This window comes from Carboxylicivirga sediminis (assembly GCF_018156225.1).
In the GTDB taxonomy this organism is placed as follows: domain Bacteria; phylum Bacteroidota; class Bacteroidia; order Bacteroidales; family Marinilabiliaceae; genus Carboxylicivirga; species Carboxylicivirga sediminis.
This window is the reverse complement of sequence record NZ_JAGTAR010000001.1, coordinates 1-115,343: the sequence shown is the minus strand read 5'-3', so window position 1 is coordinate 115,343 and position 115,343 is coordinate 1. Positions and strand designations below refer to the sequence as shown.

Genomic DNA, 115,343 nt, shown 5'->3' with positions numbered 1-115,343 from the left:
TAGCCGTTGCCATTATCTACCCCCAGAGCTGTTACATCACCTTCAATGCTGAACTGCACTTCTTCTTCGGTGTGTTTAACCGGAGTCCCATGCTCATCAATCAACTGGACTGTAATATGTGATACGTCATAACCATCTGCTATTAAAGATGACTTATTGCTCATTATTTGCAGTTGAACTGGTTTGATAGCCGTCTGTATGCTTGACGAAATTGCTTTGTTCCGGTATACGGCTTTTGCCTCTAATTTCCCAGCCTTAAAAGGAACATGCCATTTGTATAGTTGATCCTCGAAGTCGGAAAGCTTTTTAATGCCAAGGCTTGTGTTGTTAAGGAAAAGTTCAACTTCCGGGCAGTTAGAAATGATTTCAACTACAATATCCTCATTGTCCTGATAGTTCCAGTGTTCGTTGACAGCGTGCCATTCCCATAGTGCGTTCTTCCATTGACCCGCTTTCTTTTCTATGACATCACCGTTTTTATTTAGCTTATATTTAGATTTTTCCAAAATTTGAGTAGATAAATAAAGGGTTGCTTCATCTTCGTTCCACAGTGATTTCATCATGTAGAATGAAGGTTTTTCAAATCCGGCAAAATCCAATAATCCGCTAAGTGTACCTCTGCGTCTGATGTCTCCTTTGTTGCGCTGATGTGCCTCGCCCATGTAATCTGTCCCTGTCCAAAGGAATGTCCCTGATACAAAAGGTCGTTCCATAATTGCTTTCCATTCGTGCCATTGTGCCAAATTCTCAGTGCCCATTAATGGCTTGTCAGGAAAGTGCAGATGCCCGTAGTCGTACATTACACGGCGATAGCTAAAACCAATAATATCTAAAGCATCGGCATAACCCGTAACATAGCTGGCCGAAGGTAAAATGCAGTTGGCAATAACAGGTCTGGTGGTATCCAACTCCTTGGTCCACTTCGATAATTTTTGGGCTGTCTCGCCAATGGAGTGGTCAAGCGCTTCCAATTCTTCATAGCGTTTTTTGATTTGCTCTGGCTTTAAGGGTGTTGGGCTCCAGAAGTAGTTGCCAGACCAGTCAGCATCCCAAAATCCGCAAGCTTTTTTATTACGGGGATAAGTCCACTCAATTTCGTTTCCAATGCTCCATTGAATAATACTGGGGTGGTTGCGGTGTGCAATAACGGTGGTTTTTAAGTCGCGCTCTGCCCATTCCTGAAAATATTTATCTGAACCTTCGGTAATGTAATCGGTCGAAATCTGCTGATTCATATTCAGGCGCTTATCTTTTGGATAATCCCATTCATCAAAGAACTCATCCTGCACCAGAAAACCCATCTCATCGCATAAATCCAGGAACTCATCAGAGGCAGGATTATGAGAGATTCTAATGGCATTACAGCCTCCGTCCTTCAATGTTTGCAAACGTTGACGCCAAACTTCTTTAGGAACAGCTGCCCCTACTAAGCCGGCATCGTGGTGCAAACAAACACCTTTTATCTTCATGTTTGTGCCGTTAAGGAAAAAGCCTTTATCTGCATCAAATTCAATGGTTCTGATGCCAAATGTCGTTTCATAAGTATCAACTACACTGCCATTATTAAGGATGGTGGTGATGGCTGTGAATAATGTAGGCTTTTCAATGCTCCAAAGTGAAGGATTTGAAACCGATAGTGTTTGACTCGTTGGGTTTGTTGCCGAAGCTTCAATATTAATGTCTGTTGTTTTAGAAGCGACCAATGAACCATCAGGAGCTAATACTTTTGTTTCCAATTGACAGTTTTGTGTTTCAGTATATTGGTTTGAAATGGTAATATCAATATTTACCGTAGCCTCTTTAACATTTGCTTCTGGCGTAGTAACAAATGTTCCCCATATAGGTATATGTAGTTTATTGGTTTTAATAATCTCTACATTTCTGTAGATACCAGAACCAGTATACCAGCGACTGTCGGCAAAACGTGTGCGGTCAACTTTTACTGCTATCACATTGTTTTTTCCATTCTTGTTAAGATACGGAGTAAGGTCGTAGTGGAATGGTGTGTAACCATATGGGTGATATCCCAGGTGATGACCATTTATCCAAATATCAGAGTGGTTGTAAACGCCGTCGAACAAGATAGAAACCAATTCATTATCTGTAAAGTCGATGTTGAAATGCTTGCGGTACCAACCTGTACCTCCAGGTAGATAGCCGGTGCAGCCTTCTCCTTTAATAGTGTCAAATGGGAATTCAACACTCCAGTCGTGCGGTAGGTTAACAGTTCGCCACTGTGAATCGTTATAGTTTGTATTATGAGCTTCACTATCAACTTCAAGACTGAACTTCCAATCGAAGTTAAAATCAGTATTGCGTTGCTTCTTTTCAGTGGTTTGGCAACTCAGCAAAAACATAGTTGCCATTAAAGCCAAGAGTAATTTTTTCATCTGTTTAAATTTATTTTTTAATGGTCAGATGGAACTCCCAAATAAATTTAATCATCCTCATGTGTGTAAGTAAGAATAATCAAATTTGCATGGTCGTTTCATATGATTTAATTTTTATTGAACCTGACAGAATACACATTGATACTTTTCATCACTGTAAAACGGTATTGATGTGTGCATTATTTCGTCATTTCATATGTGCTATTTTAGCCCTAAAATTACCTTAGATGAAAGGAATTAATGGGGTGTAAAAGTTCATATAAAAAGGGGTTAAAAGTAAATGTGCTTAAACCATAATAGATAAAGGTGTGGATAACAAATGATGAGACTAAAGTAGGTGCTGAAAAACTCTTGATATAGATAAATATTAAAAGCATGAAAAAAACATGAAGCGGGTAGGTGGCTATAAAAAATAAGGCTGTTCTCTCAATCAAGAACAACCTTCATGTTTTAAAAATAATGACAATTTTAAGCGCTTCGTCTGATTTTGGAACCTTTTAAAGTGAAAAAGATAATATAAGCGTAGAACAAGAAGAAGAAAGCATAAGCGATACCGTAGTTCGCAGTTGCCGGGTCGATAATACCGTTGGTGACAGTGGCAGTAGAATCAACCACTTTTCCCATTATGAACATCCACATACCTGTAAAAATAACTCCCGTACAAATGATGCCTGAACCTAATTTTGCTGCTGATGCAGGTATGTCTTTCATAGAAAGATCGAATAAAACTGACCACATGATCGATAAGAATAAGCCTTGAGCAATTAATGGCCAAATGGAGAAAGTAGAACCTTTGGTAATAAAGAAAGTTGCCAATAGTACCACACAAATAACAGAGTTGACTAAAAGTACCTTAGAAACTTCATACTTCTTTAATAAACCGGCACCTATCAATCGGCCGATGAAGAACCCTAAAGGATAAAATCCAAGGATTTTTGAAGCATAATCCATTGTTTTACCTTGTACATTATACTCTACGTAGTTTAAGAAGTAGTTACCAACTCCTACCTCAAGTCCCATATACATTCCAATGGCAACAAATCCAAAGATTAAGTGCGGGTAGCTCCAGGCTCTTCGTCCTTCACCCGCTGTACTGTCATTGGTCTCATCTTCAATGGCTGGCAGATTCATAAATACTAATAACACAGCCGTACCAATTGAAATAGCAGCTAATACGATAAACATCGTTTTAGCCAGACTCTCATTTACAGATATATCACCGTTGCTAGATGATAAAATGTATCCACCAATAACCGGCGCCAGTACAGCTGCCAATGAGTTAATAGCCATGGCCAATGTTAGTCGTGAGGCTGATGTTTCTGGTATGCCAAGGGCAATAACATATGGGTTAGCGGCTACTTGCAAGATGACGACGCCTATAGCGGTAACAAATAAGGCAGCCAGCACCATTGTATAGCCGATACCTAATGCCGGAATGAATACGGCGCAACCAATACCGGTAATTATGGAGCCAATTATTACGCTTATTTTATACCCCAGTTTTTTAACAATTCCTCCCACCGGAATAGAAATAATGTAAGCACTAAAGAATGCTGCGCTTACCAGTTGAGCTTGGCTCTCAGAAATTGAAAACTGCACTTTCATAAATGGTACCAAAATGTTATTTATCCAGGTTACAAATCCAAGCAAGAAGAGTAAGAAGGACATGATAGCAAATGGTACGGTATAATTCGTTTTTGAATTTACCATGATGTATAAATAATTTAGTTAATATCATTCGGCAGTTTTAATCTGCCATATTTTTTTTATTAAAAGCGTAAATTATACTAATCACTCCGGCATTAGGGGGTGTATAAGAGAATTATAAAGGGGTGAAATAAGAGTTTGTCTTCCTGATTATTAATATTTCACTAATTGAATCCGTTTTAATAAAATGAAATTAATGCAGTTCAATACTTGCGTGTACTGGTTTTGGAGCCCCTAGTTCAAGGCTACGTTCAGAAGGTAATGCATTACCAATTACTAATTTGTAGTTACCCTTTTTCCATCTTTTATCGCCTTCTTCATCAAAAAGCATAAGGTCATCAGGAGAAAGTGTAAATTCAACTTTCTGTGATTTTCCTTTACCTAATTTCATGCGTATGAAGCGTTTTAGTATGTATTGAGGTGTTTCCACTTCGTCATCTTCAGGTACAAGGTACAATTGTGCAACAGCATCAGCTTGCATTTGGCCTGTATTGGTCAATTGGCAGCTAACTGTTACATTATCTTTTTTGCGTAAGATGGTTTTATTGACTTTGATATCGTTAAACTCAAACTGTGTATAGGACAAACCAAAGCCAAATGGAAATAAAGGTGTTTCGGTCATGTATTTATAGGTACGCTCGTGCATACTGTAGTCCTCAAAAGGAGGCAGTTGTTCAACTGATTGAGGAATTGTAATGGGTAAATGTCCCGATGGAGAAACATCACCAAAAATGATATCAGCCACGGCATTACCACCTTGTTCACCAGGATACCATACATACAGGATTGCATCGCATAAATCATATAATTCATGTAAAGCAACAGCGCTTCCGCTGCAAACCACCAGGATAAGTGGACCTGTTTTTTTATCAGCAATTTCTTTTACATAATTAATTTGGTTCTGAGGTAATTTAAGATTTACCCTATCACCTTGACTAGGAGAAGCAATGGCATCTACTTCCTCACCTTCCATATCAGCAGAGATGCCTACCACGGCTATTGTTGCATCTGCTGTTGCTGCTACATGCGGTGCCCAGTTTTTGGGATTAAGGTTCTTCTGAAATGGCAAAGCGCCCATTCGATAGTTTAATGAGGTGCCGAGGGAAACTTTATTGGCAATACCTTCAAGAATGGTAACCATATTAGAGCTGATTCCATAATAATTGGCAAATAATACATCTGTGGAGGCTGCAAAAGGGCCGGTGACATAGGGTGTCTTAATGTTTTTATCTAATGGGAGCACACTGTTATCGTTTTTTAATAAAACAATAGACTCTAATGCCATCTGCTTAGCTAGCTGAATGTGCTTCTGGCAATTAATTATATCAGGGCTTAATTGATTGTGCGGATTCATTTCAATAGGGTCGAACAAGCCTAGTTTAAAACGAGTTAAGAGCAATTCTTTTAAACGTTGGTCAAGCACGTCTTCTGTTGTTAATCCTTCTTCAATAGCTTGCTTGATATGACTATAGGCATATCCGCAATTAAGGTTAATGCCAGTGTTTAGGGCCAAAGCTGCTGACTCGGTTATATTATTTGTATACTGGTGTCCATTGTGAATATCTGCAATTGCACCGCAGTCAGAAACAATATATCCGTTAAAGCCCCATTCTTTCTTGAGTATGTCTTTGATTAGAAATTCATTTGAACAGGCAGGTTGGCCATAAATAGCATTATACGCCCCCATTACACCTTCAACATTGCCTCTTGTAACCAAAGCCTCAAATGCCGGTAAATAGGTTTCGTATAAATCTTTTTTTGACGGAGAAACGTCGAAATGATGACGCAGTGGTTCTGGCCCCGAGTGAACTGCATAGTGCTTAGCACACGCTGCCGTTTTTAAGTATTTTGGGTGGTTACCTTGTAAACCATTAACAAAAGCTACACCAATTTCAGACATCAGGTAAGGGTCTTCACCATAAGTTTCTTGTCCACGTCCCCAGCGGGGATCACGAAAAATATTAACATTGGGTGTCCAAAAGGTTAATCCTGCATATTTACCATAATTGCCAATTGATTGTGAGATAAGAAACTTAGCTCTCGCCTCATCCGAAATTGCTTCTGCAACTTTCTGTACAAGTTCAGTATTGAAAGAAGCGCCCATGGCGATGCCTTGCGGAAAGATGGTTGCCTTACCATTACGTGCAACTCCATGCAGTGCTTCGTTCCACCAGTTGTATTCCTGAACGCCTAAGCGCGGTATGGCAGGGGTTGCATCAACAATTTGTGATATTTTCTCATCAAGCGTCATCGCTTCAACAAGAAAATCAGCTCGTTCGTTGAAACTGTATGAGGTATCTAACCATTTTTGCTTTTGGGCATGGGAGGTAAAAGAGAAAAGGAGAAATAGAAGGAATATGCAAATATGCCTTAAAATAAGAGATGACGTTTTTAGACAAACATGAAAGCAATTTTTACTGATCATTGATAAAATATTCTAGTGAAACAAGTAATAGTGTTTAGGACTTTTTTCTGTGCACAAAATAGAAAATGCCAGTTTGTTTCTTTGCCAATGTTATTAGAAGATTAGGGGGGTGAAACTTCATTATTGAGGTGGTGGGTGATAACCTTTATTAACCTTTCTGAAAAAAGAGATGGCTATTAGCACTTGGAAGACCTGCTTTTGGCAAAGTAGGATCTTATGCCCCCTATTGATGTTTCATTTGACCACTTAGCTTGCACATTGCTTTATCTATCTTTAGCCTTCATAAAAAGGTTATGTTATGAAGATAGGTTTATTTAAATCCATAGTGATATTATTAATTGTAACCACGTTTGTTGGTTGTCAATCCTCAAGGAGTAAGCAGGTGCTTTCCAATCCGAATATTGTGTTCATTTACCTTGATGATTTAGGATATGGCGATATAGGCGCTTATGGTGCAACCGAAATAGAAACGCCGGCAATGGATGCATTGGCTAATGGAGGAGTACGTTTCACAAATGGTTATGCGAGTTCAGCAACCTGCACGCCAAGTCGCTATGCGTTACTAACAGGGGTGTATCCATGGCGAAATAAAGATGCTGCTATTTTACCAGGTACAGCACCTTTAATAATAGGTACTGATCAAATGACGGTACCAAAGATGTTAAAAGAACAAGGTTATAAAACTGCAATCGTTGGTAAATGGCATTTAGGATTGGGAAGTGGTGTTGTGGATTGGAATGAACGCGTGACACCTGGACCCAATGAAGTGGGCTTTGACTATTCATATATTATGGCGGCCACTCAAGATAGAGTGCCAACTGTTTATATCGATAATGGGTATGTAGATGGCTTAGATAAGAATGATCCAATAAAGATTAGTTATACAAGTAATTTCGAAGGAGAGCCAACCGGAAAAGATAATCCAGAGTTGTTAACAATGAAGTGGCATCATGGGCATAATAACAGTATCGTCAATGGAATCCCCCGAATTGGTTATATGAAAGGTGGAGAAAATGCCAAATGGAGCGATGTGGATATGGCAGATCATTTCTTGGCAAAAGCTCAAGCTTATGTAAAGGAGAATGCAAATAAAGAAAAGCCATTTTTCTTATATTATGCCATGCAGCAACCTCATGTGCCGCGAACTCCGCACCCACGATTCGCGGGTAAGTCGGGTATGGGGCCGCGTGGAGATGTTATTCTGGAAGCTGACTGGTGCATTGGTGAATTTATTAAAACCCTGGAAGAAGAAGGACTAATGGAAAACACCTTCATCGTATTGTCAAGTGATAATGGCCCGGTATTAAATGATGGATACTATGATGATGCGGTTGAGAAATTAGGTTCTCATAAACCAGCCGGAGCTTTAAGAGGAGGGAAATACAGCTTGTTTGAGGCCGGAACACGTGTGCCTTTTATTACTTATTGGAAAGGAACCATTCAACCTCAGGTGTCCGATGCATTGGTATGTCAGATTGATTTATTTGCATCTTTAGCCGCTTTAACCGGAAGTGAAAATACAATTTCAGACAGTGAAAATCTTCTGGCTGCATTGCTGGGCGTATCAGATAAAGGAAGGAATGAGTTAATATTAGAAGCGTCATCGCGAACTGCTTATAGAAGAGGGAGCTGGGTGATGATACCTCCATATGAAGGAGCATCTACGAATAAATTGGTTAATATTGAATTGGGTAATGATACTGTATACCAGCTTTATAATTTGGACGAAGATATTAGTCAATTAAGGAATGTTGCAGGAAAACATCCTAATAAACTTAAGGAAATGGTGGAAGGTTTTAATGCCATCCGAGGACATGAGCGTTTAAATAATTACACATTGGAATTAAAGTAGGTTAGATATAGGTATAACTATAATGTGTGGTAAAAATAGTTTCGCTAAGTATTAGTAATTGGAGAGTGAATGTGTTTTGCTATAGAATGTTAGTTATTTGCAGGTGATAAGGGCAGTATCGATTTTACAGGCAACAATGATTACAGATAAACCAAGATTAGACATTATCTTCTTTTATCTTGGCTGTGTTCTGGAAATATTATCACATTCATCATCTCTCTTAATCTACTTCTAACACGTTTTCCGTAGAGCTTTTCAATATCCTGGGCGTTAAGATTGGTAGTTAAGTGAGTAATCAATCTGTCAGAAATGAATAAATCATAGCGACTCAATATTACTTCGGCCAGGACATTTCATTCGGAACCGTAGTGCTTGATGTTGGATTCGGCTCCCAGGTCATCGAGGCAAATAGTTTTGGGAATGCGTTGCCCTGGTGAAATGGTAAAGCTTCGTTTACTGTAACGGTGGATGGTATCGAATCCATCTTTTTTGAATTCAAAACTGATGTCGCGGCAGGCTTTGAGTGGGAAATGTTGATGACTGGGTAATATGGAGGGCATTAGCTTCATTAATGCTGTTTTACCACAACCTACGGGGCCAAGAATTAAAATGCCTTTGCGTAGGTTTATTCCAAGTCGTTCACATTCTTTAGGGTCGTTAATGAAGTAAGCAAATAGTTTGTTGATGATGGGCATGTCTTCTTCATAAAGTTTGAAATGCGGACCATAAATGGCTTTGCCTTTTTGGGTGATGAGGTCAAGGGATTTTTGAAAATCGTAGTAGTTGATGTTGTTGATGGTTTGGTAGTGCATTTTTTAAGAGATGAGAAGTGAGTAATGAGATTTGAGATGATTTGCAGCTTTGATTAGCTTGCGATTTGAGGAAATGAAAAACTGATGATTTGTCGAACTGAAAAACTGTTTTACCCTTCTGCCTCTGGCATCTCCCCTTAAAAAGGGAGAAATGATTTAAAGCTTGGTTAAAGGATATTGACCGAACATTTTATTAAAGAGGTTCATTATAGTTGGAGGATGAGGGTTGTGGTGAAGTTGGGCGAAGAACGGATGGAGGATTTTCGGATTTTGTATCTCGACTCCGCTCGATGACCGATTTCTGGAATTGTTTCTTGCGGGTGTTGTGTGTGCTTCGGCTCCGCTCAGCATCAAGACCTTTCTTTTCGAATTTTTTGATGTTGAGCATCCAGTTGCGGGCGGCTGCTTTCCAGTCTTTCATGGGTGTTTTGCCGCCGATAAGCCAACCGTTGGATTCGTAGTAGTTGAAGAAGCGTTGGGCTTCGGATTCTGGATGGCCTTTTTCGTGGAAGTAGATTTTGATATGTTGGAGAGGTGGGATTACCCCCTCATGCCTCGACTCCGCTCGGCAACCGATAGTTGTTTGATTCTTTTTCATGTTAAGTTCTTTTTTAATATTAGACTTTGAAAAATTTTCCTCTGTATAGAGAGTGTTAGTTTGTTTACTGTTTGTATTGTTTATAGAAGGAGTCATTTTTGATACAGGTAGTGAACAGGTAGCTGTGTCAAAAGTGAACAGGTGAATGAGACTTCCTTTAGTAGGGTCAAAGGATGGGTCGTAGCGAATGAAGCCATGGGCGTGAAGTTCTTTAAGGGCTTTTAAATAAGTTCCTGAGGAACCAATCTTCGCAAGCTTCATGGTTTCTGTTCTTGAGATGCTGATTGGGTTTTCAAATCGGTTTGTATTCCACATTCTGAACAAGACAAGGTACAGGCTTATATGATATGGTTTAAAGCTTGATATCTGATCCATCAAGGCGAAAACATTAGTTTGGTGCTTGATGTAGTTCATGGTGAGAGCGCTGCGCTTTAGATATTGGAACGAGGCTTCGCTTCTTATAGAACCGCTTCGCCTTTTTTAGATACTAGTAAGATTGTTTGTTTTGAAGGAGCATTTGCTGGATGTCCTGATAGCTATAGTAATAGATGCCGCCAATTTTGGTGGCGGGGAAGTCGCCGCTGATACGCATGTTGGTGAGGGTATTGGGGGATATGCGCAGGATTTTAAGAACTTCCTTAGTTTTTAGCCATTGTTTGGTTTGGGCTGCATCTTGTGATAAGATGAGTTTTTTGATTTCTGATAGTAATTCAGTTTTGAATTCTTTCAGGTCTTCTGTTGTTAATACTTCTATTGACATGATTCTGATGATTGATTTTGATTGACAACAAAGGAAAACAATCGTCTGATATGAAAATAGTTACAGGGCTTATATAAGCCACCTGTAAGGGTGTATGATTATCAGTTATTTAAATCGATAAAATTGGTTTAATTTTTATTTTTCTGAATGTAATTGAGGATGTTCAGAACGTCATCTTTCACAGCTTCCCAAGTAGTAGGGAGCGGAGAATAGTAGTTATTGCTAATGTTTTGAATAGACACTTCATCACTTTCTTTGGACTTGAAGTTCTCATGAACTAAGCGAAACAAGGCTTGTTTGCTAGTTGGTTCGATATAGGAGGTGTCGACAAGTACTCTGAGGAAACAGCCCAGATTGGCAACTGATGTATTGAGGTTGTGTTTGTTCTTTTTATTTGTAGCGGTCAGAAGGCTTTGGTATGTATCTTCCAAAGGTTTTTTGGGCTCCAGAAAGTTTATCTCAGTTTCGAGCCATCCTAATAGAGTCTTTTTTATAGATGGTTTGTCAGGGCAGTAGCCTGCTTTATTGATTGTTCTGGTTTGCTTGATGCATTTATGAAAGTGTTTGAGCGTGTAGAGCTGGTCAGCCTGGTTTTCTTCGTGTCTGTAGGTTTCTGTGATGTGGCTGGTGATAAACAGGATAGTCTCTTCTGAGTTAAGGTTATAAGTGATTATCTCTTTGCAGTAAAAATCGTTTAGTTTATTATCGCTAAATAAAGGAAGGTTTATAGCGTATAAACGCTTAATCCACATGTAAATATAGTGTTTGTTGTGAAAGGTATAGCTTTCCTGTTTGCGTTCGATAAAATCATTAAGCGGATGTAAAAGCACTTTCAAAACCTTTGAGTTAATCTCCTGGTTTAGCAGTGAAGAGCTGATTTTTTGTCTATGGATAATGAATGCTTCTTTGTGTTTCAGATAGCAGACCTCAGGCAGGTTGGAATGAATGTCGAAGAAATTATCATATTGTTCATGGATAAAGGCGAGCGCTTCCGTCAATTCTATGATGAGCGGTTTGAGATTTGTGTTGTGGCAATTGGGAGCTGTCCAGCAAGTGCATGTTTTACTTTGTATCTGGTCAATCAGGCGTATAATACATGACTGGTAAAAACGAACTAAAGTGGACTGTTTTTTATCGGAGCATAGAATGGATGATTCAGCCAGTAATTGTTCTTTAATGATGGTGTGGACATTATCAATATCCGTCTTGAAGTATTCGTCATTGGATATGCCTTTTTTTATCAGGCAAATATCGGGTGTACCAATATTCGTGACAAGGCGCTCTATCTCTGTCAAGATATACTCCATGTGTAGAAGGTTTAGTTTTTAGTTAAACGAAATCAGTTTCGGATGGGGCCGAAACTGATTCTACTAATTTAATAATTTTGATAAAAAAGGAAAACTTATGTTGATAAAAATGATGCTTTTTGATTGATATGGTGTTGTTTACCTTATGAGCCATAGTGCTTCTTGCCATTGGTTTTCGGGTTGAGTTTATCTTTAAGTGCCAGCATGTCCTCACTGATTTTATTCTCCACCACTTTGGCATAAACCTGCGTAGTAGATAGTTTGGTATGACCTAGGATTTTGCTGACTGTTTCGATGGGGACACCGTTGGATAAGGCGATAGTGGTGGCAAAGGTATGCCTGGCAATGTGAAAGGAGAGGTTCTTCTTGATGTTGCACAAGTCTGCTATTTCTTTCAGGTAGCTGTTTAGGCGTTGGTTGGATATGCCTGGAAACAATTTGTTTTGGTTGATAGCCTTTGGGCTGTCTTTATATTTCTCCAGGATTGCTTGGGCTGCAGGTAAAAGAGGAATATGCACCGGCATTTCAGTTTTTTGACGCTTGGTATATATCCACTGGCCACCATCGATACCGATCACTAAATTATCACGGGTGAGGTTATGGACGTCGATGTAGGCCAAGCCTGTGTAGCAGGCTAACACAAAGAGGTCTTTCGTGAACTGTATTCGGTCAATGCTGAAGTGTTTCTCTTCCAGTCGTTGCAGTTCCTGAGGTGTCAAAAAGGCACGTTCGGTCTTTTTAAAGTTTAAACGATACTTGTCGAAGGGGTTTTTCTCCAGCCATTCCAGTTTGACGGCCATGTTAATCATCTTGCGGAAGCGCTCCATGTGTTTCATGATGCCATTGTTGGTTAATGGTCGTTGATGGTCGGTAGGTTGGTGAGCCCGTAAGAAGGCTTCAAACTCGGTTATGAAGCGATAGTTGAGTTCTTTCAACAGGATGTCATTTCGCTTTTTTCTTTTTTGAAGAAATGACTTGAGGTATTTAGCAGTCGTCAGATAATTCTTAAGCGTTCCCCAGGTTAAAATGTCTTTTTGTGACTCAGCATGGTAATCGATTAGATATTGCAAGGTGATGTCTTCCTCACTGTTGCCAAAGAAAAGTTGTTTGATAATGTGTGGGGTGGGCGTTTTCTTATTGAGCAGCAGGTTTCGATAGATGTTGGTCAATTCACTTCTAACACCTTCGAGGTAGAAATTTGTTTTTCGTGCGTCAATGGTTGTTGAAGTGACTCTTTCCTTGGCTTTGCTCCAGTGTTTGGTTTTTACATCTGTCTTAAGGGAAAACTCTGTTCTGTGGCCATTGACTGTCAGGCGGGCATAGATGGATGATTCTTCTTTGTTGTTTTTCTGTGGTCTGGCCACAAATAAAATTCTAAAGGTGTGCTCTTGTGTGTTCATTGTTGTGATTTTGTTGTTGATAAATGTGTGTTGTAAATCATTCTCAATTAGCTCTTTAGCTAATTTCAACAATCAAAATCAATCATCAGAAGGGGTGAAAAACTACACTTTAAATAGCTGTAACTTTCACTGTCATAGGTTTTTGTAAAATCAATCGGGAGTAAATATAAGGAAAAAGAAATTGACTCCCGAATATCTCCCGAGCAAAGCTCAAAATGATGATTTATTATGAATTTGCATAAAAACACAAAAACCTGTAAATCAGAAGATTTACAGGTTTTTGATGAACAATAAAAAGTATGTTCGTCGGGATGACAGGATTTGAACCTGCGACCCCTGGTCCCCCAGACCAGTGCGCTAACCGAGCTGCGCCACATCCCGAAAATGATAGCGCAAAGGTAATCAAAAACCTATTCTGAACAACTGGTATAAACCAAAAAAAGTTAAATCCGAATATTGATTAAGAGATTTAAGTGGCCAATAGCATCAGTATTAGCTGTTAATTTATATTTTTGTTTGCACACATTCAACATCACAATAATTCATAAAATTTTAGGTGACTGAAACTGATCTATTACAAGGCATTGAGAAGGGGAACGAAGCAGCTTTTAAAGAGTTGTTTCTGAAGTATTATACGCAGTTAGTTGTTTTTGCCAGAAAAGTGGTTGTTGATGACGATCTGGCAAGGGAGTTGGTTCAGGATGTGATGGTCAACTTCTACGAAAAGCGTGGAGAAATAAAAATTCATTCGTCGCTAAAAGCGCATTTATATCAGAGTGTGCGCAATCGTTGTTTAAACCAAATTAAGCATACCCAAATTCGTCGTGATCATCATGCCAATATTTACATCTCACACAAAAATGACGAAGCTTACGTGGATGATAAACTAGAGGAAACCGAGTTGGAGCAGCGTATCTTCTCTATTATTCAAACTTTACCAGCTCAGTGTAAGCGTATTTTTGAGATGAGTCGGTTTGATGGACACACCAATCAGGAAATTGCCGATCAGTTAGACCTTTCAAAAAGAACGGTAGAAACACAAATAAGTAAAGCATTAAAGACATTAAGAACACAACTAGCCGGGTATCTTGAGGCTTGGATCTGGTTGTTATTGTTCTTTTTTAAATAAAAATACCATTACAACTACGTGTGTCAAGAAACTTAGTTGTCATAGTATACGACACAAAGAGTTTGTAACCTTAAAAGGCATTTAGAAATGGAATTTGTATTTCAAATATTAGCAGACTTGCTTTCTCCGGTAGATGAGAAACAGGTGAAAGCCGAAGCGAAACAAATAGCTGAGCAGTCAGTGAAAGAACCTGTTGCTGAAAAGGTGGAGGAAACTCAAGCTGAGGTGCCAAATATTTTTGGTATGATGGATTTTCATTAATGATACTGTCATTGCAGAAAGCAACGATAGAATTGTTAATGATGAAACTGAGAACAAATGGATGAGCAAAATAAGCATATTGACGAACTGATTGTTAAGTATCTGGCTAAAGATATTTCAGCAGAGGAAGAGCAGGTGTTGGCAGATTGGCGACAACAGTCCAGCGATAATGCTGCCTACTTTACCCAAATGCAAAAGGTTTGGGATAATTCTTGTGCTTTGGTCGCTTTTCGCTCCGTAGATGTGGGCTGCGATTTTGAGAAATTTAAAACCAGGGTAGGCATGCAATCAAAACTTATTAAGCTGTCGTTTAAGCGCAAGCTGATGAGGTTTGCTGCCGTGATGATACCAGCCTTGGTTATCATTGCTGCATACACTTTGCATCAATCAGTACCGGGTTTTGGTAAGTGGGAAGCTTTTGCTACTGATGAAGAGGTAGATAGTATTGTTTTAATTGATCAGTCAGAAGTTTCATTAAATAAAAATAGTTTTCTGGCATATGAAAAGGATTTTGAAGGTGACGCCCGTAAACTTAAGCTGCGTGGAGAAGCTTATTTTAAAGTAGCCAAAAATCCAGAGAAACCTTTTGTAGTCAAAGTAGGTAATGCGGAAGTTAAAGTGCTGGGGACTGAGTTTAATATTGATGAGAACAGGCGTAACAATACTATTACTTTATCGGTCACCGAAGGCCGTGTAATGTTTACTTCCGGATCGGAAAAGGTTGAGGTGTCTGCTGGTGAAAGAGCAGTGTTATCCAATGATAAAATAGTTAAGAGCCCGTTGTATTCATCGAACTGTATTGCCTGGAAGACTGGTACTATAATTTTCGAAAAAGCCTCATTGGATGAAGTGCTGGAAACAGTTGTGGACCACTTTTCAGAGTTGCATGGTTTTGAAAATAAGGCATCTAAAAGTGATTTATTCATTACTACTCGCTTTACTAATCCTTCGCTAGAGGATGTATTAGTTGAGTTAAGAATTCATTTCAAGAAAAAAATTGAGATTAATGATAACAAATTGGTCATCTCTGATTAATTTCGGAGGTGATTAATTTTTTATGCCAATAATCTTAAACCATATTTATAAAAGCACACTTCTTGTTTTGCTCATTCTGCTGATTAACACCAGTTTGAATGGGCAAAATGTTTTATATAGGCAGGTTGAATTAAATACAACAACCGGCTCTACCCTATACTTCTTGTCAGAGATAGAGCGGCAAACCAACATTGTATTCAGCTATAGTAATCAGCTGTGCTTTCAGGAAGAACATCAGTTGACGATGCAATTGCCTACAGTTCGTCAGTTACTGGATGCCCTGTTTATTAATTGTCCATCTAATTATATTGTCAGGGGTTCTAAAATTATCATACAACCAATCGACGGTGAACCTCAAAAGTTTGTAATTAAGGGCTATGTGTTGGATAGTAGCTCGAAGGAAGCCTTAATTCAAGCCAATGTATATGAGCCTGAATTATTGTTAGGTACCATGAGTAATAATTTTGGGTTCTTCAGTATAAGTATGCCAAAGGGTTTTGTGCATTTAAGCAGTTCCTATGTAGGTTATAAAAATGGTCATCATTACATGAATCTCGAAAGTGATACAACTATTTACTTTATGATGGAGCCTAAGGCCGAGTTAGACGAAATTGCGGTAGTTGGCGAACGAGTGCCCGGAGCTGTTAAAAGTACACGTACCGGAACGATTGATGTGCCTATTGAACAGATCAAAAAGGTGCCTGTATATCTGGGCGAGGTGGATATCGTAAAAAGTATTCAGCTCTTACCCGGTATTCAGAGTGGAGGTGAAGGATTTAGTGAATTGTATGTACGTGGTGGTGGCCCTGACCAAAATTTGGTACTAATGGATGATGTGCCAATTTACAATGCCAGTCATTTACTTGGATTTTTCTCCATCTTTAATGCTGATGCGGTTAATAATGTAAGGGTTATCAAAGGTGGGTTTCCTGCGCGATATGGCGGACGTCTGTCATCAGTTATTGATATACGAATGTACGATGGCAATAATGAAGACTTTAAAGGTGTGGCAAGTATTGGGCTCTTATCGAGTAAGCTGGCGGTGGAGGGACCGTTGATTAAAGATAAGTCATCATTTTCGGTCTCATTAAGACGCACATACTTTGATGTACTGACCAGCGTATGGCAGCTGAAGGAGGTCGATAAAAGCCGTTACTATTTTTATGATTTCAATACCAAGCTAAATTATAAACTGTCTGATAACGATCGCTTGTATTTTAGTGCTTACCTTGGTAAGGATCAGTATGGTATATCCTATAATGAACAGTTTATTCCGGTTGAGTCGCCTGATGGAAAGCAAACTGAACAGACAGTAAAAACCTATGATGAAAGTGACATTGGGTGGAGGAATTATGTCGGCTCGGTTCGGTGGATTCATACCTTTGGCAATAAACTATTTGCTAATACCACTGTGGCTTATAGCGATTATCGATTCTTTATTGATCAAACCCTAAACTATATGTCGGATGGTGTTTGGAGTAAAGGTAGCCAAAACTATTACAGTGGTATTCGCGATTTAAGTGCCAAAATTGACCTGGACTATATGCCATCACCTAAGCACTATGTGCGTTTTGGCGGCAGTGCTATTAGTCATACATTCTATCCGGGTATAGATGTGGTGTTGAGAGAAATTGCTGGTTCAACACCTGTTGATACCACCTTTGGAGGTACAGCCATGCATCGTCCTGAGTTTCGCTTTTATGTGGAAGATGATTTTCATTTGCTGCCCAGGTTAAAGGTGAATATGGGAGGGCATTTTTCCTTATTTCAAACAGAAAGCGGTAAGTATTATTGGTCTGCCGAGCCACGTTTATCAGCTCGCTTTCTTATAAAAGATAATTTTTCGGTTAAGATGGCTTACAGCCAAATGACACAATATATGCATTTGCTTCGTACGGCAACAGTAGCAATGCCTACTGATTTATGGCTGCCTGTATCAGATCAAATTGCCCCAATGCGCGCTACCCAACATGCACTTGGTTTTGAGTATGAGATTAGTAAAGGATTTAATGTGTCGTTAGAATTATATTATAAAAAACTACAGGATATACTTGCTTATAAAGAAACAACTGGTTACTTCGATTTTGCTTCTGACTGGCAGAGTAAACTGACGGTTGGCAACGGCGAGTCATATGGTTTTGAGTTGTTGGTTCATCGTAAAATGGGAAATTTAACAGGTTGGTTCGGCTATACTTATTCTAAATCTACCAATCAGTTTGATGAACTAAATAATGGAAAGGAATTCCCTGCTAATTTTGACCGGACGCATGATATTTCCATCTATTCAACCTATCAATTTTCGAAAAAAGTAGATATGGGCGTTACCTGGACTTTTGGAACGGGTAATCCTATAACTCTTCCAGAGACCAAATACTATGCTCCACAGTTGCCTACTGCTGAGGTCAATGGTAATGCAAGCTATAACCAATTGATTAACGAACGTAATAGTTACCGAATGCCTAACTTTCATCGCCTGGATATTGGCTTTAATTTTAAGAAAGAGAAACGATGGGGGAGTCGGTTATGGAGTGTTGGTGTCATGAATAGCTATGGTCGTCAGAATCCATTCTTTTTGTATTTTGCGGACAGTGAGAATGAGCAAACAGGAGAGGTTACACGTTCATTAAAGCAGTTTAGTCTCTTTCCAATCCCAATTCCTTATGTCAGATATACCGTAAAATTTTAAAATGTTGCTGAAGCGCTTATATATAATATTACTAACTATCGGCGTATTAGCCTGTGAAAAGGACATTGAACTTGACCTTAATACACAGTCTGATAAGTTGGTTATGTATGCTTTTATTTATCCGGATAGTACGTTAAACTTTCATTTAAGTAAAAGCCGGAGTATTCTTTCAGTTGCGGATTTTGGGCATGTTGAAAAAGGTCGCTTTCAGCTTTTTGTTAATGATAATTTTCAGGGTGCTTATATTCTGCCCTCGGATACCACCTGGAGTGAATGGCCTGAGTTTACATTTAAGTCAGGGGATAATTTGCGTATCAATGCCTATGAGCTGAATGGTGATACTGTGAAGGCTGAGTCATACATACCGGAAGCAATAGATATTATGGATCTAGACACGTTATCAGTTGTGCAGGATGTGGCTGATAATGGCACAGTACAGATGCTTAAGTCAAAAGTTCGGTTTCAGGATCCTGGTGGTCAGAATAATTTCTATCAGTTATTGGTCATCAGAGAAGGGTGGGGAACAATTGGAAGCGATCCCTATTATACCCGTAAAACCATCGTTTACGACAAGGATGATGCAGTGTTTACCCAGGGCGATCAAAGTGGAAGTCTTTTGCCGGGCATTGATTTTCAGGGTTTATTTACAGATGCGATTATAAACGGTAAAACGTATGATCTAACTCTATATATACCTCGCGATAACCTGTTTTTTGACTATTACGAGGATAAGATACGCATAACCTATTATCTCTATCACCACACATTTGATTACTACAGCTATTTTCGTTCCATTATTCTGGCAGATGGCTATGGCGGATTTTACGAGGGACTGCCGGTATTTGAACCTGTTAAAATTCATACCAACATCCAAAATGGATTAGGTTTAGTATCCGGAATGAACTTTGATAGTGACTCGTTGGTTTTTGAAAAGTGACTTTGCTAATATATCGATTCTAAGTGTCAGTTGGCAGAAGCTTTAACTGTCATTATTGCGTGTGAAATGTCATATTTAAGATACGGCACATCTTTTGAAAGGGATGTGTAAAATTTGTAGTTTTACAACTTATTAAGAAATATTAATAATTAGATATTATGGCTCTTTTTGGAAAAATGGAAAACCTGGATGCCCCACAAGATGAGAATAAAGTAATGGGTGAAACAGAAAAGGTTAAAGTATTAATAATTGGTTCTGGCCCGGCTGGTTATACAGCTGCTATTTACGCTGCACGCGCTAATCTAAATCCGGTTATGTATGAAGGACTGCAACCGGGAGGACAGTTAACCACTACTACAGAAGTAGAAAACTATCCTGGTTATCCTGAGGGAGTAACAGGTCCGGAAATGATGGAAGACCTGAAGAAGCAAGCAGCGCGATTTGGTACTGATATACGCTTTGGTATGGCAACTGCTGCTGATTTAAGCGAGCGTCCGTTTAAAATTACTATTGATGGAAATAAAGTAGTAGAAGCTGAGGCTTTGATTATTGCTACCGGGGCAACAGCCAAATATTTAGGATTACCTGATGAAACTAAATACGCTGGATCTGGTGTATCTGCTTGTGCTACCTGTGATGGATTCTTCTATCGCGGCAAAGATGTAGCTGTAGTTGGTGGTGGAGATACTGCTCTTGAAGAGGCTATGTATCTGGCTGGTTTGTGCAAGAAAGTATACCTGATTGTACGCCGTGATGTCTTCAGAGCATCAAAAGTGATGCAGGATAGAGCTTTAAAAACGCCTAATATTGAGGTGCTTTGGAAACATCAAACAAAAGGCCTGTTCGGAGATGGAGTGGTAGAAGGTGCTACCTTAGTGAAAAACATGGGTACTCCTGAGGAGGAAGAAGTTAAAATTGCAATTGATGGCTTCTTCTTAGGTATTGGTCATAAGCCAAACTCTGACATATTTGCCGATTATATTGACACTAATGATGTAGGTTATATTCAAACTGTACCGGGAACATCAAAAACAAACGTTCCGGGAGTATTTGCCTGTGGTGATGTTCAGGATGATCAGTATCGCCAGGCTGTTACTGCAGCTGGCTCTGGCTGTATGGCAGCTATCGATGCAGAGCGATTCCTTGCTGAGCAAGAGTAATTGGAGCACTATATATTATGAAAGGGGATGGCGTTGTCATCCCCTTTTTTGCACAATAAACCATTTTGTCAGGTCGTAACTTTTTGTGAGGGATTCTTAAAACGCAGTTGGTATTTCGCAATAATTAAGCAGATTTTGTGAACAAATGGACAGTATTTATGAAGTATTTTGCTCATAAAAAGTGATGAATGCCACATTTTGTGTGGTGAATTTTATAGAATTTATTCTAGATTTGTATGATGTATTAAGAAGATTATACTGATGGACGATATTTTTGGAAAAATTGGCACCAGTCAAACTCTAAGTCAAAAGATAGAACGAAAAATAGAGGAAGCAATTCGCAACAAGCGTCTTATACCTGGTACGAAATTGCCTTCTGAGAAGGAATTGTGTGAAAGTTTTGCTGTGAGTCGCACAGCGCTTCGTGAAGCTTTGCGACGTCTAAGTGCGCGGGGCCTGATAGAGATTAAGAAGGGCAGTGGAATGTACGTTTCTGAGTTGAAGATTGAGGACGCAATTAAGTCGCTTAATCTTTATTACGATATGAAATTTGATTCAAACCTTATACGTCAGATTATAGAAGTTCGCCGGATTTTTGAGCCTGAAATAGGCCGTTTGGCGGCTACTAATCGAAGTGATGAGGATGTAAAGATTTTGCAGGCCAATGTGAGGGAGTTAGAATTGTGTAATCCGGATAATACTCAGCTGGAAGTGGATTTGATAAATCGCTTTCATATGAATATGGCCAAGGCAACAGGTAATCCCATTGTGATTATTTCAATGGAGCCTATTTATTCTTTATTGCCGCGTTTGCGTAATATGATATACGCTAATATTGAGGGGGAGAAAGAGTATACTTTACGTCTGCAGAAAGAAATACTGAATGCGCTTATTGATAAAGATGCTGACCGTTCATATCAGTATACTGTAGAGCTGTTGGAAAGGAACATGGAGGTATACGACAAGTACTTTAAAAATGTATAGTTCTAAAATTATAATAAGCACCATACAAAAAGCGGGTTATCATTGAGGTAACCCGCTTTTTGTATGGTGTTTATTTAGTGTTCATGAAGCTTTATAGGCTTCGATGGCTTTTTTAACCGAACCTTGTTTTAGTAGCAGTGCCCGGGCATCTTCATATGACAATTTAAGCTCTTCCATAATCATGCGCGCACCTCTGTCAACCAGTTTCTTATTGGTCAGTTGCATGTTCACCATTTTGTTTCCCTTAACGCGCCCGAGCTTAATCATAATGGTCGTTGTGATCATGTTAAGGATCATCTTCTGAGCAGTGCCGGCCTTTAGTCGGGTGCTGCCTGTAACAAACTCAGGACCAACAATGGCTTCTATTGGAAATTCAGTTACTTCAGCTACTTTGCTGTTGGGATTGCAGGTGATGCAACCTGTTAGTAGACCGTTTCGTCGCGCATGTTCTATGCCGCCAATAACATAGGGTGTCGTGCCGGATGCTGCAATACCTATGACAGTGTCTAATTCGTCAACTTTATACGCACTTAGTTCATTCCAGGCTTTATTGGCATCATCCTCGGCCGATTCAACAGCTTGACGAAGGGCTTTCTCGCCACCGGCTATGAGCCCAATCACCATGTTATCGGGTACGCCAAAGGTAGGAGGTAGTTCAGAAGCATCCAATACACCTAACCGACCACTGGTGCCTGCGCCCAGGTAAAAGACCCTGCCGCCTTGTTCCATTCTTTTTACAATGCGCTCAACCAGTTCTTTAATCTGCGGAAGTGCTTTTTGCACAGCCAGGTGCACATTGGCATCCTCTTTATTAATATTGGTAATCAGTTCTTCAACTGACATCTTTTCAAGGTTGTCAAAATGCGAGGGAGATTCGGTTATGCTTATTTTCTTGCTCTTCTTTGTCTTTGCTATCATTATTAATGCTTTAAATCATTGTGGTATTGAATAAGCCCCTCCATTGGGGCTTGATTGATGCTTCCAATCTTTAAGTTGTAGCAGGCTAAAGCCTTTTTTAACTGTTTTGTAAAGTGGAAGGCAATGCTGCCTGTAAAATGTATTTTAAGCTGTTCAATCTTATTGTATTGCAGCAGGTTTCGCTCAATAAACTCTTTAAATGAAACAATTACCAGGCTTTCGAGTTCTGGAATTGCTATGTTTTCTGAGATGAATTTAGTGTATTGGGCCAGGTATCGGTTAGGAAAGGGCTTTTTGTAAATGTTATCCAGTATCTCGGCCGGTGTTGCGTTGTATTTATTAAAGAATAACTCAGTGACAGACTGAGGTAGCTGTTTCTTTAATATATCGGCTATTAATTTTTTGCCTAATACCGCGCCACTGCCTTCGTCACCAATAATAAAGCCAAGAGGTGAAATATTGTTGATAATGTTCTGCCCGTCGTAGTGACATGAGTTTGAACCGGTGCCTAATATGCATGCTATGCCTTCATTATTCTGACAGAGCGAATGAGCTGCTGCCATTAAATCGCTGTTAATGTTTATAGGCATTTCGCCAAAGAACTCAAGCAAAGCTTTTCTTACAATGTTGTTCTTTTCTTCATTGGCACATCCTGCACCATAAAAATGAATAGCTTGAGGCTTCTTATTATTTAATGTATATTCCTCTCTTAAACTTTGCAGGATATCGGTTGAACTTTGGTAAAACGGATTAATGCCTTTTGTAATACATTTGTCTGAAATGATGCCATTTGATAGTAAGCACCATTCGGTTTTGGTTGATCCGCTGTCTGCAATTAGTACCATATTGTATATGTATGATATGTATTATAAGTTTGTGTTTAAGCTTATGAATCGCTTGTGGGGTTAGTGTTATTGATGTATTGAGCAGATGTTTTTGCCTGAATACGTTGCAAATGTATAAATAAAATAAAAGCAAATCAAGAATAATACGTAAGATGTATGACAAAAATTTGAAACTTTGTAAAATCTTCCTATTTTTGGTTCGTCAAATTGCTATGGAAATGAAGAATAGATATTTGAAAAATATAGTTGTTATTATAATGATGTGCCTTAATATGGTATCTGCCTGGGCACAGGATGCTGAAGTCAAGGACGTTTACGAGTACATTGTTGAGGCTAACAGGAATTGGCAAAATCCTTTAACAGAATGGACGCATTTAGGTGTTGTAACCTTGGATTCCTTGCAGGTTGATAAGGCGAAACAAAGTATCAACTACTATTTTAATAACCAGTTGTCATACCTCCCTTGGCGCGAAGCAATGGTGGATACTTTTTTTAAGAGTTTGCAGGCTAATCATAAAGAGTTTGCCGAGGGGTATAAAGCACAGGTTTATACTAATGGATATTTACTAACAGATTTGATTCCTAATGTCTATCGACATAATCTATCAATAGATACTCGACGACACATAGCTAATAAGAATGCAGGGAGTTATATTAAAAGAACAGATACAGATAATTATACGAGTGGCTTAAGTGGTAATCATATCGCTTTGTGGCACAGCCATGGGTGGTATTACGAGTCAAAACTGGACCGTTGGGAGTGGCAGCGCGCCCGGTTATATGGTTCGGTTGAGGATTTATCGCCAATGATGTATGTGTTGCCTTACCTGGCACCCATGCTCGAAAACGCTGGGGCTAATCTGTTTTTGCCACGTGAGCGATGTTTTAATCGTAATGAAGTAATTATTGACAATGATTGGTCAACAGAAGGTACAAAGCTTGAGCTGGCAAAGAAACTTGATTATAAACTGGAAAGTGGCTTTGCCTGGAAGGATACCTTATACAGTGGCGATAATCCATTTCTGTCAGGCAGTTCATACCTGGTTAGTAATGCAAACGGCAAGGTAGCTGGGTTTCATGCCAAGGTGCCTGAAGCTGGTGAGTATGCAGTGCATGTGGCCTATAAGCGTAATACAACCAATAGTGAAGTTGTGACCTACAAGGTGAAGCATGGTGGTGGAAAAACCGAATTTGTACTTAATCAATCAATGGGTGGCGATACCTGGGCCTATTTGGGAACTTTTTATTTTACACCTGAGCAAGAAGCTTTGGTGGAAATAAGCGGCAATGGCCAGGTATCGGTTGATGCAGTGCGACTGGGTGGCGGCATGGGCAATGTGGCCCGACGTCCGGCTGAGGAATTGATACCAAACGAATGGTCGCTGAATAATGGAAATCGCGAGGCATCAGAAGGGGAAGTGGTTGATCCGGAGCAGTATGAATGGAAAACATCAGAACGCCCGCGTTACATGGAGGCTGCCCGCTATTGGTTGCAGTATGCAGGCATGCCCGATACTTTGGTGTATAGTCTTAACGAAAGCAAAAACGATTATAACGACGACTACCAGAGCCGGGGCGAGTGGGTTGATTACCTGATGGGAGCACCTAACGGACCTACCAAAGACAGAGAGGCTGCCGGACTTGGTTTACCCATTGATTTGGCGTTTGCTTTCCATACAGATGCGGGTATCACACCTGACGATTCAATTATTGGAACGCTTGGTATCTACAGCTCTCAGCGCGACAGTGGTTATTTTCCTAATGGACAATCAAAGCTCTCAAGTCGCGATTTGACTGATATTATTCAATCCCAGATTGTAAATGATATTCAGGCTAAATACAACGCCGACTGGACGCGTCGTGGTATGTGGGATAAGCAGTACTCAGAGGCATGGCGCCCTAATGTGCCTACCATGTTGCTCGAGTTGCTGTCGCACCAAAACCTGGCCGATATGCGCTATGGACTTGATCCACATTTTCGATTTGACGTCAGCCGGGCGATATATAAAGGCATGCTCAGGTTTCTGGCTTTTCAGGAAGGACGTGATTACGTAGTGCAACCACTGCCGGTAAGCCACATGGCTATTACCGAAACGGACAAAGGCTATCGTCTGAGCTGGCAGCCGGTAATTGACTCATTGGAGGCAACAGCAGTGCCAACTCACTATAAAGTGTATTGTCGCATTGGTACTGGTGGATTTGATAATGGTACTTTGGTGGATGCACCTTTCTATGATTTACCTAAGGTTAAAAAAGGACAAATAGTGAGTTACAAAGTGACGGCTATCAACGAAGGAGGGGAGAGCTTTCCGGGTGAGATACTGGCTATGGGTATTGCTCGCAGGAAGGCAGAGAAGGTGTTGGTGGTGAATGCATTTGACCGCATTAGTGCGCCTGCTTTTATCGACGAAGGTAATTTTGCCGGTGTGGCCTGGTGGGACGATATGGGCGTACCCGATGGTATTGATTATAGTTTTACGGGTCATCAATATGATTTCAACCGCCAGTCGCCTTGGCTCGATGATGACAGCCCGGGTTGGGGAGCCAGCTATGCCACCTGCGAAGGAACCGGCGTTAAGGGTAACTCCTTCGATAATGTGATTATTCATGGGAAGGCCATAATGCAGGCGGGTTATTCGTTTGTGTCGGTGAGTGACGAGGTATTTGAAGATAGTAGCTACGATGCGTCAGCTTATAAGGCCATTGACATTATATTGGGTGAAGAAAAGACCACCTTATCATACAAGGGGACTGAGGTAAAATATAAGATATACACGCCTGCTTTCATGGAACAACTGAGGAAAGTAACTTCCAACAAGCAGCATGTGTTTATGAGTGGTGCTTATGTGGGCTCCGACTTCCACTTGACACGTGATACGCTGGCCAAGGATTTTGCGGCCGATGTGTTACGCTTTAAGTGGCGAACTAACCACGCAGTGCGAAATGGCCAGATATATGCCACTGATTATGTACATCCGGTGTTAAAAGGGCATTACACATTTAATACGCAGCCTGGACCCGATTATTATGCGGTTGAGGCACCAGATGCCATTGAGCCAATTGGTATTCATGCTGTAACGGCCATCCGCTATAAAGAGAATAACGCCAGTGCTGGTACCTTGTATGATGGAGAATATAAAACGGTCATATTGGGCTTTCCGTTTGAAACAGTAATGGGGGAGCAGGAGCGTACACAGTTAATGAAGCAGATACTTAGATTCTTTTATGTGGAATAGCTATTTTGACTATAGCCGAGAATTATATATTAAAAACTAACAAACTGATTAATAAGACTAAATCATAATAAAGATGGGTGAAAATATGACATGCATACTGCCTTATGCTGGTAAGGAAGAGATGATGCCAACACTAAAGACGTTTCAGGACGCAGGTGTAACAAACATTATTGTGGTGGCCAAAGAGGCTTGTGAAGTAGAAGGAGCTAACGTGATAGTGGCCACTGGCGGCCTGGATGCAACAGCTACCTGGAGGCAGCTGTTGAGCGAGGTGAGCGGCGACTATGTGGCTGTTTATACCAAAACAATGGCCTTGAATATTGGGCTGAATGCCTTGGAACGCATGGCCCGTTGTGGCGATGATGCCGGTGCCGGTATGGTGTATGCCGACTATTATGAGAAGAAAGAAGGTAAATTATCAGCACATCCGGTGATTGAATACCAGGCTGGGAGTTTGCGCGATGATTTTAATTTCGGCTCTTTGTTGTTGTATAAAGCACCAGCTCTTAAGGAGGCTGTGGAAGCCATGGATGCGGATTATAAGCATGCTGCTTTGTACGATTTACGCTTGCGCGTATCGCAAAAGCATGAGTTGATGCACCTACCCGAATTGCTCTATACTGAGGTGGAACTGGATACGCGCAAGTCGGGCGAGAAGATGTTCGACTATGTGGATCCGCGTAACCGCGACCGCCAGATTGAAATGGAGCTGGCCTGTACTGCGCACCTGAAAGCAGTAGGTGCTTATCTGAAGCCCGAATTTAAGCAGATTGAATTTGCTGAAGGGAACTATCCGGTGGAAGCATCGGTGATTATACCTGTGCGTAATCGTGAAAAAACCATTGGCGATGCCATCGAATCGGTATTGAAACAGCAAACTTCTTTTGCCTTCAACCTGATTATTGTGGATAACCATTCAACCGATAAAACCTCTGAAATTATCCGTTCGTTTAACGATGAGCGATTGATTCACATCATCCCTGAGCGCGATGATTTGGGTATTGGCGGGTGCTGGAATGCGGCAGTAGCCGATGAGCGATGTGGTAAGTTTGCCATCCAGCTCGATAGTGATGATCTCTACATCGACGAAACCGTGATTGAGCGTGTAGTGAAGGCTTTCTACGAGCAGAACTGCGCCATGGTGGTGGGTAGCTACCAAATGGTGAACTTCAAGCTCGAAGAGATTCCTCCGGGACTTATCGATCACAGGGAATGGACGCCAGATAACGGACGTAACAATGCCTTACGCATTAACGGGTTGGGAGCACCGCGTGCCTTTTATACACCAGTGTTGCGCGATGTGAAAGTGCCAAACACCAGCTATGGTGAGGACTATGCACTTGGTTTGAACATTAGCCGGCAGTACCAGATTGGTCGTATCTACGATCCCTTGTACTTGTGTCGTCGCTGGGACGATAACTCTGATGCATCGCTGGATATAGCCAAGATGAATGCGCACAACTTCTATAAGGACAAGATTAGAACCATGGAGTTTAAAGCGCGTCAGCAATTTGTGAAAAACAGTCAGTAGATGAAGAGTCCGCAGTCCGGAGAACACAGTCCGGTGCCGAACGAATCCTGGTCTGTGGAATCAATGTCTTCGGACTTCGGACGCCGAGCTTCGGACTTTGAAAATAACCCAAGCTGTAAATAGCTATCGGCTATCAGCTAAATGTAAGAAGTTAATAAAATGACCACTTCTCTCAAAACCAAAAAACTAATACAAGGCCAGCTCTGTGATTGGAGTCTGGCCACCAATAACTACGCCGGTCTTCAGAAGGTGAAAACCAAAAGTGTGCAACTGGATGGAGGCAGCGAAATAAAAGTGCAGTTTAATCCTGAGCGGATACGTTCATCGGCAGCCAAGGTCGATACTAAATCCATTCAGGAGCGTCCGTGCTTTTTATGTGAAGAGAATCGTCCGGCCGAACAGGAGGGCGTTGATTATGGCGATTATACCATTCTCATCAACCCGTTTCCTATTTTTACTGAACACCTGACGATTCCCAATAAAGAGCATACTTTGCAGTTGATTGCTCCTTATTTTCCATCAATGCTGGAATTGGCCAATGAGTTGGATGAATTCACCTTGTTTTATAACGGACCAAAGTGTGGAGCCTCGGCGCCTGACCATTTCCATTTTCAGGCAGGTATTAAAGGTTTTATGCCGCTTGAAGCCGATTTCAGGGGGAAGCGCTTTGCACAGCTGCATGCTACTCATAATGGGGTGGAGGTGTATAACTGGGCAGGCTATAATCGCGGTGTCATCACCTTTAAAGGAAGTGATAAAGAGGCTATTGAAAGCTTGTTTGGTAAGCTTCATAAGATGCTTGCCGACAGTCAGCCCGATGAAGTAGAACCTATGCTCAACGTGTTGGCCTATTTTGAAGAGGGGCAGTATGTGGTGCATGTATTTCCACGTATTTTGCACCGTCCGGCCTGCTATTTTGCCGAGGGAGATGAGCAGATACTCATCAGTCCGGCATCTGTGGATATGGGAGGTGTGTTTATCACGCCCCGTCCAGAAGATTTTGAGAAGATAGGCGGAAAGGATGTAGTGGATATCCTCAAGCAGGTGTGCCTGTCAGAAGAGGCTTGTGGAGAGTTGTTAAACCAGCTGATGGCTAAATAAAAAGTCCCCCATCCCTTGCTGCCGCACGAATCCTTTCGTGTGGCTTGAATAATACACCACGCGAAAGGATTCGCGCGGTAGCAGTGGGTGATACCCGCATGGAGAGGGGGCGAAAATAGAGTTTAAAAGCAAAGTAATACTGAGAGATAAACCTTAAAGTCTTGTATCTTTTGTCTTAAATCTTAAGTCTACAATGATAAAATACCCGATTTCCCTTTACAACCCGGCCGAAAGAGCTGAACTAACAGCCTTTCTTAATCAAAACTGGGAGTACGATGCCATCACTGAAGAACTATTGCAGGAAAAGCTGGAAGGCGATCCTGATTGGATGCCGCAAGCCACTTTTGTGTGTAAAGATGGACAGCGCATCATCGGATTTATGCAAGGGGTGATGCGGCATATCCGCGGAGTTAATTATGCCTATATAAAGCTCATGGCTGTGGATAGCCAGTATCGCCGACAAGGTGTTGCAACAGCATTGTATCAACGACTGGAGGAGGTATTTGTGGCACATCAGGCCAATGTGGTGCGCATCTATGATGTACCGCTCAACTATTTTATGCCGGGAATTGATCCGCGCTACACGCCGGCTTTGTGCTGGGCCATGCGTCGCGGCTTCGAGCGCTTTGGCGACACATCTAATTTAGTGGTTGATCTAAACCAGGATTGGGACATGAGCACCCGAGAAGATGCTTTAAGGACTGATGGCATTGAAGTGAGGCGCGCCAAGCCGGAAGATAAGCAGGCTGTGTTGGATTTTATTAAAGATGAATGGCTGTTGTGGACTAACGAGGTGGAAATGGCTTTTAGTGATGAGGTGCCATCCATCCACATTGCCTTGCTCAACGGTGAGGTGAAGGCTTTTTCGGCTCACAATGCCAATAATAAAGGTACCGGCTGGTTTGGTCCAATGGGCACACACCCCGACTTGCGAGGCAAGGGCATGGGTGCTATTTTGCTTAAGCGCTGCCTGCAGGACATGAAAGAGATGGGCTTGTCGCGCTCCATTATTCCCTGGGTGGGGCCCATTGATTTTTACGCCTGGCATGCCAACGCCCTTGTTGACAGGGTGTTTTGGCGTTTCGAAAAGAAATTGAACTAAATCAATACGGTCTGTTTCAACGGAAGCAGGCTTTGCATGAGTAATAGATAAGTATGTAAGTGCGTCAGAAGCGTATGTAAGGCCGTCAGCATTGTATGTAAGTGGTATCAGCATCCTATGTAAGCTTGTCTGAGGTATATGTAAGTGGGTTAGTATTGAATGTAAGCGTGACAGAGGCGAATGTAAGCCCGTCAGCATCATATGTAAGTTCGTCAGAAACGCATGTAAGCGTGCCAGAAGTGTATGCACGACCGTTTGTATTGTATGTAGGCTTACTTTTGTGAAATTCCCCCATCGCCTGGCGGCACTTCCCCAAGGGGAAGGTGTTTTAAGAAGTCGCTGTGCCATTCACTCCCCTTGGGGAGTGACCTAAAGAGAGAGGGGTAAGAGAAGTGGTTTAAGAACAAGACTACGCACTAATAACTGAGTTTCGGACTTCGAGCATCGGACTTCGGACGGACAAAAAGAGTACATCAAGCACAGTGCACTGCGCGCCATGCGCTATTAATATAATAACATCAGCATCGGACTCCGTGCAACGGACTTCGGACTAAAGAAAATATTATGAAACAAATTCCGGTTATACAGGTAGGTATTCAATTTAAGGAAACCATCGAGTTTACATTGTTTGGAGACTTTAAGGATAAATTAGGGGTAAAGTTATCGGGCAGATATAGTGCCACTATATTTGGAAAGGGTTTTCTATTGCTGAAACATGAAGAGGGTGAAGAAATAATTCTTAAAAGTGGGTTGCTTTTTGAACCACAGAGTGAGGATGCCTATTTCACGCTTCATGCTGTCACTATTGGTATTAACTTCCATTGGGAGCGTGACGAGGATCAGTCATTTAAAGGCGGATTAAAACTCCTGCTTGAGAATGACAAGATTACTGCTATCAATGTGTTGCCTGTTGAGGATTACCTGATGAGTGTTATTTCTTCGGAGATGAGTGCCACATCGTCACTGGAGCTATTAAAGGCTCATGCGGTGATATCGCGCAGCTGGTTGCTGGCGCAAATTGAAAAGAACCATAGCCTGCAAAGCAATACGGATGCATACAAGTCGGTGTTCGAAACCGACGATGAGTTTATTAAGTGGTACGACCGTGAGGATCACCTGAACTTCGATGTGTGTGCTGATGACCATTGCCAGCGCTACCAGGGCATTACCAGGGCTACCACCGAAGAGGTGGAAAATGCCGTGCGTGCTACCTGGGGCGAAGTGTTAATGAGTGGTGAGGCCATCTGCGATGCCCGCTTCTCGAAATGCTGCGGCGGCATGGTTGAGAAATTTGAGAATGTATGGGAACCGGTGAATCATCCCTACCTACAGGCTTTTGCCGATAACGATGTCGATCCAGAAGGCTTTAACCTCGATCTGAAAACAGAGGCCAATGCCGAAAAATGGATGCTGGGCATGCCCGATGCATTCTGTAATACCACTGATAAGGAAGTGCTGAGTCAGGTACTCAATGACTACGACCAGGAAACCAACGATTTCTACCGGTGGGAAGTAAGATATAGGCAAAGCGAAGTGAGTGAGCTGGTTAAAAAGCGCACCGGCATCGACTTTGGAACCATACAGGAGATGATACCTGTTGAACGAGGCGATTCTGGCCGCTTGATTAAGCTAAAGATAGTGGGCGATAAAAAGACCTTGACCATTGGTAAGGAACTGGAAATTCGTAAGGCATTGTCGGAGTCGCACCTTTATAGTTCTGCCTTTATCATCGAAAAGGAAGATGTTGATGGACAACTAATTTTCGTGCTAAAAGGTGCCGGATGGGGCCATGGTGTTGGCTTGTGCCAGATAGGAGCGGCGGTTATGGGCGCTAAAGGTTATGATTATAATGCTATCTTAATGCATTATTTCAGAGGGGCCGAATTGAAGAAAAAGTACTAACAATGATGGAAGACGGAAGGCTGAAGACGGAGGTTGATTGTATCCCTTCGGTCATGAGGCCTTGGTCATCAAGCATATTATTATGAAACAAAAATCGACATCTCCCTGGGCCTGGGTGCCCACCCTTTATTTTGCCGAAGGCATCCCTTACGTGGTGGTGATGACTTTGGCGGTTATCATGTATAAGAAACTTGATATATCGAATGCTGAAATAACATTTTATACGTCGTGGTTGTATTTGCCATGGGTCATTAAGCCGTTTTGGAGTCCCATTGTAGATACATTAAAAAGTAAGCGCTGGTGGATTGTAACCATGCAGTTGCTCATTGGTGCTGGTTTGGCGGGTATTGCTTTCACTATACCAACTACCTTTTTCTTTCAATCTACACTAGCTTTCTTTTGGCTGTTGGCTTTTAGCTCGGCTACACACGATATTGCAGCCGATGGCTTTTATATGTTTGGCATGGATGAAAGTAAGCAGGCCTATTTTATTGGTATTCGCAGTACTTTTTACCGCCTGTCGATGATCACCGGACAGGGATTGTTAGTTTACCTGGCTGGTCAGTTAGAAGAAACGGCACTATTTGGCAATGATACACCAAGTATACCATTGGCCTGGTCCCTTACCTTTTATGTAATAACAGGTATGTTTCTGTTGTTTGCACTTTATCATAAGTTTGCCCTGCCATATCCCGATGAAGATGAAAATAAGAATGTGAAGAGCCTTGGTGAAGTGGTGCGTGACTTTGGACAGACCTTTGTTACTTTCTTTAAGAAGAAAGATATCTGGGTGATCATGGGCATGCTCTTATTCTACCGTTTAGGCGAATCGCAACTTGTCAAGATGGCTTCTCCATTTTTATTGGATGCTCGCGAAGTGGGTGGTTTAGGTCTCAGTACAAGTGATGTTGGAATTGTTTATGGTACCATCGGAGTTATTTTCTTGACCATCGGTGGGATATTGGGCGGATTGGTAGCTTCAAAAAGGGGTTTGAAGTACTGGTTGTGGCCGATGGTAATAGCCATTAACCTGCCCAACCTCGTGTATGTTTATTTATCCTATGCCTTGCCTGAGTCTTTTGTGCTGGTAAGTATATCGGTAGCCATAGAGCAGTTTGGTTACGGCTTTGGTTTTACAGCCTATATGCTTTATCAGATTTATGTTTCGGAAGGAGAGCATAAAACAGCTCACTTTGCCTTTTGTACTGGGCTAATGGCCTTAGGTATGATGCTGCCGGGAATGATTTCGGGCTGGATTCAGGAGCTTATCGGTTATCAGTATTTCTTTATCTGGGTTATTGCTTGTACCATCCCAAGTTTTATAATGGTGAAGCTGATAAAGGTTGACCCAACATTTGGTATTAAAAAGAAATAAAGAAGTGGTTCGTGCCAAAATCCCTGGTGCGGACCACTCATTTAAACTCTCAACCCCAAACTCTGCAACTTTATACATTAAACTCCTCAACGCACAAAAACATGACGAAATCTACACGCTATTTGGCACTCGATGTACTTAGAGGCATTACCATCGCAGGTATGATACTGGTCAATACTCCGGGTAGTTGGTCGTATGTTTATTCGCCCTTGCGGCACGCAGCCTGGCACGGATGCACCCCTACCGATTTGGTGTTTCCTTTCTTTTTATTTGTTATGGGCGTTTCCATGTATTTTTCATTTTCGAAATATGGTAATTCATTAAATAAGCAGTCGCTTATCAAGATAGGCCGGCGTTCACTTTTGATTTTCGCAATAGGTTTATTTTTAAACTCTTTTCCTCAGTGGCAAGCCGATTTTTCCAAGCTAAGAATCATGGGGGTTATGCAGCGAATAGCCATCGTTTATGGCATTAGTTCGCTTTTGGTTCTGGCTTATAAATACAGAACGGTTCAATATATAGGTGGCGTTATTCTGCTGGTTTATTGGGCGATCCTTTATTTCTTTGGTGGGACCGATCCCTATAGTTTGGAAGGTAATGTAGTGACTGTAATCGATAAATGGATACTGGGTGAGCAGCACATGTACAAGGGCTTTGGCATGGCTTTCGACCCTGAAGGACTGTTGAGCTCGCTGCCCGCCGTGGTAACTACTCTAATCGGCTACTTGGTTGGACGCAGTATTAAAACCATTGAGAAGTCAAAGCTGCCTGTGCATTTATTCATTGTTGGAGTTGTTCTTACATTAACCGGATGGTTGTTGGATTTTGTGTGGCCAATTAATAAGCCTATCTGGACAGGTTCCTATGTGATTTATACAGCTGGTTTAGGAACCATGCTACTGGCTGTCTTAATCTGGGTCATCGATATCAAAGGTTTCAAAAAGTGGACATCCTTTTTTGTAGTTTTTGGTATGAATCCCTTGTTTATTTATGCCTTGTCAGGTCTTTGGGTTAAAACCTTATATAAGCTTATTCAGTTTAAAAGTGAAGATGGTGTTGTAATCGGATATCGAGCTTTGTATGAGTCTATTTTTGTACCGTTGGCCGGAAATATGAATGGTTCATTACTGTTTGCAATATCTCACATTGTTTTCTTTTGGTTGATTGGTTGGGTATTGTATCGATATAAGATATTTATTAAAGTATAGCAGCAATTGTTGTTATGCTGTTGTGTTTGTGTGTATCAATAATAAGAAAGCTGCTTCTGTAAAGAGGCAGCTTTCTTTTTGTTCGTTTGGTGTTGTTTGAGGTTTATTGGTAGAGAAAGTATTTAGCGGCTCTTTTTCTAAAGGTTTTTATGTCTTTATACCACAGGTGTTCAATATCTTCAACTAGCCATCGTTTTGTAAATTCTAGCCTGATTTTATCACTTCCGCTTACTTTATCAAACATGCCAAGGCGAGCCGGTTCGCAAAGTTCAAATACATTGTGTTCGGGCCACAGTTTATGAGCTTCCTGCAGTACATAAAACTGAATAAGGGATAAAGGCGCTTTGTTGTAATCGGTAAAGTGCACTTGTACACCATGTATTAACTTACCTTTTGACACACTGTAATAGGGCTTGTAGTGCACCGGTCTGAAGTGCAGACCTTCAATGTGTAAGGCGTTCAAGTTGTTGGCCAGGCTGTCGGCATCCATCCATTGGGCAGCAAATAGCTGGAAAGGCAGTGTGTAGCCCACACCAATGCTCATAACGTATAGTTCGCCTAATATACCACTGACCGGATAGAAGCTGGCTGAATAAGCATGTGGGATGTGTGGCGAAGATGGTACCCATGGTAAACCGGTTTCTTCAAAAGTCATGCTGCGTTGCCAGCCTTCCATTTTAATCACTTCCAAATCACATTGCACGCCATCTTTTAGCAGGTGTTCGCCATTTAAGAATAAGGCCAGTTCGCCCACTGTCATACCATGCACATAAGGTATGGGAAACTGACTGACGAAAGAGATAAATTCAGGTTCTGTAACCATGCCTTCCATTTTGATTCCTCCAAGTGGGTTAGGACGATCGAGCACAACCATTTTGATGTTATTCTCGGCCGCAGCTTCCATGGCCAGCCCTAGTGTACTGATATAAGTGTAGGAGCGCGAGCCAATGTCCTGAATGTCATACACCAACACATCAATGCCTTCCAGCATATTTGGCGTTGGTTTTTTGTGTTTGCCGTGAAGACTGTATACCGGCACATTGGTTTTCGGATCGGTAAAGAAATTTACTTTGTCGCCAGCTGAGTAGTCGCCGCGAACGCCGTGTTCAGGGCTGTACATAGCTTTAAGCATAACATTTGGTGCCTGGTGCAGAATGTCAATGCTTGATTCAAACTGGCTGTTTATGCCTGTTGGATTGGTAATGAGGCCAATGCGCTTATGTGCCAGTTGTTTGAAATTGTCATATTGTAATACTTCTATTCCTGATTTTGTTGTTTGCCCTATTGTAGAGCTGCTTATCAAAAGAAGTATGGCAAAAAAAAGATTTTTTCTCATCGCAATAATTATTAAAAAGAATTTGAGGAAATCTATTTGATTGATACATTTGTAATATGTAATACAAATATAAGCGCTATATTTTGTTTTCCTACTAAATGAGCTAAGTTATGCAAAAGACTCTGATGATATTCGTAATTCTTACTGCTTTTTGCGGAGGATGTGTTTATAATGCAAATCACAAGGTTGAAGCAGATTGGAGTAAGCCAGAGCAATTGCTGGAAAAAGGGCAGTTTGTAACGTTGAGCGCTTGGGTTGATTCTGCTCAGCATAATGTACCAATGTATTCTGATTTGTGGATGAAGCTTGATTCGTTTAAGCAAATAGCCAACAGGGTGCAATTGGAATTTAGCCTGGATGAAGAGGCTGTTGTTGAGCAGTTGAATGCATGTATTGGTGGTTATACGCAGGAAGAGTTAGGAAAGTGGGAGCGCAGTGGTATGCTTGAGTGTAGAGTGATTGACGGTGAGAAGCGCTATTTTAAAAGGGCGGTTGCCAACCTTGCTTTATTACTAAATAAAAGAGATGGCTTGATTGATGCTGCGCTTGATAGCTTTTGCCTGATGCACACCAGTGAAGTGATTCAGGCTATTGATTCTATTAATGCTTTTATAGCCGAACCTCAGGTGTTTAAGGTGCAATTTAATATGTGTTTGCAGGCCGATGCTGTGCCTGCTGGTGAGATGGTGCGTTGCTGGCTGCCATTTCCAAAAACTTCGCATCGTCGGCAATGTGGTGTAGAATTGGTTGCTGTTTCTGAGCCATCTTTTCTATTGGCAGATGACTCGTGTGTGCATCGTTCTATTTACATGGAGAAACCAGCTATTGCCGGACAGGAGACTGTTTTTAGTGTTACCTATAATTTCCAATCGTATGCTGAGTATTATGATATGGACAAGGTGCAGGCGTTGCCCTACGATATGGCGACTGCTCTATATAAACAATATACAGCACAGCAGGCTCCTCATATTGTATTTAGTAAGGAGTTGATGCAGCTGGTAGATAGTATCTGTGGTGAAGAGGTGCGACCTCATGAAGTGGTGAAAAAGTTGTACTACTGGATTGATGAAAATATCCCATGGGCGGGTGCTCTTGAGTATGCGGTAATGCCTGATATTCCCAGGTATGTATTAAGCAACAGGAGGGGAGATTGTGGTATGCAAACCTTGCTGTTCATGGCTATGGCGCGCTATAAAGGCATTCCGGTTAAATGGCAAAGTGGCTGGATGTTGCATCCAGGTGCTATTAATCTGCATGATTGGTGTGAAGTGTATTATCAGGGTGTTGGTTGGGTGCCGTTGGATATGTCTTTTAGCCTGCAGAAGTCAGATGATGAGCGTATTAAAGAGTTTTATATCAGTGGTATCGATGCTTATCGGCTCATTGTTAATGATGGTATTGGTGCTGATTTTTATCCGATAAAGCGGTTTATGAGAAGTGAGCCGTGGGATTTCCAGCGTGGTGAATTAGAATGGTCAGGTGGAAATATATACTTCAGTCAATGGGCTTATGAACTCACTCTGTTTTAGCTAATTATTAACCGTATTTCTTAGGTGTGTTTGCGTTTCTGGATTAATATGTCATATATGTTATAAAAATATCAAACTTTGTTTGAATTTGTTAAAACAATTTATAATTTTGACATGTGTAAGATGTAATACAACATACCTAACAAATGAAAAATAATCTTTTGCTTCTTTCATTAGCTGTTATTGCTCTTTTATATGCTTGTGAACAAGCTACTATCAAACAGGAGTTGGTAATTGAGCAGGTTGAAGCTAAATGGGTATCCGATTCGAGAGTGGATGTCTTTGATGTTGAGTTAGTGTATTCTCAAGATGCTCTGGTTGTAAAAGGTGAAACTACAATTCCACAGGCCAAAGACGAATTACTTCTAAAACTAGAGCAATCAAATAAACTGGTAGATAGTCTGGTAGTTTTGCCTTCCTCTAGTATCGAGAAAAAATGGGCCATTACTACTTTGAGTATTGCCAATCTGCGTGATGAACCAAGACATTCGGCGCAGTTGGTGTCACAAACTATTATGGGGACCCCAGTAAGGATTTTAAAGCAAGAAGGTGGATGGAGTCTTGTGCAATCACCTGATCGCTATATTGCCTGGACCAATAATTCTTCGCTTGCATTTATCGATGAGGCTGAGTTTAATGCGTGGCGTTCCGGGAGGCGTGTGTTTGTTTTATGCGATGGTTGGTTAGAAGATGGTTTTGGTCATCATGTTTCGGATTTGGTTAAAGGGAGCCTGCTGACAGTGGTGGAGAAGCAGAAGGATAAGGTGCTCCTCTCACTGCCCGATGGACGAAGTGGAACGGTGGGTGCGGATGTAGTTAGGGAGTTTGAAATGGCAGGCGCGTTGCCGACCTTGGAAAGTCAAGATCTTATTGAAGTGTCAAAGGAGTTTATGGGGTTGCCTTATCTGTGGGGCGGAACTTCTTCAAAAGCGGTTGATTGCTCCGGTTTTCTTAAGAATATTTACTTTTTGAATGGCTACATTTTAGCGCGTGATGCTTCTCAGCAAATCAAATATGGTCAACCTATAACACTACAGGTGGAAGCTTTGCAAGTGGGTGATTTGCTATTCTTTGGAGATGCTGAATCGAAAAAGGTAACGCACGTCGGAATGTATATTGGTGATACCGAGTTTATTCATTCGTCGGGTTGCGTGAAGGTTAATAGTCTGGATGAAACCAGAGACAACTATAGTGGTTACCGCAAAGCATCCTGGTTAGGGGCTCAGCGGTATATCGGACATGCGCCCGGGGATGGATTGATGCCTGTCAATCAGCATCCTTGGTATGTAAATCATAAATAAGGGGAATTAGTAATGAATACCAGAAGAATTTTTCTAAAAAATACTGGCTTACTGGCTGGTGCTGCTCTGCTTGGAGGAACACAGGGATCATGCGGTTCAGGCAAGGCGAAAGGTAACCCGCTTGGGGGAGCGAAAATGAAGTTGCGCTTTAAAGCATATGATTTACAGCTAAAACATACTTTCACCATTGCCTCTAATTCAAGGACTACTACACCGGTAATGTTAGTTGAGATTGAATATGATGGTGTGATTGGTTATGGAGAGGCGTCAATGCCACCGTATTTGGGTGAATCGCACGAAACGGCTGCTAAGTTTTTGTCAATGGTGAACCTGGAGCAGTTTGAGAGCCCGTTTTTATTGGAAGATATACTGGCGTACGTCGATAGTGTGATGCCTGGGAATTACGCAGCCAAAGCTTCGGTTGATATCGCTTTACACGATTTGTTAGGCAAGTTAGTTGGACAGCCGCTGTATAAAATGTGGGGATTGGACCCGGATAAAACACCTAACACCAGTTTCACCATTGGCATTGATACGTCTGATGTGGTGAGGGAGAAAGTGGAAGAAGCAGCTCCATACAAAATTCTGAAAGTAAAGTTGGGCAGGGGGAATGACAAGGAAATGATCAATACGATTCGTTCTGTTACCGACAAACCGCTGTGCGTAGATGTTAATCAGGGATGGAAGGATAAGCATGCCGCACTGGATATGATACATTGGCTGAAAGAGCAGGGAGTGGTTTTTGTGGAACAACCCATGTCAAAAGTTAAGGATGCCTGGGAAGATATGGCCTGGCTGACGGAAAACAGTCCGCTGCCAACTATTGCCGATGAGGCCTTGCAGACGGTAGCCGATGTTCTACCATTAAATGGCATCTATTCTGGTATAAATATTAAGCTGATGAAATGTGGCGGTTTACGGGCTGCCCGAAAGATGATGACAATTGCTCATGCCATGGATATGAAGGTAATGATTGGATGCATGACTGCTACTTCGTGCGCTATTTCTGCTGCTTCACAAATATCGCCACTGGTTGACTGGGCTGATTTAGACGGAAATCTACTGATATCAAATGATGTGTTTGATGGTGTCAAAGTGATTAACGGCAAAGTGACTTTAAAAGACCGTCCCGGAATTGGTGTTGTCAAATTGTGATGAATGAGAATGGGCGTGAAAAGTAATATCGGATTTTTTAAAAAGCAGATTACTGGTGTTTTGGGCAAAGAGCAGGTATGCAGCCAGTATATTGATCGCTATGCCAAAGGAACGGATGCAGGTTTTTACCGTTTAGTGCCACAGCTAGTGGTGCTGGTTAACTCTGAGTGGGAGTTGCAGGAAGTGATAAAAGCTGCAAGCAGTCATTTTGTCGCCATCACATTTAAGGCAGGTGGTACGAGCTTATCGGGTCAAACAATTACCGATTCGGTGCTAGTGGAGATTGGGCCTGAATTTAGTCAGCTGAATATATTAGATGAGGGCAAGCGTATAAAAGTCCAGCCCGGTGTAAGGGGTGGTTTTGCCAATGCACAATTGGCCAGGTATGGTTATAAAATTGGGCCTAGTCCGGCTTCAATTAATTCGGCCAAAATTGGCGGAATTGTGGCCAATAATGCCAGTGGTGCCAGTTATGGCATTATTACAAACAGCTACAATACCATTGAAGCTATGCGTATAGTGATGGCTGATGGTACTTTGTTGGTGACTGATGACAAAGCTAGTTGTAAGAACTTCCAGGAAACACATAAGGAATTATTGGATGAGTTACTTTGTATTAAGCAACAGCTTGAGAATGATCCGACGGTGTATGCCAAAATTCAGTCTAAATATCAGCTGAAAAACACCACCGGCTATGGGATGAATGCCTTTGTGGATTTTGATGATCCAATTGATATTTTAATGCATCTCATGGTGGGTTCAGAAGGGACTTTAGGGTTTATTTCGGAAGTGACCATGCGCACGATTCCTGATGAAGCGCATAAAAGTTGTGCATTGATCTTCTTGCCCAATATTCAGGAAGCGGCTAAGTGTATTATTCCTTTAAGGAGCTGTTGTGTCAGCGCAGCTGAGTTGATGGACCGCAATGCACTGCGGGCAGTGGAGAATGTTGATGGCTTACCTTCTGAGCTGAAAGAATTGCCAGATGGGGCGGCTGCTCTGTTGGTGGAGACGGCAGCAACAAGTGGAGAGGATTTGAAAGGCCGTCAGGAGGAAATTCTGGCTAAATTATCAGGGCTTCAAACGCTGTTTCCTATCAGCTTCACTGATAATGCTAAAGATTACAATACATTTTGGAAAGTGCGTAAGGGATTGTTTACCTCGGCAGCAGCCACACGCCCAAGTGGTGCAACCTGCATCATCGAAGATGTGGCTTTTCCGGGTGAGGTGCTTGCTGAGGCTTTGCCTGCTTTGCAAAAATTATTGGATAAGCACCATTACTCTGGCTCTGTTATGTGGGGCCACTTGCTGGACGGGAATATACACTTTTTAGTAATGCCTGATTTCGACCAGGATTGGCAGATGGATAACTACAAGCTGTTTATGCATGCGTTGGTTAAGTTGGTTGTGCATCAGTTTAACGGGAGCCTAAAAGCCGAGCATGGAACAGGTCGTAATATGGCGCCATTTGTTGAGTTTGAATGGGGACAAGAGGTATATGAATTGATGAAGCGTGTAAAGCGCGCGATTGATCCGCTGAATATTCTAAATCCTGGCGTTTTAATTAATGACGATCCAGAGGTCTACGCTAAAAATATTAAGCAACTACCGCAAAGTCATCCCTTGGTTGATGCTTGTATCGAATGTGGTTTTTGCGAGAGCAGTTGCCCATCACGAGATTTAACATTGACACCTCGGCAGCGCATCGCTGTTTACCGAGCTTTGAATGCTAATGTATCAGAAATATCAGGGAAAGATTTGAAGGCACTAGCTAAAGCATTCGAGTATAAGGGTGAAGAGAGTTGTGCAACAGATGGCTTATGTGCGCTAAATTGTCCGGTTGGGATAAATACGGGTAAACTGATAAAAGACTTGCGATTTGAATCAAAAAGTCGCTTGTCAAATGCTGTGGCCACTTATATAGCCAATCATTATGGGGGAACCAGTGCAGTTGTTAAGGGAGCTTTAAGTGCTGTTGGTGTACTGCAGAAAATATTGCAGTCAGCAGTAATGGAAAAAGGAGGCCATTTTGTGCATAACGTTTCTGGTCGAAATGTGCCTCTCTGGAACCGGTATATGCCACATGCGGCAGCAAGAGTTGATGTGGTATCGGATGTAAAGTCAGACCATAAGGTGGTGTACTTTCCGGCCTGTATCAATCGCATGATGGGCAATGATGCCAGTATGAAAGATAAAGATTCACTAACTAAGGTGACTAAAAGACTGCTTAATAAAGCAGGTTATGAAATAATTTATCCTGAGAACCTGTCCGGCCTTTGCTGTGGAATGTCATTCGACAGCAAAGGATTTCGTGGACAGGGAATGATGAAACTTAAAGAGTTGGAGGATGCTCTATTGGAAGCATCTGATTATGGTCGTTATCCGGTTTTGTGTGATATGAGCCCTTGTTTGTTGCGCATGAAAGAATTGATGGATGCGCGATTGGAGTTGTATGAGCCAATAGAATTCACCTTAAGCTTTCTGAAAGATAAGCTGCAGTTTACACCGCAGAATGAAACGGTGATGGTTCATGTGACTTGCAGTAGTACTAAAATGGGACTGGATGAGCAATTGGTGCAGCTGGCTCAGCTGTGCGCAAAAGAAGTAATTAAGCCTGAAAAAACGGGATGCTGCGGATGGGCAGGCGATAAAGGATTCAATCTGCCGGAATTAAACAAGTCAGCTTTGCGCTACCTGAAAGAAGAAGTGCCGGAACGAGCAGTGGCGGGCTATAGCACCAGCCGCACCTGTGAGGTAGGACTGTCGGTGCATACTGGCCTGACGTACCAGTCCATCTTGTATTTAGTGGATAAGGCAACTGAAAACTTAACTCAAAACAGATAATCAATGAAAATTTTTTATACGCTGATATTAGTCGTATTCACGAGTTTGGGCACTGCTGCACAATGTGATAAAGTGATTTCTTCGGTAGAAGATCCGGGGCCGGCACAAGTGACTGGCTCAACATTGCCTGTTGATACAAAGAAAATGGATTGGTTTTTTCCGGCAGACTACACACGTTTGGTGGCTTTTAGCGGGAGTGTCGGCAGTAAGGCTTCACACGAAGGGGTGGATTATGTGCATGACAACAAGGAACAGCCACACGTTTATGTGCACTCGATAGGTGCAGGAGAGGTGGTTTATGTGCGCGAAGGATGTCCCGAAAGCAGTTTGTTTGCCCACAACAATTACAGCCGCGAGTGTGGCGCCGGATGGGGGAATCATGTGGTAATTAAGCATGGCTCAATTTATTCGAGATATGCGCATTTGCGCAAAGGAACGGTGTCGGTTAAAGTGGGAGATGTAGTGTTTGGTGAGCAGCTGATTGGTGAGATGGGTAATTCAGGACGAAGTGAGTTGCGTCATTTACACTTTGAAGTAGGAACGCGCGCGCAGTTATTTGATCCATGCGGCATGTCTCAAAATTTCGACTATGTCTATAATCCATCACAGCTTAATTATAAAAAAAGAACAGGCATTGATGATGAACTGGCCGAAGATACGGCTAAGGTGGTAGTGTATCATGATAGAAATGCAGAACAAATAACCGTTGAGATGCCTGCAATGCATAAGCTGGGACAAGTAAAGTGCATCGAGCTGTATGATGCCTTGGGCAGAAGGCTTTATGAAGTTGCAGTGTCTGGAGGCAATGCCAATAGTGTCTATCGCCTGCCTTTTTTAGCACGCCAGCAGCTGTTAATCTGCCGGATTGTAACCACTAAGCTAAGTTTTACACGAAAGTTTATGAGTTAAATAATTTCCAATTTATCTAATGCAAAATCAAAATCTATGAAAAGAAATGTATTGTTATTCGGCCTGATAATGATGGTTATGGGGCTGTTTCAGTCGTGTGATAATGACGAAACAATCAATCGTTATTACCCAATTAGTTGGATGCCGGTTGTTGATTCGGATGGTGAAATGTTAAAGTCAACATATCTGGATGGAACGGAGCTGGAGTTTGTAGTGCCATTTAAGGTGCATAATGGCAATGAAGTTACGTCTATAGAATTAAGCACTGCAATCGTTGATCCAACAAGCGGTGAAGTGAGTCAAAAGACAAAGGTGAAAGAGTATGCTTCATCTGATTATGAATATGTAGCAGAAGAGTTGCATTACAAGGTAGATATGAGCTATACAATACCATCTGATTTGTTGGATAAGAAAGTGCAACTGCTCGCCGATTTTTATACGCAGAACGGCACATCTCAGGAGCGATTTGTTGCTGAATTTCAGGTGGTAGAGTTTAAAAACGTTATTGGTGGTTTGCCATATTTCTATATGTGGAATAATGGAAGCTGGGCGGCGCAAGGTTTTGAAGCTGAGCATTCAGCAGGTTATTCGGCTTTAAATATGGTCATGAATTTTTATGGATTTGATCCTGATAATGCCAATTTTCAAAATGATATGGGAGGCAATATTGCAGTTCATGATGTTGATTTTGTTACCTGGTACTATGTTACCCAATTGTCATCTCCAATTTTTGCGCAAACAGTAGATGAGGTGAATGAAGTTTATAATACTGAAGCCCCTTGGTATGGTGGTCCAAAAGTGTTAAAAGGTACAACAACAGGAACATATGAAGCTATTGAAGAGGCCATTAATAATGGTGAACCGGTAATTGTGCATGGTAACTTCCGTAATGTCGATTATTTGCACCAAATTGTTTTGGTAGGTTCTAACGAAACAGAATTTATGGTGCTCGATCCGGCCGGCAAATGGAATGGAGCCGTTAAGGGCGATTATGAAAAGACAGAAACGATAGGAATGTACACTAAGTACTTAAAAGCAGATGTGTACGCGGCTATTGGTGATGATGGTGAAGTGCATATGAATACGCCTTTTTAATCTGAATTAATCCTACTATTTAAATATTAAAATCAATGAAAAAGTATCTATTAAGTCTATTTTTCTTGTGCTCGCTTATTGTCTATGGGCAAGCGCAAATAGCCGTTACCGGAACGGTTACGGATGATCAAAATTTACCTTTGCCAGGAGTTAATGTGGTGATGAAAAGCAATCCATCGCAAGGTACAATTACTGATGTTGATGGTAAATACTCCTTGGAAGTAACTGAGGGCGAAACTTTGGTCTTTACATTTATTGGAATGAAGTCACAGGAAGTACCAGTCCTGAATCAAACCATCATCAACATCACAATGGAGTCTGCATTTATTGGACTGGATGAGGTAGTAGCTGTGGGTTATGGTGTCCAGAAAAAAAGTGATATTACAGGTGCTGTTGCATCTGTAAATGCTGAGGTGTTAGATGGACAGCCAGTGGCAAGTGCAGCTACGATGCTGCAGGGACGAGCTTCGGGTGTTATGGTAACAGAAACATCAGGTGCGCCAGGTTCTGGTTTGTCGGTGCGTATCCGAGGAACAGGTACGGTTAATAATTCATCACCTTTATATGTGGTGGATGGTATTTTATTAGATGATATAGGTTTCCTTAATCCATCGGATGTGGCTAATATGGAGGTGTTAAAAGATGCTTCTGCCACAGCTATTTATGGTTCTAGAGGTGCAAATGGTGTTATATTAATTACAACCAAAACGGGTAGCACAGCTGATTCTAAAGTGCAGTTAGAGGTGAGTGGAGGTGTTCAGGAAGTATGGAACAAGCCAAACTTAATGAATTCTGAAGATTGGTTGGATACCTATAATATCTCGCAAATGAATGCTGCCAAATTTACTGGTTCGAGCGCGTATAAGCCACTTAACCTGCAGGCTCCATCTGATAATTTAATGCGCACAACCAATTGGTTTGATGAAGTAGTGAGAACGGGTAAAGTATATAAAGCTAATGCTACTATATCGCGTGGTGATGAAAAATCAAACTCGTTGATTAGTGCAGGTTACTTCCAAAACGAAGGAATTGTTTTGAATTCGATGTATGAGCGTTTCAATGCTCGTATTAATAACAACTATTTTATCGGTGACAAGTGGGAAGCTGGCTTTAATATTGCTGTTTCGCATGAGGAGACAGATGCTATAACAGGAAATGCTATCAATGGTATTTTAACTCTAGCGCAACGCATGGATCCATTAACGCCTGTTTATCAGGATAACGGCGAGTATGCATCAACACCATATTCTGATTTGGGCAATCCTGTAGCGCAGTTAAATAGGGATGTGTATAAGGATAAGGAGTTGAGTGTTTTAGCACGGGCTTATGTGCAGTTTGAGCCGATTAATAATTTGTTCTTTAAAACAGCTGTCAGCCTTAACATGTATCGTGATAAAAGCAAAACGTATTACCCTGCCTATGACTATGGTAATGAGTTGAGAGCCGTAAATAATATTTCTAAGACGTATAGCGATACTGATGGTATATTAACTGAAAACACCATTAACTATATCTTCTCCAGAGAGAAGCATAACCTATCATTATTAGGTGGTTTTACGGCTGAACAAACAAAGTACGAATACCTGGGTGCATCGCGAAATAATGTGCCTAATGATATTGAAGAGTTGCAATATATTTCTGCTTCGGCTGATATTGAAAGTACTAATGCATGGAACTCAGGTACTGATGTGCGTATGTACTCATACCTGGCCCGTGTCAATTATGACTATGCTGATAAATATTTCTTAACGGCCTCATTCCGTCGTGATGGTTCGTCGGTTTTCGGTCCTGATAAACGATTGGGTAGCTTCCCGTCAATGTCTTTAGGATGGAAACTAAGAAACGAGTCATTTATGGACTGGTTATCATACGATGTGGTGAACCGTATTAAGGTAAGAGCCGGATGGGGACGTGTTGGTAATGCTAAGATTCCTCCCTATTCATTTACATCAACCGTTCAAACCAAAGATAGTCGTGTAGAGTATAGTTATGTGTTTGGTGGACAGGAGCAACCCGGTGCAGCACCAGTAAGAATGGCCAATACAGAGGTTCAATGGGAGACTGTTGAGTCAACCAACTTTGGTATTGATATGGCATTCTTGGGCGATAAGATAAGTTTATCGGCTGACTATTTTATTAAGGAGACCAAGGATATGTTAGTTCAGGTCCCAATTGCACAGTATGCCGGATATGACGGAAGTCCTTATGTGAATGCTGGAAACGTAGAAAATAAAGGTTTTGAGATTGACCTTGGCTATCGCGGTAAGATAGGTAGTGACTTGAAATTTGCGCTTAATGTAAACGCATCGCATGTGAAAAATGAAGTAACCGATTTGGGTGGTGGACAACCAATTTATGGCGGTTCAGTTAGTCTGGTTGGCTCTGTAACGCGCACGATGGAAGGCCTGCCAATTGGTTCATTCTATGGATATGAAGTAGAGGGTGTTTTCCAAACAGATGAGGAAGTCGCCAACAGTCCGCAGTCAGCTGATCCGATTGGAGCCGGTGATTTTCGCTTTAAAGATCAATGGACCGATAAAGACAACGATGGTGTATTGGAAGAACCAGATGGTGTAATTGATGCCAATGACCGTACTATGATTGGAAATCCGATTCCGGACTTATTTTATGGTATTAACCTTGACCTGGAATATAAAAATTGGGATATGTCTGTGTTCTTCCAGGGAATCCAGGGTAATGACATTTTTAACGGCTTCAAGTATTATAACTATGCTGATTACAAGCGCTTTGCTCTAACGGAGGACTATAAGAAGCATTGGACACCACAAAACGGGTCCAACTCAATGTTTGGGCTTAATGCAGCAACAACTGAGTATAACCTGAAGCAGTCTGATTTCTATATTGAAGATGGTTCGTATTTGCGTTTGAAAAACTTGCAGATTGGCTATACATTCAGAGATGTAGCTCCTTGGTTATCAAGTGTGAGATTGTATTTCTCAGGCCAGAATTTACTCACGTTTACCAGTTATTCAGGTTTAGATCCAGAAATAGGGGGAGGAACCCTGTCTCAAGGGGTTGATTATGGAACTTACCCTCAGGCAAGAACCTATTCATTTGGCGCAAGTGTAAACTTCTAATCGTAAACGACTATGAAAAATATTAAAAACATATTATTAGCCGGACTATTGGTCTTTGCCTTCGGTGCATGTAGCGAAGATTTTCTGGACACAAAAAAGATTGGAGAGCAAACTGAAGATAGTTTCTACTCTAATGATGCTGAGTTGATAAAGGCAGCTAATGCTTGCTATGCACCGCTGTGGGAATACCACTACAACTGGGGACGTACCTCAATGAATAACTCCAGTACTGATGATGCTGTTGACCGCGAGGATTTACAGTTGCGAGAGTTTACGTATAATGCCGGTCATTTCCTGTTTTTGTACAATTACCGCTATAACTACAGGGGGATTTTGATTGCCAATAAGCTTATATACAATGTGGAAGGTGCAGATATTCCTGGTGTGAAAGATAAGGAACTTCAAAAGCGTGTAGTTGCTGAGGCTAAGTATATGCGTGCTTATTACTACTACGATTTGGTGAAAATGTTTGGCGATGTACCTCTAATCACGGTACCGTTGTTAAAGGATGATCTAACACAAACTCGTGAAAGTGCTGATAAAGTATTTGAGCAAATTGAAAAAGATTTACTTGAAGCAGCAGCTGACTTGCCAACTAAGGCTGAGGTGGCAGATATTGATGAGTTAGGCCGTGCTACCAAAGGGGCTGCCTATGGTTTATTAGCTAAAGTGTGTATGACTCAGGCAAGTTCTGGTTACTCAAGTCAGTCGTTTTATGACGATTCAAAGTGGGCAGATGCTAAGAAATATGCCGAGGAGGTATTTAAGTTAGGATATGATTTGTACCGCGGTGATTATCATGATATTTTCACTGAAGAAGGAGAGAATGGCATTGGATCTATTTTTGAAGTACAGTTTTATGATTCACCATTAGATGATGGTGCATTTACCAATAACGGTAACTTTACCACATTCCTGAATATGCCTTGGTTGGGAGCAGCCGACCCTTATGGCCGTTATCAGGCTACATATGATTTGTACATGGAGTTTGAAGATGGTGATCCTCGTCGTGAGCAGTCATTAATGAATTCATTGACTTTTGGTGAAGAGTGGGCGTATGAAAATAGTGAAGGAGAAACGATTATTCCTGTTGTTAACGAAGATTTGACAGGGTTTAGTAACTACAAGCATTATCTGTCAAGGGAGCGTTACTTTAGTCTTGGTAACTTCCGTAACTCGCCAATCAACGAGCGTATTATCCGACTGTCTGATATCTACCTGGTGTATGCAGAGGCTTGTTACCATACAGGCGAAGAAGGTATAGCCAGAACGTATTTAAATTATGTGCGTGAGCGAGCTCGTCAGGGCAATGATGCTGTTTTGCCAGATGTTACTGTAGGAGGTGCTGATTTGTTAGAGGCAATTTACCACGAGCGCAGAGTGGAGCTGTGTGGTGAAGGTCATCGATTCCATGACTTGGTGCGAACAGGTCGCCTGGAGCAGGAGTTGAAGGTGAATGGTTATAAAGTAAAAGCTGCGTTGACCAAGGAAGATGATGGTTCGATTACCGTTTCTGATTCTGGTGAGCCAGTATTTAAGGCAACAAACCTACAGATGCCTAAAAATATGTTCTTCCCAATACCGCAAAGTGAAGTGGATAATACGGGTGGTGTTATAACGCAAAATCCCGGATATTAGGGTGTAATTAAATAAATGGAATAAAGAGGGTGTAATGCCCTCTTTATTTTTTTTACTTTCACTTATGAAATATTTTATAGGTATAATATTGTTGGCAATTGGATATACGGCAAGTGCTCAGGAACGATTGGTTTCAGCTGGTCATGAAGCTTTTTATTACTCTGGCCGTGTTGACTTATCTCAATCGGATGTAGCAAGATTCGACTGGCCAGGTGTTTCAATTTATTTTCAGTTTACTGGCGAAGTGCTGGGATTGTGTCTCGATGGTGGTGAGCGCAACTATTTCAATGTTTTTATCGATGGACTGTTGCATGAGGTGATGCATGCGCCCAATGATACGGTTTATTCGATCGGGGGCATTAAAGGCCGGGGTTGGCATTCGTGCCGTATTCAAAAACGTACCGAGGGTGAAATGGGAATGGTTGTATTCAAAGGTGTTCATTTGGAAAAGGAGGCACAAATAAGATCTGTGGAGCATCAGCAACGGTGTAAAATAGAATTCATTGGTAATTCCATTACCTGCGGCTATGGCACTGAGGGTAAATTGCCCGAAGAAGATTTCTTGCCGGAGACCGAAAATGTCAATAAATCCTATGCTTTTATCACGGCTCGTGCATTTGATGCTGAGTGTTACGTGACTGCTCATTCGGGGCTGGGGGTGGTTCGTAATTACGGTGATAAAGAGCCTGTCTCTACAAAGCTGGCGACTTTACCTAATCGCTATCATCAGGTTTTCGATATGATTACATCTTTAACCTGGGATTTTACTCAATGGCAGCCTGATGCCGTGGTTATTAACTTAGGAACTAATGATTACTCAACTAATGTAGCTCCTGATAAGTCAGTGTTTGTTGACCGATACGTGCAGTTTATAAAGCAATTGCGGACGTACTATGGTGATACCCCAATCTTTTGCATCAATGGTCCCATGCGTGATGAGCCTGCTTATTCAAATGTAAAAGAGGTGGTTGAGACAGCTCGAAGTGTATATGGCGATAAGCACATCTACTTTATAGGTATTCCAGCCAGCTTATTAAATATGGATTCTGATTTAGGCTCTGATTACCATCCGTCGTATCGCGGACAGTTAAAGATGGCACGCCATATTATTCCAACTATTGCGAATGTAATGAATTGGAAATTTGATGACAGTGAGTATGAGGCTTTGAGCTATTAGTTACTCTTTCCATGTCTTTTAACGTAGTGTTTCGAATCGCCCCATTCACTATAGCCAATTTCTCGGCCGGCCATCTCTACGCGGATGCTTAAACAGTTGGAGCAGTCCTCGGCACCCTCGTCAGTACAGGGTTTATTTTCGTATAGTGTGTAATCCTTACGATGCAGAGTAGGTGTTATGTTGGGCATAATCACATTGGCACCAAAGCGTAGAGCTTTTTCGCGGCCCATCGGATCGATTGCCTGGAGGGCTGTCGCAGCTGCAATATTGATATCGGGCATTAGTAATCTTAAAGCAGCGATCATGTTCAGGGAGACATCGAACCGTCGCTGAAGTGGCCAAAGGATGTCTTTATGTGCATATAACGGTGTTTCGGTATGCTCAATAAATGGCCCCATGCCTACCATATCAATATTCATATCTTTGAAAAATAATAGATCGTCCGCCAATTGCTCATAGCTCTGAAATGGCAGGCCAATCATCACGCCGGTCCCGGTTTGGTAACCAATCTTCTGCAGCGTTTTTAAGCAGTTGATGCGCGTTTCAAAGTTGTGTTTCTCATCCTCAGGATGAATCTTGTAGTATAATTCCTTATTCGAACTTTCAATTCGTAAGAGGTAACGATGAGCGCCTGCTTCAAACCACTCTCTGTATACTTCTTCACTTTGTTCGCCTAATGAAATAGTAATGCCCAATTCTCCGTTGGTAGCTTCTTTGATGGCCTTTAACAGATTGGTAATGCGCGAAGTAAAGGTTGTATCGCTTCTTTCGCCTGACTGTAAAACCAATGAGCCGTACTTGTTTTCATGAGCAAAAATTGCGGCTTCGATTATGGCTTGGTCATCTATATCGTAGCGTTCTGAGTGGTTGTTGCTTTTTCTGATGCCACAGTAGTAGCAGTCTTTGGTGCAATAATTTGAAAATTCAACCAGTCCCCTGAAATACACCTTTTTTCCGAGTGTTTCAATGTATTTATTTCCCACCGACTTCAGAAAATAGTCGCGTTCAACGCCTTCTAAACTAATTAAAAAACTCAGTTCATCTCTTGTAAGTGTTTCTTTTACAAGTAAAATATCAATCTTTTTGCTCACGGTTCGCTTCTTTTTAGACTGCGTAAAAATAACAAAAAATCATTGGCTGATGGTTTGATAATTGAATCATTCGTGTATTTTTGCGCAGGTAACAGATTGTTACTAAAAATTATTGGGTGTAAGTTGGTGGTTGTGTTAGTGTCTTTGTTTATAAGCATTTTGGTAACTTATGATTTTCATCATATTATTACATGACTTTCTGTAAATACCCAATGGAGAATAGTTAGACAGACAAAATAATACACAAATGATAAACGAACAGCTGCTAAATCCGAAAAGCATTGTGGTGGTGGGAGCCTCCGATGATGTAATGAAGCCCGGAGGAAAGATTCTTAAAAACATTGTTGATGGCAATTATAAAGGTGACTTGTATGTTACTAACCTCAAGAGTGATGAGGTTCAGGGGATAAAGTCCTATCGTGATGTGGCTGATTTACCCGAAAATGTTGATCTGGCAGTGTTGGCTATTGCTGCCAAATTTTGCCCGCAAACGGTTGAGGTGTTGGCAAAGCAAAAAGGCACCAGGGCTTTTATTATTATTTCTGCAGGTTTTAGTGAAGAAAATGAAGAAGGTGCTGCTTTAGAGCATCAAATTGTTAATACAATTAATGAGGTAGGCGGCTGTTTGATTGGTCCTAACTGTGTGGGGATGCTTACTACCAATCATAGTAGTGTGTTTACAACGCCAATTCCGGCATTGGAGCCAATGGGAGCTGATTTTATTTCAGGTTCCGGAGCAACGGCTGTGTTTATTATTGAGGCTGGAATGGCCAAAGGCTTGAAGTTTAATAGTGTTTATTCGGTAGGTAATAGTGCTCAAACAGGTGTGGAAGAGGTACTGGAGTATCTGGATAATACCTATGTGGAAGGAAAGAGTTCGAAGATAAAACTGCTTTATCTCGAAAGTGTGAACAACCCTCAGAAGCTTTTGAAGCATGCTGCATCCTTAATTAATAAAGGCTGTAAAATTGCGGCTGTTAAAGCTGGTAATTCAGAAGCAGGTAGTCGTGCGGCTTCTAGTCATACGGGTGCCTTGGCAAGTAGTGATTTGGCAGTTGATGCCTTGTTTAAAAAAGCAGGAATCGTTCGTTGTTATGGGCGTGAGGAGTTGGCCAATGTGGCAGCTGTTTTCATGGTCGAGGAGTTGAAAGGGAAGAATATTGCAGTGATTACCCATGCGGGAGGACCAGCAGTGATGTTAACCGATGCATTGTCTAATGGTGGTCTGGAAGTACCGGCCATTGATGGGCCAAAAGCTGAGGCATTGTTAGAAAAGTTGTATCCCGGTTCGAGTGTGGCTAATCCTATTGACTTTCTGGCAACCGGAACGGCTGAGCAGCTGGGTGATATAATTGATGCTTGTGAAAATGACTTCAATCACATCGATGCTATGGCTGTTGTATTTGGTAGTCCGGGTTTATTCACTAATGAGGAAGTTTACAAGGTGCTTCACCGTAAGATAAGGGAGTGTAAGAAGCCAATATATCCGATTTTACCGTCCGTAGTTAACGTCAAGGATGATATTGAAATGTTTATTAATTTGGGAAATGTTAACTTTCCGGATGAGGTGCTGTTTGGTAATGCGTTAACCAAGGTTTATAATACGCCTAAACCTGTTGCGATATCAGGTGGTGAAGAGGATTTGGATGTGCAGGCGCTTCGCCGGATTATTGAAGCACAACCTGATGGGTATGTTTCGCCTGAAGTCGTTCAGGAGTTGCTCGATGTGGCTGGTGTGCCGCGGGTTAAAGAGTTTGTGAGTGATAAAGTTGAAGATTTGCAGACGGCAGTGGCTGAGGTTGGTTATCCGGTTGTGATGAAGGTTGTTGGGCCAGTTCATAAGTCAGATGTTGGTGGGGTTGTGCTTAATGTTGACTCAGATGAGCAACTAAATGCTGAATTTGTGCGTATGATGCAAATAGCAGATGCTACCGGTGTAATGCTACAACCAATGATTACAGGGAAGGAGTTGTTTATAGGTGCAACTTATGAGCCGGGTTTCGGACACATGGTTTTGTGCGGAATGGGTGGTATCTTTATCGAAGTATTAAAAGATGTTGCCTCTGGTTTAGCGCCTGTTAATCAGGGTGAAGCTCTCGAAATGATACGGGGGTTAAAAAGTTATAAAATTATTGAAGGAGTGCGAGGGCAAAAAGGCATTGATGAAAACAAATATGCCGAAATCATTGTTCGTTTGTCATCTATGCTGATGCATGCTCCTGAAATTAAAGAAATGGATATAAATCCGCTATTGGGTGACGGTGAAAAAGTGATTGCTGTAGATGCCCGGATACGGATTCAAAAGTAACTGTTTGTGTATTGATAATGATGAAAAAGTCGGCTCTTCAAAGGAAGGCCGGCTTTTTTATTGTCTTAATATTAAATAAAGAAATATATCTTTAAATGCTACACTGCAACTATGAATAGGTGGGTTTCTTGTGGATAATTTTTTTGTTTTAAAGAAAAAATACCTTAAACTTGATCTAAATCATTATTGGGGATGCATTAATAATAATAAATCCTGTTATTTTTGTGAAGGCTTATGATTTGAAATGGGGCCTAATGAATTGTTTAATAGGGTTTAGTGTGTCTTTTGTGTGGGTGGGGGTGTGAATTGTGTTAGAGATTGATATCAAGCCTGTTGGATAAAATGATATGAGTAGGAAATTGACGATTGATATTATTTTTTGCATGTCTTTAGCGGTGTTTTTTGCACCCTTCTTTTTGAGTGCGACTGTATTTGGCTGGTACGAGGGATTTAATCTTAACCATCCAATGTTCATGAGTTTTTTGAAGTTTGCGGTGCTGGCTACTCTTGGTGAAGTTATTGGCTTACGAATAAAGACAGGTAGATACACAGCTGATGGCTTTGGAATACTGCCCCGGGCGATAATCTGGGGATTGTTGGGACTAACCATTAAAATGGCGTTTGTGATATTTGCATCGGGTGTGCCTGTTTTTCTTGAGAAAATCGGAGTTGAAGGAGCACTTGCTGTGATGAGTCAATCGTTCACTGCTGAAAAGTTACTCGTGGCATTTTGTATTAGTGCAGCAATGAACCTCATTTATGCGCCGGTTATGATGACTTTGCATCGCATAACGGATACGCATATTATAATGAATAATGGCAGTTTGACTTGTTTGTTAAAGCCTGTCGCTTTTGGTAAAATTATGAAAGAGATGGACTGGGGTGTGCAATGGAATTTTGTGTTTAAAAAGACGATACCGTTCTTTTGGATACCTGCACACACAATCACATTTCTGATGGCACCTGAATATAGGGTGTTGTTTGCTGCCTTGCTGGGAATTGTATTGGGCGTATTGCTTGCAATAGCAGGAAATAAGAAGCCTTCGGCGGGCTGATAGGTTGCATATCTCGGGTAAAAAAAGCATATTTGAAGTAATAGAAACCTCTGTAAAAATCAATAACTATGTCTAAGATTGGTATTTTTTATGGTCCTGAGTTGGGTAGCGTTGAGAAAGTTGCTCATGTTATCGAACAAAAGTTAGGAGCAGATAAAGTAGAACTGATTGCTGTTAAAAAGGCTGACGAATCAGTATTAGAACGATTTGATAAGCTGATTTTCGGTATGTCTACAATTGGTAAAACAAATTGGGATTCTGAATATAAAGATACTGATTGGGATGAGTTTGCTACGTGTTTTGGTAAAGTAAACTGGGAAGGTAAAAAGATTGCCATGTACTGTTTGGGAGATCACATTCAGTATCCGCAACATTTTGTCGATGCTCTTGGGTGGGTGTATGATCGATTGGAAAATACAGCTGCTGAAGTGGTAGGTTTTTGCTCAACCGAAGAATATACCTATGAGGAGTCAGAAGGTATTAAAGACGGTCAGTTTTTAGGCTTGCCAGTTGATGAGGATAATGAAGCGGATAAAACTGATGTGCGCGTCGAAAACTGGATTAACCGACTCATAAACGAGTTTGGTTTTTAAATGATATCTAATTGGGTGGTGCGCTGTGCCACCCTTTTTGTTTTCAATCACAAAGAGCTATCAGCTCACGATGTAAAATTAATCTAATGCAATCACACACAAATACACCAATTGATGCTAATATAGTTGATAATGTTCTGGCTAAGTATCAAATTGGCGATCTTAATAATGCAACTATCCGGGAGATTGTTTCTATTGTAAATGATATTGAAGAGCAGAGTGGTGAGAAGTTTATTCGGATGGAAATGGGTGTTCCCGGGCTGGTACCTTCTGAAATAGCAACCAATGCAGAGATTGATGCACTTAAAAAGGGGGTGGCGTCCAAATATCCAATGTTAGAAGGTATTAAGCCGCTTAAGGATGAAACAAGTCGTTTTGTCAAAGCCTTTCTGAACTTGGATATCCCTTCAGAGTGTTGCGTACCCACAGTGGGTTCTATGCAGGGCTCATATGCCAACTTTCTGGTATGTGGTCAGATATATAAAGAAAGAGATACGCTTTTATTTATTGATCCTGGGTTTCCGGTGCAAAAGCAGCAATTAGATGTACTTGGGTACAAGTACGATTCTTTTGATGTATATAATTACAGGGGAGAGGCACTACGGGAGAAGCTTGAGTCATATTTCAAAACCGGTAAGATTTCGGCGGTAATATACTCCAACCCGAATAATCCGACATGGGTATGTTTTACTGAGTCGGAATTGCAGATAATTGGTGAGCTGGCAACAAAATATGATGTAGTAGTTATTGAAGACCTGGCTTATTTTGCCATGGATTTTCGTCAGGATCTTTCTAAGCCATTTGAGCCGCCATATCAGGTCTCTGTTGGGCATTATACGAATAATTATGTGCTGCTTATCTCAAGTTCTAAGGCCTTTAGTTATGCCGGTCAGCGCATAAGTATGACGTGTATGTCAGAATACTTGTACAATCGTCGCTACAAAAACCTTCAGGAAAGGTTTGGGGTAGATAAATATGGTCAGGTACTGGTGACGCGCGTATTGTATGCTTTGTCTTCAGGTACTTGCCATTCGGCACAGCATGCCTTGGCGGCCATGTTAAAAGCTGCCAATGATGGTGAATTTAATTTCCTGGAGGAGGTTAAGGATTATAAGGAACGAGGGCATGTGATGAAGGAGCTGTTTTTGGCAAATGGTTTCAATCTGACATATGATAAGGATATCGATCAACCTCTGGCCGACGGTTTTTATTTCACAGTATCGTATAAGGACATGACAGGAGGGCAGTTGCTTGAAAAACTACTTTACTATGGAATTAGTGCAATAACCCTGGGAAAGACCGGTAGTAAGCAGGAGAGCATAAGGGCTTGTGTGTCGCAAACAGGAAAAGAACGCTTTGAGGATTTAAGGATTCGCTTGGAGGCTTTTAGAGCTGATAATCCATAGATTCAATGTGTTGGTGATAATTTGTAAGCTTGTTTATATCCTTTATAAACAAGTAAATACTGATAGTAGTCATGTTGAAAATCGATACTTAAGTTTAAATTTGTAATATCTATTAAAGACTCTATAATATGGCAAAAGCAAAAGGTGCAATTGTGGTGGATACAGCAAGGTGCAAAGGCTGCGGCGTTTGTACAACAGCATGCCCCACAAAGGTAATTGAATTAGCTGCCGAGGTTAACGGCAAGGGGTATCACTATGCCTACATGGCAAATCCTGATGCCTGTATCGGTTGTTCTAATTGCGGGATAGTTTGTCCTGATACTTGTATTACTGTTTATCGCGCTAAGGCAGGAGCTACTGCTTAATGTAAAACTCATAAAGGAAATTAGTCACACATGAGAGAATTAAAACTAATGAAAGGTAATGAGGCGATTGCTGAAGCAGCTATCCGTGCTGGTGTGGATGGTTACTTTGGTTACCCTATTACTCCCCAGTCGGAAGTAATGGAAACCCTCATGGCCGAAAAGCCTTGGGAGACAACCGGGATGGTTGTTTTGCAGGCAGAAAGCGAAATCGCATCTATTAACATGGTTTATGGCGGAGCCGGTTGCGGTAAGCGCGTAATGACTTCTTCTTCAAGTCCTGGCGTGAGTTTAATGCAGGAAGGTTTGACATACCTTGCAGGAGCTGAGCTACCTTGTGTTGTAGTAAATGTTGTGAGGGGAGGACCTGGTTTAGGTACCATTCAGCCTGCACAGTCTGATTACTTCCAAACTGTTAAAGGTGGTGGACATGGGGATTATAAATTAATCACATTGGCACCTGCTTCAGTGCAGGAGATGGCTGACTTTGTTGAAACAGCCTTCGACCTGGCTTTTAAATATCGTAACCCGGTAATGATTTTATCTGATGGTGTAATTGGTCAGATGATGGAGAAAGTGGAATTGAAGGAATTCAAACCACGTTGGACTGCTGAATACATTGAGCAAAACCATTCTTGGGCGACAACCGGAAAGAAAAAAGACCGTGCTAAAAATATTATCACTTCAGTGCAGTTAGAAGCATCTGTTCAGGAAGCTTTTAACCATAAATTACAGAACAAGTATCAACAGGTTGAGGAAAACGAAGTATTGTTTGAAGAAACAATGTGTGATGATGCTGAATATTTGGTGGTAGCCTATGGTTCCAGTGCACGTATCTGTCAGAAATCAGTTGAGCTGGCGCGTGAAAAGGGTATCAAAGTAGGTATGTTACGTCCAATTACACTTTACCCATTCCCAACCAAGCAGCTGCAAGAAAGAGCCAAGCAGGTAAAAGGTATTTTATCAGTTGAGATGAGTGCGGGCCAAATGGTTGAGGATGTAAAACTAGCTGTAGAATGTAAAGTGCCGGTTGAGCATTTCGGACGTTTTGGTGGTTCGGTACATTCACCTGGTGAAGTGGTTGAGGCACTTGAACAAAAACTAATTGGAGGATAAGCAATGTCAGATATAAACACAATTATAAAACCTGAAAACATCATCTACAAAAAGACGGATGTTCTTTCGGAAAACGAATTGCACTATTGTCCTGGATGTAGCCACGGTACAGTGCATAAATTGATTGCCGAGGTAATCGAAGAAATGGGTATTCAGGATAAAACCATTGGTATTGCACCTGTTGGTTGTTCGGTATTGGCCTACAATTACCTGGAGATTGACTGGCAGGAAGCAGCTCATGGCCGTGCTCCTGCGTTGGCAACAGCTGTTAAGCGTTTAATGCCTGAGAACTATGTGTTCTCATACCAGGGTGATGGTGACCTGGCTGCTATTGGTACAGCTGAAACCATTCATGCTTGTAACCGCGGTGAAAACATTGTAATGGTATTCATCAACAACGGTATTTATGGTATGACAGGGGGCCAGATGGCACCAACTACATTACCAGGCATGCCTGCTTCTACCTGTCCGGCTGGTCGTGATGTAAGCCACGATGGTGCGCCTATCAAGATTTCTGAAATTCTGGCACAACTGCCAGGTACTTGTTATGTGACACGTCAGTCTGTTCATACAGCTGCCAACGTACGCAAAACAAAGAAGGCACTGAAAAAAGCCTTCGAAAATCAGGCAGCTAACAAAGGTACATCATTGGTTGAGGTGGTTTCAACTTGTAGCTCAGGCTGGAAAATGACACCAACAAAGGCCAATGAATGGATGGAAGAAAACATGTTCCCATACTACCCTCTTGGTGATATCAAGGACGAGTAGTTCGGTTTAATCTCTTAAAATTTGAAGAAATGAAAGAAGAAATAGTAATAGCCGGATTTGGTGGACAAGGAGTACTTTCGATGGGTAAGATATTAGCTTACTCAGGCGTAATGCAGGATATGGAAGTATCATGGATGCCAGCATACGGACCGGAAATGCGTGGTGGTACAGCTAACGTGACTGTTATCCTTAGCGATGAGCGTATTAGCTCGCCTATCTTACACGAATATGATACTGCCATCATTCTTAACCAGCAGTCGATGGATAAATTTGAAAAGGATGTAAAGCCTGGTGGTACATTAATTTATGATGGTAATGGTATTACACGTCATCCTGAGCGTACCGATATCAATATTTATCGTGTAGATGCTACTGAAGAAGCAGCACGCATGCATGCTGTTAAAACATTCAATATGATTGTATTGGGCGGATACCTGAAAGTGAAGCCAATTGTTAAGATGGAGAATGTTATTGCAGGACTTAAAAAGTCATTGCCAGAGCGTCACCACCACCTTATTCCAATGAATGAGAAAGCGATCACGCGTGGAGGTGAAATTATTAATGAAGTTTCGTTGGTTGAATAACCCAACTTGTTCATAAAGTTAAAAGAGCGCTTCTTATTGGAAGCGCTCTTTTAGTATCAGGTGACTTATAATCGTTTAAAAGTAGCTTGAACCATCCCAGCAATGTGTGCACAATTTCTCTTTAGGTAAGCCAATGGCCTCAACCAGGTCATCCAGCTTTTGGAATTTCAGGGAAGTTAAGTCCAGTGATTGGCGAATTTCCTCCACCATCGCTTCATACTTCTCCGAATTATTGTCCGAATACTCCTTCATATCAACATCTTCACGTCCTTCGAGTTTGCAGGCTGCCTTGATGGTTGCTAAATCCATGTTTGAACGCGAACGGCTGAAATTTAAAAATTCGCAAGGATAAGTTAATGGCGGACAAGCAATGCGCACGTGCACTTCCTTAATGCCTGCTTTATGCAAGTCCTGTACGTTATCTTTTAGTTGTGTGCCTCTTACAATAGAGTCATCTAAAAATATACCACGTCCCCCTTCTATCAATGCTTTATTGGGTAGTAGCTTCATTTTAGCCACCAGGTCACGGGTTTTCTGGCTTTGTGGCATAAAGCTGCGGGGCCAGGTAGGCGTGTATTTCGAGTACGGTCGCTTCAATGGGATACCTGTAGCGTGGCTATAGCCCATGGCATGACCCACGCCAGAATCAGGAATGCCAGCACAAAAGTCCGCCTCGGTGCCATTGCTCTTTGCTAAAGCAGCTCCGCAACGGTAGCGACTTTCATCAACGTTGATACCTTCATAAAATGATGGAGGGTAGCCATAATAGACCCACAAAAATGAACATACCTGCATCTTTTCACTGGGCTGGCGAAGTTGCTCATATCCATCACAGGTGATTTTAACAATCTCCCCAGGTCCCAGGTATTTATCAATTTCATAATCAAGATTAGAGAAGGCACATGTTTCAAACGAAGCTGCATAAGCACCTTGTTTCTTTCCAAGGATAATTGGTGTTCGGCCCAGTTTGTCTCTCGCTGCCAGCAAACCATCTTCGGTTAGTATCAGCATCGAACACGAACCTTTGATGCTGTTGAATACATTTTCAATACCTTCCTTAAATGTTTGACCTTCGGCAATAAGCATGGCCACCAGCTCGGTTGGATTGATGCTGTTTTGACTGGTCTCTGAAAAGGTGCGGTGCTGCCTGATAAATCGCTCTTCCAGTTCATCGATATTGACGATTTTAGAAACAGTAGCAACAGCAAATCGGCCTAAGTTTGAGGTCACAATTATTGGCTGTGCCTCTGTGTCAGAGATCACACCGATGCCGCTGGTGCCTTCAAAGTTTTCAATATCTGATTCAAACTTGTTTCTGAAATAGCCATCTTCAAGACTGTGTATGGCCCTTTGAAAACCTTTTTCAGGTGATAAAAATGCTAATCCGGCTCGTTTGGTTCCCAGATGTGAATGATAATCTGTCCCATAAAAGACATCTGTAACGCAGTCACTTTTCGAAATGCTGCCAAAAAATCCACTCATGTTGATTGTTTATTATGTGATTGAGGTACTAGGTGAGCTAAATTAGATATTTCCACGAAGTTTGCCTTGCTTAAATCGGCTTCTAGCCTTATTTGTTTTTGTTCTAAATGGTTGTTTATCAGCATGGAATAGGATATTATAGTAAATTAAGAGGGTGCAATTATCTGTAAATAAATAAAAGTAGCCAAAGACCAACTGGTCTAATTTTTTGTTCTTCGTAAATAAAAACCTTGCGGAAGTTTGGGGCATATATGTTGCATAGCAACAGGGCATTTTGCATGAAATAAAAAATATCTGTTAGATTTGCGTCGTGAATTCTTTATCCGGTTATAAGAAAAAATCAGTCATTTGCGTATTCAAAAAGTGGAGCCGTAAAGGGTATGCTATTTTTGGGTCGCTGGGTAATGTTGTGCATATTGGCCGGCTGTCTGTCGACCTGGTACAATGGATTGGTCAGGTTGTGTTACATGTTGAAACAGAGCTTCTGCATGCATTAAGACTGGAGCAGGATGATGATGAAACAATAAATGAGATAAATGAGGATGTGTTACAGGTATTAGTATTAGCTAATGATGCTGTAGCATGTGATGTCACAATAAACGAACATTATTAATAACCGTCAGCAGGGGAAATCCTTGTTGGCGGTTTTTTATTTTATGCATATGGTACAAGAAATTAAGGAACGGATTCTGGAAGGTGGTTCTATTACACAGGAGGAGGCATTGGATTTAATCAGTTTGGAGAACAAAGAGGAACTTTATGAAGCAGCCGATGAACTTCGTCGTCATTATAAAGGCGATTTTATGGAGATGTGCTCCATTATGAATGCAAAGTCGGGCAAGTGTACGCAAAACTGTAAATGGTGCTCACAATCCATGTTTCATAATACCAATGTGGAGGAGTATGAACTGGTTGACTTAAAGGAAGCCGAGCAGCTGGCCGATGAGAATGCCAGCAAAGGGGTTTATCGTTTCTCGCTGGTAACCAGTGGAAGAGCTATTTCCAACGGTAACCTTGATAAATTGTGTGGTGTTTATAAAAGCATCCAGCGTAAAACGCCGATTCACCTCTGCGCGTCTATGGGCTTGTTAAACCGTTCGCAGCTGGATAAGTTGAGAGAAGCTGGTGTGGGCCATTATCATTGCAATATTGAAACGGCTCCTTCATACTTTAAACAGGTGTGTACCTCACATACCATGGAGGAAAAGATTCGTACCATAAAGGCGGCTCGTTCGGCAGGTATGGGTATTTGTTCGGGCGGAATCATTGGCATGGGCGAAACGATGGAACAGCGCATCGAGATGGCGTTTACCTTATCTGAATTGGAGATTGAGTCCATTCCGCTAAATGTGCTGATGCCCGTGGAAGGAACCCAGTTAGCTGCCGCTGAACCTTTGTCCGATGAGGAGGTACTGACTACTTTTGCACTCTTCCGCTTTATTAATCCGAAGGCTAACATCCGCTTGGCAGGTGGCCGTAACCTGATTAGTCATATCCAGAACAAAGCCTTAAAAGCAGGCGTGAGTGCGGCATTGGTAGGTGACTATTTAACAACAGTAGGAACCAATATCAACCAGGATAAAGAAGCCTTCACGGGTGCTGGTTTTAAGCTTGATCATGAGCTGCTAGAAGAAAATACATGCTGTAAAGCTTAATGGCATTTGAAATGAATATAAATCAGTTGATAGATGTTGACCACAAACATGTGTGGCATCCATATACTTCCATGGTCAATCCGTTGCCTGTTTATCCGGTGGATCGTGCTGAAGCCTGCACTATCTACCTGAAGGATGGCCGCGAACTTACAGATGGTATGTCATCATGGTGGGCGGCTGTTCATGGCTATAATCATCCAGTGTTAAATGCGGCTGTTCAAAAGCAGATGAAAAGCATGTCGCACATAATGTTTGGCGGCTTAACACACGAACCGGCTGTTGAGCTTGCCTCTCGATTGATCGAGCTAACTCCATCATCTTTGCAGAAGGTGTTTTTTTGTGATTCAGGTTCAGTTGCAGTTGAGGTGGCTATGAAGATGGCCCTTCAGTATTGGATTGCACAAGGGAAAAGTGAGAAATCAAAATTTGCTACCATTCGTTCCGGTTACCATGGTGATACCTGGAATGCCATGTCGGTATGCGATCCTGAAACTGGTATGCATCACATTTTCAGTAAGGCTTTGCCGGTACATTTCTTTGCCGATCAGCCAAGGTGTCGATTTGGTGAATCTGATATTCAGACAGGTATAGATGCGATACATGCAATATTAAAAAAACACCAAAGCGAAATAGCTGCGGTTATACTTGAACCAATCGTTCAGGGGGCCGGAGGTATGTGGTTTTATTCTGCCGATTACCTGCGCGAATTGAGGACCTTGTGTACACGTTACAATGTGCTTTTAATAGCTGATGAGATTGCAACCGGATTTGGACGTACAGGTAAACTTTTTGCTTGCGAGCATGCAGGTATTGAGCCCGATATAATGTGCCTGGGTAAGGCCATTACAGGAGGCTACATGAGTTTTGCAGCGACTTTAGCTACAAGTCAATTGGCTGAAACTATTAGTAATGGTCAGCCGGGGGTATTTATGCACGGGCCAACTTTCATGGGTAATCCATTGGCTTGTGCAGTGGCCAATGCCAGTATTGATTTGTTGTTGAAATCAGGTTGGCAAGAACAAGTACAACACATTGAAGCTGAATTGCTAAAAGGACTGAGTGTTTGTAAGCAATTATCCAATGTCAAAGATGTACGTTGTCTTGGCGCAATTGGTGTGGTTGAACTGGAGCAGCCGGTTGATATGGCCATTGTACAGAAGCGTTTTGTTGAGTTGGGTGTTTGGGTGCGTCCGTTTGGACGAAATGTGTACCTGATGCCACCTTTCATTATTCGTGATGATGAGCTGAATAAGTTATGTGCAGCTGTTTATCAGGTTATAAAAGAGGAGGGCGTAAAATGACTTATGATGAACAACTGGCTGGGATTGAATCCGCCGGATTGCTGCGCAAGTTAAGGGCTGTTGAGTCCTTGCATGGTGCCTATTGTCGTTACAACAATAAGCAATTGCTCAACCTCACATCCAATGATTATCTCGGATTGGCCAATAATGCACAGTTGCGAGAAACATTCTATAAGCAACAGGTTGAAGCCGGAACATGGCAGCTGGGAGCCTCATCTTCGCGTTTGCTTACAGGTAATACTACGCTGTATGATGACGTGGAGGATTTGTTAAGGTGCAATTATATGGCTGAGGCAGCATTGTTTTACAACAGCGGTTATCATGCCAACACGGGCATCTTACCGGCTTTAACTGAAAAGAAGGATTTGATACTGTCTGATAAATTATGTCATGCCAGCATCATTGATGGTATTCGCTTGAGTGATGCAGAACATGTTCGTTACCGTCATCTTGATTACGAGCAACTTTCTTCCATCTTGAATAGGCGGAGGCATTTTTATCAACGGGTTTTTATTGTCACCGAGTCGGTGTTTAGTATGGATGGTGATGCGGCAGATCTGGAGCAACTTGTAGCAATTAAGGAGCAATACGGCTGTATTTTGTATGTTGATGAAGCCCATGCTGTGGGAGTGTTGGGTGATAAAGGTTTGGGACTATGCGAAGTACAGCAGGTAATCAATCGTATCGATATTATTGTGGGCACCCTCGGGAAAGCTTATGCTTCAGTTGGGGCATTTGCAATTGTAAACACTACCATTAAGCGCTTATTGGTAAACAAGTCGCGCACCCTAATTTACACAACCGCTTTACCACCCGTTAATATGGCATGGACGAAATTTGTCACTGAGCAAATGGCTGATTTTGCTGAAGAACGCAAGCGGCTGGAGGCTTTGACGGAGTTTATGTATAAGGCCCTGTTCAGTAAAGGCTATCCGGTGCACCAGAGCCATATAATGCCTGTTTTTCTGGGGGCCAATGATGTGGCTGTACAGTTATCTGAGCATCTACAAAAACAAGGTTACCTGGTTTTTCCTATTCGCCCGCCAACCGTGCCGGTTAATACAGCACGACTACGGATTTCATTAACATCAGATATGCAGCAGGCCGATATTGAGCGGATGTTACAATACATACCAAATAACAACGAGTGATGGAATATAAATGGTTACATAAATGTGATTCAAAAAGGCTAATTCTGTTTTTTAATGGTTGGAGTTGCGATGAACAACCCTTTAAAACTATAGGTTCAGATGACAGTGATGTATTAATGGTATATGATTATCGTGATTTAACCTTACCAAAGCAAGTAATAGAATCCATCCATCTATATAAAACAGTATCTGTAATTGCCTGGTCATTTGGTGTTTGGGTAGCACAGTCGGCGCTTTATCCGCTTAAGAACATGCTGACTCGCACAATTGCAGTTAATGGCACAGTAAAGCCTGTTGATAAGTATTTTGGCATTCCGGCGCCAATTGCTATGGGTACCTTATCGGGGCTCAACGACAGAAACCTGGAGAAGTTCCAGCGTCGAATGTTTTCAGAGCAAGAACAATGGGAGTGCTTTAATCAGAACAAGCCATTTCGCCCTTTTGATGAGGTTAGAAATGAGCTATTACTCCTGATGCAGCATTTTAAGGTTCAAGTGATGAAGGATGATTTTTATGATACAGCGCTAATTAGTAGAAGTGATTTAATATTTCCAACTGCTAATCAGTATCATTACTGGGAAGGAAAAGCAGACATCATTGAACTGAATCACGGACATTTCTGCTTTTACGGATTCGATAACTGGGAAGAACTAATCCATTTAATAAAGCTATGATGAGTGAGTTATTGCAGGTAGAACCCCGGGTTGATAAATTATTACTGAAGAAGCGCTTCGAATCGGCTGTATCAACCTATTGTGCGCATGCCAAGGTACAACAAGAGATGGCCCTTCGCCTGGTTGATATGGCCAGGAATTATTTGCCAGCCAAACAGGAGCGAGTATTGGAGTTTGGATGTGGCACAGGAATATTAACCCGGCAATTACTTTGTCATTTCTCTGTAGTTGACTATATATCCAACGATTTGGTTAATAATGTGGAAGGGGTGATTCAGGGGATGCTGAAAGGGAATGTTGTCAGGCAACAGTTTATAGCGGGTGATGCAGAGTGTACTGATTTTCCTGATGCTCTGAATAGCATTTGGTCGGGGGCCACCATTCAGTGGATTAACCAAATAGAGTCATTTCTTCATAAACTATCTGATCTACTGAAGCCGAAAGGTTTTTTGGTAATGTCGTCATTTGGACCTGATAACTACCGTGAGATAAAAGCTACTACGGGCAATGGCATCAATTATAAAACAAAGGAGCAGATAATTTCAGCAGCAAGTAAATATTTTGAGTTGATCGATTTTATAGAGTGGCACGAGCAGCTCTGGTTCAAGAGGCCTGTCGATGTGTTAAAACATATGCGCAACACGGGTGTCAACGGTGTTTCAGCCTGCTCGTGGACCAGGCGTAAATTGAACGAATATTGTGAAGCCTATGGCCAATTTGCTGAATTTAAAGGGTATCCCTTAACCTATCACCCATATTTAATGATTTTTAAAAAGAAATAGATATGTCAACTTATTTTGTTACCGCTATAGATACAGATGCCGGGAAGACGGTGGTGACAGGCTTGCTTGGAAGATATTTGAAACAGTCGGGACAAGATGTCATCACTATGAAGCTGTCGCAAACGGGCTGTGAAAATTTATCTGATGATATTGCTGTGCATCGTCAGTTAATGGGAATGGAGCTGATGGAGGATGATATAAATGGCTTAACGTGTCCTTATTTGTTCAGGTTTCCGGCCAGTCCACACCTTGCGGCAGCGATGGAAAATGTACATATATCGGAAGATGAGCTGGTAAAGGCAATTGAATGCATCCAGGGAAAGTATGCTAATGTGCTTGTTGAGGGAGTAGGTGGACTGATGGTGCCCATAAATGAGGAATTGCTGGTGGCAGATTTTATACAAAAGCACAATTTTCCTGTAATAGTAGTCACTTCCGGACGACTGGGTTCGATTAACCATACGCTGTTGACCCTGGAGGTGTTGAAAGCACGTAATATCCCCGTATATGGGATTATTTATAATCATTATCCCATTACTGAGGTTCAGATTACTGCTGATTCGGCTAAGCTGTTGAGACGTTATCTTCAGTCTTATTATCCTCATGCATTGTGGGGCGAGGTGCCAATGGTTCATAATTATTCAGCAGAGGAACTACAATTGGAATTACCTGGTTGGTTCGAATAGGTAAGGCAGTTGTGACTGTAATAGCATAACGCAACATTGTTTCTTTCAATGTCAGTTGTTGTGATAATTTCAAATTTTATCCTGAATTATGCTGCTTTTTCTTTCATTTTTTGCTAACTTTTTAAGGCTAATGATTAAAACCTTGCGGCATGAAAGGGGGAAACATCAACTTAATGGATCTCGATTTTGAATACAAGATCTGGAAGAACCGATTGAAACTATTTATAAATGAGATTGATATTCTGAAGAATCGGAATGAAGAAGTGAAAGATGAAGAATTTATTTCGGAGTTGAATACCGTGGAATTGATGGTGCTTGATGAACATACTGATCAACTTAATAAGCTGTTCAATCGTATTAAGGTACAGGAGAATGAACTGCAGTTTTATAATAAAGATTTTCCTATAACACCAGCCCATCAATATTACCTCGATCATGAGGTGCTAAGGGGAAAGATGCAGGATATATCCAATATTCATTTTTACAGAGTAGCCGATTTAATTAAAGCTTTGGGCATATAAATGTACTATCAGAAATGGCTTGGACAAAGAACTTGTAACGCTTCTGACTGTTGCAAGTTCTTTTTGTGTAAAAAATGTGTTTTGCAACATTCACCAAAGTGATTTTAGTCAATTTTTAGCGTATTGGCATTCAATAATTTTGCAACGAAAATAATAGGCACAACAGCCTTGATTACATTAATATCTAGTTAAAACAGAAGCGCTAATTGTACCATGTTGCAGCCATCAACACCTGAAATACATCATAGCCGAAAAGTGCATGCTATTTTTTTCAGTCCGGCCAGATCTACCAAAAAAGTAGTTGAAGCCATTGCCTCCGGAATACCGGGACAGGTTGTTAGTTATGATATTACGCAAGGCATTCAGAAGGAAATTAGTATTGCCCCTGAGGATGTGGCGGTTGTCGGAGTTCCAGCATACTCTGGCAGGGTACCTGAATTGGCGCGCCAATACCTTAAGCAGATCAACGGAAATGGAGCTAGAGCTGTGATTACCTGCGTTTATGGGAATAATGATTATCAATATACCTTGGATGAGCTGGTGCAGATATGCAGTGATGGTGGTTTTATACCAATCAGTTCTGGTGCTTTTGTGGCGCGGCATTCGATTTTTCAGGAGGTAGCTAAGGGACGTCCTGATAAGAAAGACCTTGATAAAGCCCGGCAGTTTGGTAAGCAAAGCGTTAAGCATGCCAGACTTACCACTGATGGCAAGCCAAGGATAAAAGGGCATCATCCCAACCAGGCGATAGGTGAAGTGCCGGTTGCAGCCAGAGCTAATTCAAATTGCAATTTTTGTGGAGCTTGTGCCCGTTTGTGTCCGGTAGGAGCTATCGATGAGAATAATCCTAAGAAAACCAATAAAAAGGCATGTATCGCCTGTGCTCGATGTGTCGAAATGTGTTCGTATAATGCCCGTAAATTCAGTGGTTTATTATATTACATGGCTCGCAAGCGCTTTGAAGAACAAAGTCAGGAACGTAAAGAGGTGGAAGTATTTATCCCTTTGTAAGGCGCTGGTTGGGAGATCGATGTGATCTTCCGTCTCAAAATTGACAATTATGCCATGCATTGGTTCAACATTTTTGCGTTCCTTTGTCTAAAATTTGATGCCATGTATAAAGATTTCAAGACACGTATTAAAGTCAAGGCCGAAATGGAAGATGCTTTTGCAGCATTTATCAATCCGTTTACAATCGAGCTTTGGAGTGGTTATCCGGCAGTGATGAGTAGTGAGGCCGGATCGGAGTTTTCGCTTTGGGAGGGTGATATTGTTGGACGTGTTTTAGAAGTTGAAGAAGAGAAGAAAATAGTGCAGGAGTGGTATTTTGGAGAGCAGAATGAACCATCCATAGTTACTATTAAATTCTTTCCTCAGGGAGGCGGCAAGGTGCAAATTGATTTGCTGCATACCAATATTCCAGAAGAAGCTTTTGAGGATATTGTAGAGGGGTGGAATGACTATTACCTGGGTGGCATTAAAACCTTTTTAGAGGTTGAATAAGAAGCATCTAAGTCAGCTTCTCAACCGTAGTTTTCTGAGTTTATGTTTGCCGGATAATAAGATATTTTAATAAGTAAGTTTCCTTTAGAACATATCACTGGTGTGATTTTCTTGGGATTATACCAGTGAATGTTGCAAAATAATCGCTGCAGCGATATTCATCACCATTCAGGTCAGGTGAACATCTTTTCATCGGCATGTATTTTTTTATTGTTAGCTATGGCTTTAGCCCATTTTCTATAGCGTCTTGTGAAATTACCTTTTCATTTATGCTATTAGCACATTCGATTTTTCAGTGGTATGTGCTTGCAAATTCTTTATTGAAGCTTTATAGTTACTGACAATTGTCATGTTATATAACATGTATGCCTGTCAGTATATCACTCCAACTCTCGATAAAGTATTTATTTCTAATAAATCTTAAAAAAATCAATTTTTTATAGATAGTGTTTTGTGAGAAGTAAACTGAACAAAATATCAAACAATGAACACATAGTGGGTGACATTTGGTAAGTGTCTCAAATACTGAAATGTGTTGAATTAATGTGATTGTAATATCTAGTGTTATAATTCATTGCAGTTTAGATATTCCCTTCGATTGCATATTATTCCTTCAGACGTGTTTTGCTTGAGGACATTTCAGATCAGATAGTAAGTGTTAAATAATTCTATTTCTTGTATGAATGTGTTGTGGCTACTCTGTGCAACCGCATAGGGATTTCTACTGATAAGGGGCACATACCCGAAACTTACATTTGTATCAACCCATGAGAATTTTTGATACATGAATCATAGACGCGAAGACAGTCAAACGTGGCTGTTAGGTTTAGATTAATATACTAGGACAAATTGAATGCTCTGGTATCAGTTGCTTAGCAGTTGGCCAGGCATTCTTTTTTATTCAAGTCCGGTATCGTCCAGGTTCGTTAATAATCATTAAATCGTCACAGCTATGAAAGTCCTTAGATTAATCGTTCGTTTATGTCCTGTCTTTGCAGACTTATTACACAAGTCAATGCGTTGCACTTATATAGGTAATAGCCCAATTGCGAGTTAGTATGTACTTGATCTATATATAAATATATCAGTTCAATTTTATCAATTAAATCTTTATTTGCGTATGAAAAAAGTAGTTTTATCACTTACTGTGATGTTCTTGTTTGCATGCCATATTATGGCTCAAACAAGCGTTCTCAAGGGAACTGTAACTGATGAGCTGGATGGGAGTCCAATCCCCGGCGTATCAGTTTTTGTTAAAGGTACCACAGTTGGTACTGTTTCCACTCCTGATGGAAGTTATACATTAAATGTACCTGCAGATGCATCTACCATTGTGTTTTCGTTTGTGGGAATGCAAACCAGCGAAGTAGCATACTCCGGTCAGTCAACCATTAATATGGCTCTTAAAAGTGAGTCAATGGATGTTGACGAAGTAGTGGTTGTAGCCTATGGAACAGCTAAGAAATCGTCATTTACCGGTTCGGCAGCCACCGTTAAAGGTGACAACATTGCCAAAATGCAAACATCTTCAGTGACACAAGCTTTAGCTGGTACGGCTGCAGGTTTGCAGGTAGCCGGGACAGGACAACCGGGTAGTGATGCATCTATTCGAATTCGTGGTATTGGTTCGATTAATGCGGCCAGTTCACCGCTCATTGTGGTTGATGGAGTGCCTTATACCGGAACCATCAGTTCAATCAATCCACAGGATATTGAATCTCTTTCGGTATTGAAAGATGCGGCATCTGCTGCACTGTATGGTTCGCGAGCTGCCAATGGTGTAGTAATGATTACCACCAAAAAAGGAAAGCAAGGTAAAATGCAGGTAAACTTTGATTCGCGCGTTGGTGTAAACTCGCTTGGAGTACCAATGTATGATGTAATGGAAGATCCAGGTGAGTACTACTTGAAATCGTGGGAGGCTCTTGGCACTCAATTGGGCGATAGAACATTAGCTTCACAACGATTGCTTTCTGAATTAGGTGGTTATAATGCTTATGGTAGCAGTATAACTCAAATTGTATCTCCTGATGGTGTTTTGACCGATGCGCCTTACCTATATAATGATAATTGGTTCGACGAAATGTTCTCACGCGGTATACGTCAGGAGTATAACCTAAATTTTAGTGGTGCTAATGATCAAACCAAGTACTTTATGTCATTGGGTTACCTGAATGACGAAGGTATTGTGGCTAACACAGGCTATGAGCGTATTTCAACCCGTGCCAATATTGAGCACAATGTAACCGATTGGTTCCAGGTAGGAACTAACATTTCATATTCACGCGGTATCCAATCGCAACCTCGTGCAACTGGGAGTTCAAACTTCTCCAATCCATTTATGTTTGCCCAAAATATTGCGCCAATCTATCCGGTGTTTGTATACGATGGTAATGGAGATAGACAATATAGCGATAGTGGTGAGCTCTTGTATGATTTTGGTAGTGGAAAAGGTCATGATATGGGGAAAAGACCATGGGGAGCCAACACCAACCCTGCATCGTCATCTCAAACCGATTTGAATGAGACACTGAATGATAACCTGAGTACACGTACATTCCTAAAGTTTGATATTTATGATGGTTTATCTTTTACATCCAACCTGGGGTATGATGTACGTAATCGCTTAAATACTACATTTTATTCCCCGTTACATGGTGATGCTCAAAATGTTAATGGTCGTTCTTATAAGTATTCGTACCGATATGAAACCACTACTTTCAACCAGTTATTGAACTACAATAAATCGTTTGGTAAGCACACCATTAGTGCTTTAACTGGTCACGAGAGTTACGGCTATACGATGAATTATTTAATGGCATCAAAAGTTCAATTTCTGGATCCAAAGAATCATGAACTGAATAATGGTGCTGTAATGAACGATATGGGTTCTTATACCAATGAACACTCGATTGAGAGTTATTTAGGACAGTTAACTTACGACTATGGAGGTAAGTATTATTTCTCAGCTAGTATACGTCGTGATGGTTCTTCTAAATTCCACCCAGATAACCGCTGGGGTAATTTCTGGTCTGTAGGTGGTTCGTGGCGGATCAACCAGGAAAGCTTTCTGGCTGATGTAGATTGGCTGGATAACCTGAAACTGAAATCATCCTACGGAGTACAAGGTAATGATGGGATATTGGACAATGCTGGCAATGTTGTTTATACACCTTACATGGATTTGTATAATGTGATTAATGTAGATAATAAGCCTGCTTTGTCATTGTATTATAAAGGAAATCCTGATTTAACCTGGGAAACCAGTCATAACTTCAATATTGGGGTTGAAATGAGTGCTTACCGTAACCGCTTGAATGTGGAGTTTGAATACTTTGTAAGAAATACATACGACCTGTTATTTAATAACCCGGTACCTAACTCAACCGGTATTGCATATGTTCCTGAGAATATTGCTGATATGGTGAATAAAGGGATTGACTTTACAGTAGGTGGTGATCTTATTCGTCGTGGAGGTTTTACCTGGAATATGTCCTTAAATGCTACGCATTATAAAAACGAAATCACACGCTTGCCGGAGGATAAACGTGAAGACGGTATCATCCGTGGTTCTAAAATTTTGCAGGAAGGTGGATCGATCTATGATTTCTACATGGTTAAATATGCAGGCGTAGATGCAACCAATGGTGACGCTCTGTATTGGATGAAATCTACTGATGCAGAAGGTAATATCACATGGGAAAGAACAAATGATTATGACGATGCATTGGCCACCAGCAGAGAGGTAGTTGGTACTTCTTTGCCTGATTTGATTGGTGGTGTTAGCACTAGCTTAAACTACAAAGGCTTTGATTTATTTGTACAAACGGCATTCCAGATTGGCGGTAAAGTGTATGATTCAAGTTATGCAGGTATGATGAGTTCTGGCAGAGCAGGAGCCAACTGGCACGCTGATATTCATAACTCTTGGACACCTGAAAATACTAATACAAACGTACCTCGTGTCGAGTATGGCTATCAAGAGGCTAATCAACAATCTGATCGATTTCTGACGGATGCTTCCTACTTTAATATTCGTAATATAACATTGGGCTATACTTTTAAGCCTCAATTGCTGAATCAGATGAATATTCAGTCGTTGCGCATATATATGGCAGCCGATAATGTGGCCTTATTTTCAAAACGTAAAGGACTTGATCCACGTCAGTTTTTCGATGGTTCAACAGAGTATAAGTACAATGCCGTTCGAACTATGTCTTTAGGCTTAAACGTAACGTTTTAATTAATTAAATGAGAACTATGAAATTAGATATCAAACTTCTATTAGCATTGTTGCTATTTGTAACAGCCTGTTCTGATGATTTTCTGGATGCCGATCCTGATAGATACCTGTCATCAGATAGAGCAGATGAATTATTGAAAACTAATCCTGAGAAAATTACCGAAGGATACTTGTTGGGGATGTACTATGATTTGTTCAAGTACAGGGACTCACACGACGATTTTGGTTTGAGGGCCATGATGTTGGCTACTGATATGATGACCGATGATATTGCCTATAATATCACACAATGGTTTAATTATGACTATCAGTTGGATAATAGAGGAGCTCCATACCGTCGTCCAAGAAGCACATGGCGCACCATGTACGATGGTATTCGGGGGGCTAATACGGTCATAGGTTTAATTAAGCCACAAGATGGAGTAGAGCTGGAAAATGCAGTTTCACGTAACGCAATCGGTCAGGCTTATACAGCCCGTGCCTACTTTTATTTTTGGTTAATCAATATGTACCAGCATCCCTACCAGTGGAATAAGGATGCACCCGGGGTGCCAATTATTACAGAAGATGAAATGAAGTTGGCTCGTCAGCCTGTAAAAGATGTATATGACTTAATATTGAGTGATATTGATAAGGGCTATAACTACTTGAAAGGGACTAACTCTGCAAGTGGAAGGTTGAATCAATATGCTGCAGCTGCAATTTATGCTAAAGTACTTAGCTTTGTTAGCGATTATCCAAATCAATGGCAAGAGGTGGTGAAGTATGCTGATATTGCTATTGATGGGGTGCCATTAATGACAGCTGATGAGCTGGCTGGCTTTGGCTTTAACACGGTTAGTGGTAATAAAAATGAGGTGCTTTGGGGTGCTTTAATTAGTACTGAAACAAATACTTTTTATGCCTCGTTTATGAGTCATATTGATGCTGATGCAGGTGGTTATGGAGGTGCTTTGGGGCAATACAAAGAACCTACATCAGAGTTATTTGAAGCAGTGTCTGCCCAAGAAGGCGATGTGCGCCAAATGTGGTTTGAAGAGCGACTGATTAATGGCGAGGAAGTAGATGAGAATGGAGATCCTATCAAAGTGTCTCGCGATCCAAAATTATATGTGAATAAGAAATTTAGAGATGTAGGTGGTTTTGAGTCAGATTATATTTATTTGCGGGTAGCCGAAATGCATTACCTGAAGGCTGAAGCACTTTATCTGGATGGTAAAGAAGGAGAAGCTAAAGCAGCTTTGGAAACCATTATGCAAGCACGCATGGCTGGATATACCTGCACCAAATCAGGAGATGAGCTGATGTCGGAGATTGACCTGCAAAAACGAATTGATATGTGGGGTGAAGGTACTCGTCTGTTCGACTTTAAGCGTCGTAATCAGTCGATTGACCGTACTGGTTCTGAAAATCATAGACCAAATGTGATAATGAATGTACCGGCTAATGATAACTTGTTAGTATATAGAATTCCACAGGTTGAGGTTGATGCGAATGATGAAATTGATCAGGATGATCAAAATCCATAAGTTGTAATCTTTATTTCAGTTTAAAGGCCATCTCAATATTTGAGATGGCCTTTACTGCTAATTTAAAATTGGCAATTAGTTTGCTGTCAGGCATACTTTTTGAAAGAATATAAATTCGGCAGTAAACGATTTCAAATAACTACAGGCATGGATGGATTAGATACCGGTTTTACATTACTGCATGAGTTAGTGTTGTTCTCATCGGTTTTGATACAGGTTACAGCGGCATCAATAGCAACTGGTCTGATTCCCAAAACCAGATATAGTATTGCCTGGATAGCTATTTCGCTGGGTTTTTTGTTAATGGCAGTCAGGCTGTTGGTTAATATGGTCGACTACCTTTTTAATAGCTCCTATACCATTTATGACGTATCTAATGTTTGGCTGGCACTTATTATATCTATCACTATGCTGGTAGCTTCTGTGTATATCCGCCGAATACTGAAAGACTTAGAGGAACTCAGTATCAAACAAACGAAGACTGAAGAAAAAGTAATTGCAGCAATGGTTATTACCGAGGAAAAAGAAAAGAAGCGTATTGCCCAGGAAATTCATGATGGACTGGGGCCGGTTTTGTCCATCACCCGGATGCTGTTGTCGACTGTTAAAACAGAGAAGTTGGATGAGGAGCAGCTATCGAAACTGAAAAGTGTTAACGATTCATTGGCACAAGGTGTTCTATCGGTTTACGAAATATCAAATCAGCTAAGACCACTGGCCCTGAATCAGGCAAGTGTGCTAGAGGCTATGAGGAGTTTCGTTAGGCGGAGTGGGGTGAAAAATCTACTTAATATTAAGTTTCATACCAATATAAGCGATGAAAAGTATGACTTTAATATTGAGATTGTGCTGTACAGGGTATTCTGTGAACTGCTGAATAATACCATTAAACATGCCAATGCTTCTAAAGCTAGTGTATCATTGTACAAAACACCAGAAATGCTGGTGTTTATTTATACAGACGACGGTTGTGGGTTTGATGCTGAGCAGGATTTTGGTAAAGGGATGGGGCTATTGAATATCGCCTCAAGGGCCAAGGCAATAGGTGCTGGTTTAGTGGTTGAAAATACCAGTAGCGGAGGCATGTTTGTTAATATTGATGTGCCTTTGGTGAGCTGTTTAAATAAGGTCTAGAGGAAACATGGCTACATTGGTACTCGGTCGTTATGTTTTATCAGTTGCAATTTATTAACAGGCCTATTCAAATCTACAACCGATATTAGACACTATTAACTACAAGTCAATTTATAAACCCATTAATTGACAATATTGGTGCTTTTGTTAGCTGTTTTAGATTGATTTTGTTGAGTTAGGTATAATATTTGATGAACATTTTCAAATTCTTTAGGTCTGGAAAACATGAAAAACATATCTGTAGCTGTTGTTGATGATCACAAACTGTTTCGTGAAGGTTTATGTAGTCTATTAAACGAACTGCCCTATATTAATGAGGTAGTGCAGGCCTGCGATGGCAAAGAGTTTATTCAGCTTCTTAACTCTAAAAATCACATCGACCTGGTATTTATGGATGTGTCTATGCCAATTATGGGTGGAGAGATGGCGACAAAGAAAGCGCTTGAAATAAATCATCGGCTTAAAATTATAGCGCTAACCATGCATGTAAGTGAAAAGGTGTATGCTAATATGCTTAAAGCCGGCGCTTCGGGATATGTATTAAAAAGTGCCAGTTTTATTGAAATAAAAAAAGCTTTACACACGGTTCTGGAAGGTAAACGTTATGCATACCAGGGGGGAAGAAATGTGGTTCAGACAGACGAATATATAGTTGTTAACTCGGTGTTTAAAAGTTTCACCGAACGTGAATTGCAGATAACCCGCTACATTGGCAAGGGGTTTACCAGTGTACAGATAGCTGAAGAGCTACAGATTAGTAAGAAAACGGTTGATAAGCACCGTGAGAATATTTTTGTAAAAGCCAACGTATCAAACGCCATTGACTTGGTCATTGTGGCTATTAGGGACGGAATAATAGAGGTGTGATATCTCATTAAAGTTTGAATAATGATTTCACTAACCCTCAATTAGGGCATAATACTCCTGTATGTATTCTTTTAAGCTGCTCAATTATGCCGTTGAAGTTTTGATTTAGTACTATTAACTTCTGTTTTGCTTCCTGGAGCTTGCGCTTTTGAACTAATATCTTCTGATTCTGAACTTCGAACTTGTACTTGCAAACTAACAACTACAGATTTGGAACTTCGAGCTACAGTTTTGGAACTTAAAAGATGTAATTTGGAACTTCGAATGGTATGAGACTGAATAAAAGGATTACATCTTTTTCATTTACATGCTTTTAAAATAGGTGCGTTCCTTAACAGGCATCATTATCAGCTATCATCTGTTCACCTCACTGGGTGATATGCCTTTTACCTTTTTAAACATGCTGGCAAACTTTGACAGATTGGAGTACCCCAGATCGTAACCTACCTCCATTACCGAGTAATCACCTGTTTTTAGTCGGCGGTAAGCCTCATCCATTTTGGCATGGGCATAAAACTGATAGATAGAACAATCAAACAGCGTTTTAAAGTCTCGCTTTAACTTTGAAGTGCTTATGCCAAAGGTATCGGCTATGGTCTGAATATTAATCTTCTGGTTGAAGCTCGACAATAGCTGGTTTTTAATCTGCATCAGACGCTGGTAGTCATCTGCATGCAGGCCATTCAGGTTATTCTGGCTGCTCATTTTTTGTGCGGTCAGTATTAAACTGGTAAGCGTTTCCAGGCCTTTAGCAATAATCATAGGGCGTCCGCCAAACTCAATATCCTGGTAGTAGAGTATATCGTCTGTGAGACGTTCAACGTCAATGGGTAGCTGCATATGGTAGGCCATTGGCTGGTTATGACCAAAAGCACCCTCATATAATTCAGTGGCTTCAGGCATAAATTGCAGGAAGGCCTCCCTGGTAAAGGTAATGGATATCGAACTATAAAATAAGTTTGCAGGAATTTCGCCTTGCAGTGCGAACCTGCCATTATGGATAAAAGCGCCAGTACTGGTAGTGGCTTCAGTGTACTGCTTGTTTTTTATGTAGGCATGCTCTATCTGCCCCTTCTTAAATATGTTGATATGTATTAAATCCAGCTCCTTATCGGGAGTGCGTTGTATCGAAATGGGCCGGACGGTTTGCCCTTGAGTAATAACTAGTTCCATACCGGGTCTTAAGTCGTAGGTATATAAGAATACCTGCAGATCATCGGTGTGTATTTCATAGGAGTGCGTTGTGGCTGTACCGCCGAAACGAATCTGCATGGCCTCGATGTAGTTCCGCGCTAGTCCCTCCTTTACATTCAGCAGAATTTTATCAGTGCCCATTGTCTAACTGCGTTGATTAAAATTTATTTAAAGTTCGTAATTCTTTTAATCAGTGCAAATAGCATGCTGATGATGTGCACCCAATGTTATAAAATGCAGTGAAGGTATTGTTTTGATGCTGGCAGCAAGTTAGTTATTTCTTGCAGATGGCGAAGAATTCAGCAGAAAATGCTAATTGTATTGGAGAATCCAGGTTTGTGGTAATTGGCTAATAACAGGAGGCAGGATGCCATTTAACGGAATTATGGTAAAAAGCCTGTTAAACGAGGGTGTAAATGATAAGGTCATCAAGGAGTTAAGGCGTGATAAAATGGCAAGCGCTGGCCTGACATAAGATGTTGAAAAAATGTCAGAATCAGACGCCCGCCCCAAGAAGGATTATGGTCATTGTTCCGGCACACCTTTTTTAATTGATGTTGTGACCATATCCTTTTGTATCATATTTTTTAGCAGACTAACAGGGATTACATCCCTAATCACCATCTGCAGATTCTGATTTGGTGTATAATAAATTGAGTTGGTAGTAGTAACGATGCCTACTACTTCGCCCTGAGTATTAAAAACAGGTCCACCGCTTGAGCCTTTTGCAAAATCGGCAGAAATGGACTGACGCGGCGATTTGTATTTATTGCTGGTATGTTGACGCATCACTTTTCCGTAGGAGTAATAGTAGTAGCGTTTATCAGGATGACTAATAAGATGTAGGTCATCACCAATATTAAGGTCATCACCTAATCGTAATGGCTTTAACTCATTGGACGTATCAATCTTAAATAGAGCCAAATCACTGAGTTCGTCTCCTGCCAGCACCTGCTTAACAGGGTAGATGTTACCTTCGTAATCGATGGCGTAAACGGACAAATGCATGGAGCTGTTATTGGCCGATTTTTTAAATACATGATGGTTGGTTACGCCAATACCATCCTTATTAATAACAAAGCCGGTAGCTGTTGAGATATGGTAGTTAGGGCATTTGTCACATATATACAGTTTTGCCAGTATCAGTACGCCTTCTTTGTGCTCATCAAAGCTAAACTGTGCCTTTTTCGATAGCTTTTCTTCGTTGTAGCTCACGGCTGCCTTTTTGTGGCGATCCATTTCCTGACGAAGCTTAAAGAGACCTGTAAAGTGACCGCTGTCGAATAGGTCACCCGCTTGTTTTGTTATATGGCTGGTTACTTCTTTGTCGTCAATATAATTACCATAGTCAGCATCCGCATTGTCCTGTGCAACAATAGGCAGTAGGGAAAAACAACATGCTATCAGTCCTGTCAGGTAAAGTTTTTTATTATTCATCATTGTAAAGTAGTTTGCTTGTTTTGCTTAGGCTGCTTTAGTTGTTCAAGCGTGCTGGTATACGATTTTTTAGCCTGCTCAGAGTTGGTACGGTCAATAGCTAGTTGACACCATCTGGCTGCTTCGGCTCGTGTGGTGGCATCGTTGCACCGTTGGTCAATGCGCATGGCATAATTCCATATGATGGAAGGGTGTAGCTTATCACCCATGTTCTCAATTTTTTCATTCACCAGCTTAACATGCACATCCCACTGTTCCAGCATAAGGGAGTAACGCAAATCGGTATCTTTCTTAATTTTTTCCCATTGTGGCAAACCCATCTCCTTTAGCTGCGCGATATAATTTTGGTAGCCATCTTCGTCCAAAACCATTTTATCACCCTCTTTGCTGGTAAACAGTCCGGCACCACGTGAATAGACGGTGTTTATCTTTCGGTCGACAGCCAACTCGCCATGTATCGCCACAAAACGATTTTGGTTATCAAATACATACCGTATAATCTCCGAATCGGCATCGATAATATAGTCGTTAATCAGCTGCCAGTTTTTGTCTTGCAACCATAGCTGTGGCTTTTGGTCCAGTAATACTTCAGCAGCCACATCATTTAGTTCATCTTTTTTATTGGCCGCTTTCAATACCTGCAGGTATTCCTCAATGAATTGTTCCTCCCGGTCACCTTCGTTGTAGCGCTTCTGGTAGTAACCAAAGCCTTTGTTTGATTGCATTTTTTTAGCTTCTTCAATCAGCTTGTTGGGCGTGCGATAGCCCACCACGCGGTGCATCTCTTCACCATCGGCATTAAGAAACAGCATGGTTGGAAAGGCCGATACTTTCAGCTGCTCCTTCAGGGCAATACCTTCGCCTTTCTCCATGTCTACCTTGATTGAAATAAAATGCTCGTTAAAATAGGCGCCCAACTCTTCATCAGGAAACACCTCTTTTGCAAGTTTCTTACAGGGGCCACACCACGCGGTATAGCAGTCCATAAAGATAGCTTTATCTTCGGCTTTGGCTTTGTCAAGTGTTTCCTGCCAGCTGCCGCTGAAGAAAGAAATACCGCCATCGGTGCTGGCTATCAGCTGATGACTGCTGGTGATAAAGCCCATTAGTAGTAAAGCGAAAAGAGCCCAATGGGGGAATTTTAAATTACAAGAATTCATATGTTGAATTTTTAAAGTTTAAGACAGAGTTCGAAAGCAGAAGGCTCAGATACTACCCTTGATCAGGAGCCTTCTTATCAGTGCTTTAGGTGTTTTATTAATCTAATAATCCGTTCATTCTACCGGGGCAGCTTTCGATGGCAAAACGCACACGTGCAGCCTGCTCAGCAGTAATGTGGTTACGATATGATGCATTCGATAAATCATCCATCGCATTTGATGCATTAAACTTCTCACCGTTTAAGCCTGTCTTAACAATTTGATTGGTCTGACCTGTTGTGATGTATTTTTGCGTATCAGAACAGTAATCTTCAAAATCGGGCACCTCACTGAAACTGGTTGTATACAGGCCGTAGAAACGACCAACAGCATTGGCAATTGTGATACGCGATTCAGGTGCCTGCTGAAAAACACTGCGCTCAACGGCAGCAGCCAGATTATTAAAGGTTTTATCTTCGGTAGCAATGTCATCACTGTCTACAATTTCACCCATGCCTGGCCATGCTTCCTCAGCGCCTACATTCTGAAATTGAGGAGTGGTGTTTTTTAGGTTACCCGAAAATGGCAAAACAAAGATGTTCAAATACTCATTATGATTCCAATAGCGAGCACCGCTATAGTAGCCATCTAACTCGGCAATGAGCGTTTCAACATCTTTAGCCTGTTCACTGGTATAAATAATTTCATTTAAACCTGGTTTATTCATGGGTGCGCCAGAGTTGGTATATTTTGCAAAACGAAATTCAATTTGGGCAGAGGCCGCATTGGGTGAGTTACCAATTTCGTTATTGAATACACGGTTCAAATCGTCAAGTGCCGTTTCGAGGTGCTCATATTCTACCTTTTTGTAGGTTAAGGGATCGTATTCATCATCGTTTTCGTTTAGCTCCAACACGTGAAACACAACGTTGACATAGCGTTGTTCGTAATTTGCATCTAATGTATACACATCCACTTCTTCCAGCTCAGATTGAGCATCGCCAATTTGAGCATAAAAAGTTTTGGTAATTCCTGCCTCTTCAGGATAATAGGTCATATTCACTTCAGCACCTGTTTCGTCGTAAATATGAATGGCACTAGAGGGTAAGCTTTTCAGATTTACCGCGCGCAATTCGCTGACGCTGTCACCAAAATAAACTGTACGATAGGCTTCCAGATGAAAAGAGAGGGCTGCTTTTCCGTCGGCCATTACCTTTTGTGTACCTGCACTTAGAAAAACTGAATCAATTTCGCTTGGATGTACATCGTACATTTTGTAGTTGAACCCATCTTCTTTCTGGCAGGCAACTAAAAGGGCCAGAATTGGTGTGATATATAATAACTTCTTCATTTTCAATTATATTTTTCTGTTTACCAAATAATATTGACCCAGCCCGGATTTTGAGAGATATGCGGATTCTCCTGCAACTCTCGCAGTGGGATAGGCAAAGCAAACTGATAGCTGTTTGGCTCGATGGTTACGGTATAAGGTTCTTCGTAGGTATCAAATACTTTGATGGAGCGCTCAAACGAAACGCCGTAACGCTTCATATCCAGCCAGCGGTAGTCTTTAATGCCTGCAAACTCTTTACGACGCTCGCTGATAATTTCAGCTAGCAAATCATCGCCAGTAACAGTGATTTCGGCCAGTTCCCTCCATTCTCTGAAATTATTGATAATCTCCAGCGCTGCGGCTTCATTACCTAATCGATATTGGCATTCGGCCAGCATCAGGTAGGCATTTTCGATTTCGAACAAATAGTAAGAGCCGTATTTCTGATACATGAAGTGCGTACTTGGCCATGTGGTGTGGTTCACCACCGGTGGGTTACCAATAGGGCCGGAGTTACGTAACAGGAAACGCCAGCGGATATCATTGCTTTCTACCGAGCTGTAGAACTCTTCAACAAACGACATACCGGTAGGGCGACCACTGCGGGCACCAAATACCGGAGCAATGGCGGCGCTGCTGTTACTCGAAATAATAAATGGGTGAGGGTAGCCATTTAATCGCCCTCCCATTTTTTCGGTATACTCGGTGTAATTGCGGGGTGTGATTACCTCAATGCCCTCAGATGCTATTAATGCAGACTCCAGAGCCTTTTGATAATCACTGCTTTCCTGTGCCGGACTTTCGGCTTTAAACCAATAAACCTGAGCCAGCAGGTTGTGCAGGCTTCGTCTGTCATACATCACATTAAATGAATTTCTTGGATCAGTTTCGTCCAGCATCTCTTTCACATCAAGCAAGTCATCCATTAAAATCTCATACACTTCAGTATGCGTTTTACGTGGCATTTCAATGCCTACTACCTCATCGCCTGTGTGCAGGTAAATTGGAATGCCGTTTTCCTCTGAATTGTATTGTGAAAAATACTGGTAAAGCTTAAACAGGTAAAAGGCGCGGTGCATTTTCAATTCACCCACTAACTGATGACGCTGCTCCAGGGTGCAATCATCAAAGTCGGCCATGGCATCAATGTAGGTGTTTAAGAAACCTACCTGGCGATAGTATTCGTTCCAGATGTGTTGAGGCGTATTAAAATCGTTATATAAAAATTTATTGGCGTAATACACCTCGCGATTATTCGGCACCAGGTTGTTCCAGCGGTCGGTATAAATATCCCAGCTTTTTTCAGGATCAAGATTATCGGCATAGGCCTCAAACATCATCAGCATATCGCTTGTGTAAAGTCGATAGTTGGCGTTGGCTAACCCATGATTGGGAAGAATCCTTTCGTACTGGTCGAACATATAACGCGAAAACATGATTTTAACATCTTCATAGCCGCGCAGGGCACGTTCGTTAGTTGGATCGACTGCTAAAAAGTCGGAGCATCCGCTTGCTACAAACGAGACTACGGCAAGTATTGATATATATAGTTTATTGATTTTCATACCTTATCAATTTAAAATCCAAGTGTTACAGAAAGTGTGTAATTTGGTGTAATAGGATAACCAAATGTATTGCGTGTTTCAGGGTCTGAACCACTAAAATTGGTTAGCGTAAACAGGTTGCTTCCAATAAAGCGTAACGACAAATTATTGAATGGGCTGTTTTCGGTTACAGATTTAGGGGCACGCCAACCAATTGATAATGATTGTAAACGCAGGTAGTTTCCGCTTTCTAAGTCGGAATCTACCATATATAAATCATAATTGGAGCGCGTGGTTGACATTCCAGGAACGTCAGTAATATCGCCCGGTTGTGTCCATGCATACAGGTGGTCGGTTGATAAGTTAGTGCGTGATGCATACAAACTTCCCTGATTACGGTTAGGTCCGTTTTGTACATCCTGAAAACCTAATAACTGATTACCTCCGGCATACACGAAGTTGGCTGTTACATCAAACCCTTTGTAGAAAACACGGGTGTTAAAACCTCCATAGAACTTAGCATCGCGCTGGCCCAGATGATAGGCAGCGTAATCATCATTAAGAACCTGGCTGCTTGTGTTGTTGAGGTCAATTAGCTCATCGGTATAAGTTATTTTGCCGGTATTGTAATCGGTGTTTTTGCGTTGTGCCCATACCATGGCAGCACCAGTGTTTTCATCGATGTGTGAAAACTTGTAACCATACCAGCTATTGACCGCGTAGCCCTGAACGTTCTGGGTGTAATACGTTGAATTGGCTGGTAAATCTACATTGTAAACCTGATCTAAGCTATTGTTTATGGTGGCAAAGTTACCGCCCACTTCCCACATAAAGTCTTTTTGTTTGATAACCTCAAAACGAGCCGACAACTCAAATCCCTGGTTGCTTAACTCACCCACATTCACATAAGCAAATTCCCGTCCGCTGGAGTTAGGCAAGCGCATCATATCCAGCAGGTCAGTAACCTTCTCGTCAAAGTAATTAACCTCAAAATTGGCGCGGCCTTGCAATACCGATAATTCTAATCCTAAGTTGATGTCGCGTTTTTGCTCCCATCTTAAATTAGGGTTACCGTAAGTAAACAAGTTACCGGTTGGCATACCGTCATAAAAGTAGGCAGATAGCGAATACGTGTGGAATGGCAGCTGGTCGCGGTTAATACTTCCGCGGTAACCATATCCCATCGAAAATACAAGGCGGTCGAATATGCCATTATTCTTCATAAACCCTTCTTCGTGGGCGTTCCACTTGGCACCTGCTGACCACAGTGGCTGGAACTGATTTTCGTTACCAATAATATCTACACCATCGTAGCGAATATTGAAGTTGGCCACATAGCGGTTGTCGTATGAATACACGCCTGAAGCAATATAACTGGCATTGCGTCTTTCGCGAAAGCTGGAACCACCCAGTCGTGCTAAAGCCAATTGATCAAAATTGCCACCATTGATGTCGCTCCACGCTGGGTAACCTCCCAGGCGGTATGCTGTTAGGTATACAGGCAACATGCTGTTAAACTGATAGTTTGAGCTACCTCCAATTTCAATGGCACCAAATCCCTGGATGTAATGTTTATCAATTCGTTTGTTGTACTCCAAGCTGTTGCGCATGGTGAAGTTAAGGGTGCGACCAAAACTCTCCTGCAAACGGCCTAGGTTGTATTCGGGCAACACATTGCCACCAATGGCAGCTGAATTTAGCCAGTTGGCTGCCCATGAAGTATAAGTTCCGGCACCAATCTCATCCATGCTATGCACGGTATTATAATCCACTGCAGTGGTTGAAACAATACGAAAGTCGTCGAGAAAGGTATACTCGGCACCAATTTGTGCACGCATCATACCCGCTGTATTGGTTCGTGTGTTTTCACGCAGTTCGCGAACGATATTAAAGTCATAATACCCAAGGTGAGGATTCGAAGTTACCGGAGGTAAATAGGTTTGATCAGCTGCATACGAACCATCCGCATTAAACGGCTTTTCGTATGGATTGGCATATACCGCATACTCAAACTCATTCATGGCCGAAATGCCTTCTTTACGCTCCTTCAAGGTTGAATACATGTTGAATTTCAGTAGCAAATTTTCATTTACAAAGCGGTTCACCTTCATGTTAATTGTTCCTTGCTGGAAATCATTTTCCATTAAAGCACCTTGTGAGCCGTTGTAGTTGGCCGAGATATGGTATTGTAATTTATCGGTGCCACCACTCATGGTCACATTGTGTGATTGGGTAAACGCATTGCGATACAATACATCCATCCAGTCGGTTTGTGTGTTGCGCAATAGGTCAATTTGCTGTTGGCCTTCTTCGGCTGTCAGGTAGCCCTGGTTTACCTGGTTCATTATCTGGATAGCTCGTCCGCCTGTTGCTGGCAGGTACTTATCGTAGATACCTAATTCAAAGTCCACTTTCTGATTGGAGTTCATGAAGTTCCAGCTGTTCTGAGGTTGCATGGTGACCCCATATTTGCCACTATAGCTAATATAGTCTTTACCCGATTTACCTTGCTTGGTAGTTATGACTACAACACCATTTGCAGCACGCGAGCCGTATACCGAGGCTGCTGTGGCATCGCGCAGTACAGTTATACTTTCAATATCTTCGGGAGGAATATTGCCCAGTCCATGGGTCAACATTTCATTTACATTGCCCACTACATCGCTATCGGCCATGGGCATGCCATCCAGTACAAATAAAGGTTGACGGTTACCTGTCATGGTATTGGTACCTCGGATAACGATATTGCCCACTTCTCCCGGATTACCTGAGTTGCTTTGTACATATACACCTGCCATTTGACCTTTCATTGCCTCATCAACAGTGGTGGCCCCGATAAATTCCATTTTCTCAGCATCAATGGAGCTAACCGAACCAATCATTTTTGATTTTTCGCGTTTTTGCATACCGGTTACTACCACCTGGCTAATTTCACTAACATTTTCATCCAGGTAGATGGTTAGTTCGGTTTCTTTGCCAACCTTTATTTCTTTAGCAATGAATCCAATAAATGTGACCACCAAATGAGTCTTGTTAGATGGGAAATCGATAATAAAATTGCCATCCACATCAGTGACTGTGCCTCGGTTACCTTCCTTCACAATCACATTGGCTCCAGGTAAAGGTTCGTTGGTGCCAGCTATCATTACTTTACCCTTCAGCTTGGTAATGCTGATGGGTTGCTTTATTTCCTGTTGCGATTTGTTGATGACAATAATATCATCCAATATCTTAAATTCAAGATTTTGGTTGGCCAGCAGCAGCTCAAGAATATCATCCAGCGGCATATTGTCTGCATCAATGGTTACTTTAGCATGCTCATCAACAATATCCGAGCTGTACACAAAACTATAACCGGTTTGCTGACGGATTTGATCCAGTGCATTAACCAGTGCCTTGTTTTTAAGATGAATACTAGCTTTGTGTTCTTTACTGTAGGCTGTTGCCTGAACCTGGATGGTTCCGACTAGCATAAAAAGCCCCAGGAATTGAATGAGCTTTAATTTTTTAAGCAAACCAAATGCAATACAGATAGCATCTGACGAACATTTTTTTTCCATATATTAGTATTGTTTAATTAAGGTATGCTCGTGTTACAGCACGAGCGTTTAACATTAGGTGGATGTTACAGCATCCACCTTTTTTATCAATTGATACTTTTTACTGTTAGCGTGTTTCCATTTACTTCCAGGTCAACGGAACCGGTCAATTCAAGTATTGAAATAAACTTGTTAATTGACTCGTATTTGGGCATGTCAATGGAGAAGCGATAGTTCCTGCTTGCTTCGTTGTTGTAGACAACATCGAAGTTGTACCACCGTTTCATATCGTCGAGAATGACTTCCAGTGGCTGGTCTCTAAAAACTAATCGACCTTCTTTCCAGGCTGAGTATAGGTATGTGTTCACCTCTTTAACAACTACTGTGCCACTATTACCGTGATTGACAATTAGCTGCTGGTTGGGCTTGAGCCTTTCTACAAAATCGCTTTCATTGCCATTAGTTGAGCGCGCTTCAACTGAACCTGACACTAAGGTGGTTACTGTTTGTGTCTCATCGGGGTAGGCAGATAGATTAAAGGCTGTTCCCAATACCTCTGTTTGTTGCGTGGTCGTTTCAACAATAAAAGGTTGCTCAGGGTTATGAGCCACTTCAAAATATGCTTCTCCTGTCAGCTTAACGGTTCTGCTGGTGCCGCTAAAGGCTACCGGAAATGTTAACTCCGATTGAGCGTTTAGCCACACTTTTGTTCCATCGGCCAGCTCCAGTTGGTATTCCCCGCCATGGGGGGTTACAAGGGTGTTATATAATAATTCTTTATCGCTAATAGCTTCATTTTGATACACCAAACTACTATCGGTATGAAATATTTGTACACCATCTTCGTTTATAACAGATTCATCATTGGTAGTTCCAAGTTCAAGCCGCGCTCCATTGGCCAGCTTTAATATAGCTTTTGATGTGCCGGGATGAATCACTTCCTGTGTCAAATAATCCGGTTCATAATCTGAGTTAAGAAGGTAATTGATTGCTATACCCACTGTCACGACTAAACCGGCAATGGCAGCAGCCCGAAATGCTATTTGGCCGATTGTAAACCTGTGTTGTTCCGTCCTTTGTAAAAAATTGCTGTAAGCTTTTTTCGTATCTATCTGCTTATATTCGTGAAGCCGTTGTTCGATATGGTTATGATGATGGATGGACTGAAATATATTATCGTTCTCCGTATCTTTCAGCCAGGTTTGCAGCTGCTTTTCTTCCTCATCAGATGAGTTGGAAAGCAAGTGCTTACCTATAATTCGTCCTATTTTAACATGCTCTTTCATGCAACTGGTTTTTAAGTAATACAACTACAACCTCAAAAGGAGTGCAACGAAAGTGAATTTTTTTTCTTTTTTTTATATCCCGGATGCGAAGGAAACGATCTGGTAAACGTTCTTCAGTTGTTCCTTTAGTCGTTTATAAGCCCGTTTTTTTTGTGATTTGACGGTGTTAATGGAGATGGATAAATCTTCAGCAATCTCATTATTCTTTAGTCCATTGAGTGAAAGTATTAATATTTTCTGGCATTGTTCAGGAAGTTGATTGATGGCGTTGGTCAGAGTAGAGTAGGTCTCCTCTTCAATAATTTTATTCAGGAAGTAAGTTTCAGAGCTTACTTCAAGCAGTGTTTGTTGGCTGTATTTGCGTTTAACTGCTTCGTGCTTGAGGATGTTAATGCACTCGTTACGGATGGTTTTATAAAGAAAACCTTTGGCGGCCAGTAAATTTTTTTCTTCTTCAAAGTTTTCAAACAGCTTTATGAATGCGTTTTGGACAATGTCCTCGGCTTCGGTCGATGACTGAATAAACTGCCGGGCGAAAATGACTAGGCCCGGGAACCATTCTTCAAAGTGGTGCTTTATCTGGTATTTATTGTATAGTATGTCGCTTTGATGTTTACTCATGTCCATTGGAACATGATAAAATCATGCCAAATATTTCAAAAATGAGTCTTTGACAAATTAAACAAAATCAAAAAAACTAAAATATCAGAAGAATATACTATGTATTTAGCTGAACAGAAAAGCATGATTAATCCCTAAAAACATAATTGAATCAGCTTATGTGTAAAATTATTGGGCTTATTCTTCTCTAGCTTAATGGCCATTGGAAAATTGATGAAACAGCATTAATCAACAGCCACCTTAATAACTATCTTCTCCACTTTAGTGGGTGCATCAATACTAATGCAGGGTGCATGTAAATCATCGGGATAAAGAATGCAGCCTGAACCAGTCGCTAATCTGATGTTTGAGTAATCTGCAACTTTTGGAAAGTATAAGTCCTTTGTTGCATCATAAGGGTCATCTTTTACTATTCTATTGATGGGAGCTATCAGTATTTGCTCCGTGCCCTTGTGTATGTATTGTATATCAATGTATTTTTGATGTCCTTCCATTTTGGCCTCGGCAATAGGCTTGGTTTCATAGGTCTGGAAGATGGCAAATATCCGTCGACCGTCAATTTCTACTTCAAAGGGTGTGCCTGCACTAACAGTGGTAAATACGCTGCTTATATTTGTTTTGAGCAGGTAGTTAATGGCTGTTTTAATGCGTTCGTTATTGCATTGGTTCATCAATGTTGATAAAGTGCCAATAATTGCCATGTTGTATATTTTAAGGTTCCGAGTAAAGATAATGCATTTTTAGCACGTAAAACAGCCAGTTCAGAAAAGTAAAAGGGCCGGAGTGTTGTTCCGGCCCTTAACAGGTTTAATTGTGCAAATACTAAGTAAAACATTGGCTGGCAATGTTGCGATATACAGATTTTGGTTTTGTTACTGACAGTGAATGTATTGTAATACCAACTCGCGAATTTGGTCGTTCTTACCGTACAGGCGCTCGCTCAGCTTCTCATCATCAAACGCTTTTAGCTTGTTGATGGTGTGCGTAATAACTCTTTCTGGGAACACGTTGTTGTTTTCAAAAAGGAGCCTTTTACTTTCGAGACGAACAGCCGATTCGTAACATGAAGTTGGTAGCTGTTCTAAACCTCCTTCTGGCATTTGGTGGAAAATGTTTCCGTTTACATACAGTTTTTCTGCTCTATCGAGGCTATCAGGCATGTTGAGACCATGTTCGGCTGCTGCTATCAAACCTGCAATAGTCAGGTGGATATTAGCCGAGCCATCTGGAGCACGGAATTCAACGGTTTGCTTACTATCGGTATTGGCAGGGTTAATTTCAATACCTGGATTAGCATCAAAAATCATTTTTTCAACCCCACCGGTCCACCCAAGTGGCACGCGCACAAGGGCCGAACGGTTGCGGTCGCCCCAGCAAATGTTTGTTGGAGCTTCCTGGTGGGGAACAAGGCGTAGGTATGAAGTAGGAATTGTATTTCCAAAGGCAGTTAGTGCATCGGCCATATCCAGTATGCCCGCAATCACTTTTTTAGCTACATCGCTTAATCCGCTGGCGCCGAGCATAATATTTTTGCCATCTTTTTCAACTAACATGTGGAAGTGTAGGCCACTGCCCGCTTTTCCAACAGTAATCTTAGGCGCAAAACTGATTTCAACGTTGAGTTTTTCGGCTAACATACGGAGTACCCACTTGGCTACCAGTAATTGGTCAGCTGCAAATTCTGGTTCTGTTGGTAAAAACTCAATTTCGTGTTGTTCATAGGCTTCATTGCCGGCAGTGAAGGTGCCCACTTCGGCGTGGCCATATTTAATCTGACCGCCGCATTGAGCAATCAGTTTCAGCGCTTCTTTGCGCATGGCTTCAAACTTGGCAAAAGGCTCCGACTCGTGGTAGCCTTTTTGATCAGATGCCGGAAAATTGCTTTGACGCTCACTGTTGACATAGTACTCCAGTTCGCCCAAAAACTTCATGCCCATGCCGGTTGATGACATAAAATGCTGATGAGCTTTGCGTAGAATGTTTTCGGGAGCTGATTCCAAAGCTTGTCCTTTGTGATCATAGAATGAGCAAAGGATTTCAATAGATGGAATTTCAGAGAATGGATTTAAGAAAGCTGTCCGGTAGCGAGGTACCACATATAAATCGCTGCTGCCAGCCTCCATAAAAGAAAACAGGCTTGAGCCATCTACGCGTTCGCCGGCTGATAGGATGGCGTCGAGGTGCTCACGACTTGAGGCCACAAAATTCAGGCTTTTCAGGCGTCCGTCTTCGGCTACATACCTGAAATTAATCATCCTGATTTCGTTGGCTTCCATATATTTAATGATATCCTCTTTGGTGAAATCTGCAGAAGGCTTCTGTAAATATCTTACCAGAGGATTTGGATTTAATGTTACTGATATATTCATGGTTGTTGTTTATATTTTTTGATGAATGCAAGATGGTAATTGTAAAATCTGATTTTGATGATGAAAATCATGAGTTGGCAAAATATGACATGTTTTAAAGCATAGCATAGGGGTATAGATTTATAAAATATTAAAAATGGGCACAAAAAAATGAAATCAATGGGGTAGCGTGAGTAATAGCAGTAAAAATGCAATATTGTTTTTTCGTTATAAGATAGGATATTTATCCGCCAGGGCTAAAAAGAGGAGGTACTTGGTTCAATTTTTGTAAGTTTAAGCCGAAAATCATAATGGTATGCGTCATAGGGTAACTTTCTTTTTTTTGTTAATGGGTATTTCTTTGCTTCATGCCCAGAATGAAGCAATAATACAGAATAATGGTTTACAGCAAGATGCTGGGCTAGAGCTGCCAGTTGATTCATTTCAGGTTAAACCATTTAGTGTTAATGCCGGACTGAGTGCTTTTACAAACTTTGAGGGCATGTATGGCTTCAATACTTTTGTGGCACCCCAGTGGGCTTTAATGCCCGCAAAGAAATTTCAGGTAGATGTGATGCCGTTTGTTAGTCGGACCAATTATTATAATATACCAGCCTGGGGATATGCAGATGCTACAAAGCTCAAGCTGGATGAAACGATGTTACAGTTTGGTTTATATGCACAAGGTACTTACCTGATTAACGAAAAATGGTATGCCGGGGCATCGGTGTTTTTAGATACTACTCTGCCCGAAAATGCCAATTCACAACTGCAGGGTTTTAATAATTATGGAGCCTCTACTTATGTTGGCTATAAGTTTTCGGATAATTTTAGTGCCGAAGTATCGTTCGGAGTAAGCAAGCACCCGACTTTTTATTCTCCATCCCCGGGCTTTATGCCCATGATGCATCCGCGTAATCCCTATAATCGTTTTTCTCGCTGATGAGATAGGAAGACCAGGGTAGTTTTAAGTATAGCCGACTGATGTAAGATGGTATTGAGCTGTTTGTCCATTTCATATTTAATTAATATATTCAAGTGGCTCAATTTTAATCACGTACATCCTAAAATGCTAAAACTATGTTGAACATTGCTCTGTTTGGCCCCCCCGGTGCCGGTAAAGGAACTCAATCTGAATTTTTAATTAAAAAGTACAACCTGTTTTATATTTCAACGGGTGATATACTGCGTAAAGAGTTGGCCGAAGAAACGAAGTTGGGACTTCAGGCTAAACATATTATTGCGCAAGGAGGTCTTGTTTCCGACGAAATCATTGTGCAGATTATTGAGAAGACCATTAAAAATAATCCGGATGCCAATGGTTTTTTATTCGATGGATTTCCACGAACAGTTGTGCAGGCCTACATCCTGGAGGGATTGATGATTAAGCTTCATACCAAACTCGATTTGTTGATTAGTGTGGAAGTGCCAGAAGAAATATCGGTTGAGCGTTTATTGCTGAGGGGCGAAACTTCAGGACGTTTGGATGATAATGAAGAGGTGATACGCAATCGCTTACGCGAATATTCCGAGAAAACAAGGCCAGTACTGGACTTTTATAAAGAGCAGGGAAACTATGTGGCGGTTAATGGCGTTCAGAAAATAAAAAAGGTGACTTCTGATATCCGCAAGGCTGTTAATAAGGTTGTTCAGAAGAAGCAAGTCAATATTGTGCTTTTCGGGTCACCAGGTTCAGGTCGTGGGTCACTTGGCAAGGCCATTGCTGAAAAATATAAGTTGGAGTTTGTGTCAACCGGTGATATGATTGATGAGGAGATAGGTAAAGGAACACCGTTGGGCTTGAAAGCTAAGGAGTTGTATGAGAATGGACAGCTGGTGCCCGATGAAATGGTGATTCAGCTGATAGAGAAAAAGATAGAACAGTCTAAGAAGGCTAAGGGCTTTATCTTTAAGGGATACCCGCGTACGCTGGTGCAATCCTATATTTTAGATGGTATTCTTCAGAAGCACGATTCCATCATTAATAAGGTTATTGAATTAAAGGTGGATACCCTTGAGCTCATCAGACGTTTAGATAACAGGAGCAAGACAGATGCCTGTATGCCTTACGATACCAGTACTGAGAAAATTGTTAAGCGCTTGCAGGAGCATCAGGATAAGACGGTGCCCGTAATAGATAAGTACCGGGAGATTCATGATGTTATTGAAATTAACGGAACCGACGCATTTGATGAAGTTATGTCACGTGTTTCGTGTGAGATTGAAAGTAGTTTTAAAACACTCGACTAGTATTATTAAAAAGCCCTAAAGTGATTTTTCTTTAGGGCTTTCAGTTTTTATAACTCAATTATCTTATCTTCTTTTGTTTGAGCATCCACCGCTGTGATGGCTGCCATGTCAACAATTTCACGTACCGAACATTGTTGCTGCAGTACATGAATAGGTTTACGAATACCTAAAAGAATGGGGCCAATTATTTCCGCCTGACCTAATTCATTCATCATCTTATAAGCAATGTTTCCTGAACTGAGGCTAGGGAAGATGACTGTATTTACCTCCCGGTCTCCTAGTTTAGAGAAGGGGAAACGGCTGGCTCGAAGTTCCGCATTAAAGGCATAATTGGCCTGCATTTCACCATCTACCAATAAATTCGGGTAGTTTTCATGAAGATATCCGACTGCTTCTCTCACCCTAAGGGGGCTGCCTTTGCGCGTGGAGCCAAAATTAGAGTACGAGACCATGGCCACTACAGGCTCAATATTAAATTTGCGTACCTCGTTAACCGTTAACAGGGTGGTATCGGCCAGTGAGCGCACAGTGGGTTCGTAATTGACGGTGGTGTCTGCAAAGAAATAGGGCCCTTTTTTGGTCATGACTATGTACATGCCAGCAATATGATTGAGTGTATTATTAGTGCCGGCTATTTGTAGTGCAGGTCTTATTGTCTCTGCATATTTATTTGAGAAACCTCCAAGAAAACCATCAGCATCTCCGGTTTCCACCATCATTATACCATAATAGTTGCGATCGAGCATTTGGTAAAGGGCTCCCTCCATATTAAGGCCTTTTCGTTGCCGTTTTTGGTAGAGAATATCAGCATATTCTTTACGCTTATTTGCTTGTTCGGGTGCTTTATTATCAATTATTTCAAGATCCAGGATGTTGAGGTTGTTCTCACTGGCAATCTCTTCAATCTTTTGCTTATCACCCAACAGAATTGGTTTGGCAATGCTTTGCGAACGCACTACTTCAACAGCTTTTAATACTTTAAAGTTATCGGCATCAGAAAATACAAGGCGTTTTAGGTCGGATTTGGCCCGTGTTCTAATGTCTCGGATGAGTTTATTGTAAATACCCATACGTTTCATCAGGTCAATTTTGTATTGCTCCCAGTCAACAATATCCAGGCGTGCTACACCTGTTTCCATAGCTGCTTTGGCCACGGCAGGTGCAACTTCGGTTATTAAGCGGGGGTCAAGTGGCTTGGGTATAATGTATTCTTTACCAAAAATCAGATTCTGACTTTTATAGGCTGCATTCACTTTATCAGGCACATCTTTTTTGGCTAGTTCGGCCAGAGCATATACTGCTGCTTGCTTCATTTCTTCATTAATGGCCTTGGCACGAACATCAAGAGCACCTCTGAATATAAACGGGAAGCCAAGTACATTATTAACCTGGTTGGGGTAATCAGAGCGGCCGGTGGCTACAATCACATCCGGACGGGCCGAGATAGCCTCTTCATAACTGATCTCGGGTACCGGGTTAGCCAGAGCAAAAACAATCGGGTTATCAGCCATGCTCTGAACCATTGATTTATTAAGGATATTGCCTTTGGATAGACCCAAAAACATATCGGCTCCTTTGATGACCTCTTCAAGTTTAGTAAGCTCACTGTCCTGTGCGAATTCTATTTTGTATTTATTTAGGTCTGAGCGCTTTTTGGTCATCAGGCCTTTACTATCAAGCATCCATACATTCTCGCGCTTCACCCCAAGACTTATGTAGAGTTTGGAGCACATAATGGCTGAAGCCCCGGCTCCATTAACCACCACTTTGATGTTCTCTATGTTTTTTCCGGTTATTTCTAAGGCGTTAAGCAGGCCTGCTGCCGATATAATGGCTGTGCCATGCTGATCGTCATGAAATACCGGGATATTCAATTCCTTTTGTAAACGTGTTTCTATTTCAAAGCACTCAGGCGCCTTAATATCCTCCAGGTTAATGCCACCAAAAGTAGGAGCAATGGCCTTTATGACCTTAACCATGTCATCAATGTTTTTTTCATCTACCTCAATGTCAAAAACATCTACATCGGCAAAAACTTTAAAGAGCAGCCCTTTGCCTTCCATCACCGGTTTGCCGGCAATGGCGCCAATATCACCCAAGCCTAACACTGCTGTGCCGTTGGATATTACACCCACCAGATTGCCTTTGGCGGTGTAGCGATAGGCATCGTCTGGGTTTTGCTCAATTTCTTTGCAGGGCTCTGCTACTCCGGGTGAGTAGGCTAAAGACAGGTCCAGTTGCGAACTGTAAGGTTTGGTCGGAATTACTTCAATTTTGCCAGGCCGTCCGTTTTCGTGGTACTGCAAGGCATCTTGTTTAGTGGTAGACATGTGTGTTGTTTTTAATGGGATGGCAAATGTCAAATTTTTATCTCAAATGGATATTGATAAATATACAGATTGTTACATAACTTCTATCACTCACTGCAATTATGAAAAGTTACTTATTCGGTTTTTGAAAGTCCAAAATATCCCAGAAAATATTTCTTTAGGTTAATTAAAGGAGAGCATGATTATTTAATCTTTTACGATGTTTAGGAGTCGCTTGGCTCGTAACAAATTATTAACTTTGCAAGCTGTCAGTTGCAGAATATTTGCTATGCAGCAAAAAAAAAGTAATAAAATAAAACTACTCGCAGCGGGTATTAAAACAGATAAACTATGTCAGTTGCTCAGGAAAGACGCAAGAAAGTAACCACTCATGTATTGAGTGAAATGAAGATGCGTGGAGAGAAGATAGCCATGCTTACGGCTTATGATTATTCATTGGCGAAAATAGTTGACAGTGCAGGTGTGGACGTCATTCTGGTGGGTGATTCGGCATCAAATGTTATGGCTGGTTGGGAAACAACATTACCTATCACTCTTGATCAGATGATTTATCATGGTGCTTCGGTAGTGCGCGCTGTGCAACGTTCGTTAGTTGTGGTGGATATGCCCTTTGGTACTTATCAGGGCAACTCCAAAGAGGCACTGACATCGGCCATACGTATTATGAAAGAAACGGCAGCTGATGCTGTTAAACTGGAAGGTGGAAAAGAGATTCTGGAATCAGTTCACCGGATTTTGTGTGCAGGCATACCCGTTATGGGCCACTTGGGCTTAACTCCACAGTCAATTCATAAGTTTGGAACTTACACTGTTAGGGCCAAGCAAGAGGAGGAAGCTAAGAAGCTCATTGAAGATGCTCACCTGCTTGAAGAGGCCGGTTGCTTTGGAATCGTACTGGAGAAGATACCAGCTTCACTGGCCGGACAGGTTGCCAACCAGGTGAAGATACCTGTGATTGGTATTGGAGCTGGTAATCAGGTCGATGGACAAGTGCTTGTGCTTCATGATATGCTGGGCATCAATCAGGAGTTTTCACCACGATTCTTACGTCGTTACCATAACTTATTTGCAGAAATAAAAGGAGCTGTTGGTAATTACATTGACGATGTAAAAACAGTTGATTTCCCAAATGAACGTGAGCAGTACTAATAATGCAGTACATTGAGTTATAGGTTAAATGAATATTGAATGTAATTGGCTGTAAGCAGTCAGAAGGCTATAAAAATGAGTAAACTGGATATATTATACGAAGACAATCATATCATTGCTGTTAACAAGTCTTCTTCTGACATCGTGCAGGGGGATAAAACAGGTGACGAAACTTTAAGTGATAAAGTAAAGGCTTATATCAAGAAGAAATACGACAAGCCAGGCGATGTCTTTCTTGGGGTTGTACATAGGCTAGACAGGCCGGTGAGCGGGGTGGTGCTTTTTGCACGCACCAGTAAGGCTTTAAGTCGCCTGAATAAGATGTTTCAGGATAAGCAGGTGAAAAAAACCTACTGGGCTTTGGTGGCTGAGCTGCCGGAGGAGGATAGTGGCCGGTTAGTCCACTATATCCTGAAAAATTCGGAAAAGAACAAGTCTTATGCTTTTCCAAAGCCCAGAGCTGGCGCCAAAGAAGCGATTCTTAATTATCGTTTGATATCGGGACTAAAGAATTATTACATGCTGGAAGTTGACCTGGAAACTGGCAGACACCATCAGATTCGTTGTCAGCTGGCAAAAATCGGATGCCCTATTAGAGGTGACCTTAAGTATGGCTTCCCGCGTTCGAACAAGGATGGCAGTATTTCGCTGCATGCACGTCAGATTGAATTTGTGCATCCGGTGAAACAAGAGCCACTAACCATAGTAGCATCAACGCCAACGACAGAAAACCTTTGGAAGGAATTTAGAAATGTAAATGACTAATATTTAGTTATTGGATTTTGGACTTCGGTCTGCAGACTTTAACAGTCCTTCACCAACGAATGATAAAGGCAGCAAATCTTTGCTGCTTTTTATTTTTTGTATAGATGATTGACCAACCAGCAGTATGTCGTAGGCCTTTTTATAGCGCAATTCTGTTTCCAGTAATACTTGTCTGCAAGCACCGCAGGGTGCTACAGGATTTTCCAGAATTCCATTCTTATTCATCGCTATAATAGCTATTGAAGTAACGGGGGTATCGGGGTATTGAGCATTGGCGTAAAAGATGGCTGTGCGTTCAGCACATAGCCCAGATGGGTAGGCGGCATTCTCCTGGTTGCTGCCAGTTATTATCTGGCCATTCTCCAACAGTACGGCCGCACCAACATTGAATTCTGAATAGGGCGCATAGGCCTTGTGGCAGGCTTTTTCAGCGGCATTAACTAATGCTTGTTCTGTGGAGTTTAACTCATCTAATGAGTCGAATATTTCAATTTGTGTAGTCAGGTTCAGATGCTTCATAACTTGTAAAATGGGCACACAAGATAGTGATTATGTGTGAACCTTAAGGTTTATACAATAAAAAAGGAGACCAATTGGTCTCCTTCTGTATCTTGGCTTAATGTAATTAAGCGTTAGTTGCTTTCTTAACGATTGCTTTGAAAGCTTCCGGATGGTTCATTGCCAGGTCAGCAAGAACTTTACGGTTGATTTCAATGTTTTGTGCGTGCAACATACCCATTAACTTGCTGTATGATACACCTTCCAAACGAGCTGCTGCGTTGATACGCTGAATCCATAATGCACGGAAACTGCTCTTTTTCTTCTTTCTGTCGCGGTATGCGTAAGTTAAACCTTTTTCGTATGAATTCTTAGCAACAGTCCATACGTTTTTTCTACGTCCAAAGTAACCTTTGGTTTGCTTTAAAAGCTTTCTGCGTCTTTCTCTTGACGCTACATGATTTACTGATCTTGGCATTTTAAAATCATTTTCGAATGGTTAGCGCCCCCTTCGGGAATCTTTCAGCTAATTCACTCTGGTTAAAAAAATCGTTTCCTTCTCTTGAAATTTGAATTACTTCATGTTCAATAACAGCTTGATGTTTGTTTCATCAGCTTTGTGAACAGTGCCAGCATAGGTCAAATTTCTCTTCTGCTTTGTAGTCTTCTTAGTTAAGATGTGACTTTTGAAAGCATGCTTCCTCTTGATTTTTCCGCTTCCGGTAATCGTAAAACGCTTTTTAGCACCGGAATTTGTCTTCATTTTTGGCATTATTCCTATATATTTAGTTATAAAAAATAAACTACTTTTTCTTGGCACTTGCCTTAGGTGCGATAAACATAGTCATACGTTTACCTTCCAGTTTAGGCAATTGCTCTACTTTGCCAATTTCTTCCAAATCCTGAGCGAATCGTAACAAAAGAATCTCACCTTTATCCTTAAATAAGATCGAACGACCTTTAAAGAATACATAGGCTTTTACTTTAGCTCCTTCATTCAGGAATTTTTCAGCATGTTTTAACTTAAACTGATAATCATGATCATCAGTATTGGGGCCGAAACGAATTTCCTTAACAACAACTTTAACAGCTTTGGCTTTTAGTTCCTTTTGCTTACGTTTCTGTTGATAAAGGAATTTTTGGTAATCCGTTATCTTACAAACTGGCGGATCGGCGTTTGGTGAAATCTCTACCAAATCTAAATCCAACTCATCAGCAATTTTAATGGCCTCCATTGTAGGGTATACACCTGGATTTTCGATGTTATCTCCCACCAAGCGAACCTGGGGAACCCTAATATTTCTGTTAATTCTGTGAGCAGGCTCCTGTTTTACCGGACGTACCTGCCTTCTGTTTGGTCTAGCTATTGTTAAACCCTCCTTTGATTAATTAATACTACTGTTCAATCTCAGAAAGCATTTTGTCTACTTCCTGGTTAATAAAATCAACAAATTCTTGCTGCAGCATGGTGCCTTTGTCACCTTCGCCCTGCTTCCGAACGGCAATTTTCCCTTCTTCAGCTTCCTTTTCTCCCACAATTAGGAGGTATGGAATTCGCTTTAACTCGTTGTCCCTTATCTTCTTACCGATTTTCTCATTACGGTCGTCAAGAACGGCACGAATATCGGAATTATTTAGGAAATTTAAAACTTTTTCAGCGTAATCATTATATTTTTCGCTGATAGGTAAAATCACCACTTGTTCAGGTGTTAACCACAATGGAAACTTACCGGCAGTATGCTCAATTAGAACCGCTACAAAGCGCTCCATACTCCCAAAAGGAGCACGGTGAATCATCACCGGACGATGCTTTTGGTTATCGCTGCCAATGTACTCCAGTTCGAAGCGCTCAGGCAGGTTGTAATCCACCTGGATGGTGCCCAGTTGCCACTTACGTCCCAATGCATCCTTCACCATAAAGTCAAGCTTAGGTCCGTAGAAGGCAGCCTCACCATATTCAATAATGGTATTCATACCTTTCTCTTCGCAAGCTTCAATAATGGCTTGTTCGGCTTTGTTCCAGTTGTCCTCGCTTCCAATGTACTTAGAGTGATCTTCGCGATCGCGCAATGATACCTGTGTTATATAGTCTTTAAAGTCAAGTGCCTTAAAGATGTATAAAATGATGTCGATTACTTTCTTAAACTCATCCTTTAGCTGGTCGGGGCGACAAAATAGGTGTGCATCATCCTGAGTAAAACCACGTACCCTTGTCAAGCCGTGCAACTCACCACTTTGCTCATAACGATAAACAGTACCAAATTCAGCAAAACGAATTGGTAAATCCTTATATGAACGAGGTTTTGTTTTGTAAATTTCACAGTGGTGAGGGCAGTTCATTGGTTTTAATAAGAACTCTTCACCTTCAGCCGGTGTATTGATTGGCTGGAATGAGTCTTTACCATACTTGGCATAGTGACCCGAAGTAACGTATAGTTCCTTATTACCAATATGAGGTGTGATAACTGGTTCATAACCGTATCTAACCTGCACGCGTTTCAGGAAGTTTTCTAAACGCTCACGTAGTTTGGCTCCTTTAGGTAACCACAATGGCAAACCTTGTCCTACTTTTTGCGAGAAGGCAAACAGTTCCAGTTCTTTACCAATCTTACGGTGGTCGCGCTTCTGGGCTTCTTCCAGCATTACCAGGTATTCCTCCAGCATTTTTGCTTTGGGGAATGAGATAGCATAAATACGCGTCAGCTGCTTACGTGTTTCATCACCTCGCCAGTAGGCACCTGCAACACTTAATAGCTTTACAGCTTTAATGGGTGCAGTAGAAGGCAAGTGAGGGCCGCGGCATAAGTCGGTAAAGTTACCTTGCTTATAAAATGAAATGGTGCCGTCCTCTAATTCATTGATCAGCTCCAGTTTGTATTCATCATTCTTATCAGTGAAGTAGTTGAGGGCGTCTGCTTTAGATACTTCACTGCGCACATACTCCAGTTTTTGGCTGGCTAAGTCTTTAAATTTCTTCTCTATTTTAGGTAGATCTGAATCTTTAATAACATTATCGCCAGTATCTATATCGTAGTAAAAACCGTTCTCAATGGTTGGGCCAATGCCAAATTTAGTACCAGGATAAAGAGCCTCGATAGCTTCGGCCATCAGGTGAGCCGAAGAGTGCCAAAAGGCGTGCTTTCCTTCTTCATCCTCCCATTTGTGCAGCTTAATACTGGCATCAGTGGTAATAGGGCGCGTCAGATCCATTAAGGTGTCGTTCACCGTAATAGATAAAACTTCTTTAGCCAAACGTGAGCTAATACTCTGCGCAATTTCTAAACCAGTTACGCCTGCTTCAAACTCTCTGACACTTTGGTCCGGAAAGGTAATTTTTATCATGCTACTATTGCTTAGATTTTAAAAAACATGCAAAGATAAATAAAAGGCGTGAAAGCTAAGAAGTGTGTTGCCTTTTTTTAGCAATAATACCCTGAAATAGTAAATGCTGTCAAATCCCATTGTTTTATAGTTGGGTAATTTGTTAGTTTTGACATTCTTGTAGTTTGAAACAGTTTTAAAGTATAAATAATTTACAAATGAAGCACTTAAGTATTTTACTGGCCACACTGCTGTTTTCGTTGGCATTGCAGGCACAAAAACAAACGGTTTCGTTAGATAATATTACGCGCGATGGAACATTTTATGCCCGCTCGGTACGCGGTTTGCGTTCAATGTCTGATGGCATACATTATACCACGCTGGAAGAGGGGAAGCGCATTGTTAAATACCAGTATGCAACAGGTAAGCAAGTAGCTGTAGTTTTTGATCTTGAGAAGGAGATGAAAGGTGAGTATGATATCAAACGTATTGAAGGGTATGAGTTTAATGGAAGTGAAACAAAGATTCTTATCTACACCAATGCTGAATATATTTACCGCCACTCGTTTAAAGCCAATTACTATGTATACGATATACAGTATAATGAGCTAAAGCCTTTGTCGGAAAATGGTAAGCAACAGATAGCCTCTTTTTCGCCCAATGGTGAGATGGTAGCTTTTGTACGTGATAATAACCTTCACCTGTCGAAATTAAAGTTTGGTACAGAAAGTGCCATTACCACCGATGGCGAGTACAATAAAATTATTAATGGTATGCCTGATTGGGTGTATGAAGAAGAATTTGGATTTAACAAGGCTTACGATTGGTCGCCAGATAGTAAAGAGATTGCATTTATCCGTTTCGATGAGTCAAATGTAAAGGAATTTGCTTTCCCACTTTATCAGGCATCCTATCCAAACAACGAAGAGTATAGTCTGTATCCGGGACAATATAAATTTAAGTATCCTAAGGCTGGTGAAGACAATTCAGTGGTAAGCGTGCATGTATTTAATATTAAAAACCGCACTACTAAAACCATGGATATTGGAGAAGAAACAGATATCTACATCCCACGTGTACGTTTTACCAAAACAGAAGGTAAGTTAGGCATCATTAAAATGAATCGTCACCAGAATTATCTGCAGCTGATGATTGCCAACACCAATTCCGGCGTTTGTAATACTGTTTTTACCGATAGAAATGAGCGTTACATTGAGCAGGATGTACTGGATAATCTGCAATTCATGGAGGATGGACAACACTTCGTTTATGTGGGTGAGATGGATGGCTACAATCACATTTACCTGTACACCATGGCAGGCCGCAAAGTACGTCAGATTACCAGCGGACAGTGGGATGTAACCGATTATCTTGGGTACAATGCCAGTACAAAAATGTTCTACTACCAGGCAGCGGCTAAGTCGCCAATGCAGCGCGAGGTATATGCTATACGCAACGACGGTAAGAAGCAGATTAAATTTTCGACTGTAGAAGGTACTAACAGCGCCTCTTTCAGCAAAGGTTTCAAATACTATATCAACTACCTGTCGAATACAACTACTCCTACATTGGTGACTTTGCACGATGGTAAAGGTAAGCAGATACGTGTACTGGAAGATAATAAGGTGCTGAAGGAGCGGGTGGCACAATACGAAATTAGCCCGAAAGAGTTTTTTAGCTTTAAAACCAGTGAAGGAGTGGAGCTAAATGGCTGGATGGTGAAGCCATTGAATTTTGATACTTCAAAACAGTATCCTGTGCTGATGGTACAGTACAGTGGACCTAACTCGCAGCAGGTGCTTGACAGATGGAGTATTGGCTGGGAGCAATACCTGGCTGCTGAAGGATACATGGTGGCATGTGTTGATCCGCGTGGAACCGGTGCCCGTGGGGAAGAATTTCGTAAGTGCACCTATATGAAATTGGGTAAATTGGAGTCTGACGACCAGATTGAGGCGGCTAAATACCTTGGTTCACTGGATTATGTCGATGCTTCGCGCATTGGTATCTGGGGGTGGAGCTTTGGTGGTTTCATGTCGTCGCTATGTTTGAGCAAGTCGGATGTGTTTAAAGTAGGTATTGCAGTGGCGCCGGTTACCAATTGGCGTTACTACGACTCGGTGTATACCGAGCGTTACATGCGCAAACCTCAGGAGAATGCCAGTGGGTACGATGATAACAGTCCTATTAACCATGTAGATAATCTAAGTGGTCGTCTATTCCTGATTCATGGTACGGCAGATGATAATGTGCATTACCAAAATGTGATGGAGTATGTCGATCGCCTGGTGCAGGCCGGTAAACAGTTTGATATGTTTGCATACCCGAATCGTAACCACAGCATCTACGGTGGCAACGTGAGGAATCACCTTTACAAAATGAAAGCAGATTACCTGTTGAGAAATCTATAGGTCTTAAGTAACAGATATAAGAAAAGCCCCGAACTTGCCGGGGCTTTTCTTATATATACCCTAGTTGTAGTTTGATATCGCTATTACCAATCTTCCATGTGGTTGCTGCTGCCATAAATCATCTCATTCACAATTTTGCCGTCCGCATCAAAAGTATGAGATAGCATAAATGGGAAAGTATATTTTTCGCCGTTCTTTTTGATGGTCATATTCCACCACGAGTAAACCACGTAGACGTCATCCTTGGCATAATAGATGCAGTCAGGGTAGCCCTGTTGCTCAATATGGAATTTTTTGTCGGGTGTAAAGGTCTTCATTAATATATCTTTTTTCTCATCAACGGTTTGATATTCTCCCGTTTTAAAAGCAATATGCCCCAGTATGGCCTTGGGATTAAAGAAGCTGGCCCACAGTTCAAAGTCATGATCAATGAATGCGTTCATTACCTTTCGGGTGGTAATTATATTAGGGTGGTTAATGTATGCTACGCCGTTCTTTTGTGTGGTATGACTGTTCTGGATTTCTTCAAATACATCATTGTTATAGTACCAGTGCACTGAGGTTACTTTGTCATCTTTATTAAAACTGTACAAACGGTGGATAGGGAGATGGACGTTGATGCCTGTTTTAATGTTTCGGGCTGTTAGTATCACCCAATCCTGCACCCACACACCCGCTTCTTTATACTCCAATGCATCAGGGTAAGCAGGCTTGGCATCTCTGAATTGTATGTTGACAAACTCTTTGTGCCACCAGTCGTAATTCTTACCGATATTGGCTTTTGTCCAGGGCAACTTTTTGCCATGGCTGAATATCATTACACTATCGGCAAAGTAATCCATGTATGTGTCTTTTTCGCCCGATTCAAAGGCTTTCCAGAGGTCTGCTACTTTGTTAATTGCCTCATGTTCCGAATAGATAGTGCCGTTTTTCTTTTGTGAATACCCATTTAATCCAACCAAAAGAAGCACCAGCAAAATACTTGTTGATGTTCGCATAATTTGTTGTTTTAGTTAGTAAACGGAATTGAGGATGTAAGATGAATTGGCTATCAGCCGGGCAAAACAGGTGGATGGCAGGCAATATATGGCTAATGTGGCTTAAAGTCAAGTAATTAATCTGATGAGGAGTGTGAATATTGTCCGGTGCAGAATTGGTCTGCTCCGGACAATGGTGGTATGCGTTAGGCAATTTTAATGACAGTGCGTCCTTTCAGTTGCCCATTAAGCATCTGATGAATGCTTTCAGGCAGTTCTTCCAGACCTATCTCACGGCAGTTATCCATTAACTGTGCTGGTTTCCATTTATTTGCTAATAAGTGCCATACCTTTTGTCTCTCATCCATTGGGTAGTTTTGCGAATCAATACCTATTAATGAGATACCTCTCAATATAAAGGGGAATACTGTGAGTTCAAGTTTTGGAGAAGCCACATTTCCGCAACAAGTTATGACTCCCATAGGCTGGACAGACTTAATAATATTCTCCAGAATTGCACCTCCGACGGTATCAATTGCACCTGCAAAAGCTGGTTTTAAAAGCGGTTTTTTATTAAGGTTTTCAAACTCGCTGCGCAGGATGATCTCTTTAGCGCCTATTCTTATCAGGTAATTTGTTTCAGCAGCTTTGCCAGTTATGGCAGTTACATCATATCCCAGCTTTGCCAAAATAGCCACACTCAGCGCACCTACTCCGCCAGTAGCACCCGAAACAACGATGGGACCATCCGAAGGATGTATTTTTTCTGTTAAGCGTAAAACCGAAATACCTGCTGTTAAGCCAGCAGTACCGTAAATCATGGCTTCTTTCATACTGAGCTGCTCAGGTAGTTTAATGGCCCATGTATCAGGTGCTTTAATGTATTCGGCAAATCCGCCATTTGTGTTCATACCCAAATCATAGCTTGTCACAATTACCTGTTCACCAGTGTTGAAAAGCTGACTATTCGATTGTTCGATTGTGCCAACAGCATCAATGCCAGGGGTGTGCGGATAGTTTTTAGTAACACCTCTGTTGCCCGAGGCTGATAAGGCATCTTTATAGTTTAATGAGCTGTAATGCACTTTCACCAATAGTTCTTCATTGGCTAGCTCTTCTGTTTCCATTTCTTTGATGCTTGCTTTAAACTGCCCGTTTTCTGTTTCTTCAACCCTGAATGCTTTGAAAGTCTTCGTTATATTTTCCATGCTTAAGTTGTTTATTTCTTATTTTTGCACAAAATTCAGTATAAATAAATTAGATATCAATAACTTACAAGATGTTCCTTTACGAACATTTATTGCCGTTTTGTTGATTATCAATTGCTTGAACGAAGAAAAAAATGGAAAAAAGTTACTGTCCGATAGATACATTTATCAATGCCGTTAAAGGTAAACGCAAGGGCACAATAATTTTGCATCTTTCTCAGGGTAATAAGCGATATACCGAATTGGCCAGACTATTAACTGATATCAGTGAACGCATGTTAAGCAAGCAGTTAAAAGAACTGGAGGAAGATGGATTGATTGAACGAAAAGTGTTTGCTGAAGTGCCACCAAAGGTGGAATATAGTTTGAGTGAACTGGGTAAAAACATTCATCCGTTTCTGAAGGGTATGTACAAAGGCGGTTTGCTACTCGAAAAAAGTATTGAGTCAAAGGAAGATTAACTTAAATGCCGCAGAGTGTTAAGGGAGTTTTGTATTGCAGCAATTCGCCCATTATTGCCAATAACTGTATTATTGCAGATCTATCCTGATTGGGATTATATATTTTACCGGTACCTTCTTGCCATCTTGTTTGCCAGGTTTCCAGCGTGGCATTGAGTTGATGATATCCAGAATATTTGTTTCTGGCAGTGGAAGTTTAGCAATGCTATTCACATTCATGATGGTAGCATTGCGCACCCTGCCGCATGTGTCTATTATAAAACAGATATCAACCCGGGTGAGCGGAGTTTTATTGGTATTAAGGATAGCAAGGTGTTTTGCTATGTGAGCTGAAAATATCGCTTCACCTCCCGGGTATTCAGGCATTTCCTGGGCTACTAAAAGTACCTGTTGACCATCTAATGAGTCGCAGGTGCAGGCATTAACTTTTTGAGATGCATCTATGCCTTGTGCATTTGTAGCCAGGCAACATGGCAGTATCATTAGTATGACAAGGATACGGCTTTTTATCACTTAAAGGTAAGAAACCCTATGCTTCCCTGTTAATATGGGGCATATCCTGCGGTATCACAATCGATAGCTCCACCAGGCCGGCTACTTCACCATTATGGTACCAGGGCGATTGATGTATCAATTTTTTGACGCCTGCCTTGCCAATGGTGTAGGAGTTGGATGAGCCTTCGGCCAACATCTGGCGAATCATGGCTGAAGAACGCTCAGCGTGAAATTCATACAGGGAACGCCCAATCAGGTTATCGCCATATTTAGCAAATGTATTGGTGGCATTGTCATTCATATAGATGATGATGCCTTCGGTGTCGCATACCGTAACGGCATAGGGTAATTCTTTTGCCCACTCATAGCCATTTTTTACTGTGCTCATACAGATGTGATTTTAATTTTGTGTAGCGCAAAAGTAAGAAAACACCAGGAAAAAGAGGCTGGTAGCATATGTGTTTTTAGTGTTGGTTGAATTGGCTTATTGGTGTATTGATTTTCGTTACCATGGATTATAACGATTGTGCTTACATCTATGCTATTTAATTATGTTGTCACCCAATTATCGATACACTATTCGATGGATTTCACTATTATCTTTACCCTTTACAAAGATGCCAATACCAGCAATAAGAGAAAGGAAGCTAAAGATGAGAATATTTGCTTCTGCACCTAAGCTGGCCATTACTAACACAATAGCACCAATGCCTGGCCGGCCGCCACTCAATTCATATTCGTAGCCCGCGTTCATGCCGTTGACGACAGACATGACGTAAAGAAAAATGCCAAGTACAACACACAATGCAATTAGCGGCTTTCTAATCCTTTTTAGTAAGCCGGGGGTGTCAACTTCAAACTTCGCATGCTTGGTTTTTGATTTTAAATACAAGAAAATGTCTTCCCGCAGTTTTGGCTGACTGATTCTAATTTCATCTTCAGAGTTCTTTCCGTAAAATATGCGGAGATTAATGTTATCAGCACGATACTCTATCCTTTTAATATAACTTATTGGCAGTGCAATAAAGTTTTGGTTGATGGAGCCCACACTCAGCTCTCTGTTAATATGGTGATGATTTTCGGGCTTTGCTTTTAATCTGTAAATTTTATGGTCATTATACACCACAAAGTTATGGTCTCTGTTAGTGTTGTTATACCATGTTTTTTCTAGCTCCATTATGTATGCATTTAGGTTGGTTTGTATCTGTTTCTATCGTTTACTTAGGTTAATTGCAAAACTATGAATATTGTATATGCCGATTATGTGGTTGATATATCAGTCTTTGGTGTTGGAGGCTTTAGCCACCAGGCTACTATAACGAGGTGGACTCCATTTGCTTTATTGTAGGTTATTGGGTAAAGTTTGTTTCTCAGTATATAATTCAATTAATTCCAATACTTCTGCGCTTGTTCCAATTTTACTCTTTAGGTTAGTCAGTATTTCGTCAATGTACTCACATTCTCTATCATTAAATACGCAATCATAAACATAAGCCTTTGCATATCCTATCATTACTCGATAATCTGATTTATCTTGCTGTTTAGCTTTGTAGAAAAAGTATTTTGCATCTTGATAGTTACCTTGTGATAGATTTCCATATCCTTTGTTTAGGTAATAGACAATTCTAGCTTCTTTCCTTTTTGCGTTTTCTTTTTCTTGCCATTCAAAATATATTCGTTGTTGTTCTAGTTCACGAGTCTGTTTTTCAATTGTTCTGTTATTAATTATATTAAACATTGTTATTGACAAATAGACTAGTAACATCATAAGGACAATAATCACTGTTGTTTTTATTCTTCTTTCTTTTTTAAGCTTTGCTTTTATCCTAACCTTTAATTCATTCAGTTCTTTTTCGGGTAATTCTTTAAATTTTAGTGGATTACCTTTTTTATAACTAAACTCTTTACGCCTATCTTTGAATGTTTTTCTTCTCGCTAAAAGTTTCTTGTTGTTTTTTAGCGTATTAATCATTGCAAGTACTGATCCTTCAAATCCCATTCAGAGTTAGCATTTTAGATAAAGTGCATTAATAGTTATTTAAATCTTTCCCAACTATAGGATAAGCAGCCTAATGTTCACTATTCCTTCTGTGTACACCTTAAAAATACAATAATTATTAACACCATTATTATTGACTGGTGCATGTTTATTACCAATCATTACCAAGGCGGCAGGCTGAGTAATATGTCAGCTATGCCTCCCGGGCTATAAACAGCATACGATTACCTACATAGCCACTTACCGAAAAGTCGTTGTATTGCAACAATCTTGCTTCAAAATTGCAAGGATGTTGCTGCAAAGTTGCAGCGCTGTTGCTGCACAATTGCAGCAGAATAGAGCAATTTTTATTCGATGGTTAAGGTGGTTTCTAGCTGTTCTTCTCTGGGCTCCTTTAGTAAACTACCTCTTGAAACTTGCCTTACCACCTGCAATTCATAGTTGCCGTGGGCCAATGCTGGCACCATCAATATCAGCTCTTTGTTTTTATTGCTGATAATTTGTGTGGCTTTGGTGGAGGTACCGTCGTTGGTGCTGATTAATGAGGATGTCAGGCATACTACAAAGCTGCAATCCTTTATGCGCACCACGCACTAAGCACCATGTACTGGCTGCGGACTTCGGGCTGCGGTCTTCGGCCACCTGGCGGGCAAATTGCAGAATCTGGCCACCCAAAGCATGCTGCCTGCTATGCGCTATGGCGGCGTATTACCAACTGGCATTTCTATCTTTGTATTATTCTGTTGTAAATTCAATATCTCGCCCTTCGGCTCTTTCTTTCCTTACCATTTCTTGTAAATCTTCCGGAATTGATGATAAGGGTACAATAAGTCCATTGACCATTACCATGTCATTAAATGGATTATTTCCTGTCATGTGTTGAGTTGAAAATTCAGAATCATAATATCCCATTTTAAACATGTCTTTAATCTGTCTTGCCTTGTTTGAAACAGTCGATTTTTTTGTACCAAAGAATTCACTTATTTGTTCTGCTGTAGAATAAGGTTCAAATGATTTGTCAAATAAAAAATTTATAGATCCAATTGCATGTATTATTGCGGCTGCCCAAATTTCAATTTTTCCACTTTTGAATGGTACGTCACGTTTCCGTCCTAATTTTAGTATTAGTTTTTCACAGAGTTGATAATAATCATCATCTAGTTTTTGGGCACAGAATGAACCCGTCAATTCCAATAATTGCTTTTCTTTTTTTTTGATTTCCTCTTTAGTCATATTTCCTTTTTTCCGTTGGAATCTTTTTTAATTCTACAATATTATCAAGGATTTTTTTAAGTGCTGCTTGAAATTTAATCTTTTCTGGAGGGTTGCCGAAAAACATATCATCAAGGTCAACATCGTCATATTTTTTCATTTTGCTAATCAATTGAATAGATTTTTCAACAAAATCATTTTCATTTTTACAATGACTTGATAACAATCCAACCAAATTGCAATGTCAAATCATGATTGAACATTTCTGCTTCTATCATTATTGCTCTGTATGCTTCTTCTGATAAATCTCCTGTATCCATTGTCCTTTTATGCTTGTTGTTAACGTTTTACAATATGAAACGGTTGGGTTTTCGGAGCGCGTTCGCATCCATCAAGGAAAAAGTTGATATGGGAACCAAAGTCCCGTAAACCACTGAACCCCAAATGCTTTATATTGTGTGTGCCTTGAATGGTAAATATATAAAAAAGTTCTCTTATGATGATAAGAGAAAGTCCAAAGGGTGTAAGTCCCGTATGCACAAGGGTGACGCCTTGAAGCAAAGCAAGTGGCAAGCTCGTCAGGGGTGACCCTGGGAGTGAAGTAAGCCAGACTGCGTGGTTGGTACTGACGAACAGGAACCTGATATGAGGCTGTAAGGTTGGATAAGGTAGCACACCATGCCGACGTCCGAGCGTTCAATGGAGCGAATGGCCGAAACAGTAGATCAGGCAGGGATTAACCAAAGGACATTTACCTTACCAAGGGAGAGCTCTGTAATCACGAGTTGATAGAGCAGAGCAGTCAGCCGAGGCCATAGTAGCTGGTAGTAACGAGCTGTATCGAATAATACAGAGGACTCACACGCCAGTGAAGGGCTGAACGTTAATCTGTTCGAAATTAGAATAGGAAGCTTTCTATTGAATCTAGCCTATTCATAAAGTAGAACATAGCTGTTAAGGTGAAAAGAGCTTAACATTGATGATTAACGAACCGTCGTATATGCTTGAGAGGAAAGCTTCAGTGAATCTTTTATCGAAAAGGACAAGCGTAGCTACTCGTACGTACGGTGGTGAGAGAGGTTCTCCGATAGGCTATTGGCCTATCGGCAGCCTACTCGATTGGCAGGCGTCTTTTATTTATTTTTTAAGTAGTCTAGATATTCATCCTGAATAATTCCCGAATTACAATACTTTGCTTTTTCAACTCCATATCTCTTCTCAATCCACTCAGTCAGTTCTTCAATATCTTTGAAAACTTTTCTCTCAAATTCCATATCTGGGTCAACGGTGCTAAATGAATACAAGTCTAAATACTCAGTACTTCCTTCATCGAATATTTCAATTATCTCAACTTCAATCTTATCATTGCTTTCTTTTGATATAGATAAATAGCTTAAAACGTCTTCATTATCACACACTTTCCCAAGAAAGACTTCTATTATTTTTCCTCGGTTTAGATATGTTTCAACTTCTTCTTTATTTAAATATCTTCTCATTTTACTTTTTCTATATTGAGAGTATAAAGCAGTAGTTATGTTTTTTTGGGATGGATGCCTGCCAACGGTGAATTGTATGAGTAGTGCCGAATTTCGAAGCTTTTTCCTTTCAGAACGAGATAAACTTTGATACGAGAACCAATGCTCAAAATTAGCACATTACTCGGCATTACTTATACAAAATGTTGTGGTGCGTTTTTTAACAATTTACTTTTCATGGAATAAACTACTTCTTCCCAATCCAAGTTGCTTTATGCCATAACTTTTCTAGAGGACCTTGTTTATAGTGTTTAAACCAAAGATTACAAAAATATAGTTGAACTACAATAATAAATACTCCAACAATTAAACTAGCAGTGTATCCTAAATATGGTGATAAATGTAGTCCGATAGGGAAAAATATTAATGCGCCAATAATTGATTGCGTAACATAGTTTGTAAGGCTCATTCTTCCGTATACTTTTAGTTTTCCCATTACACTTCTATAAGGACTATTGTAATATATAAGTACAAATGAAGATACTATTACCATGGTAAAGGATAGTTTTTGCCACATATCTAAAGCTGTTCCAATACTGTTTTTAATGATTTCGGTTGAACCATTATCATACCATTCTACCCTTAAGGGATAAAGCAGTCCGAAAGCTATCGATGAACAAATCAAAAGTTTAATCCAAAACCTTGTGTTCTCCTGAGAGTCTATAAATAAGTTTTTTCTGCTCAAAAGAAACCCAAGCAAAAAGAGACCAATAGTTTGTACAAATCGGCCACCACCGACTGCCCATAACAAACTGGCTTTTTGGCCTGTTGTAATATTCTCGATAAAAAAGTTACTCCAATTGCCACTTTTCACCCCTTCTTGTACAATTTCGTATAAGCCTCCTATATTTAAATTGGGCAAAGTGTACGCTTCATTAAACCGACTACAAACAAAATAAAACAGTTCAATGGGCTGCATCAAGCAGATTATCGCTATAGTAAATATAGCTTTGTTGTTCAGTTTGCATACCAGCACTAGAGAGAGCCCTGTAAACACAAACAACATTAGTACATCGCCTCCGGGAAAGAATGCTGCATTAATAGTAGCAAAAATGCTCAAAATCATAAGTCTCCAAACAAAACGCCATCTAAAATCACGTCCTTTATTTTCTTGATTTTTAAACTGTACGAAAAAGGTAAAGCCAAATAAAAGTGCAAAGATTGAATATGCTTTACCAGCAATGAGTGAGAACACCATATTAAATACAACAGAATCTAAAGCAACTAACCATTCTGGCTGCAAAGCTTTATCGGGATAAACAGGATAAATAAAATGCTCTAAACTATGTATTACTAAAATTGCCATTACTGCAAATCCTCGTAAGGCATCTACAATCTCAACTCTTGGTAGTTTTGGAAAGTTTGTTTCGTTCATTCCTATTTTGATAGTTATTTAATTTATTTTTCGATTTCTGTTACTACGTCTGCCCAAATGCACCACAACGTTGAGTATAAGAAACGTAAGTGATTTCGAAGCTCTTACCTGTCAAAATGCACTGAGCCAAATTTGCGTTTTGACACAAATTTAAAATATTTAACAAACCCGTCAAATCGCAGATTTGGCGGAGCTGATTAAAAGTGTAAACCTCCCGTAAACCACTGATTCACTTATGTTTTTTATACATTGTTGTATGCCGTTTTTTCTAGTTTCTTCTCAAGTCGGTCTAGTTTCTTTAATATCAAATCTCTATTCTTTGCAGATTTTATCCATTGTGGTAGATTCGTAATCATTGAATATTTATGTCTTCCATCATCTTCTCTTAACTTTGAAGCAATGTAGTCTTTCAAATATGTTAAATGGTCAATGTTGTAAACCCAAAGAATCTTGTCTTTAATATCAGTATGTAACCATAAGTCTAGTCCAAAATATGGGTCAGTTGGTTTTTCTTCTTTGTATCTGTACCACTTCAATTTATAATCTTTTTCTCGATTGCAAGATTGACATTTTATTGTCACAGATTCATATAGTCTTTTTGTAGGTTCGCTGGTATAATTAATCTGACTGCCACAAAATCCACAATTTCTGCCTACAAATCCTTGGCAGTATCCATACCACTTTTCATTCGTTTCCTTTTTTAATCCACAGCTGGAACAGTTAAAAATAGATTTATGATTGTGTGGAAATGGAATTGTATATTTTCCTAATTCAGTATCAATGTGTCCAACACTTCCACAATCTGGACATTTTACCAATATTTTCTCACTAAAATAAACTGTCGGATATGCAGGTTGTGTAAATCGCATTATTTACTTTTTAGTTGTTTCTTCTGTCTGATTACCTGAGAATCGGTTTTCCTTTTCTACAGTTTTATAAATATCTCGAGCTAGCCAAATCAAGCCGAGTAGAACAATTATTCCCCAAGTAATCCAGGCATTTCTCTTGACCTTTTTATCTTGAATTATTTTATTCTCTATTCTCGATTTTTCCATTTAATCATTGCTGTTTCGGTTTGCTCAAATGGCATACAACGTTCAGGCTATGAAGCGTAAGTGAACATTAACCTTACTCACTTTCAAATTTCACAAAGCCAAAACGTTGCATTTGTTTTTATCTTTTCATTTCAAAAGCCAAATCAACGATTTGGCGATGCTCGCCGAAGCTACGAACCGACTAAAAAGAATCGGCTCACTTATGCTTTATTAGCCATTGTTGCACTAAACCTAAAGGTAGCTAAAGTCCGTTGTCTCAGCTACCTTTATTTGTCTTATAATACTTAGTTATGAAAAAAAAGCTTTA

At 41.0% G+C, this 115,343-nt stretch carries 94 protein-coding genes and 1 tRNA gene (1 of these 95 running past the window's edge); 52 read left to right on the top strand and 43 right to left on the bottom strand.

The window, feature by feature from the left end:
• The 3 genes from KDU71_RS00475 to KDU71_RS00465 form a co-directional block, all read right to left on the bottom strand.
• On the bottom strand, positions 1-2,390 hold the 5' portion of the coding sequence (locus KDU71_RS00475) for a glycoside hydrolase family 2 TIM barrel-domain containing protein (protein WP_212187926.1). The gene continues 154 nt to the left of window position 1, outside the view; the window shows 2,390 of its 2,544 coding nt (coding positions 1-2,390); it begins with the start codon at positions 2,388-2,390; its stop codon lies beyond the left edge, outside the window.
• A 468-nt stretch (positions 2,391-2,858) separates the two neighbouring features.
• Positions 2,859-4,100 carry an MFS transporter gene (locus tag KDU71_RS00470; protein ID WP_212187925.1) on the bottom strand — a complete coding sequence of 414 codons (1,242 nt, stop codon included), beginning with the start codon at positions 4,098-4,100 and terminating at the stop codon, positions 2,859-2,861.
• A gap of 190 nt (positions 4,101-4,290) precedes the next feature.
• Positions 4,291-6,522, bottom strand: a complete 2,232-nt coding sequence (locus KDU71_RS00465) for a glycoside hydrolase family 3 C-terminal domain-containing protein (protein WP_212187924.1) — start codon at positions 6,520-6,522, stop codon at positions 4,291-4,293.
• A gap of 298 nt (positions 6,523-6,820) precedes the next feature.
• On the opposite strand from KDU71_RS00465, the gene KDU71_RS00460 reads away from it, so the two are divergent.
• Complete coding sequence (locus KDU71_RS00460; RefSeq protein ID WP_212187923.1) at positions 6,821-8,374, top strand: sulfatase family protein; 1,554 nt, start codon at positions 6,821-6,823, stop codon at positions 8,372-8,374.
• Positions 8,375-8,727: 353 nt separating this feature from the next.
• On the opposite strand, the gene KDU71_RS00455 is transcribed toward KDU71_RS00460, so the two are convergent.
• The 6 genes from KDU71_RS00455 to KDU71_RS00430 all read right to left on the bottom strand — a co-directional run bounded on the left by KDU71_RS00455 (position 8,728) and on the right by KDU71_RS00430 (position 13,632).
• The gene (locus KDU71_RS00455; RefSeq protein ID WP_212187922.1) at positions 8,728-9,186 is read right to left on the bottom strand and encodes a P-loop NTPase family protein; all 459 of its coding nucleotides are present in this window, start codon (positions 9,184-9,186) and stop codon (positions 8,728-8,730) included.
• 193 nt (positions 9,187-9,379) lie between these two features.
• Positions 9,380-10,198, bottom strand: coding sequence for a hypothetical protein (locus KDU71_RS00450; protein ID WP_212187921.1), 819 nt, complete (start codon positions 10,196-10,198; stop codon positions 9,380-9,382).
• Between the two features lie 73 nt (positions 10,199-10,271).
• A complete protein-coding gene (locus KDU71_RS00445; protein WP_212187920.1) occupies positions 10,272-10,544 on the bottom strand; it encodes a helix-turn-helix domain-containing protein in 273 nt (90 codons plus the stop codon).
• A 128-nt stretch (positions 10,545-10,672) separates the two neighbouring features.
• On the bottom strand, positions 10,673-11,851 hold the full coding sequence (locus KDU71_RS00440; RefSeq protein ID WP_212187919.1) for a hypothetical protein: 1,179 nt from the start codon (positions 11,849-11,851) through the stop codon (positions 10,673-10,675).
• 143 nt (positions 11,852-11,994) lie between these two features.
• Entirely contained in the window at positions 11,995-13,251 is a 1,257-nt protein-coding gene (locus tag KDU71_RS00435; RefSeq protein ID WP_212187918.1) for a site-specific integrase, read from the bottom strand.
• A 306-nt stretch (positions 13,252-13,557) separates the two neighbouring features.
• A tRNA-Pro gene (locus KDU71_RS00430) sits at positions 13,558-13,632 on the bottom strand.
• Between the two features lie 175 nt (positions 13,633-13,807).
• Between KDU71_RS00430 and KDU71_RS00425 the strand changes: the two genes are divergently transcribed.
• From KDU71_RS00425 to KDU71_RS00395, 7 genes are all read left to right on the top strand, one after another.
• Positions 13,808-14,380 (top strand): RNA polymerase sigma-70 factor, encoded by a 573-nt coding sequence (locus KDU71_RS00425; RefSeq protein ID WP_212187917.1) that lies wholly within the window; start codon positions 13,808-13,810, stop codon positions 14,378-14,380.
• A gap of 87 nt (positions 14,381-14,467) precedes the next feature.
• Entirely contained in the window at positions 14,468-14,641 is a 174-nt protein-coding gene (locus tag KDU71_RS00420) for a hypothetical protein (protein WP_212187916.1), read from the top strand.
• 57 nt (positions 14,642-14,698) lie between these two features.
• Positions 14,699-15,676 carry a FecR family protein gene (locus tag KDU71_RS00415; RefSeq protein ID WP_212187915.1) on the top strand — a complete coding sequence of 326 codons (978 nt, stop codon included), beginning with the start codon at positions 14,699-14,701 and terminating at the stop codon, positions 15,674-15,676.
• A gap of 22 nt (positions 15,677-15,698) precedes the next feature.
• Positions 15,699-18,362 (top strand): TonB-dependent receptor, encoded by a 2,664-nt coding sequence (locus KDU71_RS00410; RefSeq protein WP_212187914.1) that lies wholly within the window; start codon positions 15,699-15,701, stop codon positions 18,360-18,362.
• Between the two features lies 1 nt (position 18,363).
• Positions 18,364-19,299: a DUF4249 domain-containing protein gene (locus tag KDU71_RS00405; RefSeq protein WP_212187913.1), complete on the top strand. Its 936-nt coding sequence runs from the start codon at positions 18,364-18,366 to the stop codon at positions 19,297-19,299.
• Positions 19,300-19,457: 158 nt separating this feature from the next.
• Complete coding sequence (gene trxB, locus KDU71_RS00400) at positions 19,458-20,459, top strand: thioredoxin-disulfide reductase (RefSeq protein ID WP_212187912.1); 1,002 nt, start codon at positions 19,458-19,460, stop codon at positions 20,457-20,459.
• A 261-nt stretch (positions 20,460-20,720) separates the two neighbouring features.
• A complete protein-coding gene (locus KDU71_RS00395; protein WP_212187911.1) occupies positions 20,721-21,443 on the top strand; it encodes a FadR/GntR family transcriptional regulator in 723 nt (240 codons plus the stop codon).
• Between the two features lie 81 nt (positions 21,444-21,524).
• Here KDU71_RS00395 and murQ read toward each other — a convergent pair whose 3' ends face one another.
• Both murQ and KDU71_RS00385 read right to left on the bottom strand, forming a co-directional pair.
• Positions 21,525-22,361: an N-acetylmuramic acid 6-phosphate etherase gene (murQ, locus tag KDU71_RS00390; protein ID WP_212187910.1), complete on the bottom strand. Its 837-nt coding sequence runs from the start codon at positions 22,359-22,361 to the stop codon at positions 21,525-21,527.
• 2 nt (positions 22,362-22,363) lie between these two features.
• Positions 22,364-23,206, bottom strand: coding sequence for an ATPase (locus KDU71_RS00385; protein WP_212187909.1), 843 nt, complete (start codon positions 23,204-23,206; stop codon positions 22,364-22,366).
• A gap of 218 nt (positions 23,207-23,424) precedes the next feature.
• On the opposite strand from KDU71_RS00385, the gene KDU71_RS00380 reads away from it, so the two are divergent.
• The 7 genes from KDU71_RS00380 (at position 23,425) to KDU71_RS00350 (ending at position 34,661) form a co-directional block, all read left to right on the top strand.
• A complete protein-coding gene (locus KDU71_RS00380; protein WP_212187908.1) occupies positions 23,425-26,442 on the top strand; it encodes a golvesin C-terminal-like domain-containing protein in 3,018 nt (1,005 codons plus the stop codon).
• A gap of 73 nt (positions 26,443-26,515) precedes the next feature.
• The gene (locus KDU71_RS00375; protein ID WP_212187907.1) at positions 26,516-27,973 is read left to right on the top strand and encodes a glycosyltransferase family 2 protein; all 1,458 of its coding nucleotides are present in this window, start codon (positions 26,516-26,518) and stop codon (positions 27,971-27,973) included.
• Between the two features lie 159 nt (positions 27,974-28,132).
• On the top strand, positions 28,133-29,074 hold the full coding sequence (locus KDU71_RS00370; RefSeq protein WP_212187906.1) for a DUF4922 domain-containing protein: 942 nt from the start codon (positions 28,133-28,135) through the stop codon (positions 29,072-29,074).
• A 193-nt stretch (positions 29,075-29,267) separates the two neighbouring features.
• A complete protein-coding gene (locus KDU71_RS00365) occupies positions 29,268-30,176 on the top strand; it encodes a GNAT family N-acetyltransferase (protein ID WP_212187905.1) in 909 nt (302 codons plus the stop codon).
• Between the two features lie 564 nt (positions 30,177-30,740).
• Positions 30,741-32,078, top strand: a complete 1,338-nt coding sequence (locus KDU71_RS00360) for a SpoIID/LytB domain-containing protein (RefSeq protein WP_212187904.1) — start codon at positions 30,741-30,743, stop codon at positions 32,076-32,078.
• A gap of 82 nt (positions 32,079-32,160) precedes the next feature.
• Positions 32,161-33,453 carry an MFS transporter gene (locus tag KDU71_RS00355; RefSeq protein ID WP_212187903.1) on the top strand — a complete coding sequence of 431 codons (1,293 nt, stop codon included), beginning with the start codon at positions 32,161-32,163 and terminating at the stop codon, positions 33,451-33,453.
• A gap of 101 nt (positions 33,454-33,554) precedes the next feature.
• Positions 33,555-34,661 (top strand): acyltransferase family protein, encoded by a 1,107-nt coding sequence (locus tag KDU71_RS00350; RefSeq protein WP_212187902.1) that lies wholly within the window; start codon positions 33,555-33,557, stop codon positions 34,659-34,661.
• A 103-nt stretch (positions 34,662-34,764) separates the two neighbouring features.
• On the opposite strand, the gene KDU71_RS00345 is transcribed toward KDU71_RS00350, so the two are convergent.
• Entirely contained in the window at positions 34,765-35,997 is a 1,233-nt protein-coding gene (locus tag KDU71_RS00345; RefSeq protein WP_212187901.1) for an exo-beta-N-acetylmuramidase NamZ family protein, read from the bottom strand.
• A gap of 110 nt (positions 35,998-36,107) precedes the next feature.
• On the opposite strand from KDU71_RS00345, the gene KDU71_RS00340 reads away from it, so the two are divergent.
• The 9 genes from KDU71_RS00340 to KDU71_RS00300 all read left to right on the top strand — a co-directional run bounded on the left by KDU71_RS00340 (position 36,108) and on the right by KDU71_RS00300 (position 50,743).
• Entirely contained in the window at positions 36,108-37,526 is a 1,419-nt protein-coding gene (locus KDU71_RS00340) for a transglutaminase-like domain-containing protein (protein ID WP_212187900.1), read from the top strand.
• Between the two features lie 146 nt (positions 37,527-37,672).
• On the top strand, positions 37,673-38,827 hold the full coding sequence (locus KDU71_RS00335; protein ID WP_212187899.1) for a C40 family peptidase: 1,155 nt from the start codon (positions 37,673-37,675) through the stop codon (positions 38,825-38,827).
• Positions 38,828-38,839: 12 nt separating this feature from the next.
• Positions 38,840-39,982, top strand: a complete 1,143-nt coding sequence (locus KDU71_RS00330; RefSeq protein ID WP_212187898.1) for a dipeptide epimerase — start codon at positions 38,840-38,842, stop codon at positions 39,980-39,982.
• A gap of 15 nt (positions 39,983-39,997) precedes the next feature.
• Positions 39,998-42,826, top strand: coding sequence for an FAD-binding and (Fe-S)-binding domain-containing protein (locus KDU71_RS00325; protein ID WP_394369675.1), 2,829 nt, complete (start codon positions 39,998-40,000; stop codon positions 42,824-42,826).
• A gap of 3 nt (positions 42,827-42,829) precedes the next feature.
• Positions 42,830-43,735 carry a M23 family metallopeptidase gene (locus KDU71_RS00320; protein WP_212187896.1) on the top strand — a complete coding sequence of 302 codons (906 nt, stop codon included), beginning with the start codon at positions 42,830-42,832 and terminating at the stop codon, positions 43,733-43,735.
• A gap of 36 nt (positions 43,736-43,771) precedes the next feature.
• Positions 43,772-44,830, top strand: coding sequence for a C39 family peptidase (locus tag KDU71_RS00315; protein WP_212187895.1), 1,059 nt, complete (start codon positions 43,772-43,774; stop codon positions 44,828-44,830).
• A 35-nt stretch (positions 44,831-44,865) separates the two neighbouring features.
• Positions 44,866-47,928, top strand: a complete 3,063-nt coding sequence (locus KDU71_RS00310) for a SusC/RagA family TonB-linked outer membrane protein (RefSeq protein ID WP_212187894.1) — start codon at positions 44,866-44,868, stop codon at positions 47,926-47,928.
• A 12-nt stretch (positions 47,929-47,940) separates the two neighbouring features.
• Positions 47,941-49,566, top strand: a complete 1,626-nt coding sequence (locus KDU71_RS00305) for a RagB/SusD family nutrient uptake outer membrane protein (RefSeq protein ID WP_212187893.1) — start codon at positions 47,941-47,943, stop codon at positions 49,564-49,566.
• Positions 49,567-49,630: 64 nt separating this feature from the next.
• The gene (locus tag KDU71_RS00300; protein ID WP_212187892.1) at positions 49,631-50,743 is read left to right on the top strand and encodes an SGNH/GDSL hydrolase family protein; all 1,113 of its coding nucleotides are present in this window, start codon (positions 49,631-49,633) and stop codon (positions 50,741-50,743) included.
• On the opposite strand, the gene hydE is transcribed toward KDU71_RS00300, so the two are convergent.
• Positions 50,740-51,834 (bottom strand): [FeFe] hydrogenase H-cluster radical SAM maturase HydE, encoded by a 1,095-nt coding sequence (gene hydE / locus KDU71_RS00295; RefSeq protein WP_317195152.1) that lies wholly within the window; start codon positions 51,832-51,834, stop codon positions 50,740-50,742. The genes KDU71_RS00300 and hydE overlap by 4 nt on opposite strands.
• 247 nt (positions 51,835-52,081) lie before the next feature.
• Between hydE and KDU71_RS00290 the strand changes: the two genes are divergently transcribed.
• The 8 genes from KDU71_RS00290 (at position 52,082) to KDU71_RS00255 (ending at position 60,026) form a co-directional block, all read left to right on the top strand.
• Positions 52,082-54,142: an acetate--CoA ligase family protein gene (locus KDU71_RS00290; protein WP_212187891.1), complete on the top strand. Its 2,061-nt coding sequence runs from the start codon at positions 52,082-52,084 to the stop codon at positions 54,140-54,142.
• Between the two features lie 347 nt (positions 54,143-54,489).
• Complete coding sequence (locus tag KDU71_RS00285) at positions 54,490-55,197, top strand: hypothetical protein (protein ID WP_212187890.1); 708 nt, start codon at positions 54,490-54,492, stop codon at positions 55,195-55,197.
• Positions 55,198-55,265: 68 nt separating this feature from the next.
• Positions 55,266-55,790 carry a flavodoxin gene (locus tag KDU71_RS00280; protein WP_212187889.1) on the top strand — a complete coding sequence of 175 codons (525 nt, stop codon included), beginning with the start codon at positions 55,266-55,268 and terminating at the stop codon, positions 55,788-55,790.
• An 86-nt stretch (positions 55,791-55,876) separates the two neighbouring features.
• Positions 55,877-57,196, top strand: coding sequence for an aminotransferase class I/II-fold pyridoxal phosphate-dependent enzyme (locus KDU71_RS00275; RefSeq protein ID WP_212187888.1), 1,320 nt, complete (start codon positions 55,877-55,879; stop codon positions 57,194-57,196).
• A gap of 128 nt (positions 57,197-57,324) precedes the next feature.
• On the top strand, positions 57,325-57,561 hold the full coding sequence (locus tag KDU71_RS00270; RefSeq protein WP_212187887.1) for a 4Fe-4S dicluster domain-containing protein: 237 nt from the start codon (positions 57,325-57,327) through the stop codon (positions 57,559-57,561).
• Positions 57,562-57,591: 30 nt separating this feature from the next.
• Positions 57,592-58,674, top strand: coding sequence for a 3-methyl-2-oxobutanoate dehydrogenase subunit VorB (locus KDU71_RS00265; protein ID WP_244828024.1), 1,083 nt, complete (start codon positions 57,592-57,594; stop codon positions 58,672-58,674).
• A gap of 3 nt (positions 58,675-58,677) precedes the next feature.
• Entirely contained in the window at positions 58,678-59,442 is a 765-nt protein-coding gene (locus KDU71_RS00260; RefSeq protein WP_212187886.1) for a thiamine pyrophosphate-dependent enzyme, read from the top strand.
• 29 nt (positions 59,443-59,471) lie between these two features.
• Entirely contained in the window at positions 59,472-60,026 is a 555-nt protein-coding gene (locus KDU71_RS00255) for a 2-oxoacid:acceptor oxidoreductase family protein (protein WP_212187885.1), read from the top strand.
• A 75-nt stretch (positions 60,027-60,101) separates the two neighbouring features.
• Here KDU71_RS00255 and KDU71_RS00250 read toward each other — a convergent pair whose 3' ends face one another.
• Positions 60,102-61,508, bottom strand: a complete 1,407-nt coding sequence (locus KDU71_RS00250) for an amidophosphoribosyltransferase (protein WP_212187884.1) — start codon at positions 61,506-61,508, stop codon at positions 60,102-60,104.
• Between the two features lie 310 nt (positions 61,509-61,818).
• On the opposite strand from KDU71_RS00250, the gene KDU71_RS00245 reads away from it, so the two are divergent.
• From KDU71_RS00245 to KDU71_RS00180, 14 genes are all read left to right on the top strand, one after another.
• The gene (locus KDU71_RS00245) at positions 61,819-62,121 is read left to right on the top strand and encodes a hypothetical protein (RefSeq protein WP_212187883.1); all 303 of its coding nucleotides are present in this window, start codon (positions 61,819-61,821) and stop codon (positions 62,119-62,121) included.
• Between the two features lie 49 nt (positions 62,122-62,170).
• Entirely contained in the window at positions 62,171-63,163 is a 993-nt protein-coding gene (gene bioB / locus KDU71_RS00240) for a biotin synthase BioB (protein ID WP_212187882.1), read from the top strand.
• An 11-nt stretch (positions 63,164-63,174) separates the two neighbouring features.
• Positions 63,175-64,464, top strand: coding sequence for an adenosylmethionine--8-amino-7-oxononanoate transaminase (gene bioA / locus KDU71_RS00235; RefSeq protein ID WP_212187881.1), 1,290 nt, complete (start codon positions 63,175-63,177; stop codon positions 64,462-64,464).
• On the top strand, positions 64,461-65,615 hold the full coding sequence (locus tag KDU71_RS00230) for an aminotransferase class I/II-fold pyridoxal phosphate-dependent enzyme (RefSeq protein ID WP_212187880.1): 1,155 nt from the start codon (positions 64,461-64,463) through the stop codon (positions 65,613-65,615). The genes bioA and KDU71_RS00230 overlap by 4 nt, the downstream gene beginning before the upstream one ends.
• Positions 65,615-66,289, top strand: a complete 675-nt coding sequence (locus tag KDU71_RS00225) for a DUF452 family protein (RefSeq protein WP_212187879.1) — start codon at positions 65,615-65,617, stop codon at positions 66,287-66,289. Before KDU71_RS00230 ends, KDU71_RS00225 begins: the two co-directional genes overlap by 1 nt.
• The gene (gene bioC, locus KDU71_RS00220; protein WP_212187878.1) at positions 66,289-67,071 is read left to right on the top strand and encodes a malonyl-ACP O-methyltransferase BioC; all 783 of its coding nucleotides are present in this window, start codon (positions 66,289-66,291) and stop codon (positions 67,069-67,071) included. Before KDU71_RS00225 ends, bioC begins: the two co-directional genes overlap by 1 nt.
• Positions 67,072-67,073: 2 nt before the next feature.
• The gene (gene bioD, locus KDU71_RS00215; protein ID WP_212187877.1) at positions 67,074-67,757 is read left to right on the top strand and encodes a dethiobiotin synthase; all 684 of its coding nucleotides are present in this window, start codon (positions 67,074-67,076) and stop codon (positions 67,755-67,757) included.
• 149 nt (positions 67,758-67,906) lie between these two features.
• Positions 67,907-68,278: a hypothetical protein gene (locus tag KDU71_RS00210; RefSeq protein WP_212187876.1), complete on the top strand. Its 372-nt coding sequence runs from the start codon at positions 67,907-67,909 to the stop codon at positions 68,276-68,278.
• Positions 68,279-68,491: 213 nt separating this feature from the next.
• Complete coding sequence (locus tag KDU71_RS00205) at positions 68,492-69,289, top strand: 4Fe-4S binding protein (RefSeq protein ID WP_212187875.1); 798 nt, start codon at positions 68,492-68,494, stop codon at positions 69,287-69,289.
• A 102-nt stretch (positions 69,290-69,391) separates the two neighbouring features.
• Positions 69,392-69,781: an SRPBCC domain-containing protein gene (locus KDU71_RS00200; protein WP_212187874.1), complete on the top strand. Its 390-nt coding sequence runs from the start codon at positions 69,392-69,394 to the stop codon at positions 69,779-69,781.
• 1,120 nt (positions 69,782-70,901) lie between these two features.
• Positions 70,902-74,024 (top strand): SusC/RagA family TonB-linked outer membrane protein, encoded by a 3,123-nt coding sequence (locus KDU71_RS00195; protein ID WP_212187873.1) that lies wholly within the window; start codon positions 70,902-70,904, stop codon positions 74,022-74,024.
• 17 nt (positions 74,025-74,041) lie between these two features.
• Positions 74,042-75,553, top strand: coding sequence for a RagB/SusD family nutrient uptake outer membrane protein (locus tag KDU71_RS00190; protein ID WP_212187872.1), 1,512 nt, complete (start codon positions 74,042-74,044; stop codon positions 75,551-75,553).
• 147 nt (positions 75,554-75,700) lie between these two features.
• Entirely contained in the window at positions 75,701-76,687 is a 987-nt protein-coding gene (locus KDU71_RS00185) for a sensor histidine kinase (RefSeq protein WP_212187871.1), read from the top strand.
• A 225-nt stretch (positions 76,688-76,912) separates the two neighbouring features.
• On the top strand, positions 76,913-77,554 hold the full coding sequence (locus tag KDU71_RS00180) for a response regulator (RefSeq protein WP_212187870.1): 642 nt from the start codon (positions 76,913-76,915) through the stop codon (positions 77,552-77,554).
• A gap of 354 nt (positions 77,555-77,908) precedes the next feature.
• Here KDU71_RS00180 and KDU71_RS00175 read toward each other — a convergent pair whose 3' ends face one another.
• The 10 genes from KDU71_RS00175 to KDU71_RS00130 form a co-directional block, all read right to left on the bottom strand.
• Positions 77,909-78,889: a helix-turn-helix domain-containing protein gene (locus KDU71_RS00175; RefSeq protein WP_212187869.1), complete on the bottom strand. Its 981-nt coding sequence runs from the start codon at positions 78,887-78,889 to the stop codon at positions 77,909-77,911.
• A 384-nt stretch (positions 78,890-79,273) separates the two neighbouring features.
• The gene (locus KDU71_RS00170) at positions 79,274-80,188 is read right to left on the bottom strand and encodes a S1 family peptidase (protein WP_212187868.1); all 915 of its coding nucleotides are present in this window, start codon (positions 80,186-80,188) and stop codon (positions 79,274-79,276) included.
• The gene (locus tag KDU71_RS00165; protein WP_212187867.1) at positions 80,185-81,345 is read right to left on the bottom strand and encodes a thioredoxin family protein; all 1,161 of its coding nucleotides are present in this window, start codon (positions 81,343-81,345) and stop codon (positions 80,185-80,187) included. The genes KDU71_RS00170 and KDU71_RS00165 overlap by 4 nt, the downstream gene beginning before the upstream one ends.
• Positions 81,346-81,442: 97 nt before the next feature.
• Complete coding sequence (locus KDU71_RS00160; protein WP_212187866.1) at positions 81,443-82,675, bottom strand: hypothetical protein; 1,233 nt, start codon at positions 82,673-82,675, stop codon at positions 81,443-81,445.
• A gap of 20 nt (positions 82,676-82,695) precedes the next feature.
• Positions 82,696-84,222, bottom strand: coding sequence for a RagB/SusD family nutrient uptake outer membrane protein (locus KDU71_RS00155; protein WP_212187865.1), 1,527 nt, complete (start codon positions 84,220-84,222; stop codon positions 82,696-82,698).
• Between the two features lie 11 nt (positions 84,223-84,233).
• A complete protein-coding gene (locus tag KDU71_RS00150; RefSeq protein WP_212187864.1) occupies positions 84,234-87,761 on the bottom strand; it encodes a SusC/RagA family TonB-linked outer membrane protein in 3,528 nt (1,175 codons plus the stop codon).
• Between the two features lie 86 nt (positions 87,762-87,847).
• Positions 87,848-89,026 carry a FecR family protein gene (locus tag KDU71_RS00145; RefSeq protein WP_212187863.1) on the bottom strand — a complete coding sequence of 393 codons (1,179 nt, stop codon included), beginning with the start codon at positions 89,024-89,026 and terminating at the stop codon, positions 87,848-87,850.
• A 72-nt stretch (positions 89,027-89,098) separates the two neighbouring features.
• On the bottom strand, positions 89,099-89,647 hold the full coding sequence (locus KDU71_RS00140; protein ID WP_212187862.1) for an RNA polymerase sigma-70 factor: 549 nt from the start codon (positions 89,645-89,647) through the stop codon (positions 89,099-89,101).
• A gap of 224 nt (positions 89,648-89,871) precedes the next feature.
• Complete coding sequence (locus KDU71_RS00135; protein WP_212187861.1) at positions 89,872-90,348, bottom strand: YhcH/YjgK/YiaL family protein; 477 nt, start codon at positions 90,346-90,348, stop codon at positions 89,872-89,874.
• Between the two features lie 171 nt (positions 90,349-90,519).
• Entirely contained in the window at positions 90,520-92,016 is a 1,497-nt protein-coding gene (locus tag KDU71_RS00130) for a glutamine synthetase family protein (protein ID WP_212187860.1), read from the bottom strand.
• Between the two features lie 295 nt (positions 92,017-92,311).
• Between KDU71_RS00130 and KDU71_RS00125 the strand changes: the two genes are divergently transcribed.
• A complete protein-coding gene (locus tag KDU71_RS00125; protein ID WP_212187859.1) occupies positions 92,312-92,938 on the top strand; it encodes a hypothetical protein in 627 nt (208 codons plus the stop codon).
• 137 nt (positions 92,939-93,075) lie between these two features.
• Entirely contained in the window at positions 93,076-94,245 is a 1,170-nt protein-coding gene (locus tag KDU71_RS00120; protein WP_212187858.1) for an adenylate kinase, read from the top strand.
• 47 nt (positions 94,246-94,292) lie between these two features.
• On the opposite strand, the gene KDU71_RS23495 is transcribed toward KDU71_RS00120, so the two are convergent.
• Positions 94,293-96,575 (bottom strand): NADP-dependent malic enzyme, encoded by a 2,283-nt coding sequence (locus tag KDU71_RS23495; RefSeq protein ID WP_212187857.1) that lies wholly within the window; start codon positions 96,573-96,575, stop codon positions 94,293-94,295.
• 330 nt (positions 96,576-96,905) lie between these two features.
• Here KDU71_RS23495 and panB point away from each other — a divergent pair, with 330 nt between their 5' ends.
• Positions 96,906-97,724, top strand: a complete 819-nt coding sequence (panB, locus tag KDU71_RS00110; protein WP_212187856.1) for a 3-methyl-2-oxobutanoate hydroxymethyltransferase — start codon at positions 96,906-96,908, stop codon at positions 97,722-97,724.
• Positions 97,725-97,799: 75 nt separating this feature from the next.
• A complete protein-coding gene (locus tag KDU71_RS00105) occupies positions 97,800-98,489 on the top strand; it encodes an RluA family pseudouridine synthase (protein ID WP_212187855.1) in 690 nt (229 codons plus the stop codon).
• Between the two features lie 3 nt (positions 98,490-98,492).
• On the opposite strand, the gene cdd is transcribed toward KDU71_RS00105, so the two are convergent.
• The 5 genes from cdd to thrS all read right to left on the bottom strand — a co-directional run bounded on the left by cdd (position 98,493) and on the right by thrS (position 102,329).
• Positions 98,493-99,008, bottom strand: a complete 516-nt coding sequence (cdd, locus tag KDU71_RS00100) for a cytidine deaminase (RefSeq protein ID WP_212187854.1) — start codon at positions 99,006-99,008, stop codon at positions 98,493-98,495.
• Between the two features lie 106 nt (positions 99,009-99,114).
• The gene (gene rplT / locus KDU71_RS00095; RefSeq protein ID WP_212187853.1) at positions 99,115-99,465 is read right to left on the bottom strand and encodes a 50S ribosomal protein L20; all 351 of its coding nucleotides are present in this window, start codon (positions 99,463-99,465) and stop codon (positions 99,115-99,117) included.
• Positions 99,466-99,561: 96 nt separating this feature from the next.
• Entirely contained in the window at positions 99,562-99,750 is a 189-nt protein-coding gene (gene rpmI, locus KDU71_RS00090; RefSeq protein WP_425305778.1) for a 50S ribosomal protein L35, read from the bottom strand.
• 40 nt (positions 99,751-99,790) lie between these two features.
• Complete coding sequence (gene infC / locus KDU71_RS00085) at positions 99,791-100,297, bottom strand: translation initiation factor IF-3 (RefSeq protein ID WP_317195154.1); 507 nt, start codon at positions 100,295-100,297, stop codon at positions 99,791-99,793.
• A gap of 85 nt (positions 100,298-100,382) precedes the next feature.
• The gene (gene thrS, locus KDU71_RS00080; RefSeq protein WP_212187851.1) at positions 100,383-102,329 is read right to left on the bottom strand and encodes a threonine--tRNA ligase; all 1,947 of its coding nucleotides are present in this window, start codon (positions 102,327-102,329) and stop codon (positions 100,383-100,385) included.
• Between the two features lie 197 nt (positions 102,330-102,526).
• Between thrS and KDU71_RS00075 the strand changes: the two genes are divergently transcribed.
• Positions 102,527-104,719, top strand: coding sequence for a S9 family peptidase (locus tag KDU71_RS00075; protein ID WP_212187850.1), 2,193 nt, complete (start codon positions 102,527-102,529; stop codon positions 104,717-104,719).
• Positions 104,720-104,802: 83 nt separating this feature from the next.
• Here KDU71_RS00075 and KDU71_RS00070 read toward each other — a convergent pair whose 3' ends face one another.
• Together KDU71_RS00070 and KDU71_RS00065 are read right to left on the bottom strand one after the other, a co-directional pair.
• Positions 104,803-105,717, bottom strand: a complete 915-nt coding sequence (locus KDU71_RS00070) for a nuclear transport factor 2 family protein (RefSeq protein WP_212187849.1) — start codon at positions 105,715-105,717, stop codon at positions 104,803-104,805.
• 185 nt (positions 105,718-105,902) lie between these two features.
• On the bottom strand, positions 105,903-106,904 hold the full coding sequence (locus KDU71_RS00065; RefSeq protein WP_212187848.1) for a YhdH/YhfP family quinone oxidoreductase: 1,002 nt from the start codon (positions 106,902-106,904) through the stop codon (positions 105,903-105,905).
• A 134-nt stretch (positions 106,905-107,038) separates the two neighbouring features.
• Here KDU71_RS00065 and KDU71_RS00060 point away from each other — a divergent pair, with 134 nt between their 5' ends.
• A complete protein-coding gene (locus tag KDU71_RS00060; protein ID WP_212187847.1) occupies positions 107,039-107,365 on the top strand; it encodes a winged helix-turn-helix transcriptional regulator in 327 nt (108 codons plus the stop codon).
• A gap of 69 nt (positions 107,366-107,434) precedes the next feature.
• Here the strand turns inward: KDU71_RS00060 and KDU71_RS00055 are convergent, their stop codons facing one another.
• From KDU71_RS00055 to KDU71_RS00005, 11 genes are all read right to left on the bottom strand, one after another.
• Entirely contained in the window at positions 107,435-107,848 is a 414-nt protein-coding gene (locus tag KDU71_RS00055) for an energy transducer TonB (RefSeq protein WP_212187846.1), read from the bottom strand.
• Positions 107,849-107,894: 46 nt separating this feature from the next.
• Positions 107,895-108,248, bottom strand: a complete 354-nt coding sequence (locus KDU71_RS00050) for a PAS domain-containing protein (protein ID WP_212187845.1) — start codon at positions 108,246-108,248, stop codon at positions 107,895-107,897.
• A gap of 177 nt (positions 108,249-108,425) precedes the next feature.
• Positions 108,426-109,037, bottom strand: coding sequence for a hypothetical protein (locus KDU71_RS00045; protein WP_212187844.1), 612 nt, complete (start codon positions 109,035-109,037; stop codon positions 108,426-108,428).
• 162 nt (positions 109,038-109,199) lie between these two features.
• The gene (locus KDU71_RS00040) at positions 109,200-109,859 is read right to left on the bottom strand and encodes a hypothetical protein (protein ID WP_212187843.1); all 660 of its coding nucleotides are present in this window, start codon (positions 109,857-109,859) and stop codon (positions 109,200-109,202) included.
• Between the two features lie 347 nt (positions 109,860-110,206).
• Positions 110,207-110,446, bottom strand: coding sequence for a DUF4469 domain-containing protein (locus KDU71_RS23135; RefSeq protein ID WP_212187842.1), 240 nt, complete (start codon positions 110,444-110,446; stop codon positions 110,207-110,209).
• Positions 110,447-110,594: 148 nt separating this feature from the next.
• Complete coding sequence (locus KDU71_RS00030) at positions 110,595-111,092, bottom strand: DUF6398 domain-containing protein (protein WP_212187841.1); 498 nt, start codon at positions 111,090-111,092, stop codon at positions 110,595-110,597.
• Positions 111,085-111,231, bottom strand: coding sequence for a hypothetical protein (locus KDU71_RS00025; RefSeq protein WP_212187840.1), 147 nt, complete (start codon positions 111,229-111,231; stop codon positions 111,085-111,087). Before KDU71_RS00025 ends, KDU71_RS00030 begins: the two co-directional genes overlap by 8 nt.
• Before the next feature lie 973 nt (positions 111,232-112,204).
• Positions 112,205-112,567 (bottom strand): hypothetical protein, encoded by a 363-nt coding sequence (locus tag KDU71_RS00020; RefSeq protein ID WP_212187839.1) that lies wholly within the window; start codon positions 112,565-112,567, stop codon positions 112,205-112,207.
• Positions 112,568-112,793: 226 nt separating this feature from the next.
• Positions 112,794-113,981 (bottom strand): DUF418 domain-containing protein, encoded by a 1,188-nt coding sequence (locus tag KDU71_RS00015; protein ID WP_212187838.1) that lies wholly within the window; start codon positions 113,979-113,981, stop codon positions 112,794-112,796.
• 242 nt (positions 113,982-114,223) lie between these two features.
• Positions 114,224-114,850 (bottom strand): hypothetical protein, encoded by a 627-nt coding sequence (locus KDU71_RS00010; protein WP_212187837.1) that lies wholly within the window; start codon positions 114,848-114,850, stop codon positions 114,224-114,226.
• Between the two features lie 3 nt (positions 114,851-114,853).
• On the bottom strand, positions 114,854-115,036 hold the full coding sequence (locus KDU71_RS00005; protein ID WP_212187836.1) for a hypothetical protein: 183 nt from the start codon (positions 115,034-115,036) through the stop codon (positions 114,854-114,856).
• Between the last annotated feature and the right edge of the window lie 307 nt (positions 115,037-115,343).

Bases quoted from the DNA above. Each gene is read 5' to 3' on its own strand.
- KDU71_RS00470 (WP_212187925.1), bottom strand. From the start codon at position 4,100: ATGGTAAATTCAAAAACGAATTATACCGTACCATTTGCTATCATGTCC.
- KDU71_RS00465 (WP_212187924.1), bottom strand. From the start codon at position 6,522: ATGATCAGTAAAAATTGCTTTCATGTTTGTCTAAAAACGTCATCTCTT.
- KDU71_RS00460 (WP_212187923.1), top strand. From the start codon at position 6,821: ATGAAGATAGGTTTATTTAAATCCATAGTGATATTATTAATTGTAACC.
- KDU71_RS00455 (WP_212187922.1), bottom strand. From the start codon at position 9,186: ATGCACTACCAAACCATCAACAACATCAACTACTACGATTTTCAAAAA.
- KDU71_RS00450 (WP_212187921.1), bottom strand. From the start codon at position 10,198: ATGAACTACATCAAGCACCAAACTAATGTTTTCGCCTTGATGGATCAG.
- KDU71_RS00445 (WP_212187920.1), bottom strand. From the start codon at position 10,544: ATGTCAATAGAAGTATTAACAACAGAAGACCTGAAAGAATTCAAAACT.
- KDU71_RS00440 (WP_212187919.1), bottom strand. From the start codon at position 11,851: ATGGAGTATATCTTGACAGAGATAGAGCGCCTTGTCACGAATATTGGT.
- KDU71_RS00435 (WP_212187918.1), bottom strand. From the start codon at position 13,251: ATGAACACACAAGAGCACACCTTTAGAATTTTATTTGTGGCCAGACCA.
- KDU71_RS00420 (WP_212187916.1), top strand. From the start codon at position 14,468: ATGGAATTTGTATTTCAAATATTAGCAGACTTGCTTTCTCCGGTAGAT.
- KDU71_RS00415 (WP_212187915.1), top strand. From the start codon at position 14,699: ATGGATGAGCAAAATAAGCATATTGACGAACTGATTGTTAAGTATCTG.
- KDU71_RS00410 (WP_212187914.1), top strand. From the start codon at position 15,699: ATGCCAATAATCTTAAACCATATTTATAAAAGCACACTTCTTGTTTTG.
- KDU71_RS00405 (WP_212187913.1), top strand. From the start codon at position 18,364: ATGTTGCTGAAGCGCTTATATATAATATTACTAACTATCGGCGTATTA.
- trxB (WP_212187912.1), top strand. From the start codon at position 19,458: ATGGCTCTTTTTGGAAAAATGGAAAACCTGGATGCCCCACAAGATGAG.
- KDU71_RS00395 (WP_212187911.1), top strand. From the start codon at position 20,721: ATGGACGATATTTTTGGAAAAATTGGCACCAGTCAAACTCTAAGTCAA.
- murQ (WP_212187910.1), bottom strand. From the start codon at position 22,361: ATGATAGCAAAGACAAAGAAGAGCAAGAAAATAAGCATAACCGAATCT.
- KDU71_RS00385 (WP_212187909.1), bottom strand. From the start codon at position 23,206: ATGGTACTAATTGCAGACAGCGGATCAACCAAAACCGAATGGTGCTTA.
- KDU71_RS00380 (WP_212187908.1), top strand. From the start codon at position 23,425: ATGAAGAATAGATATTTGAAAAATATAGTTGTTATTATAATGATGTGC.
- KDU71_RS00375 (WP_212187907.1), top strand. From the start codon at position 26,516: ATGGGTGAAAATATGACATGCATACTGCCTTATGCTGGTAAGGAAGAG.
- KDU71_RS00370 (WP_212187906.1), top strand. From the start codon at position 28,133: ATGACCACTTCTCTCAAAACCAAAAAACTAATACAAGGCCAGCTCTGT.
- KDU71_RS00365 (WP_212187905.1), top strand. From the start codon at position 29,268: ATGATAAAATACCCGATTTCCCTTTACAACCCGGCCGAAAGAGCTGAA.
- KDU71_RS00360 (WP_212187904.1), top strand. From the start codon at position 30,741: ATGAAACAAATTCCGGTTATACAGGTAGGTATTCAATTTAAGGAAACC.
- KDU71_RS00355 (WP_212187903.1), top strand. From the start codon at position 32,161: ATGAAACAAAAATCGACATCTCCCTGGGCCTGGGTGCCCACCCTTTAT.
- KDU71_RS00350 (WP_212187902.1), top strand. From the start codon at position 33,555: ATGACGAAATCTACACGCTATTTGGCACTCGATGTACTTAGAGGCATT.
- KDU71_RS00345 (WP_212187901.1), bottom strand. From the start codon at position 35,997: ATGAGAAAAAATCTTTTTTTTGCCATACTTCTTTTGATAAGCAGCTCT.
- KDU71_RS00340 (WP_212187900.1), top strand. From the start codon at position 36,108: ATGCAAAAGACTCTGATGATATTCGTAATTCTTACTGCTTTTTGCGGA.
- KDU71_RS00335 (WP_212187899.1), top strand. From the start codon at position 37,673: ATGAAAAATAATCTTTTGCTTCTTTCATTAGCTGTTATTGCTCTTTTA.
- KDU71_RS00330 (WP_212187898.1), top strand. From the start codon at position 38,840: ATGAATACCAGAAGAATTTTTCTAAAAAATACTGGCTTACTGGCTGGT.
- KDU71_RS00320 (WP_212187896.1), top strand. From the start codon at position 42,830: ATGAAAATTTTTTATACGCTGATATTAGTCGTATTCACGAGTTTGGGC.
- KDU71_RS00315 (WP_212187895.1), top strand. From the start codon at position 43,772: ATGAAAAGAAATGTATTGTTATTCGGCCTGATAATGATGGTTATGGGG.
- KDU71_RS00310 (WP_212187894.1), top strand. From the start codon at position 44,866: ATGAAAAAGTATCTATTAAGTCTATTTTTCTTGTGCTCGCTTATTGTC.
- KDU71_RS00305 (WP_212187893.1), top strand. From the start codon at position 47,941: ATGAAAAATATTAAAAACATATTATTAGCCGGACTATTGGTCTTTGCC.
- KDU71_RS00300 (WP_212187892.1), top strand. From the start codon at position 49,631: ATGAAATATTTTATAGGTATAATATTGTTGGCAATTGGATATACGGCA.
- KDU71_RS00290 (WP_212187891.1), top strand. From the start codon at position 52,082: ATGATAAACGAACAGCTGCTAAATCCGAAAAGCATTGTGGTGGTGGGA.
- KDU71_RS00285 (WP_212187890.1), top strand. From the start codon at position 54,490: ATGAGTAGGAAATTGACGATTGATATTATTTTTTGCATGTCTTTAGCG.
- KDU71_RS00280 (WP_212187889.1), top strand. From the start codon at position 55,266: ATGTCTAAGATTGGTATTTTTTATGGTCCTGAGTTGGGTAGCGTTGAG.
- KDU71_RS00275 (WP_212187888.1), top strand. From the start codon at position 55,877: ATGCAATCACACACAAATACACCAATTGATGCTAATATAGTTGATAAT.
- KDU71_RS00270 (WP_212187887.1), top strand. From the start codon at position 57,325: ATGGCAAAAGCAAAAGGTGCAATTGTGGTGGATACAGCAAGGTGCAAA.
- KDU71_RS00265 (WP_244828024.1), top strand. From the start codon at position 57,592: ATGAGAGAATTAAAACTAATGAAAGGTAATGAGGCGATTGCTGAAGCA.
- KDU71_RS00260 (WP_212187886.1), top strand. From the start codon at position 58,678: ATGTCAGATATAAACACAATTATAAAACCTGAAAACATCATCTACAAA.
- KDU71_RS00255 (WP_212187885.1), top strand. From the start codon at position 59,472: ATGAAAGAAGAAATAGTAATAGCCGGATTTGGTGGACAAGGAGTACTT.
- KDU71_RS00250 (WP_212187884.1), bottom strand. From the start codon at position 61,508: ATGAGTGGATTTTTTGGCAGCATTTCGAAAAGTGACTGCGTTACAGAT.
- bioB (WP_212187882.1), top strand. From the start codon at position 62,171: ATGGTACAAGAAATTAAGGAACGGATTCTGGAAGGTGGTTCTATTACA.
- bioA (WP_212187881.1), top strand. From the start codon at position 63,175: ATGAATATAAATCAGTTGATAGATGTTGACCACAAACATGTGTGGCAT.
- KDU71_RS00230 (WP_212187880.1), top strand. From the start codon at position 64,461: ATGACTTATGATGAACAACTGGCTGGGATTGAATCCGCCGGATTGCTG.
- KDU71_RS00225 (WP_212187879.1), top strand. From the start codon at position 65,615: ATGGAATATAAATGGTTACATAAATGTGATTCAAAAAGGCTAATTCTG.
- bioC (WP_212187878.1), top strand. From the start codon at position 66,289: ATGAGTGAGTTATTGCAGGTAGAACCCCGGGTTGATAAATTATTACTG.
- bioD (WP_212187877.1), top strand. From the start codon at position 67,074: ATGTCAACTTATTTTGTTACCGCTATAGATACAGATGCCGGGAAGACG.
- KDU71_RS00210 (WP_212187876.1), top strand. From the start codon at position 67,907: ATGAAAGGGGGAAACATCAACTTAATGGATCTCGATTTTGAATACAAG.
- KDU71_RS00205 (WP_212187875.1), top strand. From the start codon at position 68,492: ATGTTGCAGCCATCAACACCTGAAATACATCATAGCCGAAAAGTGCAT.
- KDU71_RS00200 (WP_212187874.1), top strand. From the start codon at position 69,392: ATGTATAAAGATTTCAAGACACGTATTAAAGTCAAGGCCGAAATGGAA.
- KDU71_RS00195 (WP_212187873.1), top strand. From the start codon at position 70,902: ATGAAAAAAGTAGTTTTATCACTTACTGTGATGTTCTTGTTTGCATGC.
- KDU71_RS00190 (WP_212187872.1), top strand. From the start codon at position 74,042: ATGAAATTAGATATCAAACTTCTATTAGCATTGTTGCTATTTGTAACA.
- KDU71_RS00185 (WP_212187871.1), top strand. From the start codon at position 75,701: ATGGATGGATTAGATACCGGTTTTACATTACTGCATGAGTTAGTGTTG.
- KDU71_RS00180 (WP_212187870.1), top strand. From the start codon at position 76,913: ATGAAAAACATATCTGTAGCTGTTGTTGATGATCACAAACTGTTTCGT.
- KDU71_RS00175 (WP_212187869.1), bottom strand. From the start codon at position 78,889: ATGGGCACTGATAAAATTCTGCTGAATGTAAAGGAGGGACTAGCGCGG.
- KDU71_RS00170 (WP_212187868.1), bottom strand. From the start codon at position 80,188: ATGATGAATAATAAAAAACTTTACCTGACAGGACTGATAGCATGTTGT.
- KDU71_RS00165 (WP_212187867.1), bottom strand. From the start codon at position 81,345: ATGAATTCTTGTAATTTAAAATTCCCCCATTGGGCTCTTTTCGCTTTA.
- KDU71_RS00160 (WP_212187866.1), bottom strand. From the start codon at position 82,675: ATGAAGAAGTTATTATATATCACACCAATTCTGGCCCTTTTAGTTGCC.
- KDU71_RS00155 (WP_212187865.1), bottom strand. From the start codon at position 84,222: ATGAAAATCAATAAACTATATATATCAATACTTGCCGTAGTCTCGTTT.
- KDU71_RS00150 (WP_212187864.1), bottom strand. From the start codon at position 87,761: ATGGAAAAAAAATGTTCGTCAGATGCTATCTGTATTGCATTTGGTTTG.
- KDU71_RS00145 (WP_212187863.1), bottom strand. From the start codon at position 89,026: ATGAAAGAGCATGTTAAAATAGGACGAATTATAGGTAAGCACTTGCTT.
- KDU71_RS00140 (WP_212187862.1), bottom strand. From the start codon at position 89,647: ATGAGTAAACATCAAAGCGACATACTATACAATAAATACCAGATAAAG.
- KDU71_RS00135 (WP_212187861.1), bottom strand. From the start codon at position 90,348: ATGGCAATTATTGGCACTTTATCAACATTGATGAACCAATGCAATAAC.
- KDU71_RS00130 (WP_212187860.1), bottom strand. From the start codon at position 92,016: ATGAATATATCAGTAACATTAAATCCAAATCCTCTGGTAAGATATTTA.
- KDU71_RS00125 (WP_212187859.1), top strand. From the start codon at position 92,312: ATGCGTCATAGGGTAACTTTCTTTTTTTTGTTAATGGGTATTTCTTTG.
- KDU71_RS00120 (WP_212187858.1), top strand. From the start codon at position 93,076: ATGTTGAACATTGCTCTGTTTGGCCCCCCCGGTGCCGGTAAAGGAACT.
- KDU71_RS23495 (WP_212187857.1), bottom strand. From the start codon at position 96,575: ATGTCTACCACTAAACAAGATGCCTTGCAGTACCACGAAAACGGACGG.
- panB (WP_212187856.1), top strand. From the start codon at position 96,906: ATGTCAGTTGCTCAGGAAAGACGCAAGAAAGTAACCACTCATGTATTG.
- KDU71_RS00105 (WP_212187855.1), top strand. From the start codon at position 97,800: ATGAGTAAACTGGATATATTATACGAAGACAATCATATCATTGCTGTT.
- cdd (WP_212187854.1), bottom strand. From the start codon at position 99,008: ATGAAGCATCTGAACCTGACTACACAAATTGAAATATTCGACTCATTA.
- rplT (WP_212187853.1), bottom strand. From the start codon at position 99,465: ATGCCAAGATCAGTAAATCATGTAGCGTCAAGAGAAAGACGCAGAAAG.
- rpmI (WP_425305778.1), bottom strand. From the start codon at position 99,750: ATGAAGACAAATTCCGGTGCTAAAAAGCGTTTTACGATTACCGGAAGC.
- thrS (WP_212187851.1), bottom strand. From the start codon at position 102,329: ATGATAAAAATTACCTTTCCGGACCAAAGTGTCAGAGAGTTTGAAGCA.
- KDU71_RS00075 (WP_212187850.1), top strand. From the start codon at position 102,527: ATGAAGCACTTAAGTATTTTACTGGCCACACTGCTGTTTTCGTTGGCA.
- KDU71_RS00070 (WP_212187849.1), bottom strand. From the start codon at position 105,717: ATGCGAACATCAACAAGTATTTTGCTGGTGCTTCTTTTGGTTGGATTA.
- KDU71_RS00065 (WP_212187848.1), bottom strand. From the start codon at position 106,904: ATGGAAAATATAACGAAGACTTTCAAAGCATTCAGGGTTGAAGAAACA.
- KDU71_RS00060 (WP_212187847.1), top strand. From the start codon at position 107,039: ATGGAAAAAAGTTACTGTCCGATAGATACATTTATCAATGCCGTTAAA.
- KDU71_RS00055 (WP_212187846.1), bottom strand. From the start codon at position 107,848: ATGATACTGCCATGTTGCCTGGCTACAAATGCACAAGGCATAGATGCA.
- KDU71_RS00050 (WP_212187845.1), bottom strand. From the start codon at position 108,248: ATGAGCACAGTAAAAAATGGCTATGAGTGGGCAAAAGAATTACCCTAT.
- KDU71_RS00045 (WP_212187844.1), bottom strand. From the start codon at position 109,037: ATGGAGCTAGAAAAAACATGGTATAACAACACTAACAGAGACCATAAC.
- KDU71_RS00040 (WP_212187843.1), bottom strand. From the start codon at position 109,859: ATGGGATTTGAAGGATCAGTACTTGCAATGATTAATACGCTAAAAAAC.
- KDU71_RS00030 (WP_212187841.1), bottom strand. From the start codon at position 111,092: ATGACTAAAGAGGAAATCAAAAAAAAAGAAAAGCAATTATTGGAATTG.
- KDU71_RS00025 (WP_212187840.1), bottom strand. From the start codon at position 111,231: ATGAAAAAATATGACGATGTTGACCTTGATGATATGTTTTTCGGCAAC.
- KDU71_RS00020 (WP_212187839.1), bottom strand. From the start codon at position 112,567: ATGAGAAGATATTTAAATAAAGAAGAAGTTGAAACATATCTAAACCGA.
- KDU71_RS00015 (WP_212187838.1), bottom strand. From the start codon at position 113,981: ATGAACGAAACAAACTTTCCAAAACTACCAAGAGTTGAGATTGTAGAT.
- KDU71_RS00010 (WP_212187837.1), bottom strand. From the start codon at position 114,850: ATGCGATTTACACAACCTGCATATCCGACAGTTTATTTTAGTGAGAAA.
- KDU71_RS00005 (WP_212187836.1), bottom strand. From the start codon at position 115,036: ATGGAAAAATCGAGAATAGAGAATAAAATAATTCAAGATAAAAAGGTC.